The organism is Vibrio sp. GLN_1, assembly GCF_043106015.1.
Lineage (GTDB): Bacteria > Pseudomonadota > Gammaproteobacteria > Enterobacterales > Vibrionaceae > Vibrio > Vibrio parahaemolyticus.
On sequence record NZ_JBICMD010000034.1, the window covers coordinates 1 to 115,343 of the forward strand.

The 115,343-nt window shown below is 41.9% G+C and carries 97 protein-coding genes and 5 pseudogenes (1 of these 102 running past the window's edge); 68 read left to right on the plus strand and 34 right to left on the minus strand.

Annotated features, from left to right (window positions below; genetic code table 11):
- Positions 1-45 precede the first annotated feature (45 nt).
- From ACF8OV_RS13730 to ACF8OV_RS13755, 6 genes are all read left to right on the plus strand, one after another.
- Entirely contained in the window at positions 46-276 is a 231-nt protein-coding gene (locus tag ACF8OV_RS13730; RefSeq protein WP_171971541.1) for a hypothetical protein, read from the plus strand.
- Positions 277-924: 648 nt separating this feature from the next.
- Positions 925-1,392, plus strand: a complete 468-nt coding sequence (locus ACF8OV_RS13735; RefSeq protein ID WP_257968785.1) for a GIY-YIG nuclease family protein — start codon at positions 925-927, stop codon at positions 1,390-1,392.
- Positions 1,393-2,083: 691 nt separating this feature from the next.
- On the plus strand, positions 2,084-2,797 hold the full coding sequence (locus ACF8OV_RS13740) for a hypothetical protein (RefSeq protein WP_065871652.1): 714 nt from the start codon (positions 2,084-2,086) through the stop codon (positions 2,795-2,797).
- 255 nt (positions 2,798-3,052) lie between these two features.
- Positions 3,053-3,775 (plus strand): hypothetical protein, encoded by a 723-nt coding sequence (locus ACF8OV_RS13745; RefSeq protein WP_025607715.1) that lies wholly within the window; start codon positions 3,053-3,055, stop codon positions 3,773-3,775.
- A 107-nt stretch (positions 3,776-3,882) separates the two neighbouring features.
- On the plus strand, positions 3,883-4,497 hold the full coding sequence (locus tag ACF8OV_RS13750) for a hypothetical protein (protein WP_225478322.1): 615 nt from the start codon (positions 3,883-3,885) through the stop codon (positions 4,495-4,497).
- A gap of 839 nt (positions 4,498-5,336) precedes the next feature.
- Positions 5,337-6,437 carry a hypothetical protein gene (locus ACF8OV_RS13755; protein WP_025607707.1) on the plus strand — a complete coding sequence of 367 codons (1,101 nt, stop codon included), beginning with the start codon at positions 5,337-5,339 and terminating at the stop codon, positions 6,435-6,437.
- 5 nt (positions 6,438-6,442) lie between these two features.
- Here ACF8OV_RS13755 and ACF8OV_RS13760 read toward each other — a convergent pair.
- Both ACF8OV_RS13760 and ACF8OV_RS13765 read right to left on the minus strand, forming a co-directional pair.
- Positions 6,443-7,373: pseudogene (locus tag ACF8OV_RS13760) on the minus strand (IS1595 family transposase).
- 77 nt (positions 7,374-7,450) lie between these two features.
- Positions 7,451-7,683 (minus strand): annotated as a pseudogene (locus ACF8OV_RS13765) (MerR family transcriptional regulator); the annotation flags it as partial.
- A 440-nt stretch (positions 7,684-8,123) separates the two neighbouring features.
- On the opposite strand from ACF8OV_RS13765, the gene ACF8OV_RS13770 reads away from it, so the two are divergent.
- Entirely contained in the window at positions 8,124-8,681 is a 558-nt protein-coding gene (locus ACF8OV_RS13770; RefSeq protein WP_237283221.1) for a porin family protein, read from the plus strand.
- Positions 8,681-9,355: a hypothetical protein gene (locus tag ACF8OV_RS13775; RefSeq protein ID WP_025607861.1), complete on the plus strand. Its 675-nt coding sequence runs from the start codon at positions 8,681-8,683 to the stop codon at positions 9,353-9,355. Before ACF8OV_RS13770 ends, ACF8OV_RS13775 begins: the two co-directional genes overlap by 1 nt.
- Positions 9,356-9,681: 326 nt before the next feature.
- Here the strand turns inward: ACF8OV_RS13775 and ACF8OV_RS13780 are convergent, their stop codons facing one another.
- Positions 9,682-10,989, minus strand: coding sequence for a diguanylate cyclase (locus ACF8OV_RS13780; protein ID WP_237283222.1), 1,308 nt, complete (start codon positions 10,987-10,989; stop codon positions 9,682-9,684).
- 639 nt (positions 10,990-11,628) lie between these two features.
- Positions 11,629-12,837 carry a winged helix-turn-helix domain-containing protein gene (locus ACF8OV_RS13785; RefSeq protein ID WP_065871655.1) on the minus strand — a complete coding sequence of 403 codons (1,209 nt, stop codon included), beginning with the start codon at positions 12,835-12,837 and terminating at the stop codon, positions 11,629-11,631.
- Positions 12,838-12,931: 94 nt separating this feature from the next.
- Between ACF8OV_RS13785 and ACF8OV_RS13790 the strand changes: the two genes are divergently transcribed.
- The 5 genes from ACF8OV_RS13790 to ACF8OV_RS13810 all read left to right on the plus strand — a co-directional run bounded on the left by ACF8OV_RS13790 (position 12,932) and on the right by ACF8OV_RS13810 (position 24,603).
- Positions 12,932-13,759: a hypothetical protein gene (locus ACF8OV_RS13790; protein WP_065871656.1), complete on the plus strand. Its 828-nt coding sequence runs from the start codon at positions 12,932-12,934 to the stop codon at positions 13,757-13,759.
- A gap of 78 nt (positions 13,760-13,837) precedes the next feature.
- Positions 13,838-16,213, plus strand: a complete 2,376-nt coding sequence (locus ACF8OV_RS13795; protein ID WP_065871657.1) for a hypothetical protein — start codon at positions 13,838-13,840, stop codon at positions 16,211-16,213.
- Positions 16,214-16,322: 109 nt separating this feature from the next.
- The gene (locus ACF8OV_RS13800) at positions 16,323-21,023 is read left to right on the plus strand and encodes a DUF3320 domain-containing protein (protein ID WP_065871658.1); all 4,701 of its coding nucleotides are present in this window, start codon (positions 16,323-16,325) and stop codon (positions 21,021-21,023) included.
- Between the two features lie 330 nt (positions 21,024-21,353).
- Positions 21,354-22,697, plus strand: a complete 1,344-nt coding sequence (locus tag ACF8OV_RS13805) for a DUF262 domain-containing protein (RefSeq protein ID WP_065871659.1) — start codon at positions 21,354-21,356, stop codon at positions 22,695-22,697.
- Positions 22,690-24,603 (plus strand): DUF262 domain-containing protein, encoded by a 1,914-nt coding sequence (locus ACF8OV_RS13810; protein WP_065871660.1) that lies wholly within the window; start codon positions 22,690-22,692, stop codon positions 24,601-24,603. The genes ACF8OV_RS13805 and ACF8OV_RS13810 overlap by 8 nt, the downstream gene beginning before the upstream one ends.
- A gap of 31 nt (positions 24,604-24,634) precedes the next feature.
- On the opposite strand, the gene ACF8OV_RS13815 is transcribed toward ACF8OV_RS13810, so the two are convergent.
- Both ACF8OV_RS13815 and ACF8OV_RS13820 read right to left on the minus strand, forming a co-directional pair.
- Complete coding sequence (locus ACF8OV_RS13815; RefSeq protein WP_065871661.1) at positions 24,635-25,960, minus strand: relaxase/mobilization nuclease domain-containing protein; 1,326 nt, start codon at positions 25,958-25,960, stop codon at positions 24,635-24,637.
- Complete coding sequence (locus ACF8OV_RS13820; protein WP_065871662.1) at positions 25,950-26,702, minus strand: chromosome segregation ATPase; 753 nt, start codon at positions 26,700-26,702, stop codon at positions 25,950-25,952. The genes ACF8OV_RS13815 and ACF8OV_RS13820 overlap by 11 nt, the downstream gene beginning before the upstream one ends.
- Before the next feature lie 729 nt (positions 26,703-27,431).
- Between ACF8OV_RS13820 and ACF8OV_RS13825 the strand changes: the two genes are divergently transcribed.
- Together ACF8OV_RS13825 and ACF8OV_RS13830 are read left to right on the plus strand one after the other, a co-directional pair.
- The gene (locus ACF8OV_RS13825) at positions 27,432-27,722 is read left to right on the plus strand and encodes an AlpA family transcriptional regulator (RefSeq protein ID WP_065871663.1); all 291 of its coding nucleotides are present in this window, start codon (positions 27,432-27,434) and stop codon (positions 27,720-27,722) included.
- Between the two features lie 284 nt (positions 27,723-28,006).
- The gene (locus tag ACF8OV_RS13830) at positions 28,007-28,654 is read left to right on the plus strand and encodes a hypothetical protein (RefSeq protein ID WP_065871664.1); all 648 of its coding nucleotides are present in this window, start codon (positions 28,007-28,009) and stop codon (positions 28,652-28,654) included.
- A gap of 242 nt (positions 28,655-28,896) precedes the next feature.
- Here ACF8OV_RS13830 and ACF8OV_RS13835 read toward each other — a convergent pair whose 3' ends face one another.
- Complete coding sequence (locus ACF8OV_RS13835; RefSeq protein WP_065871665.1) at positions 28,897-31,770, minus strand: UvrD-helicase domain-containing protein; 2,874 nt, start codon at positions 31,768-31,770, stop codon at positions 28,897-28,899.
- An 879-nt stretch (positions 31,771-32,649) separates the two neighbouring features.
- Between ACF8OV_RS13835 and ACF8OV_RS13840 the strand changes: the two genes are divergently transcribed.
- Positions 32,650-32,904 carry a helix-turn-helix domain-containing protein gene (locus tag ACF8OV_RS13840; protein WP_065871666.1) on the plus strand — a complete coding sequence of 85 codons (255 nt, stop codon included), beginning with the start codon at positions 32,650-32,652 and terminating at the stop codon, positions 32,902-32,904.
- 271 nt (positions 32,905-33,175) lie between these two features.
- Complete coding sequence (locus tag ACF8OV_RS13845) at positions 33,176-33,451, plus strand: hypothetical protein (protein WP_140054543.1); 276 nt, start codon at positions 33,176-33,178, stop codon at positions 33,449-33,451.
- 469 nt (positions 33,452-33,920) lie between these two features.
- Here the strand turns inward: ACF8OV_RS13845 and ACF8OV_RS13850 are convergent, their stop codons facing one another.
- Positions 33,921-36,233, minus strand: a complete 2,313-nt coding sequence (locus ACF8OV_RS13850) for an AAA family ATPase (protein ID WP_065871667.1) — start codon at positions 36,231-36,233, stop codon at positions 33,921-33,923.
- Between the two features lie 607 nt (positions 36,234-36,840).
- Between ACF8OV_RS13850 and ACF8OV_RS13855 the strand changes: the two genes are divergently transcribed.
- On the plus strand, positions 36,841-38,799 hold the full coding sequence (locus ACF8OV_RS13855; protein ID WP_065871668.1) for a UvrD-helicase domain-containing protein: 1,959 nt from the start codon (positions 36,841-36,843) through the stop codon (positions 38,797-38,799).
- A gap of 2 nt (positions 38,800-38,801) precedes the next feature.
- On the opposite strand, the gene ACF8OV_RS13860 is transcribed toward ACF8OV_RS13855, so the two are convergent.
- A complete protein-coding gene (locus ACF8OV_RS13860; protein WP_065871669.1) occupies positions 38,802-39,836 on the minus strand; it encodes a hypothetical protein in 1,035 nt (344 codons plus the stop codon).
- A gap of 356 nt (positions 39,837-40,192) precedes the next feature.
- On the opposite strand from ACF8OV_RS13860, the gene ACF8OV_RS13865 reads away from it, so the two are divergent.
- Positions 40,193-41,113, plus strand: coding sequence for an IS5 family transposase (locus ACF8OV_RS13865; RefSeq protein ID WP_065871670.1), 921 nt, complete (start codon positions 40,193-40,195; stop codon positions 41,111-41,113).
- A gap of 357 nt (positions 41,114-41,470) precedes the next feature.
- Here the strand turns inward: ACF8OV_RS13865 and ACF8OV_RS13870 are convergent, their stop codons facing one another.
- From ACF8OV_RS13870 to ACF8OV_RS13880, 3 genes are all read right to left on the minus strand, one after another.
- Positions 41,471-42,244, minus strand: a complete 774-nt coding sequence (locus tag ACF8OV_RS13870; protein WP_065871671.1) for a hypothetical protein — start codon at positions 42,242-42,244, stop codon at positions 41,471-41,473.
- 14 nt (positions 42,245-42,258) lie between these two features.
- The gene (locus ACF8OV_RS13875) at positions 42,259-43,101 is read right to left on the minus strand and encodes a hypothetical protein (RefSeq protein WP_065871672.1); all 843 of its coding nucleotides are present in this window, start codon (positions 43,099-43,101) and stop codon (positions 42,259-42,261) included.
- Between the two features lie 135 nt (positions 43,102-43,236).
- Positions 43,237-44,583: an integrase arm-type DNA-binding domain-containing protein gene (locus ACF8OV_RS13880; RefSeq protein ID WP_065871673.1), complete on the minus strand. Its 1,347-nt coding sequence runs from the start codon at positions 44,581-44,583 to the stop codon at positions 43,237-43,239.
- 322 nt (positions 44,584-44,905) lie between these two features.
- Between ACF8OV_RS13880 and ACF8OV_RS13885 the strand changes: the two genes are divergently transcribed.
- The 13 genes from ACF8OV_RS13885 to ACF8OV_RS13945 all read left to right on the plus strand — a co-directional run bounded on the left by ACF8OV_RS13885 (position 44,906) and on the right by ACF8OV_RS13945 (position 57,164).
- The gene (locus tag ACF8OV_RS13885; RefSeq protein ID WP_140290589.1) at positions 44,906-45,391 is read left to right on the plus strand and encodes a GNAT family N-acetyltransferase; all 486 of its coding nucleotides are present in this window, start codon (positions 44,906-44,908) and stop codon (positions 45,389-45,391) included.
- 206 nt (positions 45,392-45,597) lie between these two features.
- Positions 45,598-47,250 carry a DUF262 domain-containing protein gene (locus ACF8OV_RS13890; protein ID WP_203505278.1) on the plus strand — a complete coding sequence of 551 codons (1,653 nt, stop codon included), beginning with the start codon at positions 45,598-45,600 and terminating at the stop codon, positions 47,248-47,250.
- 150 nt (positions 47,251-47,400) lie between these two features.
- Entirely contained in the window at positions 47,401-47,730 is a 330-nt protein-coding gene (locus tag ACF8OV_RS13895) for an MFS transporter permease (RefSeq protein WP_203505281.1), read from the plus strand.
- Between the two features lie 626 nt (positions 47,731-48,356).
- Positions 48,357-48,899 (plus strand): hypothetical protein, encoded by a 543-nt coding sequence (locus ACF8OV_RS13900; RefSeq protein ID WP_031812424.1) that lies wholly within the window; start codon positions 48,357-48,359, stop codon positions 48,897-48,899.
- Positions 48,900-49,747: 848 nt separating this feature from the next.
- Positions 49,748-50,218 (plus strand): GNAT family N-acetyltransferase, encoded by a 471-nt coding sequence (locus ACF8OV_RS13905; RefSeq protein WP_203505283.1) that lies wholly within the window; start codon positions 49,748-49,750, stop codon positions 50,216-50,218.
- A gap of 134 nt (positions 50,219-50,352) precedes the next feature.
- Entirely contained in the window at positions 50,353-50,760 is a 408-nt protein-coding gene (locus ACF8OV_RS13910; protein ID WP_203505285.1) for a hypothetical protein, read from the plus strand.
- A 144-nt stretch (positions 50,761-50,904) separates the two neighbouring features.
- Complete coding sequence (locus ACF8OV_RS13915; RefSeq protein WP_025580634.1) at positions 50,905-51,543, plus strand: HNH endonuclease; 639 nt, start codon at positions 50,905-50,907, stop codon at positions 51,541-51,543.
- 262 nt (positions 51,544-51,805) lie between these two features.
- On the plus strand, positions 51,806-52,558 hold the full coding sequence (locus ACF8OV_RS13920) for a hypothetical protein (RefSeq protein ID WP_199479388.1): 753 nt from the start codon (positions 51,806-51,808) through the stop codon (positions 52,556-52,558).
- Positions 52,559-53,739: 1,181 nt separating this feature from the next.
- Positions 53,740-54,186, plus strand: a complete 447-nt coding sequence (locus tag ACF8OV_RS13925; protein ID WP_317675822.1) for a GNAT family N-acetyltransferase — start codon at positions 53,740-53,742, stop codon at positions 54,184-54,186.
- A gap of 546 nt (positions 54,187-54,732) precedes the next feature.
- Complete coding sequence (locus ACF8OV_RS13930; RefSeq protein WP_203505338.1) at positions 54,733-55,137, plus strand: DUF1801 domain-containing protein; 405 nt, start codon at positions 54,733-54,735, stop codon at positions 55,135-55,137.
- Positions 55,138-55,309: 172 nt separating this feature from the next.
- Positions 55,310-55,915: a hypothetical protein gene (locus ACF8OV_RS13935; protein ID WP_203505339.1), complete on the plus strand. Its 606-nt coding sequence runs from the start codon at positions 55,310-55,312 to the stop codon at positions 55,913-55,915.
- 44 nt (positions 55,916-55,959) lie between these two features.
- A complete protein-coding gene (locus ACF8OV_RS13940) occupies positions 55,960-56,463 on the plus strand; it encodes a hypothetical protein (RefSeq protein ID WP_203505340.1) in 504 nt (167 codons plus the stop codon).
- A gap of 131 nt (positions 56,464-56,594) precedes the next feature.
- A complete protein-coding gene (locus ACF8OV_RS13945; RefSeq protein ID WP_025523783.1) occupies positions 56,595-57,164 on the plus strand; it encodes a hypothetical protein in 570 nt (189 codons plus the stop codon).
- A 793-nt stretch (positions 57,165-57,957) separates the two neighbouring features.
- Here ACF8OV_RS13945 and ACF8OV_RS13950 read toward each other — a convergent pair.
- Positions 57,958-58,308: a hypothetical protein gene (locus ACF8OV_RS13950; RefSeq protein ID WP_203505343.1), complete on the minus strand. Its 351-nt coding sequence runs from the start codon at positions 58,306-58,308 to the stop codon at positions 57,958-57,960.
- A gap of 666 nt (positions 58,309-58,974) precedes the next feature.
- Between ACF8OV_RS13950 and ACF8OV_RS13955 the strand changes: the two genes are divergently transcribed.
- A complete protein-coding gene (locus ACF8OV_RS13955) occupies positions 58,975-59,328 on the plus strand; it encodes a DUF6404 family protein (RefSeq protein ID WP_203505344.1) in 354 nt (117 codons plus the stop codon).
- A gap of 148 nt (positions 59,329-59,476) precedes the next feature.
- Positions 59,477-59,917 (plus strand): hypothetical protein, encoded by a 441-nt coding sequence (locus tag ACF8OV_RS13960; RefSeq protein WP_047734447.1) that lies wholly within the window; start codon positions 59,477-59,479, stop codon positions 59,915-59,917.
- Between the two features lie 166 nt (positions 59,918-60,083).
- On the opposite strand, the gene ACF8OV_RS13965 is transcribed toward ACF8OV_RS13960, so the two are convergent.
- On the minus strand, positions 60,084-60,464 hold the full coding sequence (locus tag ACF8OV_RS13965; protein ID WP_203505325.1) for a hypothetical protein: 381 nt from the start codon (positions 60,462-60,464) through the stop codon (positions 60,084-60,086).
- A gap of 1,170 nt (positions 60,465-61,634) precedes the next feature.
- Here ACF8OV_RS13965 and ACF8OV_RS13970 point away from each other — a divergent pair.
- Both ACF8OV_RS13970 and ACF8OV_RS13975 read left to right on the plus strand, forming a co-directional pair.
- Positions 61,635-61,967, plus strand: coding sequence for a tetratricopeptide repeat protein (locus ACF8OV_RS13970; RefSeq protein WP_225311888.1), 333 nt, complete (start codon positions 61,635-61,637; stop codon positions 61,965-61,967).
- A 143-nt stretch (positions 61,968-62,110) separates the two neighbouring features.
- Complete coding sequence (locus tag ACF8OV_RS13975; RefSeq protein ID WP_203505328.1) at positions 62,111-62,707, plus strand: bifunctional 2-polyprenyl-6-hydroxyphenol methylase/3-demethylubiquinol 3-O-methyltransferase UbiG; 597 nt, start codon at positions 62,111-62,113, stop codon at positions 62,705-62,707.
- A gap of 679 nt (positions 62,708-63,386) precedes the next feature.
- Here ACF8OV_RS13975 and ACF8OV_RS13980 read toward each other — a convergent pair.
- Together ACF8OV_RS13980 and ACF8OV_RS13985 are read right to left on the minus strand one after the other, a co-directional pair.
- Positions 63,387-63,683, minus strand: coding sequence for a type II toxin-antitoxin system RelE/ParE family toxin (locus tag ACF8OV_RS13980; RefSeq protein ID WP_203505356.1), 297 nt, complete (start codon positions 63,681-63,683; stop codon positions 63,387-63,389).
- A 6-nt stretch (positions 63,684-63,689) separates the two neighbouring features.
- Positions 63,690-63,932 carry a type II toxin-antitoxin system Phd/YefM family antitoxin gene (locus tag ACF8OV_RS13985; protein ID WP_080608911.1) on the minus strand — a complete coding sequence of 81 codons (243 nt, stop codon included), beginning with the start codon at positions 63,930-63,932 and terminating at the stop codon, positions 63,690-63,692.
- Between the two features lie 232 nt (positions 63,933-64,164).
- Here ACF8OV_RS13985 and ACF8OV_RS13990 point away from each other — a divergent pair, with 232 nt between their 5' ends.
- The 8 genes and pseudogenes from ACF8OV_RS13990 (at position 64,165) to ACF8OV_RS14025 (ending at position 69,094) form a co-directional block, all read left to right on the plus strand.
- Positions 64,165-65,133 (plus strand): HNH endonuclease, encoded by a 969-nt coding sequence (locus tag ACF8OV_RS13990; protein ID WP_203505357.1) that lies wholly within the window; start codon positions 64,165-64,167, stop codon positions 65,131-65,133.
- A 192-nt stretch (positions 65,134-65,325) separates the two neighbouring features.
- Positions 65,326-65,664: a hypothetical protein gene (locus tag ACF8OV_RS13995; RefSeq protein WP_053312739.1), complete on the plus strand. Its 339-nt coding sequence runs from the start codon at positions 65,326-65,328 to the stop codon at positions 65,662-65,664.
- A gap of 168 nt (positions 65,665-65,832) precedes the next feature.
- Entirely contained in the window at positions 65,833-66,138 is a 306-nt protein-coding gene (locus ACF8OV_RS14000) for an NIPSNAP family protein (RefSeq protein ID WP_130191722.1), read from the plus strand.
- A 171-nt stretch (positions 66,139-66,309) separates the two neighbouring features.
- Positions 66,310-66,717 carry an OsmC family protein gene (locus ACF8OV_RS14005; RefSeq protein ID WP_258495746.1) on the plus strand — a complete coding sequence of 136 codons (408 nt, stop codon included), beginning with the start codon at positions 66,310-66,312 and terminating at the stop codon, positions 66,715-66,717.
- A 141-nt stretch (positions 66,718-66,858) separates the two neighbouring features.
- A pseudogene (locus tag ACF8OV_RS14010) lies at positions 66,859-67,334 on the plus strand (GNAT family N-acetyltransferase).
- Between the two features lie 150 nt (positions 67,335-67,484).
- Positions 67,485-67,967: a MazG-related protein gene (locus tag ACF8OV_RS14015; RefSeq protein ID WP_203505090.1), complete on the plus strand. Its 483-nt coding sequence runs from the start codon at positions 67,485-67,487 to the stop codon at positions 67,965-67,967.
- A 133-nt stretch (positions 67,968-68,100) separates the two neighbouring features.
- Positions 68,101-68,442 (plus strand): SH3 domain-containing protein, encoded by a 342-nt coding sequence (locus ACF8OV_RS14020; protein WP_026028255.1) that lies wholly within the window; start codon positions 68,101-68,103, stop codon positions 68,440-68,442.
- Between the two features lie 142 nt (positions 68,443-68,584).
- Entirely contained in the window at positions 68,585-69,094 is a 510-nt protein-coding gene (locus ACF8OV_RS14025; RefSeq protein WP_203505088.1) for a hypothetical protein, read from the plus strand.
- Positions 69,095-69,216: 122 nt separating this feature from the next.
- Here ACF8OV_RS14025 and ACF8OV_RS14030 read toward each other — a convergent pair whose 3' ends face one another.
- Positions 69,217-69,579, minus strand: a complete 363-nt coding sequence (locus tag ACF8OV_RS14030; RefSeq protein ID WP_083151222.1) for a glyoxalase — start codon at positions 69,577-69,579, stop codon at positions 69,217-69,219.
- A 671-nt stretch (positions 69,580-70,250) separates the two neighbouring features.
- Here ACF8OV_RS14030 and ACF8OV_RS14035 point away from each other — a divergent pair.
- Positions 70,251-70,634, plus strand: a pseudogene (locus tag ACF8OV_RS14035) (integrase core domain-containing protein); the annotation flags it as partial.
- A gap of 114 nt (positions 70,635-70,748) precedes the next feature.
- On the opposite strand, the gene ACF8OV_RS14040 reads toward ACF8OV_RS14035, so the two are convergent.
- The 6 genes from ACF8OV_RS14040 to ACF8OV_RS14065 form a co-directional block, all read right to left on the minus strand.
- Positions 70,749-71,918 (minus strand): DUF4056 domain-containing protein, encoded by a 1,170-nt coding sequence (locus tag ACF8OV_RS14040; protein WP_258495805.1) that lies wholly within the window; start codon positions 71,916-71,918, stop codon positions 70,749-70,751.
- A 95-nt stretch (positions 71,919-72,013) separates the two neighbouring features.
- Positions 72,014-73,195: a BamA/TamA family outer membrane protein gene (locus ACF8OV_RS14045; protein WP_203505084.1), complete on the minus strand. Its 1,182-nt coding sequence runs from the start codon at positions 73,193-73,195 to the stop codon at positions 72,014-72,016.
- A gap of 10 nt (positions 73,196-73,205) precedes the next feature.
- Entirely contained in the window at positions 73,206-74,108 is a 903-nt protein-coding gene (locus ACF8OV_RS14050) for a hypothetical protein (protein WP_005455036.1), read from the minus strand.
- A 114-nt stretch (positions 74,109-74,222) separates the two neighbouring features.
- Positions 74,223-75,587, minus strand: a complete 1,365-nt coding sequence (locus ACF8OV_RS14055; RefSeq protein ID WP_203505082.1) for an FUSC family protein — start codon at positions 75,585-75,587, stop codon at positions 74,223-74,225.
- Positions 75,588-75,600: 13 nt separating this feature from the next.
- Complete coding sequence (locus ACF8OV_RS14060) at positions 75,601-76,464, minus strand: HlyD family secretion protein (protein WP_015296643.1); 864 nt, start codon at positions 76,462-76,464, stop codon at positions 75,601-75,603.
- Positions 76,465-76,476: 12 nt separating this feature from the next.
- Positions 76,477-76,689: a DUF1656 domain-containing protein gene (locus tag ACF8OV_RS14065; RefSeq protein ID WP_005454886.1), complete on the minus strand. Its 213-nt coding sequence runs from the start codon at positions 76,687-76,689 to the stop codon at positions 76,477-76,479.
- A 300-nt stretch (positions 76,690-76,989) separates the two neighbouring features.
- Between ACF8OV_RS14065 and ACF8OV_RS14070 the strand changes: the two are divergent.
- From ACF8OV_RS14070 to ACF8OV_RS14125, 12 genes and pseudogenes are all read left to right on the plus strand, one after another.
- Positions 76,990-77,154: pseudogene (locus ACF8OV_RS14070) on the plus strand (hypothetical protein); the annotation flags it as partial.
- A gap of 675 nt (positions 77,155-77,829) precedes the next feature.
- Positions 77,830-78,681 carry a pyridoxal kinase gene (gene pdxY / locus ACF8OV_RS14075; RefSeq protein ID WP_140364115.1) on the plus strand — a complete coding sequence of 284 codons (852 nt, stop codon included), beginning with the start codon at positions 77,830-77,832 and terminating at the stop codon, positions 78,679-78,681.
- Between the two features lie 123 nt (positions 78,682-78,804).
- Entirely contained in the window at positions 78,805-79,704 is a 900-nt protein-coding gene (locus tag ACF8OV_RS14080; protein WP_069546880.1) for a LysR family transcriptional regulator, read from the plus strand.
- 45 nt (positions 79,705-79,749) lie between these two features.
- Positions 79,750-80,400 carry a class I SAM-dependent methyltransferase gene (locus tag ACF8OV_RS14085; protein WP_203505080.1) on the plus strand — a complete coding sequence of 217 codons (651 nt, stop codon included), beginning with the start codon at positions 79,750-79,752 and terminating at the stop codon, positions 80,398-80,400.
- Between the two features lie 109 nt (positions 80,401-80,509).
- Complete coding sequence (locus ACF8OV_RS14090; protein WP_138938721.1) at positions 80,510-80,875, plus strand: hypothetical protein; 366 nt, start codon at positions 80,510-80,512, stop codon at positions 80,873-80,875.
- A 92-nt stretch (positions 80,876-80,967) separates the two neighbouring features.
- Complete coding sequence (locus ACF8OV_RS14095) at positions 80,968-81,252, plus strand: putative quinol monooxygenase (protein ID WP_031418808.1); 285 nt, start codon at positions 80,968-80,970, stop codon at positions 81,250-81,252.
- A gap of 105 nt (positions 81,253-81,357) precedes the next feature.
- Entirely contained in the window at positions 81,358-81,960 is a 603-nt protein-coding gene (locus ACF8OV_RS14100; protein ID WP_021453596.1) for a histidine phosphatase family protein, read from the plus strand.
- A gap of 148 nt (positions 81,961-82,108) precedes the next feature.
- A complete protein-coding gene (locus tag ACF8OV_RS14105) occupies positions 82,109-82,444 on the plus strand; it encodes a hypothetical protein (RefSeq protein ID WP_169608871.1) in 336 nt (111 codons plus the stop codon).
- A complete protein-coding gene (locus tag ACF8OV_RS14110) occupies positions 82,444-82,920 on the plus strand; it encodes a GNAT family N-acetyltransferase (protein ID WP_029559672.1) in 477 nt (158 codons plus the stop codon). The genes ACF8OV_RS14105 and ACF8OV_RS14110 overlap by 1 nt, the downstream gene beginning before the upstream one ends.
- A gap of 236 nt (positions 82,921-83,156) precedes the next feature.
- On the plus strand, positions 83,157-84,575 hold the full coding sequence (locus ACF8OV_RS14115) for a DASS family sodium-coupled anion symporter (protein ID WP_023623917.1): 1,419 nt from the start codon (positions 83,157-83,159) through the stop codon (positions 84,573-84,575).
- Between the two features lie 3 nt (positions 84,576-84,578).
- Positions 84,579-85,916 carry a sensor histidine kinase gene (locus ACF8OV_RS14120; RefSeq protein ID WP_025509710.1) on the plus strand — a complete coding sequence of 446 codons (1,338 nt, stop codon included), beginning with the start codon at positions 84,579-84,581 and terminating at the stop codon, positions 85,914-85,916.
- Positions 85,903-86,376: a response regulator gene (locus ACF8OV_RS14125; protein WP_086590553.1), complete on the plus strand. Its 474-nt coding sequence runs from the start codon at positions 85,903-85,905 to the stop codon at positions 86,374-86,376. Before ACF8OV_RS14120 ends, ACF8OV_RS14125 begins: the two co-directional genes overlap by 14 nt.
- Before the next feature lie 108 nt (positions 86,377-86,484).
- On the opposite strand, the gene scrG is transcribed toward ACF8OV_RS14125, so the two are convergent.
- On the minus strand, positions 86,485-88,284 hold the full coding sequence (gene scrG, locus ACF8OV_RS14130; RefSeq protein WP_258495795.1) for a regulatory protein ScrG: 1,800 nt from the start codon (positions 88,282-88,284) through the stop codon (positions 86,485-86,487).
- A gap of 345 nt (positions 88,285-88,629) precedes the next feature.
- On the opposite strand from scrG, the gene ACF8OV_RS14135 reads away from it, so the two are divergent.
- The 4 genes from ACF8OV_RS14135 (at position 88,630) to ACF8OV_RS14150 (ending at position 93,288) form a co-directional block, all read left to right on the plus strand.
- A complete protein-coding gene (locus ACF8OV_RS14135; protein ID WP_005480625.1) occupies positions 88,630-89,841 on the plus strand; it encodes an HD-GYP domain-containing protein in 1,212 nt (403 codons plus the stop codon).
- Positions 89,842-90,041: 200 nt separating this feature from the next.
- Positions 90,042-90,668 carry a LysE family translocator gene (locus ACF8OV_RS14140; protein WP_025441818.1) on the plus strand — a complete coding sequence of 209 codons (627 nt, stop codon included), beginning with the start codon at positions 90,042-90,044 and terminating at the stop codon, positions 90,666-90,668.
- 179 nt (positions 90,669-90,847) lie between these two features.
- Positions 90,848-92,386 carry a YjjI family glycine radical enzyme gene (locus ACF8OV_RS14145; RefSeq protein WP_203505076.1) on the plus strand — a complete coding sequence of 513 codons (1,539 nt, stop codon included), beginning with the start codon at positions 90,848-90,850 and terminating at the stop codon, positions 92,384-92,386.
- A gap of 20 nt (positions 92,387-92,406) precedes the next feature.
- Positions 92,407-93,288, plus strand: coding sequence for a YjjW family glycine radical enzyme activase (locus ACF8OV_RS14150; protein WP_025630866.1), 882 nt, complete (start codon positions 92,407-92,409; stop codon positions 93,286-93,288).
- A 15-nt stretch (positions 93,289-93,303) separates the two neighbouring features.
- Here ACF8OV_RS14150 and ACF8OV_RS14155 read toward each other — a convergent pair whose 3' ends face one another.
- Complete coding sequence (locus ACF8OV_RS14155) at positions 93,304-94,242, minus strand: LysR family transcriptional regulator (protein ID WP_021448633.1); 939 nt, start codon at positions 94,240-94,242, stop codon at positions 93,304-93,306.
- Between the two features lie 457 nt (positions 94,243-94,699).
- On the opposite strand from ACF8OV_RS14155, the gene ACF8OV_RS14160 reads away from it, so the two are divergent.
- On the plus strand, positions 94,700-95,467 hold the full coding sequence (locus tag ACF8OV_RS14160; RefSeq protein WP_203505074.1) for a TerC family protein: 768 nt from the start codon (positions 94,700-94,702) through the stop codon (positions 95,465-95,467).
- A gap of 159 nt (positions 95,468-95,626) precedes the next feature.
- Positions 95,627-96,229 carry a 2OG-Fe(II) oxygenase gene (locus ACF8OV_RS14165; RefSeq protein ID WP_021448630.1) on the plus strand — a complete coding sequence of 201 codons (603 nt, stop codon included), beginning with the start codon at positions 95,627-95,629 and terminating at the stop codon, positions 96,227-96,229.
- A gap of 65 nt (positions 96,230-96,294) precedes the next feature.
- Here ACF8OV_RS14165 and ACF8OV_RS14170 read toward each other — a convergent pair whose 3' ends face one another.
- Positions 96,295-97,560: an HD-GYP domain-containing protein gene (locus tag ACF8OV_RS14170; RefSeq protein ID WP_015296685.1), complete on the minus strand. Its 1,266-nt coding sequence runs from the start codon at positions 97,558-97,560 to the stop codon at positions 96,295-96,297.
- Positions 97,561-98,136: 576 nt separating this feature from the next.
- Here ACF8OV_RS14170 and ACF8OV_RS14175 point away from each other — a divergent pair.
- The 4 genes from ACF8OV_RS14175 (at position 98,137) to ACF8OV_RS14190 (ending at position 102,382) form a co-directional block, all read left to right on the plus strand.
- Complete coding sequence (locus ACF8OV_RS14175; protein WP_203505072.1) at positions 98,137-99,327, plus strand: iron-containing alcohol dehydrogenase; 1,191 nt, start codon at positions 98,137-98,139, stop codon at positions 99,325-99,327.
- 175 nt (positions 99,328-99,502) lie between these two features.
- Positions 99,503-100,708, plus strand: a complete 1,206-nt coding sequence (locus tag ACF8OV_RS14180; protein ID WP_020840694.1) for an aromatic amino acid transport family protein — start codon at positions 99,503-99,505, stop codon at positions 100,706-100,708.
- 240 nt (positions 100,709-100,948) lie between these two features.
- A complete protein-coding gene (locus ACF8OV_RS14185; protein ID WP_021486653.1) occupies positions 100,949-102,073 on the plus strand; it encodes an HD-GYP domain-containing protein in 1,125 nt (374 codons plus the stop codon).
- 90 nt (positions 102,074-102,163) lie between these two features.
- Positions 102,164-102,382: a hypothetical protein gene (locus ACF8OV_RS14190; protein WP_005455055.1), complete on the plus strand. Its 219-nt coding sequence runs from the start codon at positions 102,164-102,166 to the stop codon at positions 102,380-102,382.
- 150 nt (positions 102,383-102,532) lie between these two features.
- On the opposite strand, the gene ACF8OV_RS14195 is transcribed toward ACF8OV_RS14190, so the two are convergent.
- The 6 genes from ACF8OV_RS14195 to ACF8OV_RS14220 form a co-directional block, all read right to left on the minus strand.
- Complete coding sequence (locus ACF8OV_RS14195) at positions 102,533-103,081, minus strand: hypothetical protein (RefSeq protein ID WP_015296689.1); 549 nt, start codon at positions 103,079-103,081, stop codon at positions 102,533-102,535.
- A gap of 229 nt (positions 103,082-103,310) precedes the next feature.
- Positions 103,311-105,089: an ABC transporter transmembrane domain-containing protein gene (locus ACF8OV_RS14200; RefSeq protein ID WP_203505070.1), complete on the minus strand. Its 1,779-nt coding sequence runs from the start codon at positions 105,087-105,089 to the stop codon at positions 103,311-103,313.
- 3 nt (positions 105,090-105,092) lie between these two features.
- Positions 105,093-106,832, minus strand: coding sequence for an ABC transporter transmembrane domain-containing protein (locus ACF8OV_RS14205; RefSeq protein ID WP_140308443.1), 1,740 nt, complete (start codon positions 106,830-106,832; stop codon positions 105,093-105,095).
- Positions 106,833-107,105: 273 nt separating this feature from the next.
- A complete protein-coding gene (locus ACF8OV_RS14210; protein ID WP_005454955.1) occupies positions 107,106-107,597 on the minus strand; it encodes a prepilin-type N-terminal cleavage/methylation domain-containing protein in 492 nt (163 codons plus the stop codon).
- A gap of 242 nt (positions 107,598-107,839) precedes the next feature.
- Positions 107,840-109,183: a sodium/glutamate symporter gene (locus ACF8OV_RS14215; protein ID WP_005454913.1), complete on the minus strand. Its 1,344-nt coding sequence runs from the start codon at positions 109,181-109,183 to the stop codon at positions 107,840-107,842.
- Positions 109,184-109,683: 500 nt separating this feature from the next.
- Entirely contained in the window at positions 109,684-110,370 is a 687-nt protein-coding gene (locus ACF8OV_RS14220) for a DNA-3-methyladenine glycosylase I (RefSeq protein WP_005454984.1), read from the minus strand.
- Between the two features lie 86 nt (positions 110,371-110,456).
- Between ACF8OV_RS14220 and ACF8OV_RS14225 the strand changes: the two genes are divergently transcribed.
- On the plus strand, positions 110,457-110,651 hold the full coding sequence (locus ACF8OV_RS14225) for a hypothetical protein (RefSeq protein ID WP_005455030.1): 195 nt from the start codon (positions 110,457-110,459) through the stop codon (positions 110,649-110,651).
- A gap of 97 nt (positions 110,652-110,748) precedes the next feature.
- On the opposite strand, the gene ACF8OV_RS14230 is transcribed toward ACF8OV_RS14225, so the two are convergent.
- Entirely contained in the window at positions 110,749-113,556 is a 2,808-nt protein-coding gene (locus ACF8OV_RS14230; RefSeq protein ID WP_203505069.1) for an Hsp70 family protein, read from the minus strand.
- A gap of 61 nt (positions 113,557-113,617) precedes the next feature.
- Positions 113,618-115,343, minus strand: partial view of an Hsp70 family protein gene (locus ACF8OV_RS14235; RefSeq protein ID WP_025626298.1) — the 3' portion only. The gene runs 227 nt beyond the window's last position; only the last 1,726 of its 1,953 coding nucleotides appear in the window; its start codon lies beyond the right edge, outside the window — the gene reads right to left on this strand; it ends in the stop codon at positions 113,618-113,620.

The following is a 115,343-nucleotide window of genomic DNA, read 5'->3' on the forward strand; positions in this document are numbered from 1 at the left end:
TGCTTGGGAAAAATTAGCTTACAGGGAGTAATCAGATTGGTAAAAATGTACGGTTCTGAAGAGACAAGGGCGTTTTGTTGTAATTGTAAAGAAGTTACGCTGCATAGGTATGAAAGTTTTTCTAAGCCAAAGGAAGTAACTGAGAAAAAAGATAAAGGTTTCTTATCGGGTCTATTTGCTGCAATAGTTGGTGCATTAATGGAAGGTGAAGCAACTGGTGATTACAAATGTACAGTATGTGGTACCAATCTTCATACACCAGATAATTTAGATTGATGCTCAGTATCTCTATTACTCTGCCAGTGGCAAGCTACGCAACTAACAAGCTGTTTAAGAGTGATTCGCAACGCGTGGCATTTTTACTATGCATTAGTTTTAGTGATTAAGGTGGTATGCGGAGGCATCGGTATTGCGTCGCTCACACCTTAACAGGGCGTTAACTGGCGCAGAAAATACGAAAGCACATTGATACGGTTTCTAGGTTCAGAGGTTCAGAGGTTTAGCGTGTTCGGTCGGTTTCCTTAGCTGAAGTAATGCGACTAATTCCAGTTTGGTACTTAAGTTTACTGATGTGAAAGGCGGCACAAAGCCTTCTAATAATATAAGGCATTCGCGATTAGTTCGGCGCACTTACATCGCCGAAGTATGGTGTTGTGAGACGCATTTCAAACTAAAGATAAACGGTAATTTTTTGGTTAAATACATATTTGAGTTAGCTTTGCTAATCATTAATTAGCAACACGAGCTTTGGCGAAAGTGGTTGAAAGATCTGCGAAAAATGAAAGGCGCTCAGTTAACAAACTGTTCAAGAGGGATTCGCAACGCGTGGCATTTTCACTATGCGTTGGTTTAAGTGTTTAAGGTGGTATGCGGCAGCTTCGGTATTGCATTGCTCACCCCTTAACAGGGCGTTAGCTGAATAGGATGAAAACAATAGTAATGGAATACTTGGATAGACTGATTAGAGATTGCGAGACCGCTAAAACAGTTAAGCCAAAATCTGATTTTACGGTTGCTAGCTTTGATGAGGTTCCAGATATCGATAAAGGGATCTATATCATCAAAGAAGTTGGTGGATGTGCAGAAAGCACGTTTGAATCATTCGTAGACTTTAAACGGAAGAAGCTTAAAGCATGTAGCAAAGTAAATAGCCCATCACGTGTTCTATATGTAGGCTCTTCAACGACTGGCTTACGAAAACGGTTAAGGCAACACTTGGTTACTTGCCCCAACAAAACTTACTCCTTGCACATGTATCAATGGTTTGATGGCAAGTATGAGGTTCGTATTCTTGAATATGACGCTCCAATAGAAGTGCTTCAACTCATTGAGGATGCGATGTCGTATGACTTGAAGCCTGCTTTTGGTAAGCAAGGTGGAAACAATAAATAGGATCACTTGGGCAATTCAGCTAACAAACTGTTTAAGAGGGATTTTCGATATTTCTGTAAGGTTTTGTTTTGTATGGAATTTTGTCTTAGTGCTTCCCCCCAGGGGGAACATTGAGGGGAACTGCGGAAAATAACTCTTAATTGTGATTTAAATCACTATTTTTGCTTATTTTTGTTTCGGCTCTTCACCGAATAGCCTCTCAGAGCAAAATGTGCTCAAGAGGAGCAATTCAAGTTTGTGGAACTAATCTCAGGCTTCGAGGTACTTTTTAAGATAGCGCCCAAGCTTTTTAAAGCGGTAGTTCTTGCCCCATTTCGTGCTGGCAACAAGTAAGAAACCCTTACCAGTTGCTTTCCAACTCAAAGCAATTCTTTAGTTGTTGCGTCCGCTGTAACGAGCCTATGCCCCAAACCTTGCTAGCAATGATGATTCGTTCAATCTCATCATGGAAGTTTGAACTAGATTTTGTTATCCAAGTGATGCCTCAAGGTATGGGTTTTGTTAGTTTGACTAATGAGTTAGTATGAGATAGATCGTTAAATTAAGGCTGGATGGAAGCCTGCTCACTCCAATAAGGCAAACTCTTTCGAGAACCATAATCCTAAATTATATATTTTTTCTTATTTATTTCGGCGGGAAGAAGAAAATTAAGAGTGGATTTACTTAGCTTTTCGTCTAGGTATATAAGATCATGAATATTACTCAATCTTTCATTTCAAATGTCAAGAAACTAGCTAAAAAGATTCAAGTTGAACTAGGTGTTAAGCACACCCAAGCACTTGAATTAGCAGCACGAGAAGTTGGCTTCCCTAACTACCATTCGCTATTACAGCATTCGAAAAAAGCTAACAATCATAGAGCTAATATAGTTAATGCAAATAAAGGTATGGATGGGGTTAATCAAGAGTTCGCTATGGCTCAGGGGAATAGAGGTAAACAGCTTAATCCAAATCAAAACAGCTCTCTATTGGTTATATTTGATGATGATTTGATGGTAAATGAGCTAGAGTATGAAGGCACCACTCCCAAACTTATTAGACGTAACTTTAAGGCCGAGTATCTCGATAAAGGCTTTGCAACCGATATAGGTGCAAGGATACTAAGTTTCGCTGAACTTAAACACCGTGACTTGGATATAGGCTATGGTTCGCAATTACACCAGTGGGGATACATCTGTGTTGAGTTCTTACGAAACAGAAACAATCCTTGGACTATTGAAGACGCTAATGAAATTGCGAAAGAGCGCATAGGTTCGAAATTTGGCTCTTGCTACCGTGAATTCTTTTTCATCGATGGAGAATATGTAAATAACCATGTCTATGATGAAAGAACTACAGCATTAGACCTCGAAAACGATAGACAGTACCATCCAGCAATCGATGGCTATCATGACAACTATAGCTAAGTGTTAACTTAACTAGCCCACTTTTGAGTCAGTTGTTCTTCCTAGCTGACTCATCATTGCCCCACTTCGCGTTAATGTATTTACTCAGTAGCAGAGAAAACTCGCAGTTTTCCCTAGAATAAGTAATGTGACTAGCCATAGATGTAGGTAATATCAACTTATAGGATTTCACCGTCCCCCCAATCTACTAACTAGGTGAACCATGACAAGTAAGAAGAGTAAGCCACCAACAATTTTGATTAAGAGGTATTTAAATTGAAAAGAGATGTCGCGCTACTAGTAGCCGAAGCGCCTTGGTTTTCATTCAAAAACAACAGAGATCAAGCGACTGGACTCCCTTTTTTTACAGGGATAAAGCAGTATGTGAACAAAAATGCTAAAAAGTCACAGCTTAATATTTATTCATGTGATTATTACGATAATAACTCGTTGGAATATGCGTTAAATCACCTAACTGACACGGAAGAGAACATACAAATACTTTACATCGGTGGACATGGTGATGGTAAGTGCGTAGCTGATGCTTCCATTAAAAAAGTATCAGAAATGGTTAAGAGTAAAGGACGCAATATAAAGGGGCTGATTGTGAGTTCTTGTTTGGCTGCTAGCAAAGATACTCTCTCTGAATCAACGTCTTGGGGAATAGATGACACTAGTTTTGATATTGTAAATGGTCCTAATTGGGTCATCTCATATAAGCACTCTGTCGATTGGTTTCAGTCAGTACTACTAGAAACTGCAATAATCAAAGAGTTCGCTGAAGGGTATATTAGCGAGGGTAAGTTGAACTCTAAACAAGACATTATCACTTGCTTCCATAATGCTCTTTTCCCATTTGATCTGAATATCCCTTTTGCCAATGGTGAAGATGGAAGTCCCAAAACTCTTAGTGAATCAATACGTTTTTGGGTAAGGCCGCAAGGGAGCAGTCATCCCGCAGACGTCACAAAAGAGTTACTTACTGGCTTGATGACTTGAGTATCGGGCAAAATCGTGAGATTTCTTTTTTAGTTATAGGTATAAGCGAGCTTAGCTAGTTGTTAGCGCGTATTAATTTTTATGTAAATAACAGGATAAAACTAACTATGCCTATTCAAAGAAGAGTAAAAGATAATCGTATCAATTATGAACAAGTAGCAAAGCTAATTCTTTTATGCTCTCAAACTCACAAATCGGATGCTGAAGCAAACCAAAATCGGTTCATAGTACGTGAAGGGCTTATCCAGAAGATGGTGGGCATGCCATTATCGCATGATGATCGCTTTTACATCATTAGAGAGTTCAACTTACTTGGTTGGCAGGTGGCTATTAATCCTGATTATTGGCTTATATTCGTGGTTGATGAAGAACAGTTGTTCAAATGGGATGAGGCTACGTACCCCTATGGGCTAGAACAGACCATTAAAGCGGTACAACAAGGAAAAGAGCCACCACTAGGTGAACTTGACGATTACTATCGGCTTAAGCCAAATCTAACTGCAAAATTCTTAGGTTGGTCAGACGAAGACATTCAAGAACAGCTTGTGGAAGAGGCTTTAAACGGAGTAGAAGGTGAAGTTGAAGAAGAATATGAGGAAACAGGTGACAAGTCTCTTCTGAACATTAAAGATGATGATGAAATCGGCTTTACAAATTTTACTGCTTGGGAATATCTCGACTATGAACTGGCTAGAAATGGACTAGTTTTCAAATCTAAATAATACTGGCGCAGGTGTGTGGTTACTCGATAGTAGCCACTCATCCACCAAGGAGGTTTGTGTTGTTAACCCATCTACCTAACGAGATCAATACTAGTCATCTTCACAAATGCCTAGAAGATGCGAAGTTAATATCGAAAAAGGTTGGAGAGCAGAACATTCTCTTAGAGCTTCAAATTTACCTCTTAAGGATAGATTTACTAATAGCCAATAGCCGTATCCAGAGTGATTGGCGAACCCATGCATTAACCCTCGATAAAATTCTTCGTAGACTTTTAGGACTTTCCAAGCAGATAGAGTCATTGACGGATAACCATGCTTTTTCAACTCAATATTGCCTTGATAGTGCTTTGGAACAAGTGAAGGTATTGATTACCGTAACCTGTAAAGTTATAGACGCTCGGTAATATTATTGGTGTAATATCGTGTTTGATGTGATGGCACGTGGCGAGTTCCCATCTATCATTTTGAAAAAATTACTCAATCATATTGACTTTATACTTTGTGCATTAATACTGGTGGAATCAGAGCCACCAACATTAATGATGCCAACTGGTGTAAGCCTTAAGCCTGTTTGCCAAACTCACCTCTGTTTAGTAGACGACACTTGTTACCAAGTGTAACTATCTTTGTGGGCGTTATCCAAGTAATGCCAGTAGCAACTCGCGGGCGTGGATTTTTCATCAATTTCATGGTTGAGTTGCGTTAGCCAATTTTCCAACCTGATTACGCATAACTTTCAGCTAAGTTGAAATATCACTTCGTTGCGCTTTTTTGTTACCCATTTATAATGACTTACATGAACAAAGGCTGTTCATCATTCACTCAAGGAATTAACTCACATGTCACTCAGCAAAGTAAAAAATTTGTTCTCTCGCTCCCAGTTCCCACTCCATTATGGCTGGTTAGAATTGATAGAAAAGAGCATTGCCGCTTCCAGTGACCAAGAGTACCTAATGAATGAGATTAATGACATATCCAAACTGATGGGTAATGAGTACACCGAGGCTTTGATATTGCTTATTGATTCCCAACCTGAATCGCCATATTCATTACCTTTGAAGTTAATGCCTTTAAAACTTTCAGCTAAAAAGAGGATAGCGACTAACAGTGGTGAGTTCGCAGGTGATTGTGAAATGATTAAATCCCTGCTCTCAAAACATGTCTCTATCGGAACCAAAACTCCCGCAGAACAACGAAATGAACAACGCCAGATTCAAGAGCAAAAGCTGCAAGCGAGACGTGAAGCATCAGAAAAGATGTTTAAGGAACGAAAAGCTCAATATGAGAGGGACTACATTGATTTTCCATCGATAGAGGTAGTTAAGGTACTAAGACGATCCAAAGCAGCAGAAATCCTCGAACCATTGACCAAAGGGCAAACAATCTCTGAGAGCGATTACTTATGGTTAATCAATAAAGGTTTTGAAAATCAATATGTAAGTGGGCTGTACTATCTGAATCGAGCTGAGCTAGCAAAGCGCAAATGGGAAGATACGAAGAAACCTTGGAATCTCGTGAATGCTATTGCTGATTACAGAAAGGCTGGGAAACCCCAAATTGCGGTCGCTCTGGTTAATAAAAACTTCCCATTCAATTTCGCAAATGGCAACAAGAGCCTGAAATCGGCACTCTTAACCACAAGTGGTGGTGCAAAGCGTGATCTAAACATGTTTGATAAAGCGATCCAATTTGGTACTCAAGCTCATGAACTTACTAAACAAGACTACCGCCCATGCACTCTAATTGGCGCATGTAAGATGATCTTGGGAGATGTTGCTCAAGGGCATGAGTGGTATCAAAAAGCAATTAAACGTGGGTTTAATGAAGATAGCTTTGAGCAAGAGATCCGATCAATCTACAACCGTGCCAGTCGCAAAGATAAAGCTAAAATCAAACAGACCTTAATCGCTGATGGATGGGTATATCAGTGGCTCAAATGAGTCACTTAATACGACTCTGCTAATTTTAGTAACCGATATGGCATAGGAGGTGTTGTCATTGATGAGCCAAGAAGCTCATCTAGCAATTCTTCGAGTCTAAATCGGTAGTTAAATCGAAAGCAAAACTCACCGAGATATCGAGGTAGATGCTTTCTACTGATAACATGGTAAGTTCCTCTCAATGAGTTCTTGACGTTACCGATCATCGTATCAACCCAATGGAAGTATTTATCTTGAATTTCATCAAGATCAGGTGCGCCATCTTTAACAACCCGATCATGGTGTACGTTCGCATTGGACAGGGCTTCAAAGCAGGAAAGTCCATCTGATATGGCGAGAGTGGACGGCACTAAGTGCTTCTTAGCCCACTTCTCAACTTCATCTTTACGAAAGCCTTTAACCACAGTCATTCGCATGTAAACAGGGTTGTAGTCTTCATTCAGAGCGACAGCAGCAATGAAAGGCACTTTGTTTACAGATCCTCTGCCACGCTTACCCTTTGTTTTACCGCCCCAATATGCATCATCGAGTTGTCTTTTATCATCACTCTCTTTCATCGCTTGCATGAGCTTATGCTTCATGCGCCATGCCGTGTTATATGAGACCTCAATTAGCCTTGATAGCTCTAATGCTGATATGCCGTTTTTAACTTTAGTCAGCAGGAGGATGGCGAGAAACCACTTAGTCAGTGGCAGCTTGGTGTTATCAAGAATAGTCCCTGCGGTAAGAGATGTTTGTTGGTGGCAGGTGTTGCATTGATATAACGAATGCCGCTTTAGCTTGCAGTATTCTTTACCGCCACAGCTAGGGCAGACAAACCCATTACCCCACCTAAGATTAAAAAAGTCTGTCATAGCACTGAGTTTCCGTTCCATAAAGGTTGTTGAAGCGGATCAACGATAAACCTTTTTGAAACTGAATCTCATTTCTAGCCATAAACACCTCTCAAACCAATGATCTGAGTATAGGCTTGGCTCGGAAATGATCAAGCTGAAACTTATGCGTAATCAGGTTTTCCAATGAGCTTCTACTTAACTTCGCGTCCATGCATTGTTCACACTCTTTCAGTGAGAGTCCTGCACTTTGAAGTTGTTTAGTCAAAAACAGTAGCTGCAAATCGTTTTCGCTGTAATAGCGGTACCCATTGTCAAGGCGATGGCCGTTAATCAGCCCTAGCTTCTCGTAATAGAGCAAGGTGGTGCGAGATATACCAGCCTTTGCCCCAATTCCGAAATACGCAATACATGTGAGATTTGACCCAAATGTTCTTAGTATTTGGATAGTATGAACTGTAGGGTAGTAGACAGGTCAAGTAGACTTGTTAGAATTTTTCACCAACCGTGGCTGAAGTGAGATGTTGGTGAGGACTGTGGATGATTTTGAGTTATTAGTCGGTAGCTAGTAGACCGTGTTCAATACGAGAATTTATTTATGATATGAATAGCTAAATTAGCAAAATCACTGGTAAACTATTGTCCATCTTCGAGCCAGCTAGATCTGTGCTGGCTCATTTATGCCCCAAAACCACTTAGAGTAGATGCTCTTTACTTAACAACGATGTTCATATTGACCAATATTTTCTAATGCTACAAGCTCATATGCAGCCACTGTATACACCAATAAGGAGACGTTCTTAACAGAATTGATATATAGAAAAGAGTATAATCCCTTTTTTAACAGGCATTTATGAGTTTTAAGTTGAAAAAAATTGTGTTGTTCGCGCTATTAAGCGCTAATGTTTCAGCCGCTGCTGGCACCGATCATTTGTATGTCGGTGGCAATTTGCTAGTAGGCCACAATACAGAATTAGATGCAGGCTTTGCTTCTATTGATGAAAGTAATGACTTGGGTGCGGGTGTTTTTGGTGGTTATAGCTTTGCTGTTCACCCAAATGTGGATTTGGGTGTGGAATTGGAGTACCAACACTTTGGCGAGGCCGAGTTTGCTGAAAATGTAAGTGTCGAAGGAAATGCATTTTACATCAATGCTCGCCCTAAATTTATGGAGAAAGGCAACAATTTATACAGCGCACTTATCTTAGGTGTTGGAACGCTACAGGGTGAAACCAATATCTTGGGGGCATCAGAGTCAGATTCTAAGTTTTCTTATCAAGCGGGCTTGGAGGTTGGCTATATGTTTAATGATATTGATGTTTCCGTTGGCTATAGATACAGAGCTGCTGAGTTTGATGGCGTAGACTTAGAGATCCAAGGCGTAACTGTTGGAATGAGGTACAACTTTTAATGTTTAATAATAAATTACTTTTAGTGGGGTTGTCGTTAGCTGCGTTGGGTGGCTGTACATCTGTTCAATACAATGGTTCGCCAGCGAACTCGGTCACTAAAGTTGACTATCCATCTGTTGGTGAAGTTAAAACAGCTTATGTCGGAGACCATTTGGTTAGCAAAGGCACAATGGCTGAAATGAGCGTATTACGCGTATCAAGTATGATTAAAAGTTTGGCGTATGACATACCTCAGGGTGACTACAATCAACTCGGATACGATAACAAGCAACAGTTTTTCTCTCCTGTTGGCGTTATTAAAGCGGCATTAGCGGACCCTATACAGGGCATTGCCGTAGAAAATAACCAACAAAATGAAGTTTGTTTTGTAACCATCTTTGGTGCGAAGTCTTGTGTAGATGATGCTTATGGTAAGTTTACTATCACTAAGAAAATGTCCCAGTTTCAAGACAGTTTCCAACAGACGTTGATATACAGCGGTAAGGTAGGAAATAAAATCAATATTAGTTACCGTGAGTTTTCCAATGACATGGCAAGACCAGCTTTTAATAATGAAGCAGAGTATGACCTAAGTGAGTCGAATCAAATTGGTTATAAGGGCGCTGTGATTGATGTTTTGGAAGCCGACAATACCAAAATTACATATCGGCTTATCAGAAACTTTCCAAACTAAATATTAGCCCACGAAGAGGTATAGTTTTTGGGCATGGTTGTACAGACTCAGATATCTCTTCAATTTGATCTGCTCCAGTCAGAGTGGACACTTAACTTAAGTGAATTTTCCATACTTGAAGTTATTCATGTTTTGCTACTTTAAAGTAGAAGCTCTAAGTAACTTCTGTCCATCTTCGAGCCAGCTAGATCTGTGCTGGCTCATTTATGCCCCTAAGTTTGCTAGCGTTGTTACTCAATAATTTTAGCTCAATGATTAAATCAATCAGTTTATATAATCCCTCAGCTCAAATTCAAACCTATATAATTGATGTGCGATATTTCTTTTTAAATGAAAAACTCTATGTCTTTGTTCTTTGCAGATGATTTATTGAAGTACATGCTTTTATCTGCATTGGACAATACTTCATTAATAAGCTTTGGATTTGCCTTACTTTTAAAGGTGTAACTTCCGATACTTAATGAAATCCATATTTTTTGACTATTCCAGTGTAAAGGGCTGGACTCAAGGCAAAGATGCATCTTATGGATTACTTTATCCACATCCTCTTCATTTGATACTCGGTGTAAGATAACAATGAATTCGTCGCCTCCAAATCTTGAAATGAAATCAGATGAACGCAAGCAACGATTTAAGGATGAGGCTATATGCTTCAAGACTTCATCACCAGCCTCATGCCCTAGGGAATCATTAATTTGTTTGAACTTATTTAAATCGATATTAAGAACAGTAAACTCAACGATTGAACCCTCTCTCGACATTATTTTAGTCATTTCTTGAAATAAGTAACGGCGATTAGGTAATTGAGTAAGCTCATCATGTAATGACAAGTTTTTAGCACGTAAGTAGTTTTTGACTAACGCTATTAGAAGAAAATAGCCAATGGAAAAAGTTGCAATCCCAAGGGTCATGAAAATCATTTTAAATTTGTATATGCTCTCGATTTCACTAAAGTCTTTATATGAAGCAAATAAGGTCCAATTGTTATTTGGCAAGTATATGGGGTAGCTTATATCATAGTTCTCAACAGCAATATTGTTACCCTCAATAAGTCTATTACTCTCTCCATTTGAGTTGCTGGCAACTAGCGCAATGTTTGCGCCTCTAACATCTTGTATTTTTGAAGCTTCTATTAGTTTGTCATAATTTATAACGACACTTAGGCCACCCCAGTAATTTTTGTTTTTAGGGGAGTCTGTAAATATTGGGTATCTTGCAATAAGAGCTGTTCCTCCTTGCACCAGTTCTAATGGCCCTGCTATGAAAACTTTTTGAGTATCTTTAGCTATCCGAACGGTTTCGTACTGATTTGGAACAGTTCTAAAGTCCAACCCAATCGCCCTTTCATTACCTTCTAAAGGATATACATGAGATATGATGTCGTTGGGTGCTAGTCCGATATTTCTAACAAACGCAGCTTTGGATAAAAATTGACTGGATACAGAGTTCCAATTTTTTGTTGCGAAATCAGGGTCTAATGACACCACCGACGCGAAGCTATCTGCAAGGTAAGTATCACGAAATATATTCGATTCAATACTATATCTAACTAACGCTACGTCATGCTGAATTGTCTCTTTTACTTGTTGGATTTGTCTTTCGAGAAACTTATCCGTTACTAGATAGACGATCATATAACTAAAGACGCCATACATTATGGTTAATGTCCAAAACAACCAAGGGCTAAATTTATATTTATGTAACACAAGGACACTCACAACACCGCAATACAAGTTAATGGGTAACTTTCAGTAATCTCTCTATAGATATTAGACTAACATCATGTATTAACTAGGCTTTATCGGTAAAATAATGAAAATAAATCAAGAAGCTACGAGCTGATTGGCTATACCCATGAATCGTCTTGGCCTCATGCCCCAACTTCATTACAAAACAACCAACAGGAAACAGCACAACAAAGTGCTAATCAACAGTTTATCTCTGGCCTTTTGTATTGATAAGGAAACGATAGCAAAACAAACAAGGCAAACGGGACTACGCTGATATAGCTACTTAGCCATTACTACCTCAATAACGGTAATAGTATTCAACCCCGATCATGGACATACAAGCGTTTAAGGTTTAAAGATACTTTTACTAATCTGATGTTAGTGGTTTACCAGATGACGTGTAACTCACATTTGTCCACTTTCGAGTTAGCGAGGTTAAGCTTGATTGGTCGGACTATAGGTCAGCACAAGCGCTTGTTGCTTGTGCATTCAGAAAAGTGCATTTTTGGTAGGTTATATATATAAACTGAACAAATGCACTTTTTACATAAACAGAAGCTCTTTCACTAACACACTCACTCTTTGCCTAGAGAGTCCCATTTCTCTGGCAATTTGGGATAAGTTGACTCGTCCGTTATCTTCTAACTGCTTACGGTAGAGTTCACACAAAATTTCTCGGCGCTCCACGTCTGCACCATAGCCTTTCATAGGACCCGACTTCAATGGCTGATATATGCGCTGCGTAGCTTCATACCTCGCTAAAATGCTCAGAATAGCAAACCTCAATTGACCGTTATTGAAATGATTTAATTCTTCAGAAGCTTCCCATCGTGAAGATTCACCCTCCGAGTCATCGAGGCTTTCGATAACCATGAATCCCCAACCTAGAAGAGAATTAAAGCTGGAGAATTGAGTTAAACTATCGGCCTGTTGTAAGCGATGAAAGCTAGTAGGGTAGTTATTTTTAGCATAGAGAATTATCGATTCGGCATATGACTCCCAGTGTTCATCGGTTTGATAACTGAGAACATCAACTACTGCTGGGATGCTATCGTTCACCATGCTGAACAACTTAGCAGCTAGGCCTCTTTGCTTTCCGTTCTTCTTTCTATATGCATTGGAAAAATCTTTTAACTCTGAGTTAGAAGAGTGTCTTCCCGTAAATGATAGAACCTTTCGTACGGCCGAGTTGTACGCTTTTTTGTTGTGAATGGAATGGTGCTCTTTACAATAGTAACTGGATGAAAATGTCCGTTTCCAACAAACAGCACACATAGGCAAACGAGTTTTGTATTGGGACTCAAAAAGATTTAATCGCCCTTGCTCTTGAGCGATTTCAAAAGGTATCCATTTTTTAGTTTGGTTAGTTGCACTCCTTGCTTTTAGCAAAACGCTTTCTAACGAAAAAAGTAAGAACTCTAAATCATCATCTACTTCCACCCTCATCGGTAATTCGAATTCGTAAGCATATTGGATGTTATTTATAGCTGTGCTTAGTCCACCACAGTAGCGTATTAACTCTTCAACACTTTGTGGCTTCAGGCCTTCATATTTCCTGCAAAAAGGAATGGTATCTGAAATTAAGCTTGAATAATGGGCTGACAATTGTGGTTGAGAAAATGCTGTTGAAACCAGAATTCCTGAACTCTTATGACACTTCTTTTTGAGGAGGTTAAGCCCTTTGTGAGATGCACTAGCTTTGAGTTTTTCAAGGTTGGATACTAATTCGGCTTCTAGTTCTTTATATCTCATGTCAACATGGTTGGGTGGTTTTTTGGTTATTTTGTGTATGGTACAGAGATTTTAAAGTGAAGTCATGTTCAACACATAAGTCGGAAAATCAAAAATGAAAAAACAAAATTACAACCAAACAAAGTCAGTCAGTGAGCAGACTATAAGTAACTTACTTACTGACGGACATACCGAACAAACTAACTTTACAGACCAAACTTACTTGCTGATGGAAGCATCGTTTGTAGAGAAACTGAAATCGTTGGGATATAGCCCCCAAAAAGGAAAGCCATTCTCTGATTACTACAAAGCAATGAAAGAGGGCGAAAACTCAGGGGAGCCAATTGAAAACGTGACTCAATTGAATGAAGCGGTCGGCGGTAAGTTCAACAAATCGAGAGCGGCTTATGAAGCGTACTGGGAGTTCCATTCTCAAAACCTGGCGTTAGAGCCTATTCCGCAGGCTTTTTCCCAAAAGCTAATGGGTTCGATTCAGGTGGATATTGAAAGCATATGGCGGCAGACACAGGAAGAGATTAACAATGCCCTAGCTGAAAAATCTGCTCAAGACGACGTTGAAAAATCAATGCTATCACTTCAGTTGATAGAAAGTGGCGAACTCATCGATGAGTTGAGGGGCCAGTTAGTAGTATTGGAAGGGAAGGCGATTGAGTCTCAAGCAAAGATGGAAGAACTTTTTGAGACTAAAGCTCAGCTCATGCAACTAGAGCAATGTCAGATAGAAATTGAAAGCTTACAAGACAGAGATGCTGAAAATCAGAGAGTGATAACTGAGCTTAATGTCATGAATCGACAGCTAGAAATTCAAGCTCATCAACTCATGGAGCAAAACCAAAGGTTACAACAAGAATATGAGTTCTCAATGGCAGAGAGGTACCGTCTCGAAGGCCGCTTAGAACAGCATTTATCTGAACAAATATAGAGCAATCAACATAGATATACAGGCGCTCAGTGCCTGCTTCAAAAAACTAGAATAAGAATAAGAATAAGAATAAAAATAATGAAACTAGTAGCTAAAAATCATAATTTTGCTCATTTAGTTGAGCAAGAAAGACAAACGAAAAGTATCGTTGTTAAGGCATCAGGCAAAATCAATTTCCAGTCAGAAACAGCAACAATCGTAACCCCTTTAGATAAAAAAAATCTCCAGAAAGTTTGTGAATATTATCGATATGCAAACTATCGTGTAACCATTGCTATTGACAGCCAAAATTTTCGCAAAGACGCAGTCAGGATATTACAAGAGAATTACTTAGGGCTAGGTTGTTCTGTGTTTGATTTGTCAATTTCGGAGTCCCTCCCGCATCCTAAAAATGCAAAGCTTGAGTACTTATGTAAAGCATTTGAGTTAACGCGCTCTGGAAACCTTGCTCAGCTAGCAGCGAAGATAGCGATCATAAAAATTCCGTTTGTTTTTTCTTGTGCTAAACAGTGTGCAGCAGCATATATTCAGGATGATAGTTTGAAAGCACCTTTCATTCGATGTCTTGAGCGCAAGATAGAAAGGGTGAAAGAGGCTGTAGAGCGTGACTTTAAAATCAATTCATCTGATAACTATCAGCGAGTAGACAGCTTGAGAGGTTTAGAACTCTCTCAACTCCCGTCAACCACGGCAATTATCGCTGCGACAGGAGTGGGTAAAACAAGCTATGTATATACTCCTATTGCTCGTAGCGCTTCGGCAGATAAAAATGTGACTTATATTTCGCATTTGATTTCGTTAGTGGAGCAATTTTGTTTGGAAGTAAGCTGTGCGTCCTATCAAGAGCAAGATCTAATGAAGTTAGGACAAGCCAACAGCATGGGGAGTGTAATTAATAGTATTTGGAAACCCCATCTCTTCGAGAAGATATGCTCATCACATACTTTACTTATCGATGAGTTTGAGAAGGTCTACAAGACTCTCGTATGTAGCGAGAACAGTCGAACGATGCAAGCAGATAGAGTGTTTGATGCACTAGTTCATATTTTAAAAACTGTACCAAGGGTAATAGTAGCTGACGCTGATCTTACAGATAACTCATTATCCTTTCTCAAGCAAATTCGTGGGGAACTGTCAGTAGTTGAGTGCGCAGAAAACCCTTATAAAACCCTTAACGCAACGATCTTGAACAAAAAGGAACTTTTAAATCCTAAGCAGATTCGAACTGTATTAGAGGGGGATAAAGTGTTTCTGTTTGACAATCTTCAAACACTGAAACAAGTCGTTGGTCAGCTAGGCTATCAAAATCATCTGGGTTTAGATTGCGAGACGAAAGCTTTAAATGACGGTGTACTTGTGCTGCATAGTGATAATCGAGATATGCCAGCTCAGAAAGCTTTTCTAAAAGATCCAAATCGAGAAGTGACAAAGTACAAAGCTGTCATTGCATCTCCATGTTTAGGTGCTGGTTTTTCGATTATTGAAAACTATACCAACACAGTGAATGTCATCTGTGAATCCACCTTGATACCAAGAGAGTTAGTTAATTTCTCGAGGCGATTTCGATGTGCAAAGGAATATAACTTTTGGTGTGGCGATTTGAAAAGCTCTCGTAATAACCAATCTAACGACTGTCTTGAAAAACACCGCCACTCACATCTCGGGCTACGTTATACAGAAAGGTTGAAATTCGAAAGGCAAAAGCGAGAGCTTAATGAGCATCTAGCTCTATCAATGCGATTTACACTAGAAAAGCTTGGCTTTGCAGTCTCTTGTGAAAATTCTATGCAGCACAATACTGCCCTTTCCAAACATAAAAGGCAGTTTGATGTTGAATTCAAAGCCCAACAGCAAATTGCAGTCGTGAAAGCGGTTGATATAACATCGACGGAATTTGCCACCAAACAACGTTGTAATGCACTATCGTCAATAGCTTTAGCAGAGGTCAGAAAGTTTGAGATCAAAATGATCTACAACTTAGACAAAATCAATGTAGAGCATGTAAAGTTTGATGATAACTTCGATAGAGAGCTATTTGCTCACCTCCCGTTTGTGTTGGATAAATCGAGTCTTCTAAAGCTCGGTATTTATTCAAGGCAGAAAGAATACATAGCGAATATGATTTATCTCGTAGTGTTTGATGGCTATAACTTCGAAGAAGAAAAGTCGAATCACTTCTTATTTAAATCTTCTGTAGCCGACGTATTGAGAAAGATGGATGGTGATGGCCTTGACCTCTATTTCCCACCGCACTTGAAATTCCCCAGCTTAGATAAAGCGGAGCAGACTTACAAAGCCACAAGTTATTTAAAAGCACTGCTGACTAAGCTTGGGTTTGTGCTTGGAAGATACGGAGGAAAGGAGCAAAAAGCCAGAGTATCAGTGTCACCTCTAGCAAAAGAGTACAAAATATGGTTGCGTAACGCCTCACTGAAGCCTGTTGCTGGCTATTAATCATGTGATTAATGTATTTGTTAAACAATCAGTTTTTGATCCATAGTTGTGTATTGCTTAATCAGTTTCTATACAATACGGTTAACGAAATATAAGGTTTAACAGCAACATGAACTCGAATCTTAAAGATATTTTTGATAAAAGCCGTCAAGAACTCCTTGATATGGGGCTTAGAGGAAATACATTACTTAATGTCGGCAAGGGAGCCAAAATTCTAGACATTGTTGACGAAAAGTCCGAGCAAGTGTTTCAACATTTGGTTGAAGACTCAAAGACAATGTCATTTCTTCCAGCTCCTGATTCTCTAGAGAAAGAGGATAGCAATTCGATATCTTTAACTGATTTGACAGCTCATCTTGAAGAAACAAATGGTGATAAAAGGCACGCTGATAACGCTCTGCAAACTCAGTTATTTAGAAAATCACTCGATACTCGCCTACTAAAGCTGAGCACGGAAGCTACGACCTTTGTCCAAGAACAGGGTGTTGATCTACTTTATCTTGCTCTTGGTTTCGTTAAGTGGTTTGAAGACGCTAATTCTGACAAACCGAGACATGCTCCCTTAGTACTTATCCCTGTCGAAATTTTCCGAGCTGATGCGGGTGATGCATACAAAATTCGCTACACAGAATCAGAACTAGGAACAAACCTTACCCTTGCCGCTAAGCTTAAAATGGAGTTCGGTATTGTCTTACCTGACTTTGAAGAAGGAGAAAAGGGTTATGACTTTCAAGGCTACTTAGATTCAGTTGCGAATGCAATTTCAGGTGAAAAGCGTTGGTCGGTAGAAAGTAATAAAATCGTATTAAGTTTCTTCTCTTTTGGTAAGTTTCAGATGTATCAGGACTTATCAGATGAAGTATGGCCTGAAGGTAAAAAACCATCGGAAAATAGCTTAGTTCAAAAGCTGTTTACGGAAGGTTTTGAACGTGATGCAACTTTGCTTGACTCAACACCAATGGACGTAAACCGTGTTGAAGAAATTCAACTGGTTTTAGATTCGGATTCGAGCCAAACTGAAGCCGTATTAGCTGCAAAATCAGGGGCCAATCTTGTTATTCAAGGCCCTCCTGGTACAGGTAAATCACAAACCATCACAAACATCATCTCTCAGGCTTTAGCTGATAATAAAAAAGTGCTGTTTGTTGCTGAAAAAATGGCGGCGCTTGATGTTGTTAAACGCCGACTAGATAACTGCCATATTGGTGATTCAGTATTAGAGTTACACTCCCACAAAGCGAACAAGAAATCAGTACTTTCTTCATTAGAAAGTACATTGATGCAGTACGCTCCTGTCACTCCAGAGAGAAGTGACGATATTGACCGCTTGGTATCTCTTCGTAATAAGCTGGATGATTACTGTCTGTCGGTGAATGAAAGCATTGCTAAGACCGAAGTGAGTTATCATGATGCTCTAGGTTATAGCTCACAGTTTGAGCGAATCATTACTGACGCTTCAATCGACTTGGATGAACTGCCTAGTACCGACTTTGATTTAAATGTATGGGATAAGAGTTATTACTTATCTGCCCTGGCGAAGATAACTGAGACTGTTGACTATTTAAGTGAGCACGATGCGCCAAGCCTTAATCTGTTTTCATCAACAACCCTTAAAGATTATTCGCCGTCTGATGACAAGCTGGCTCAAAAGCTCGTCTCTGAATTAGAAGAAACACAGCAAGAAATTATCACCCAGGTTAAAGGCCTTCATACATGCGCTGGTTATGTTTCACCTATCACTAATTACACAGACTGTATCTCGGTTTTAGAGGGGCTTTCTCTTATTGCAGATAGACCTGAGCTTGAAAGCGTTGATGCGAACTCTTCCGCTTGGGAGTCTAAAGGTGATGCGATACTCGAGTTCGCTCTTCAAGGTGCAACCCTACAAGATCAAAAGGCAGAGTTATCTGATTACTTTGTCGATAGCGCTTTAGATTACGATTGGATGCCTGTTCGTGGATCATTGCTGACGACTGGTCACAAATGGTGGCGATTCTTATCAGGTGATTATCGAAGAGCGAAAAGTACTTATTCTGGCATGTGTAAGAATGGACTTGCTGGTGGTGCAAGTGAATGGATTGAAAAAATTGATACCGTATTGGAATATCGCTCGACTCAAAAGCGCTTCATCGATTCTGCACAACTAGCAATAGATACTATCGGTAGCCATTTTAAAAATGAGAGTACTGACTGGATAGCGATCTTAAAACCGCTTCAATGGGTTCACCAGTGCCATTCAGGAATTAAGTCTGGCTCACTCGATGCGAGTGCTGCGCAGTACTTAGACCCTTCAAAGGAAATTGGATTTACCACAACAGAGCTTAACCATGTAAAAGAGTTAATCAGTAAGCGTGAAGGTATGCTGAGCGAATTAGCTTCATTACTTCAGCTAGATCTGACGAACTTTACTGACTGTTGTGACTCTTTATCTATTGGTGATGTTGAGTTGTTGGGGAAAGATATTCAAAAGCTTTACCCTCTAACTCGCTTTAACCGCTTAGGAGCTGAGTTAGACCGAATTGGACTTTCAAAATGGAAACAGGAGGCATTTACTTGGGCTAATGTGCCAACACTTTTCCGTGACTGCTTCAAATATACGTTTTATCGCTCACTTGTTGAACATCAGTATGATTCAAGAGATGAAATCCGTTATTTCGATCGAGTTGAGCATGAAAAACAGATTGAGCAGTTTAGCTTCATAGACGGGCGACTATTCCACTTTGCTCAAGAGTCATTAGTTAAGCAGCTCTACGATAATTTACCCAACCCATCAGCAAGAGGTGAAGTTGAAACTTTAAGACGAGAGTTCAATAAGAAGCGACGTCAAATGCCAATCAGAAGACTGCTTAATAAATCAGGTCGTGTGATCCAGCAGATCAAGCCCGTATTTATGATGAGTCCAATGTCGATAGCGACTTATTTAGAGCCAGGTGTGGTTGATTTCGATTTGGTAATCTTCGATGAAGCCTCACAGGTTAAAGTCGCTGATGCACTTGGGGCTATTATGCGTGGTAAGCAGGTTATCGTGGTTGGTGATACCAAGCAGATGCCGCCAACAAGTTTCTTCGGCAAACAATTAATCTTAGATGATGAAGACGCAGAAGAAAGCCTCACTGCGGATATGGAAAGTATTCTGGGCATGTTCTTAGCGTCAGGTACACCAGAAAAGATGCTTAAATGGCATTACCGTAGCCGTCATGAGTCATTGATTGCAGTGTCTAACCAAGAGTTTTATGACAATAAGCTGATGATTTTCCCTTCGTCGGGCATTAACCCTCATGCGAAAGGTTTGAGTTTTAACTACTTGCCGAATACTACATACGATCGTGGTGGCTCTCGAAGTAACGTGGGAGAGGCGACAGAGGTTGCAGAAGCTGTAATTAAACATGCTAAGACAACGCCAAATCAAACACTAGGTGTTGTTGCATTCAGTACAGCTCAGCGTGATGCAATCCTTCTGGAAGTTGAACGACTAAGAAAAGCGAACCCAGATCTTGAGAACTTCTTTGGAAAGCATGAGGAGGGGGAAGACTTCTTTATTAAAAACCTTGAAAACGTGCAGGGTGACGAGCGTGACACCATATATATCAGTATCGGCTATGGTAAGACGAACGAAGGTCGCTTGCCAATGAGTTTCGGTCCACTAAACAGTGATGGTGGTGAACGAAGACTCAACGTTCTTATCTCACGTGCTCGTATGTGTATGGAAGTATTCAGTAACTTCAAAGGTGATGAGATGCCAACGACTGAGGCATCTCCGTTTGGTGTTCGAGCGCTGAAGAACTTCTTACATTATGCTGAAACAGGTGATCTCGTTAAGCGAGAAGAAACAGGCAAGGCACCTGATTCACCTTTTGAAGAGGACGTGATTTCTTCAATTCGCTCTCTAGGTTATCAAGTTCAACCACAAGTAGGTTGTGCAGGTTTCTATATTGATATTGCAGTGAGAGATCCAAATAAACCTGGTCGCTATATGCTTGCAGTAGAGTGTGATGGCGCGACATACCATAGTTCAAAGAGCGCACGTGATAGAGACCGTATTCGTCAGAGTGTCCTTGAAGGACTTGGTTGGCGCTTCCACCGCATTTGGAGTACTGATTGGTTCCGCAACCGTCATAAAGAAACAGAAAGGCTAAATGATGCTATCAAGTCAGCTATTGCTTATTATGAAGCCTATGATTCAGAGCCTATTGTTGAAGAGACTGTAAAATCAAAGCCAAAAGCGGCGATTGAAAGGGTGGAAGTTGAACATCAGGCATCTGCTGCCGTTTACCAAGTTTTCCCTACAGAGCAGTTATACCTTGGGTATGGCGATACGATCCCAGAAGCAAGCACGACTGCCCTAGCAGAGGATATTCTCAAAGTTGTAGAGCTTGAATCTCCAATTCACGTCAAACATCTAACTATTCGTCTTTTGTCTGCGGTGGGTAGCTCACGAAGTGGTGCTCGGATAAATCGATCGATTCTAGATGGTATCGGTTTACTCAATCGGCAAGGTAAAGTTGAATTAGACGGTGAATTCATTATTGCTAAAAGCCAAGGTGAAATTACGATTCGTAATCGAGTTGAACTACCATCAAACGAGCGCAAGTATGATTTGATCTATGATGGTGAAATCGCAAAAGCCGCAATAGAGACTGTTAAGGATACTTTCTCTATATCTAGCGATGACCTAGTTAAGTCGATTACGGAAGTACTCGGTTTTTCTAGCACAAGTAAAGCGATGAAAGATAGAACAGAAACAATACTGTCTGAGCAAGTTCAATTAGGTCATTTGGAAATAAAGGGCGGCACCTACCAAGTTGCTTAGTATGCCTTTAGCCATATTCCACTGAGTTGTTGCTCAGTGGAATCCTTTTACTTTTTTATGCATAACAGCACGTTATGCTTATCGATAGACTATCGGATTCATATGTTGATTACGGTATACTGATTAGAAAAGATAAACTGAGCGAACGCACAAAATGGTCACCAGCATCAACAAAGCTAAGCTATATAAAATTGATATTATAACTAGGATTATTCTGTCTGCGTTTAAAGAGTCAGTGATACTATGCGACCAACATAAAGCTCGCTTAAAAGAGTTTCAAGCTACTCAACTGTCTCTAACTGAAGCTATTATTGAGTAGGTGGCGTAATTATGGCAATTGTCTTTAATCAACCTCAAACCATTGCACAGTTGTTGGAGCAAAAACTCACGATTCCTGAGTACCAACGCCCATACAAATGGCAGCCAAAGCATGTTAATCAACTGATTGATGATATTTTTAACCATCGTACTAAGCTTTGTTATCGGCTTGGTACGGTGGTACTGCATCAAGACAAAGATTCAGAAAGTGGGGGGGAAGGTGGCCTCAACATCGTTGATGGTCAGCAGCGCCTTCTTACCTTAACGCTACTTTGCACTATTCTGGATGGAAAAGAGAAAACCATCTCATCAACTCTGCTTGAGCACCAATTTGAATCCTCAGTCAGTATCGAAAGCCTCAAGAACAATGCGCAAATTATCTCTGAACGGGTAGCGAATCTGCCTGCTACAGAAAAGCAGGAACTACTCAATTTTGTTCTTAATAAGTGTGAGCTTATTCAAGTAACGCTGGATGACCTGAGTGAAGCGTTTCAGTTCTTCGATTCACAAAATGCCCGTGGTAAAGCACTTGCCCCTCACGATCTACTAAAGGCTTACCACCTACGTGAAATGATGGACTCAACAGAGCAAAACGAGCGTCTTCACCACGTAAGCTTGTGGGAGCAGGGCGTCAACCCTGATGATGAGTCGGCGAACTTGCACACCATCATGGGGGAGTTTCTGTTTCGTATGCGCCGCTGGATTGACGGTGACTACGGCATCCAGTTTAGTCGCCATAACATTGATGTATTCAAAGGCATTAACCTAGACAGTACTCAGTACGCCTATGTTGATGCAATGCTTGCGCTTGATTACGCGATTGAAACCTTCAATGCCGATCCTGCGAGAAAATGGGACAAGCAAACTAAGGGTTATCCATTCCGAGTTGACCAAGTGATGATCAACGGAAAACGGTTCTTTGAGTACATTCAGCACTATATGGCGATTCACTCTAAGTTGTTTGTTGGCAAGGATGCAAGGCTAGCTTCATTTGTAAAGGAGCACACAAAATACAGTGGCAGTAATCGCAAAGGGGATAGCTATGTGCGAAACCTGTTCTTGTGTGCGGTGATGTACTACTACGATAAGTTTGGTGATGTGGAATTAGATAAAGCAGCACAGATCTGTTATCGCTGGGCGTATTTCTTACGTCTTGATTTGCAGCGTATTGGTATGGAGTCGGTAGATAATCACGCCAAAGCTCGAAGTGGACTCTTCAGGGCTATTAGCAAAGCCGTTCACCCTCAGCAGGTACTGAACTATCAGCCCCGTTATATCCAAGAACCTAAGTTCAATAACGCTGAGGACGTGCAGGCATCAATTGAAGCAATGAAATCGGGAAGTGTAAATGAGTGATTCGAACCAAGTAGAACAGTTATCAGTTAAAGACCTTTTCGATAGTAAAACTCAATATGTAATTCCTATCTACCAGCGTAACTACGCTTGGGGTGCGACAGAGATTGAGCAGCTAATTCAAGATATCAGTGATGCCGCAGGGCTTATTACTCAATCTGATGAAACAGCTACTGCCAAACAAGCTAAATATTATCTGGGTAGCCTCGTCGTTTATCAGCGTACAAATCACACGCACCAAACTGATGTAGTGTACGAAACCATTGATGGACAGCAAAGACATACCACGCTCTCTATATTATTAGCGTATCTGAAACACCGTAAGGTGCTGGGTGCCGACAAACTCGAAGGGCTAAATATTAATTTAACCTTTGATAGCCGCCCAAAGTCTTCCAGAGCGTTAAATGATATCTATACAGGTAACAATAATGGCGAGTCTGAAGAGCCTAACATCCATGCTGCCTTTAACATTATTCAGCGTTACTTCAAAACCAAAGGGTTAGACGCAGACGATAAAACTAAGCGTTTTTTCGACTACTTGTTAGAAAGCGTCACTATACTAAGAGTTGTTGTTCCACCGCAAACCGATCTCAACCACTACTTTGAGATCATGAATAACCGTGGCGAGCAGTTAGAAAAACATGAAGTATTGAAAGCGAAGTTTATGGCTACGCTCGGTGATGAGGAAAGAAGCTGCTTTTCTACAATTTGGGATGCTTGCTCGAATATGAAGCGCTATACGCAGATGGGCTTTCAATCTGACTTGCGAAAAGAAGTATTCGGTGACGACTGGCAAACCATGCCACATAGCTTTGAAGCTATACAAGATAAGCACACGAGCAAGCTGCAAAAGCAAGATGCAATGACGCTACGAGAAATTATCGCCAACAAGACATCCAGCTCAAACAGTGATGATGAAGATCGAGAGAAAGAAGAGCGTTTTGGCACTGTTATCGACTTCTCAAACTTCTTGCTTCATGTTTTAAAACTTATGAAGACAGAAGAAAACGTTTCGTTAGATGACAAGAAGCTGATCGATTCATTTATTTCTAAAGACGATGGTTTGAGGGTTGGTGCCAAAGACTTTGTGTATCAACTGCTTAAGTACCGAATTCTATTTGATAGCTACATAATTAAGCCTGATCAACACGATGAAAAACGTAAGTGGAGTTTGTTAAGGCTCAATGCTTATAAAAACGGTAATAGTTTAAGTCCTGAGTATCCAAATGCCTTTAGTGACCATAACGAAAAGATTCGCATGATATTGGCAATGTTCCATGTATCGAATCCAGCATTAGTCTATAAGCGTTGGTTAAATGATGCGTTAAGGATATTAAATATCCTAGCTACTGACAATGAAAGGTTGGAAGTCGATGGTAGTACGTACTTGATAGATCTTGAAGCTCTGAGTGATAGCTACTTTGATGAAATTTGTGGTGGTTCGAAACTTGAGTTTAGGGAGGATAATGTTGGCGTCTTGCATCAAGGGACGGGCGTCCAAAACTTCGTGTTTAATCGACTAGACTACCTATTGTGGAAGCGTCTATCTGACGATGAGTCGTTTGATGGTATAGGTAAAAAAGAACTTGGGAAGCACTTTGATGATTTCCAATTTTCATTCCGAACCTCTGTTGAACATTACTTCCCGCAAACCGATCCATCTGGCGCACGTAAGATGGACGATGTGGATCGATTTGGCAATCTCTGTCTTATTTCGCCAAGCAGTAACTCAAGACTTAGCAATTACTCTCCTCAAGATAAGAAGAAGTTCTATCAAGAGAACAATCGCGCCGAGAGCTTAAAGCAAGCGATAATGATGAGCTACGATGAGTGGGGGTCAGAAGGGGCAGGGCATGACAATATCCTTAACCATGAAGCTGAAATGATTAAAGTTCTGTGTAATCAGTAGCAATAAGTGAGGCTCTCTGAGCCTCACTTTTCTAACTACCGAATGTCTGTTGAACGATAGGGTCCTTTTCATGCTGAGTTGTTGCCAGTTCATCCAAAGGTGTAATCGAGAGGTTAAACTTATTTTGAAAAGAATACTCGAAGACAGTCAGTATTAGATGATAAAACAAGTTGCTTATCATACTGGATGCATTGTAAATCCCCCGTTCACACTCATAAATAGCTCTTACAATCGCTTTGTCACGGGTTGAACGTATACGCTTTGCATATTCAAACCAATACTCCATTTGTGATTGCTGAGCAGCTTCATGAGCACGAGAAAATGAGAACAGCAGGTAACGATACTGCTGATGCTCGTATTCCTCTAGTTGTTTCTTGAGTTTATCAGCGTGTTCAATAGCCTGTTTCCGAATCGTCTCAAAATGAATGATGGCTTGATCCACTTCAATTTTGCACTTGTTGTAATTGGTGCTTTCAAGGCATGAAGCGTTCAGTACGCCATTTTGAATCAGTTTACCTAATGTATACTTATTGCCACTTCGTAGCGAGGATGCTGCAAAGCGATATTGATGAAATCGATAAGCAATACCTTTAAATCGAGAGTTTGTTTTGTCTGGTATTAGCTCTATTTCAATTCCTTGTTTGAGCAATGCCATTTCATACAGAGTCAACGAGCAAGAGGGCTGCAAAGTACGAATTGCAGTATCAACTTTTCTTCTCATCATACGAATCACCGTTTTCTCTTTTTCGCCTTGTACATCAGTGTCGTAACTTGAGTGAAGTTCCCCTGAGCTTTGTAATGCTTGTAACCCTAGCGTAACTTCTTGCTCCCTCATGATTTCTTGGGCTTTGAGGTGCGATTGCCAGTTAGAAATGATTTTTCCAGTAAGTAAATCAGTCGTAGACGCTACAATATGGACGTGTTCATTGTCGGTATCGGAGTGCTTAAAAACGATATAACGAGCATGCTCATATCCTAAATGGTCCATCAGCTTCTTAATCGTGTTTCGCCATTGGGTTAGGGGTAACTGTTCGCCCTCTGCGAGGGAGACAACAAAATGGCGGAAGGGTTGTTTCGTATTAGGGTTAGCTAGGTGAGCGCTTTGTAGTTCAGCAATCGCACGGCTCCAATCAATGTCTCGGGCATCTTGGTTTCTTGCATTCAGGGGAACCGAAGCGATTTCGTTGGCGCAGATAAACTGCGATGTTCCCCCGAGTTCGTCACCCTTGGAGTGACTTGAAGAATACTCGACCAACAGCGTGACGTCGTCATTTTGCTTGGCGCCATATTGAACTAACTGCGTAGCATCATGCACCGTTTGTTTATCATTCTTACATTTCAATTCCTCAAATATCATCACTAGCGTTCTCTTGTTCAAGTTTGCGACGGTAAAGCTCACGTAAGGCACGGCTATCCAGAAATTGCATTGCTAACAGCTCGGCAGTTTGAGAATTATGTGCATCGATAGCGAGGTTTCGGATGAGTTGTAAATTCTGCTTTAGTTCATATAGAGCATCACCCAGTTGGCGGGCAGTTTCATGGTCGTAAAGGGGGTTATCTTGTTCAATGAGTGATTCCATTACATTCGCGATACATTTAGTTTGCTTGAAGTAATCGGTAATTTCTGAACTTTGTTGAGGTTTGATTGTGAGTTTTTGAGTTATGACATCTCTCAGGAACCGACTAGCGGATTTATAGTTATAGCTATGCATGACTTCAAGAAACTGTTGGTATTCGCTTTCTGTTAGATTGGTTTTTACTGCTCTGCAATACAGCTCTTTGTCAGTTTTTCGTTGTTTCTTGAAATTGGCTTTAACGGTACGAATGAGGGCTTTTACCTTCAAAAGTTCATCTTGATTGGAAGACGTTTGAGGATGTTGGTGGATGAATAGGGTATGAGCAAATGTCGTGATAAATGCTTGCTGCTCCTTGATACTGACACCTGATTCAATTGGGGAAGGTAAAACCCCTGGTAGTAGGGTCGTTAATTCATCAACGGAATAGTCATGATATTCCATCCATGATGTTAGATGTTGCTTTTGTTTTCTGGAGGTGCTGCGAATAACAGCCGCTGCGACTGTATTTATATTAATGTCCATTTTTAAATTCTCTATTTATTATTTTAATTATTTAGAGTGTATTGTTTTTAGCGATAACGCCGAAGGCTGTTATCGCAACCCTACTAAGTAGGGCAAGTTTTCGTGCGTTTATTTGGAACAAATAAGAACGAGCGATATCAGCTTGTTACTATTTTTGTTCTATCTGTTTTTATTATAACAATATAATTTATAATATTAAATGTGCTTATTCAAATAAGTAGAATATATTTTGTGTGATGGCTGGTGTAATATGGAGTTTAACTGGGGAATATGATTGGGAATCTGTCGCATGCGACAGGGAAAGTGCGCGTTACGGCATCGAAAGTGACCTTTGCGACAAGGAATTTGCGCCGCACTCTCACTACGTCTCAGCCGCTTTCATCCGCTTTTACGCCATCTCACTGAAAGTCAGTAGGTAGTTGTCGAGACAGATGTTATATGATTTAAGTTAAGAAGTAATAAAAAAGGAAGTGTATTCTTGATGGCTGAGTTAAATGAAAATAAAGGATGTACTTGTCATTTATTTATTTTAATTACTTCGCTTGGTTATATTGTGTGATTTTAAATATATGGTGTGTGTATATTTTTTGCGTTTTTAAATATATAGGTTTTGTATATTTCACTTCATGAAATTAATGCGAAAAAGTGATTGCTTTTTACTTCTAAATACGAATATTATATTTGCAACGACTCCTGTAGTCATAAAAAAAGAATAAACGGAGGCGTCCAATGACGCTTATACACCCAATTAACCAATTAAAAATAGAAAAAAAAGTCGATGTATTAAAACGCGTTGGCTTATCCCAAGCCACGCTTCACAGACGTATAAACGATGGCACATTTCCGCCCGCAGTGCAACTGGGTCCCAAGGCAGTGGGATTCATGTCGCATGAAGTCGATGCGTTTCTTATTGCATGCGCTTTGGGAGAAGATAAAAAGCGAGTTGTATCTGAGCTTCTTGCGCAGCGACAAGCGCTTAAACAAGCGAATCCGTTATTGCAGTACATGAACTTTCAATAATCTATCTTTTAGTTCTGTGCATACGTTGCACAGAGCTTGCTCAACTTTAGTGGTAATTGCAAGATTCTCAACGACTTTTGTGCTCAAGCTGAGGAGGATAAAAAAACTCTTGACATTAAAGTACAGGCTAAGTTAGTTTGATAAGGCTTCCAAACCGCTCTGCTCTTTGAAAGCTCTGAATAATAATATAACAGCAAAAATAATAACGATAAAAACAAGATAAGTGGCTGAAAGCCATCAATAAAAGTTATTACGTTGTCACTCATTATTACTTCGGAGAAAACATGAAAGAGTTTAACGTCTTAAAGAAAAATCGAAAGTATTTTGCTGCATCGCTTAACGGCTACAAGTGCAGAATCTTAATCGATGAACTGTCCCAGAACCTCTCAATCGGTACGCAACTGCTGAATGTCGAAGACATCTCCGTTCGTTCAAAGTATGGAACCGACTTAATATTCAAACTTAAATCCTCGATTGAGGAGCAAAATGAGTCTGGTTTTATTACTTTAAACAGCACTTACAATACCTATCTCGTTGAGAAATGCCATGCTCTGGGTGGACAGTGGGATAAGTCCAGTGAGTGTTGGGTGTTTAGCGGCCTTATCGAAGAAAAGGTTGATGAACTGGCTTATATTTTCAATTCCTCTCTCGTACCCGTCGAAGTGACGATTCATGATGACTATGATGTGTACGAAGAAAAGGGGACACTGTGTTGCCTTGGTTACCCAGTCGCACGCGCATTTGACCGTGATTCAGGAGCAAGAGTTGAAGAAGGGGTGGGTGTCGTAGCGGGCGGCTTCACAAGCGGTGGTAGTAAGAAAAATTGGGTGACTCAAGCCAAATCTGGGACAGTGTTTCGCTTTGAGGTGGCAGAGCAAGTGCTCATCCATTTTTCTGAGAAAGAGCCTCATTACCACTTTAAAGCTATCTGAAAATAAGTGATATAAAGTGGTTGCCACCACGTCTTGATGAAACTGAGGCCGTACTTAACAACGCTATTATTCATAATAGCGTTGTTTTTTTCCAAGTTCTTCATGGGATGCCGCAACTGCGTTTGTCTTGTATGACATATTCATGCCAAGTTATCAGAGTTTCATATGTGAGGTCTGATGGTTTTAAGTTGACCAAATTTTAGTAATGATTCCTTGTGTATATTAGTTCAGTTACGATTTGTCTATCCTTTTTTCTTGTATGTGCAGGTATTCGTAGTCCCTTTTCGGTAAGTAGAACATCCCCAGAAATTGCCATACTTACCTTCCCAAAGCTTCATCTCACCACCGCAGTTTTTACATATTGGACGTTCATCATTACAACTCTTATCTATACAGACTTGGAACCCGCTCTTAATACCTCGGCTCATCGGGCTGCCACATTTGCTGCATGGTGTTTCCTTGTTCTTACAGCGTGGATAGAGAGAACAAGATAGAAATTTACCATACTGACCTGACTTGGGGCGTAAAGTGCCTTCACCACATTGATGGCAAGAAATTTTATCGGATTCTTTTTGAATAAGAGAAACATCAAATTCGTTGGTTTCTACAGGGTACTTAGCTTTAATAAGCTCGGTAACAAAATCACTAGCATCCATCATATCAACAAGCAAATAAGCTCTGTGTTTTGCACGAGTGAGAGCAACATAGAACAAGCGGCGTTCTTCAGCATGTTCGAATCTATCTCCCTGTGGCAATAATGCATCCACTAACGGTGGAGTTTGTTTCTCTGAGGGAAATCCATGCTTACCAGTGGTAAGCCCCAGTACAATTACATACTCAGCTTCTTTCCCCTTGGAGGCGTGGAAAGATTGATTCTCTATGTTCAAAGTCGGGAACTGATGCTTCAAAGTCCTTAGCTGGTGTAAATCAGGGAGTTGGTGCCAGTAGCGGGCAAGCAAGTATACCTTGTTCTTGCTCGGTTTCTGAGATGCGAGCAATTGATTAGATATCGAAATGAGCGCCTTTTCTAATGCCGAGATTCCTTGTTCATCTTTTCCATGACGAACGATACTCACCGCAGGTTTATCTACTTTAACAAGTGAAACTATGTCTTTCTTTAACTGAACGGGGTTTTGTGTGACAAATCGAGTTGCGACATCACCAATTGAGCTATTGAATCGGAAGGTCATATCTAAGGTGGTTTCAGATGTAGAGCCAAAGTAGTTGGAAAACGCTGTGGTAAGACGCACATCGGCACCGCTAAAGCGATATATCGCTTGCCAGTCATCACCAACGCAAAACAGTGATGAGCGTTGCACACTATCCCTAAGAGCCTTAACAAGCCTGGCTCTCGGTTCTGAAATATCTTGAAATTCATCGACTAACAGATATTTCCAAGGAGACTGGAATTGACCTGTTTGTACATACTTTAACGCTTTTCCAATCATATCGTTAAAGTCGATAACTTGATGGTCTCGCAGGTACTTCTCATAGCTGTGATACAGCGGCATTAATAACTCAAGCGCTTTTGCTGTTTGCTTCGAATCAATCGATTCTTTGATGATTTTGTTTACGCCAGCGTCATCAAGGCATGCTGCTTTATACATATCAACTAGCGCACCGAGTAACTTAGCTAGCTCAGTTACCCGACCCATCTGCTCCAAGCTGTCTAACAAAGCACTCTCGGAAACTGGTTGAGTTTCCACACCATGCTTATCTAACTCCTTTTCTAGTGCTGTGAGTAGGGTGCCTTTCTTGTGTTGGTGGTAAAAAAACTCGATGTAACCTGTCCCATATTTCTTATGGGTTTCACGCTTCCATTTGATACCTGCATGATAACTCTCTCTGTCTATGTACGGTGCGGTGTTACCGTTTTCATCAATGCCGTAGTATTCGATATAAATATCATAGTCTGGGAGATAGAAATCTGGCTCATACTGGCGATATTCCGCTGTTGCAACGTCGAAGCGATATTTAGCCTCATACTCGTAGTTGATACCTTTACGAAACAACCAGTTGGCAATAACTAGCTCGCCATAGCTTTTAACTTGCTCGCCTCTCATAGAACGAATGTCGTTATCATTGAGATATTTGAGATATGAGCCGCGGGACTCAAAATCCCAAGGATTTTTATCTACGTAGTAGTAGGAGCTAAAGTAATCGAGTAATGCCTTTTTGTAACTGCTGTCAGACATCAAGGCCTCGACTTCATCGTGCATCCATTTGGCTTTCATCTTGGCGCTGTCTTCGAGCTTAGACAGACTCGGTGCCTTACCTTCAACGGATGAGATAATCCTTACGCCAATACTATGAAAGGTACTAGCTTTCACGTCCTCAAAACCTAACTTGTCTTTGATTCTCTCATCCATCTCTTGGGCTGCGATGCGGCCATAAGCTAATAACAAGATATCGCTAGGATTAGCTTGTCGACTTTTGATGAGGTAACCTGTTCTTCCTACCATGACACTGGTTTTGCCTGTACCTGCACCAGCTAATAGGAGGTTGTTGTCATTATCGGTAACGCAAGCGATTCTCTGTTTATCAGTTAGCGGGTTGGATTCCACACAATCAAAGAACGACTTGTATTGAGCGAGCTGCTTTTGCACATACCGACTTCGTATTTTTTGGACATCCGAAGCGCTCCAACTACTGATATTAGTAAGTTGCGATGCTGTGATTTGAGCTAGTTCTGAGAGACCTTGTACTTTGTCCCAACCTTTCCAACGCTTTAATTCATTACTGGCAGTTGTTCTAATTATCTCAACAGAAGAGTCTCTCAGAAATCTTGATGTGCATTGAAGGTATGCATCACTGAGAAAATCTTGCAGGCGCTTCGCACTTTGATTTGCCCAAGATGGGAAAAGTCGTTTTGAATACCTAAACGGTGTAAGATAGCCCAGCATACGATAACGGTAAGTTTGTTCTTGTGAAACTATGACTAAGCACCCGCCATCAATAGCGAGTGACAGGTGTGGTGGGTAATCAAGCTCCGCCCAGTTAAAGTGAGCATCTTCTCCTCCTTGAGCAACATGAATCCCATTATCGTCCACTGTTACCTCGATCTCTTTGTTAAAGAGACGGGCAATTGGATTCGTAGTAAGTGTCCATAAAGTCATTGCACGTAAGCCAGTATATTTACTATTTGTCTCGAAAATTTTTTGTAGTTTACCGTAATGCTTGGAGAGTTGTACTTGAGCTTTGTTAAGCTCTGGTCAGGCACTCAGTTTATGTACAGAAAATTAGCGGACATCTAACTGATGATATTGCTCTAGGGACGTTTCTCAATTTTAAAAGTGTTATAAATAGCTAGCGCACACGTGTCCCAAAGTGTGTTTGAAAATACTAAATATTTTTGTCTTCCGACATTTACGTCCATCTCCTGAGTCTATTGTGTGTCCTGCCTGAATAGAGACCCAACACATTAGCCTGTCGAGCGTTTTGACATACTTCATTTTGTTGCTGGTGGAAGGTATGAACAAGAAACACTACGTGGGTCATATCATCCCCACACCAAGAGATTTACCAAGCCTAACTTTAACGTAGGGTCGATAGACATGGTTAAAGCTCTTATCAATGCCAGTTTTGAGAATCAAAGTAGCATCGTCACTAATGCCCACAGAGCAAGCTTTGTTTCAAGACTGATGTCAAAGCACTACAAAACGATTGGTAGCGCAAACACGACCATAGTAGACAGAATGGTGACTTTTATACTGATACATTGCCTCACTCAATTGACTCATTGCATCATTTAAGTGGGCTGGTCATGAGAAAAATGATTATTTATCAGTATCTTAAGTGTGTGGGGGGTTAAATTCCATCTCTTTGAAAGCCTATATCAAGCTCTTGTGTTTTCTAATGTTCTTACCTAGTCAACTAAACCTCTTAATCCTAGCTATGACTGATTACCCCTGTACGCGGGTAAAATTAACTTTAACCCCTTAAGGGGTTAAAGTGCTAATATCCTCTGTAGGGGTTAATTTACATTGGAGGCAGATATGCTCATAACAAGTCCGAAGCAACTGGGAATATACTTGCGTGATGTTCGCAGGAATCAAAGGCGCAACCAAACCAAAGTCGGCGATATTGTTGGTCTAAAACAGACCACGGTATCAAAACTTGAACGTGCTCCTGCCTCGTCGAGTATCGAAAGTCTGATGCGTCTGCTGTCATCACTAGATCTTGAGCTACATATTCAAGACAAAGCTGTAAGCTGTGAACAGGCAAAGCTTCGTGACCCTGATGATTGGTAAAATCCTATAAAACAAAGCCAACTGTATAACTAAGTTGTTCTCTCACAATCATCATCGAGTTAGCAAATCGATGGTTACGCGACCAGTTTATTTTTGCCCAAAAATGTGTCGGCATCGCTGGTTACTCAGATTTGAACACGTGATTTCGCAAATACTTGAACTAGTGATGGGCAAATGACAAAATCAGCGCCTGAGCGGCGCGTTCTTAGTCCACGCTAATAAGCCAATGAATTTGTTTATAATTCATAAAAGTGTGATATATTTAACGTAGTTGACTAGAGCATATTGGTCTGAAAGCGCTACCGATGGTCACATCTGTGCCACTTACGAAATCACTGACTACGTAAAAGCAGAAGCTTGTCTGACAGCAAGCTACCCATTGACTAGCAAGACCCAAAGAGAAGGCACTTCAACATCAACTACAACCAAGAAGGTATCGAGCATGAAGAAATCATCTAAATCTCTGAAAAAACTTGGTGCAGTTGCTGGCTTATCTTCAGCGTTACTAGGGGGTTCTGAACTACAGGTTCAGACCAATGCGTTTTAGTCTTCATCTACCGAGATAAAAATCCCGTTTGCATTCCATAATTCAATGATTTTCCTAGTTTTCTGAGTGTTCCAGAAGCACTTGCCAAATAAGATGAATCTCGCACCTTCTAGATCACGTCTTTCAGTTATCTTAAAAGTGTTTGAAGAGCTTATCTTTATGTCTTTTGATCGGAATTCCCACATCATCACAGTCGGTAGGGTTTAACCATTCAAGGTCACTAGCTCATTTCTGTCCATCAGCGTGCTGGCGAGACCTAGTTAGCAAAGGTTTGCCCCTTTTCGTGCTGGCAACTAGGAAGGGATCCTTCTCGGTTGCTTTCCAGCTCTAAGAAACACTTAGTAATTGCGTCTTCGGTAGCTGTAACGAGCCTATGCCCCAAACCTTGTTACGGCCGCTGTACTGTACTACGTGAAAACCTAATACAGAAAAGCTCTACCTATAAGGCAGAGCTTCTTGAGGTGTCTTTTTAAATACCAGTAACGAATTGTAGCGTTTCTTGAGCGTATGATTGAACTGTTTGTAGATCTAAGCTTTGAATCTTAGTATCAAAACCATCTGCATGATGAAACGCCTTAGAAAATTCATTAATTTTAGTGATTTGGCTTATCTGATTGTGTGTGTCGAAGAAGTGACTACTAGGATCTGTCTCATCTCGAATTTTCGTAATCATATTACCTAACCAAACGCCTTCGTTAAACTCTCGAGGGTATAAGAAGCGTAGGTGTGCTTCTAAAATAGGGCGAATAGAACGAGCTACTTCAACTTTTGATTCATCTTTGGCGTCAGCAACAAAATCATAGAGCTTATTATATTCTTTGTGGTAGGAGTGAAGAACGTGAGCGTCATAGTCGCTTCTTTCTACCATTTGACTAGATATGTATTGAGAACTGTCAGCCTTAAGAGGATCTGATTTTTTATATGACACATCAATCTCAAAGCACTTGGTATGTTGGGATAATATCGAGTATTTCTTAATCTCAGATAAAAAGAATGGATCGTGACTAAATACGATGGTTTGATAGCCGTTGTTAATCAGCTTTTCGATCTCAACGATGGTTGCGTCTTTGCGGTAGTTATCTAAGGATGACATAGGGTCATCTAAAACAATGATGGAGTTGTCACTATTAGCCTTGGCAAACTTAGATAAGAAGAATGCTAGAGCGAGAGCAGATCTATCACCTAGACTCAGAACGTGCTCAAAAATGTGTTTGTTATCGTCCACATTTTCAACTGAAAGTTCTTTGTCGATAAAGGTTATTACATACTTAAGACGAGTTGAACCACCTTTACCTTTATTGTCCTTATCAAGCTCTTTGATTCGTATCATTGAGTGAAAGTTTTTCAATAGCTGGTTAATAGAATCTTTATGCTCTTTAATGCTATCTTCCTGATCTTTATCAATTTCATTTTTTAACTCCTTGATTTTATTAGCCTTGTCTCTTTTATCATCAGACAGAGACTTGTGATAAACCAAATCGTCAGCTACTTCTGCTTCGAAACGCTTCTTGGTTTCTTCAATGTCGTCGATCTTGGCTTGGAGAGCTTGAGTTGAACCAGTTGCTAGTTGATTCAAAAACTTAGTAACTTGCTCGTTAAATTCTTGCACTTCACGGTTGTATGCCGAGAAGTCAAACCCATTGAAAATACTGTCAAATAGTTGATTGAACTTAGTGAAATTAGTTTCTAACAATAAGTCTTTTTTCTTCTCTTTGATCAGGTTGACACACTCAAATACGATTGATGTTGATAAAGAATCAAGGTCTTTAAAATCATATTGAGGATTGAAGCCTTGGATGCGATCTGACCAAGTTTTGATAATCTCACTATTGGATTTCACTAAAGCTTCTAAGTCTTCAATTTTACAACCAATGTCTCTTACATCTAATTCGAACTGGTCACTATCAAGCTCGAACTTATCACTAGCTTTGGTGTATGAATCATTAATGAAATCCTGATACAGCCTAAAGATACTGGAGTTTGCAAGAGGTTGAGCGCAAAAAGGGCAATTATCTAATTCGTTTACCAGTTGAGTGCCAGTTTCAAGCCACATGACATCCCGCTCTTTAAGATTCTTAGCTATGTGCAGCTCAACTTTTTCTTGTGCTTCTTTTGACAGACTCTCGATGCTGAGTGTGAAGACGCTTGTATCTAAATCTGGCTTAGTCAGAGCCAAGGGAGAAAGCTTTTTACGGCTTTTGTAGTGTTCTACACTCTTCAAATCTTGGATTTGAGCTTCAAGACTTGCAATCTCAGCATCAGCGTTAGGAGTAGCTTTTATACCACGGATTTTAGCAACTGTTTTTCCTGGAAATTTCGTAGTGAGTCGTGTATCAATTGGGCTTAGCTGAACGTTGATAGCGTCAATTTCTGCTTTAAGTGTATCAATCTCTTGTTCCTTTAATACTGATACTTTACCTAATGAAAACTCATAATAGTTAGTGAGTTGACTACGATCTTTAGCATTAGGAATATAAAGGTTAGTATCAATGAACTCTTGATTGAAAACTTGGAAACTAAACGGTGTTTGAAGCGAATTTAGCGTTACGTTTTTACCGCCAACTCGAAGATTGAGAGCTGGTACACCATCAGACTCTAGCGGCTTTAACGCTTCTATCGCTGCTTTGTCGCTTTCATTTATAAAATTGAAGATCTTACTTAGCGTAGACTTACCAGAGCCATTTCGGCCGTAGATCAGGTTTAGCTTATCAAACCCTTGAGTTAATGCTCGTTTGTGTTGCCATTGCTTGATGTTTTCAATTTTTATTATTCTTTCTAGCATTTCTAATTTTTTCAGTTAGTTGCGCTTATTTGTGCAAGGTTAATATGGGATTAAAGGCATACTAACATGGTTATGTTGTCCAGAACTGTGTCTAGCTCAAAGAGCAGAGAATTATCAGATAATTGCCTTTTATCTGTCGGAACTTTCCATACCTGAGTTAATTTAAATTTTACTAATCTAGTAAAAGCGCTAACGCATTTCTGTCCAGAGACGTGCCAGAACTATCACTGCTGGCACACTTATGCCCCTTTATCATTTTCGGGCAACAAACTAGTTTTTGAATAGGGTCGGTGTTTACCCAAAAATTTCTAATGTAACGTTTGTGCTTTTTATAGCGTGAAAGTGAGTTTTTATTCATTAAACTTCAATGTAGAGAGGTTTCGGTCGTGACTTGCTTGGGGACAGAAGCGCCTTAGAGCATCCAATCTAGAACATTTATGGTTTAAAAATTTTCAGCCTATCATTGAAGACACTGTGATTGAGGACACGTTTTTATCACTATCAATTGACCTATTCTTTTAATAGCTGAATTTGTTTTACCGACTCCAATTACTCTATCGTCATTGTAGATGCTTTATTCAGGCTACCATTATTATAAGAAAGTGTTATGGCTAAATTTTACCCTACTATAGAAAATATCTTGCGACTAAAAGTGAAACCTACTGAGGGTGAACAACATCTCCTCAATTACTTTGAAGAAAACTTAGACGATAACTTTGAGGTGTTTTTTAATCCCTTTTTGGATGGTGACAGACCTGATTTTATAATCATTAGAGAGGGTGTCGCGATATTTGTAATCGAAGTTAAAGACTACAATTTGGATAACTATCAAGTTGATAGCTATAACAAGTGGTCAGTGAAATACGCTAATGGGCAATCTAGTATATCGTCTCCTCAGTCACAAGCGTTTACTTATAAAAAGAATTTGTACCAGCTACATTTGCCCGTCTTAGGCATAGGGCAACTAGGCAACCGAAACTTTTTTAACCTTGTCCAACCAATTGTCTATTTGCATAAGGCAGATAAAGATAAAGTGGACGCGCTATATCAACCTGCCGAGAATGACTTAAGACTGAAAACAAGTGAACTTCTCAATGCTAAACGTAAATGCAGTATCGATGTAGACACTTATAATAGACGTGCAGAAGGATTATCTCGGACTAAAAAACGCATAGTTCGTGATAAGGCGATGATATTTTCTGGCGAACAAACTCATAAATTAGTAAGTAAAATCAAAAACTACAAATCTCAAGTACTATTCGATGATAGAGTATATGATGACCTGAAGCGTCGTCTAATGCCTTGTGAACATGTATTAAAGCAAGGTAAAGCTGTTTCCTTAGACGATAAGCAAGCTAAGTTGGCTGTAAGTTGCGTAGGGAAGGAAAAGATTAAAGGTGTTGCTGGTTGTGGAAAGACTACAATAATCGCCCAAAGAGCTGTCAATGCGCACGAGCGACATAAGGAAAGAGTGCTAATTGTAACGTTTAACATCACTCTTAAAAATCTAATAAAAGACAGGATTAGTGATATATTAGGTTACCGTGATGAGCAAAATTTTGCGGTTACCAATTACCACCAATTCTATAACAGTCAAATTAACGCTAGTGGACAGGATATCTCTGATTTAATAGCACGCTTTAGCCTAGATGGTTTGTATAAAAAAGACTGTTTTCAGAATTACCAGTTAACTCGATACCAAACAATTCTCGTCGATGAAGTTCAGGATTTTGAGAGTGAATGGGTCAAGATATTAAGAGACAATTTTCTTTCTTCTGAAGGTGAGATGGTGTTATTTGGCGATGAATCACAAAACATTTACGAGCGCGATGACAAGCGTGCGGCTGTGATTGCACAGGGATTTGGAAGTTGGAAGAAGTTAAAACGTTCGTACCGAACCAGTTTGGAATCCCCCCTCAACCAAGTATTCAAAGACTACCAGTCAAAGTATCTAATTGAAAAGTATTCAGATTCAGAATTGATAGAAACAGTCCCTATACAACAAGGATTTACATTTGAGATATTAGAGTTTCATCAATGTAGTGGTGACTGGGAAAAGAAATCTTTTGAACTTATTCAAAAAACTATCAGGGTTAATAACTTTAATCCGAATGACGTGGTCATATTGTCGTCAAACATTTACCTCGTCAGAAAGTTGGTCCAAAAGTTTAATGAAATAGAGAAGACTCACTGTATGTTTGAAACCTATCAAGAATTACATCAAATGATAAAGGCTTATGATAGTAAAGTTTCATTGGAACAACTCAAGTCAATGTCTGAAGATGAGTTACATCAATATGTATATAAGAACAAAGAATTACGTTCTGATATGGAACGAGCAAGACGCATTAAGAAGAACCATTTTTACGCCAATAGCGGTCTGATAAAGCTATCAACGGTTCACAGTTTTAAGGGGTTAGAATCTAAGACGGTTTTTTATCTAATGGACCAAAAGGATACCCCAGAAATTGTATATACATCAATAACACGCTCGGTGGAAAACCTCATTGTCTTAGACGTAAGCAACGAAAGTCCATATTCGGAATTTTTTAGCAGTAGTATGTAAGCTTATTTAATACCTAGCTTATCTAGAAGCTCGCTTGCCAGTTTGTTCAAGTTATTATAGTGTTTCTGTTGCTCTGAGTTCATTGTACAGCCAAAGATGTCTTTCCAGAATGAACGGTGAAACTTATATAATCTTAGTTCGCCCTTTATTTTAGGAACATACTCGGCAATCAAAGCTGCTATTTGGGCCTGTTGTTTTCTAGCTTCTATTAACTGAGTCGAGGCTTGTACTGTTAGTTTCATGACCTTATCTGACTCTTCAGTCAGTTCATTTCTCTTTTCTTTGACAGTATCTACTTTTTTATAAGCGCTTTTCGTCGAGAAAAATACTATTGGGGCAGCAACAATACCTCCTAGAACCCAAAATCCACCAGCCATTCCAGCTCCACCCGTAGCAAGCGACCCTCCACCAAACCAAGCTAACGTAGCATTGGTAGCAGCAACACCTGACAAGGAAGATATTGCTGTGCCAGTAGACGCGGAACCAATCAGCGAAACTAGTCCCCATGCGCCAAGAGCCGCAGAGCCGCCCACTAGGCCACCGAAACCCGTATTTAAAGATGTATTAAAGCCAGTATTAAACTTGTTAATCCGAGTCAAAGAGTCTCGCGTTGCTGGATCACTGTTTGTCCTTGAGTTAAGAATATTTCCAACTGGCTTGAGTGTTTTGTTTAGCTCAGTCAGTTGCTCCCCTATCGAAGATAGGCAATCATTAGTGTCTTTTTCAATTGACTCAATTATATTGCAAGCTGGCTTATAAATAGCTTCGTAAATGTCAGAATAGTGCTTGTTATGCAATTCCAGCATATAAGAGCCACCGAGAGACACAATACCACCTATTATTTTGCCTGTATTTCTAAGAATGCCGCGTTTAGTTTCGGTTGATACATAAAAATCCACTTCTTCGAAAACTTGCTCTAAAGACGAAAATGACTCTTTGACTATCTCTTTCAAAGACTTATCGTCACAGTTTACGACTTGTTTATAGGCGATTATTGAGTTTCCTGTTCTTTTATATGCTTCAATGAAAGATGTCATTTCTTTGGGACTCTTGATTCGAAAAATTAGCTCACGATTTCTGGATCAGAAACTTTGATTTATACCCATTTGAAGGTTGCAATAAAGAACTTATCACTAATTTATTAACCGCACTAACAAATATTTGTTCAGGCTTGTATTATATCATCGGGTTTAAGGCACGCTCGGGGACAAAAGCGCCTTAGATTAGTTAACCTTAATTCGTGTTGTAAGCATATCTTTGGCGCTATTTTAACAGATAAATTAATCTCGGCTTTGCCACTCTTCAACGATTGGCGGCTTTGTTGCGCAATTCGATGGAACTAAATCAGGAAGTTACGATCTGAGCGGCTAAATCAGCTAATCTTCGTAGCCTTATGCTGAAACCTCGTTACAAAACAACCAACTGGAAGCAGTACAATAAAGCCTTAATCAACCGTGGTTCTCTGACCTTTTGGATTGATGAGGAAGTGATAGCCGAGTGGAAGCAAAACAAACAAGGCAGGCGTGGTAGACCTCGTCGATTCAGCGACTTAGCCATTTCTACCTCACTGATGGTGAAACGCGTTTTATCTATGCCATTGAGAGCACTGCAAGGTTTTCTAGACTCCGTATTTAAGCTGGCTAACATCCCGCTTGTTTGCCCGCACTACACCTGTATAAGCCGCCGAGCTAAAGAAATTGAGGTTTCATTTAAAACCAAAACCAGAGGAGCAATACAACATCTGGCCATTGATGCCACTGGACTCAAGGTTTATGGCGAAGGTGAATGGAAGGTCAAGAAGCATGGTACTGATGGGAAACGCAGAGTCTGGCGTAAGCTGCATATCGCTGTAGATACAGGCACCCACGAAATAGTCGCAGCAGAGCTGAGCTTATCTAACGTAACCGATGCCGAAGTGCTCCTCAACTTACTCAAGCAGATACGTCGTAAAATCATTGAGATATCAGGTGATGGTGCTTATGACACAAGGAATTACCATGATGCTATACGGTTCAAGCGAGCGGTTCCGCTTATCCCGCCACCAGAAGGGGCGGCCTTCTGGGAGCAAGGACACCCTCGCAATTTAGCCGTAGGTTGTCAGAAACTCTACGGCTCCAACAAGAAGTGGAAAAAGCAGTACGGCTATCACAAGCGCTCGCTATCAGAGACAGCAATATATCGGGTGAAACAGTTGTTAGGTGGGAAATTAAGCCTGAGAAACTACAACGCTCAAGTTGGTGAGACTTACGCCATGATCAAAGCGCTGAACAAGCTTACAGGACTTGGTATGCCTGAAACTCAGTATATTGTCTAAAAGTTACTCAATTTTAGGCGGTTTGGTTTCTCGTCTGAATTACGCAACAAAGCCCTGATGCGGCTGAAGAGGCGATTAAGCTTGTTCTCGATCAGGCTGAAGTGCTAGCTGATGGGTGGTATGCAGCATGATTTTAATAGAGGCAAGGTGTGAAAACCTTGCCTTTTGCATATTTATATATCATTGACTTCCACTTTAGTGGGGTATTTGGCTCGGTCAGAATACATTAAGTAATGAATATAGGGTGATTTAGAGCATCGACCATAAATGATTTTTGTCCAAAAGAGAGTTAAACAGCTTTCTTGCAAGAAAGCTGTATCTCTAATTCGAATAAGATGTTTGAGACGTTCAAGGCACCTAAGTTGGTATTGTGGTGTTACGCGTGTTTCTCTCAATCAAGGTTTTAAAATCAAGAATCTTCTTCTGATTTCTGAGCTTAGTCATGGCTTGAGCGTCATCCACGACACAAATCCCTGCTGCCGTGTTTTGACAAAATTTCGAAGCGAGGCAACGTACCTCTATGACGGCAGCTTTATCTCGGCGATGCGCTTGTAAAGTCAGGAGCGATTTCGGTTCGTCATACTCAATGAATTCGTAATCTCTGAACAGTAAAGCAAAACTCACCGCTGCTGCTTCGGCGTCTGTAGCGGGAACAGTGGCATAATGGCTTCGGGTGATAGGAATAGAGTGAATTGAGTAATCATCATTGAGTAACACCGATAAGTTTGGATGCATGTCAGCAATATGGCCTTGAATGTAGTCTCTGCGTATATCTTGATAAAACTTCTGATATTGGAAGTACGAGAGCGTAATGCCGTGGCTAATATCCCAATTGTTATCTCGTAGTAAATCACTAAAACAATAATCATCAATCTTCAACAGTTGCTTGAAGTTGTCAAAACCACCCAACACACGTTTAATTTGCCTTGGACTCACTCCACGATCGAGCAGGTCAGTTTCATTGAGATATGGTTCAGTGCGTAATATCGTGGTGACTAGTTCAATGAGACCGATGTCTACCGCACTGATACCTTGCATCAGAAGCGGCGCAAAGTAGTCTGAATGGGAGTAAGCTAGGCCTTCATCGAGTGCAGAAATGACGCTGAGGCGTATAGGGTTAGTCATCATCATGGTTAAACTCCTAATTAAGAGAAAAGGGGACGTGTCAGTCTTGGGGTAGTGCAATAGCCTCGATAGGTCAGCCAGCGAAAGTAAAAGTGTACTGCATCAATACGCTGTTTTTGCTCTTTGTGGCATACGTTAGATTGGCGGAGTGACTCACGATATTGACGAATGTCTTGTGTCTGTATGTATAATCTTTCATTGCTACTGGAGTGGTTGTCGTCAACGAAGCGTAAAAAATGATGAAGGTAGTCTGCAATCTGATTGAGTCTGAATTGAGACATTCCTGAATGCTCACGCTCTGCCATCAATTCACTTAACCAGTTGAAGTATGGAAAACGAAGTTCCTCTTCTGAATAGCTCAAGTCTAGAGGGGGCAAGGTTGGGAAGTCGCCTTTTGTCGGTTTGTGTTTGTAAGCACGAACCACAGGAAAATGCTTAGCCACTAAGTGTATTTGCACTAATAATTGCTGACTCAATGACAGAGAGTCGGGAAGGGCATGGGGGTTGTTTTGGAAAAAGCACTTAGCTTGTAAGCGCACTGCTTTCGCTCTGCTTATTGCATGTTGCGGTTCATCTGTTTTCAGTGCCACAAAATAATGAGACTTAGTGCAGCCTGAGATTCTTAAGGATAATGGTGGTGTGATTTTGACTTGATAAATGCCATGCTGATTGGTGGAGATATGATGGGCGCTAAGCTGACGGTGTTGTTTTATTCCGATGTTTTCATTTTGATGGGGGAAGGCTAGGCGTCCTTTTCGGCGTAAACGGCGCAGCGCTTGCATTTCACTAAAGCGAGGATGTTCGCTGATGGGTTTTACCTCAAATTGGCTTAAGTGAGCTTGGTGTAAGTTCAAATTTGGCATAGGCGTGATTCCTTCTTGGCTGAATTTAGGACGCAGAAAGCTGCACCCTAAACTGGTTGAGGGTGTCATAAGTGACGGTGAGTTAAGTGGTGTCAAGCCATTCAGGCTCAGTGGTAATGCATACTGAAGCGCTGGTTATGCGCTCTGTTTATTCTCCGCTTGATATTGTCCTGCAATCGAATAGTAGTTGCCTGTCGATTCCACAATATAATCGCTCCAGAATTGAAGAATTTCGTATCGTTCATCGAGATACAACGCACTGTTGTATGAAGCTCGAGTGGTGTTCTTATCTAAATGAGCAAGACACATTTCAATTGCATCTTCACGGAACTGTTTGTGTTCATTGAGATACGTGCTAGCAATGCCCCTAAACCCATGACTGACGAGCCTTCCTTTTAAACTAGTGAGGTTGAGTGATGAATTCACGGCGTAAGGACTTATGTGCGGGAATTTGGTATTCGGCTTGTCAGATGGAAATACGTGGATGTGCTCTCCTGATATTGGTCGAATGAACTCTAATATCCCTAACGTGTAGTCATTCAGCGGCACCAAATGCTCACGTTTGCTTTTAGTGTAGAAAGCTGGGATTGTCCAAAGTTTATTCTTAATGTTGATATCACACCAGCGCATGGCAGCGAGTTCATCTGCGCGAGTCATCGTGTGCATTTGCATTTCGAACGCGCAACGGGTGACGGGTTTCATTTGGTTGTTTGACATGATAGCCATCACTTCACCAAGTTCGTTTGGCGGTACTTTGAGCATGTGAGTGACTTTCGATTTGGCAAAGTTGTCTTTAATATAGGCTAAGCAATTAGATTTAATGATGTTTGAGTTTACCGCGAATTTCATCACTTGATTGGCAATGCAGCATGCACGCTTAACATTTTCTAATTGTCCTTTAGCTTGCATAGGTTCGATGACCGAAATGACTCCAGCGGCGGTGATATAGGCCATAGGGAGGTTGCCTAGTTTAGGATATAGGTTACGTTTTAAGAAAAGACGCTTGCGATGTGACGAGCGTACTTTGTTGGTGATGCGGTCGATTTCATCTTGCCCGAATACCGTGCCGTTAATTCTAGCTCTCTCACGTTCTTCGACAATCAGCTTTTCTCGGTTAGTTGTCTCTTGAATTTCTTCTTTCAGAAGCATCTTTTCTGCGACCGCTTTAAAGGTCTGTTGGCTTTCAACCAAATGGTCTAACTTCTGCTTTTCACGAAACAGTTTTGGGTCAATACCGTTCGTCATTTGCTTACGAAGCTCTTTAGCGACCTTGCGTACTTCGTCCAGCGTCATATTAGGGTATGAGCCAAGCCCCATTTTTTTACGCTTTTTAGTGCTAAAGTCTGTGTAGATAAATAACCAGTTCTTAGAGCCGTTTTTACGTATTCTTAGGTAGAGGTTTCCACCATCTGATAGTGAATATTCTTTGTCACTTTTCGCTGCATTCTTGATTTGTGTATTTGTTAATTTATTGATAGCCATGCTGCTACCCTCCTGTTTATCTATTTGTTCCCCTTCAAATTATCAATCGATTTTGGGGTACGCAAGGGGGGGCTAGAGCTGTGAGATGTAGTGAGAAAAGGTGACTGTGAAAGAGTGTTATGTTATTTTAAATCAAACGGTTAGGTTGTTTTTTGAGAAGTGGTGAGTCATGGTGATTAGTGTCTGGGAATTCTTAAGAGTGATTCTCAACGCTTGGCATTTTTCATTTCATCGTTGGGTTTTGTGTTTATGTTGGTATGGTTAAGTTTCGTGGTAGCGTTGCTCACACCTTAATGCGGCGTTATGTTCTAGGAAGAAATCTATGATTAGAGAAATTACAAAAGCCGATTTCGAGTCGTTTTGGCCAACATTTTCAGCGGTAATTCAGGCTCAAGAAACCTATGCCTTTGACCCAGATATGACGCTGGAACAATCATTCACTCTATGGTGCGAATCTCCCTTGAAAGCTTTTGTTTTTGTAGAAAATAACGTGGTTCTGGGCTCTTACTACATCAAGCCAAATGCAATGGGGCCAAGCAGCCATATATGTAATTGTGGGTATATGGTTTCATGCGAAGCTCGAGGTAAAGGCATTGCACGACTTATGTGTGAGCATTCGCAGAAAACGGCTCTAGCGCTCGGCTTTGACGCTATGCAATTCAACAGCGTGGTGTCTACTAATGAAGTCGCGGTGAAGCTTTGGGAAAAGCTAGGTTTTCACATCATAGGTACAATCCCTAGTGCATATAAGCATTCCCATTTGGGGTTAGTTGATAGCTACGTCATGTACAAATGGCTACGAACATAACAAATTGTTCAAGAGTGATTCGGCACGCGTGGCATTTTTACTATGCGTTGGTTTTAGTGGTTAAGGTGGTATGCGTAAGCTTCGGTATTGCGTGCCTCACACCTTAACAAGGCGTTATAAGCAGTCTTTAAGCTAGCACTGTATCCAATTAGTCCAGTATGGCATAATCTGCACCAAAGATATCTGTATTTCAATAGGTTAGTTTAGTGGAAGCCAAAGAGTGTAAAGTTCAGGATATCCTGACAGAAAACAAAAAGTACATCATACCTGCTTATCAGAGACCATATAGTTGGAGTCCTGATAATGCAGAACAGCTTATCGATGATATCTATCAAAGCTATCTCTCTGATGAGAATGAATACTTCATTGGTAGCATGATCTGTATTAACAAAGGGAATAATACTTTCGAGGTAGTTGATGGCCAGCAGCGTTTGACTACGCTTAGCTTGATAGTCTCAGAATTAAAGAAGCTTATTGATTTTCAGGGTGTCAAAGATGACCTCCAAAAGCGCATATTACCTATCGATGTATACTCTGATGAGACCGATGAACCTCGCCTAGTTGTGCGAAAAAAAGAACATGACTTATACAAGTTTTTTATCCTGCAAGATAAAAAGGAATACAAGCCGGAGAAACCTACAGATACAGAGCAGCTATTTATTGACAATGCTTCGGTAGTAAGAAAGTATTTATGCGATAAAGAACAAGGTGATTTAAAAAAAATCGCAAAGTATATCCTTCAAAATGTATTCATCGTGTTTGTTCAAACTGATGATTTTGCATCTTCTTTTCGTTTGTTCAACGTTTTGAACAATCGCGGACTACCTCTCAGTAATGCAGATTTGCTCAAAAATACTCTTTTTGAGTCTGCTTCATCGTTGAAAAAAGATTCAAGTCAAATTGAATCTGCATGGTCTCAGATCGAAGATATGGTGGGCGTTAACAAACTTGATAAATTCCTAACATTACACAAACTATCGGAAAAGAAGGACCGTGACCGTGTATTACAAAAAGGGTTAGATTCCTTTGTAACAAGCCTCCAAAATGACTTCGGTGGTGATGCTGTAGAAATGTCATTAATGCTTGTTAACTCAGCGAAAAATTATACCAAATTGGCAGATATAGAGTTTGAGAACTTATCTTTAAAAAGAAAAATAGCATCTCTTACAAATCTAGCGACTGATGAATGGATTCCACCTGTGATGGCATTTATCAATCGGATGACGAGAGAAAGCGATCTAACTTGGCCTGAGTTCAACGACTTTGTCGCAGCATTTGAAAAAGTTTATATGCATGGTTGGCTAAAAAAACAAGTTAAAAGTCAACGAGAAATGGTGTGTTACTCTGCTCTAGTTGCAATAAACAATGGAAAGTCCTTTTCTGAGATTATTGAGCATGTTAATCAACACGCTGATAATGCTGGGTTTATTGAAGCATTAGATCAAGACTTATATGAACCAAGGCCAAACCAAGTAAATTTGATTAAAGCTATCCTTTTGCGCTTGGATTTAGAGCAGCAGGATGAAAGTGTTATCAAAACTTATACAGGTCGAATAACGATTGAGCATATATTACCTCAGAGGCTAGCTAATGAATATTGGACCTCAAGGTTTAATTCAAACGACCATGCTATGTGGTTGCATAAGTTAGGCAATTTAACTTTAATAAGTGGTTCCAAGAACTCAGAAGCACAAAATAGTGATTTCGAGAAAAAGAAAGCAATCTACGAGAAATTAAACAACAAGAGTTCATTTGATCTTACTAGAGATATCTGCAAAGTATCAGAATGGGACATATTTTCACTAAAAGAACGGCATGAGTTATTAAAGCGTTCTCTTGTCGAGCTTTGGTTAGTCTGATAACACTGCTTATAACAAGGCGTTTAAGACAGATTCCCAACGCATGGCATTTTTAACTCCATCGTTGGGTTTTGTGTTTACGGTGGTATGGTTAGGTTCTGCGGTAGCGTTGCTCACTACTTAACGCGGCGTTATAAAACAGAGGCTAAAATGGCATTAGGCAAAATCATTTATCCGACTTTCACCGGAGCGAGCTTTGCGTTCGTTTTAGCTGTTGTCGATAAAGCTGAGTTGATCTCGGCTAGTCAATTACTACAATTTTCTACAATATTTTATATTACAGCTCTAGTTCTTAATGCTTTGTTTTCATTTGGCTATTACATGTCTGAAGACAAGGATAATTTCGATGACAAAGTTGCTAAGTACTGGATAATCATACGCTTTAGCAGCCTGTCTCAATGGTCATTTATATTTGCGACAACTGCTTTAATTGTTTACTTGATAAATATAGTTCTTGCCTCGTGGGGAGTTGTTTTATAACAAACAGTTCAAGTGGGATTCACAACGCGTGGCATTTTTACTATGCGTTGGTTTTAGTGTTTAAGGCGGTATGCAGCAGCTTCGGTATTGCGTTGTTCACCCCTTAACTGGGCGTTAGTTGCCAACGAGGAAAAATGTACCTAAATCAGAATGTTTAGGGCTAATGTCCATGTGCTTTTGGCTAGGTGATCGTATTTAAATTTCTAGTTATTTGGGTTTGTGAAAATCGATTGTTAGTTTCTTTTTTGGTTGGATTTTCTATTTAAGAAACCGATTTATTTGTTGAAATTTAGCTGTGTAATATTGTCTGTCCAAAGGAGCTTTTGGGTGTTGTTAGCCCGTTTTCTACGGCGTTGTATGTTCCAAGTGGTTTCAGTGACAGGTGCTTTGAAACTGCGCCTGATTTGAGTTTCTTAATATACGTAAAGCTCGGGTTGGCAAAGCGGCAATCCACTTCAAATCAAAGCGTTAGGTCAGGCAACTAACAAAGCATTCAAGAGGGATTCACAACGCTTGGCAGTTTTGGTTTGAATTGGCTTTAGTGTTTACGGCACGATGGTTTAGGTTAGGTGGTGGCGTTGCTCACCCCTTAATGCGGCGTTAAGTGTTTTAAAGGTAATTAATACATGGGTATTGCTGAAGATTTCGTAGGTATGAAATCGAAATGGTCTGAATGGGCATGGACAACGAAGCTGTTTTTTATCGCTTCGTTCTTGTTATCTTGTTTATCTATTGCGTCTCTGGCAGATCAAGTCTACCAATTTAAGGGCTTTGTTGCGGAAGGCATAGCGTTTTGGCGATCAGTTGGTTTTCAAATTCTTGGAATAGTTGAAAAGCTAGGCCTTACTGTCGAACAATGGCAGTTAGATTATTGTGCAATTATCATACTCGTATACTTACCATACATTTCAGAGCGTTATAAAGTATTGAGTGCTGCGCGTGTCATTGCGTACTGCATGGCATTTTTCGCATCGCTACTTGTTCCGTTTTTTAAGGAAATGCATCCATCATTGGAAATTGCAGGTATAACTTACTTGGTGACTGTAATTGTCTATCTTTACCCTCCAAGAAGTGCTTCTTTTAATACTGTGGTGCTTCGAATGGTTTTGCCTCCAGTTTCGGTACTTATATTTGCAGCAATCGCAGAGGGGATAAGTCGACCGCTGTGAGCACGCACTTAACAATCTGTTTAAGAGTGATTCGCAACGCGTGGCATTTTTACTATGCGTTGTATTTAGTGTTTAAGGTGGTATGCGGGAGCTTCGGTATTGCGTTGCTCACACCTTAACAGGGCGTTATGTATACTCAGGAAATATAAATTTGAAGTGGAGTTTCATTTGTTATTAATAGTTTTGGGATGTGGAGTTTTTATATTTATTGTTTCAGTGTCAGTGCCGTATCTAATGCCAGTGATTAATTTCTTTTTTGATACCGGTATCGATATCCAACCTACGGAACATCATTTGACTTTAGTCGCTATGTCTATAGCTATTAGCGCTTTTTTAGTTGCTTTCGCTAACTTCAAGTTGAAGTCTGAAAGTAAAATTAAATTTATAGTATCTAAAGTTGAGGATCAAAGCCCACAAAAAAACGTTTACATCTGATCAATGAAAAAGATAGAAATGAGGTGATTCTTCATGTCTATATGAGGTCCAAAGGTTGTGAAAGTATCTGTATATACTCAATGAAAGATAAGCCCTTAAACCTTCCGTCATTCGGTTGTACTTCTTTTGATTTTGACGCACTGAATGAAATTCGAAACCGTAACCATAATGCTGCTGCTAAAGTAACGATATTGCTCGGTTCAGGAAAAAAACTTGTCGCTTCTCCTGTTAAGGGGTGGTGGGATTGGGGTACTTACAGTGGTTGACCATATACATAACAAACTGTTTAAGAGTGATTCGCAACGCGTGGCATTTTCACTGTGCGTTGGTTTAAGTGATTAACGTGGTATGCGGGATCTTCGGTATTGCGTTGCTCACACCTTAACAGAGCGTTAGCTGCTTGGAGAAGATTTATGGTTCGTGTAGCCCAAATCAAAGATTTAGATGTGTTGGTTAGCCTTTTCATTGCTGAGAACGAGCACAACTCAGACTTAGCCCCAGATGTTGTTCGCAAAACTGAAGATGTACTAAATGAGACTGAGCTTCAAGACATTCTATCTGATGAAAATCAGTTGCTTATTGTTAGCGAGCACGATGGAAAGGTAGTCGGAGCTTTATTGGGGAATCTCACTGACGTTAAAGAGCGTCGTTGGACGCAATCACGAACGTATGGATATATTGAAGAGTTAATCGTTTCTAGCGAAGCTCGAAAGCTGGGTGTAGCTACCGGGCTAGTTTCTCACTTTTCTAAGTGGGCTAGTGCTCTTGGCGCTAGTTCAGTTGACCTGCATGTTTGGTCAAATAACACAGGAGCTATCGGTTTTTATACTAGCGCCGGATTCGAATTAAAACAGAACCTGCTCTCCAAAAAGCTACGCAGCTAACAAAGCGTTTAAGGCGGATTCTCAACGCTTGGCATTTTCGGTTTGCTTTGAATTTAGTGTTTACAGCACAATGGTTTAGGTAGGGTGGTAGCGTTGCTCACCACTTAACGCGGCGTTAGCTGTTTGAGGAAAAAATGAGAAAATTCGATAAGCCGCTATTCTGGCTGTATATAAAAACAAGAGACTCATTGTTGTCATCTTTTAAGGGCTTTCTGGGAATGCTTTTAGTGTTGATTGGAGCAGCAGTAGTTTTAGGTAATGAATCCCCTGAGAATGTCTGGATTTCGGTGGGAATCATTTTATTAGTATCTAGTCTTCCAGTCTCAATGGGCTTGATGATGGTACAGTTCAAATTTAAGAGCTTTGCTGGATCAATACCTACAGCAGAACTAGCGTACTTCTTACAGCACGATGAAGGTGCAAACATAGATAAAGCTGTGAGAGGTTTATTTTCATTATACCTATCTTTTATGATTTACCTTTGGTTTACGATGGTAGCTATCGCAGCTCTTGGTATGTTGGGAGCAAAGCTCGTGTTGTAAAACACAGCTAACAAACTGCTCAAGAGGGATTCGCAACGCGTGGCATTTTTACTATGCGTTGTATTTAGTGTTTAAGGTGGTATGCGGGAGCTTCGGTATTGCGTTGCTCACACCTTAACAGGGCGTTAGGCTAAAAGGTAATCTATGAAGTGTGTATACTGCTGTAATGAGATTAAAGAAGAGGAGTTTGCGCGTGAGCACGTTCCTCCAAAGTCTTTCTTTAAGAAAGGTACCTCTAGTCTGATCACTATTCCCGCTTGTCGAGCCTGCAATAATAAAAAGTCATCAGATGACGAATTTGTTTTGAATATACTTTCTATGTCGGACCTAACTTCTATCAATCCTCAACATCAATTCCACATAGATAAAATGTTACGGGCAGTTAAGCGCCCGCAGAAAGTGGGTTTTATTAAAGAAGTAATGAGCTCTACTCATACAGCGATAACCCCTGAGGGATCGAAGAAAGCATTTACTTTTGACGAGAGTAAAGTTTCAGGTTGGGCAGGGATAAATGCTCAGGGCTTATTGGTTCATGAGGAGCACATAGAGCATTGTAATTACAAGCACTCTACTATCATGTTGAACCTACTTAAGGTCGAGTTTCCTGAAGAGAAGCAGTTACTTGAACAGATACTTTCATTTACTAAATCGACTCCAAGTAAACGCGTCGGCTATTCGGAGTTTGAGTATTGGATTCAAACTCAAGATGAGGGTTATGTTGTTATTCAATGCTTTTATCAGGAATTGTTCTTTTTAACGATGGTCGAGCGCTGCAAGATTTAGCCTAACAAATTGTTCAAGAGTGATTCGGCACGCGTGGCATTTTTACTATGCGTTGATTTTAGTGGCTAAGGTGGTATGCGGAGGCTTAGGTATTGCGTGCTTCACACCTTAACAAGGCGTTAGTTGATATTCGTTAACATTTTCCTCTGCACTCTAAAAATCTTTCTGTGATTAGGTGGACAGTTCTAATTGAGATAGTATCATCCTATAAGATTTGCCTATAAATCATTGAAATCTCATAGCTTGGATGGTTGTTGAAATTATGAAAACTGCATTGCACCCTACAAAGAATGAAAGTATCGATGTCCCAGCATATATCGATGAGTTTGGTACAAAACTAGATAAACATGGTGATCTAAATGAGCGCCCTTTAGCAAGATGTCCTGCTTGTGATAGTCAAATGCATACTAAAGGCGAAGTGAATCCAGCTGTTGACGGAGTATTTAGCCATCAACCTGATGTGGATGTTTTTTGCCCTTTAAAAATTTCAGCTGAGCAACCTTACATAGTACTCGATGATGTTGAGGAAGACCGAGTTAAAACCAAGTTGCTAAGAACATCTTTTCTTTCAAACTGGAAATACCACTACGCTTTGATGAAAAGCCATTTAAAAGTTCTGAGTATTTTTGATTTTATAAAGTTAATCAAATTTGCCGACAAATATAAAATATGGAGCTACCGACACATCGAAGAAACTCAACTCCCTTTTATATTTTTGGCATTAAAAGAGTTTCCCCCTGTAAAAAACAAAGAAAATAAGTATATTCGGCGTGATTGGGTTAGGTTTTGGTTTGATTCAAGAGTTCGTAATCTAAATGATCTATGGATATCTACTGATGGTGATTGGTTATTAATTAAGGCAATTTATGCAAATCCTAGAAGTGGCGGTATACCATCACAGAAGCAGCTTAAAACTACAGAAATCATACAACCTAATTTTGATATGTTAGGTGGATGTGAGCCGAAGCTTCCTGACTTTGTCGTGGAGGTAATGCGGAAAGAGTTTGGCGTTTAGCTATCAACTAACAAAGCATTTAAGAGTGATTCCCAACGCTTGGCATTTTTCATTCCATCGTTGGGTTTTGTGTTTACGGTGGTAAGGTTAAGTTTCGTGGCAGCGTTACTCACACCTTAATGCGGCGTTAGGCGACGGGCAGGGAAGTTCTTTGTTCTCATCTTTTTAGTTCTCTTTGAGCATTCGTTTTTCTAAGTCGGCAATTTGGTATTATCGGCTCAAATTCTTGAATATCTCCAGCCGTAAAACATGCCAATTTTCGTGGGTTGCCTCATTGTTTTTTGGAGTTGGTTAGTGGTGAGTTTAACTGGCTCAAAGTGTGGTAAGGGCAAGTTAATTGAGGCTTTTGTTCTCGCTTTAAGTTTGTAGCTTTACGTTTCGTTTCCTCAAAAGCAACTTGATCGCTGAAAGTCTGCATTTCGTGGTTGTTGGAATTTTGGCTGAAACATAGTGAGTTTTGTGGTTCTTGAATCACAAAAATTTAGTGGGTGTTTGGTTGCTTATTTTGTTTCGGGTAATCTGCTTTCAAAACAACTTAAACATTGTTGGAAAACTTCGCCTAACAAGGCGTTTAAGGCGGATTCACAACGCTTGGCGATGTCAGTTCAAGTTGAATTTAGTGTTTAAGGTACAATGGTTTAAGTTTGGTGGTTAGAGTTGTTCACCACTTAACGCGGCGTTAGTTGCCAACGAGAAAAAACGCAGCTAAAATAAAATGTTTAGGGCTAAGGTCCGGTGTATTTCGTTCGGTTTTGTATTACAAATTTTAGTCTTTTAGGTTTGAGCAAATCAGGCATTGTTTTTTTGTGGTCGGACTTTCTGTTTCAGAAGCCGATTCACTTGTTGAAAGTCAGCTTTGTGGCACTGTTTCTCCAAAAGGTCTTTTTGGTGTTGTCAGTTCGTTTTCTACGGCGTTTTTAGTTCTAGGTGGTTTCAGTGACAGGCGCTTTGAAACTGCGCCTGAACTGAGTTTTTCAAAATACGTAAAGCAAGTGTTGGCAAAACGGCAATCGACTTCAAATCAAAGCTTTAGGTTTGACAACTAACAAAGCATTCAAGAGGGATTCACAACGCTTGGCAGTTTTGGTTTGAATTAACTTTAGTGTTTACGGCACAATGGTTTAGGTTGGGTGGTTTGCGTTGTTCACCCCTTAATGCGGCGTTATGTGCTTGGAGGGAAAATGCAATATATCGAAGTCAAAAGTAGCCAGATTCCGCTAGATTTGCTGCTTGAAGCCGATCCTTCTGAAGCGAGTATTTCTTCATATTTATCCGATTCATGGTGCTTCGCTGCACTAGATAATGGGCGTGTTTTAGCTGCTTGCATAGTGAAGCTACAAACCAATAGTCTTGCTGAGATATTCAATGTCTCTGTATATCCAAAGTTACAAGGTCAAGGTGTTGGTTCTGAATTGCTTAAGTCGGTTCTGTCTCAGTTATCAAGTAAGGGAATCTCACGTGTTGAACTGGGTACAGGCACCTTTGGCTATCAACTGACTTATTATCAGCGTCTTGGCTTTAGGGTTGACTCAATTGTCAAAGATTACTTTTTGCTGAATTATCCAAAGCCAATCTATGAAAATGGTATTCAACACAAAGACATGCTGAGATTGTACGCACAACTTTAGTACGCACATAACAAAGCGTTTAAGAGGGATTCTCAACGCATGGCAGTTTTGGTTCAAAGTTTAGCTTTTGTGTTGATGGCACAATGGTTTAAGTTGGGTGGCATCGCGTTGTTCACCCCTTAACGCGGCGTTATGTTTAATCACGTAAAATCAGTAGCTTGTGTCTTTTCTTTGTTCCCTAAGTCATTCTGTTTGGGCTTTTCGCAAATTGGCGTCGTTTGACGCTGTTTTCCGAATATTTTCCTCAATCTCTAAGGTTAGAACTTCAGTTTTTGTGTTTTCTGTTTTCAAAGTTCTATTTGTTCAAATTTATGATTTAATTCGGTTTTTTAGCTTCTGGTTTTGTTTACAAAAGTAAGGTGGGTTAAACTTCTGTTCAGCTGAAGGTAAGGTATTGAATCTTAAACATAACAAACAGTTCAAGAGGGATTCAGCACGCGTGGCATTTTTACCATGCGTTAGGTTTAGTGATTAAGGCGTGATGCGGTAACTTCAGTGTTGCGTGCTTCACCCCTTAACTGGGCGTTATGTGAATAGGAGGTTCCAGTGAACAAGCTAGTCAAAGAACGCTTCGATGAATATCCGGAAAATGCTCGCATTAGGCTAGAGGAGCTACGAAATCTAGTCTTTCAAATCGCATCTGATTTGGAGCTGGGTGAAGTCGATGAAACTCTAAAGTGGGGTGAACCTAGCTATAGTGTAAAAACAGGCAGCCCGCTAAGAATGGACTGGAAGCTGAAATCTCCTAACAATTGTTACCTGTTCTTTAATTGCCAAACTAAGTTAGTCGATACATTTCGAGAATTGTATGGTGAAGAACTGGTGTTTCAGGGAAATAGAGCAATAGTTCTGTCCTTATCGAAAGCGTTACCAGAAACAGCAATCAAGTCCTGTTTGGAGTTAGCTTTAACCTATCAACAGCGTAAAAATTTGCCTCTTTTGGGCGCGTGAAAAAATTCACATAACAAAGCGTTCAAGAGGGATTCCCAACGCTCGGCATTTTGGGTTTGATTCAGCTTGAGTGATTACGGCACAATGGTTTAGGTTGGGTGGTCTGCGTTGCTCACCCCTTAACGCGGCGTTATGCATTTTCTTCAATTTGTCTCTCAGAGAGGTGTTTAGAGTGGCACAAGGTATAATTTCAGATAATTGGTCTCTTCAAGATATATCTAGCTTGTTTGTGGATGGTATGGAGAACGCATCTGCGGATGAAATTGCTATAACAAATGGTGAACATAGCTATAAAGCAGTTAGTTATCCATCAATTCAAACGGAAGCTTTGTTCGATTTTTTAACTGACTTAGTTTTAAGAGATGAGATCTTGGTTGAGGCTAAATTTGAACATGCATGGGTAAAAACAAGCAGCCCGATATTAGCTGCCAAAAACTTAGGTGTAGTTCGGAGTTATCCTTTTTTAGAAGAGCCTCATAAGTTAGTTGAACCACGAAACCGAATAATTGAACATATGAGCTCAACGGAGTCTTTGAAGTTAGCTCACAAAGAAAATGTATTGAGCTGGCAAGAAACTAAAAGACCCCAGCATCCACTTTTATCAGCAACAATGTGGGGTGGAGCCGGAATGTGTGCTCGAAGCTTTGTTTATGAAAAAAGTTATACTCCGCATCCTCTACGCAAGAGGTTCTTTGTTAATTCAGGTTTTATGTTACCTGCGGGTGATGCTTTACATCAACTTACCTCGTTTTTAAACGATGAACAGATGAACAGATGAACAGATGAACAGATGAACAGATGAACAGATGAACAGATGAACAGATGAAGGTATCAAAAAAGGTGTATGGAACAGATTCACTGTATTCATTATTTGTTAATATGCCGGCTATTCCTATTCGCGTTATTCAGGAATCTTCCTCGCCTAGTCAGCTTATTGGGGGCGCGCTCCAAATGAGACAAGATTTTGAAAAATTGAGAGAGTGGTTAAAGTTATTTCAAAATGCGTTGTCTGAAGACAATCTGAAGGAAGTTGCTAACTATCGAAAACAATTAGATTCTGTTTCAGAGTATGTTAATTCAAAAATAGGGCTAGGTTCTGCTAACAAACCAGTATCTATGGAAGCGGGTGTGGGAATTTTTAAAATGGTTACACAAGCTAATCCAGTAAATACTCTTAAAAATCAATTCGGCGTCAGAGCCACGTTGAATAGTTTGATTTTTGGCTCTAACGGCAAGCCAGAAATCAAGAAGTTTATTAATATGTTTGAGCAAAGAGGAACAACTGTTGGTTACGATATAGAGCAGCACTTCACAAAAAATGCATAACAAACGCTTTAAGACGGATTCGCAACGCGTGGCATTTTTACCATGCGTTAAGTTTAGTGATTTAGGTGGTATGCGGAAACATCGTATTACGTTGCTCACCACTTAAGCGGGCGTTAGCTTTTTGGAGAAAAATGGAAGAATTAAAGTTTGTCGTTGATGTTCTTAGTTCCATCGCATCATTTATTGCAATTAGTACGGTCCTAATCGCTTGGTATGTAGGGCGACTAAATCCTCTATCGGTAAAGAAAGTTCTAATTCACGTTAAAGAGGATGAGAAAGTCTATAACTTGTATATTAAGAACCGGAGAAGCTATCCGGTTACTATAGAAAGCATAAGGTGTTTTACCAGTAAAAAGTACCGTATTGAAAAAACCAATAACGGGTCCGCTGAACTTTTGACTGCATTTCCTCTGGATGGCTGTATCTTCGAGAACCTTGGTAAAGCAGTCATTGAACCAAATGGGTATACAAAAGTCACCTACACATCTAGCAGTTATAATGACAACGCTAAAAACTATATGTTTTGTATTGAAAGCTCTCATGGTTACTTTGAAACTCACTGCAAAAACATTCAAAAAGTTACTTTTGGGACCATAGTCCTAGGTATTGAAAGTGCTAAAGAGTTTAAATCTAAGAAGCATGCTTACATGTATTTCTTAAGTTTGAAAATAAAGCATTGGTGTCGTTGGAATAAAAGCTAACAAACTGTTTAAGAGTGATTCGCAACGCGTGGCATTTTTACTATGCGTTGGTTTTGGTGTTTAATGTGGTATGCGGGAGCTTCGGTATTGCATTTCTCACACCTTAACAGGGCGTTATATTAATTATCGACAAGGACAGAAAGTATGCTTTCGAAAGAAACAATGAGAAATGCGAGTTATGTGTACTGTTACTCGGTTTTCATGTTGTGTGCTCTTACATTCGTTTCAATCGTAGTTAGCAAACCTCCGGTTATCTATACGTATAAATCTATTGTGTTTGCTTTGGTGCTCTCAAGTTTCATTATTATAGCCACCGTCTTTGAAGTTAAATTGAGGGAAATGAGAGGGTTTAGTTTAAAACAGGCTGTAATATCACTATTTCCAAGTACTTTGCTTATACTATTTTCACTTCCAAGCTTTGCGTGGTTGGAGTACCACTTTTCAGATTTTGGATTACAAACTGTGGTTAATGTTGAGGATAAGGAAATCATATATTATCGAAATAGCGTTAGCTGCTATGAGTTATCGCTAAGAAATAGTTTTATAAATGGCGACCTTTGTTCATCACCAAGTATGTATGTAAATAGTCCTATACATACTTCAATCGATATAAGATACAAAGTATCCCTTTTTGGTTATCTCGTAAAAAATTAATATAACAAACAATTTAAGAGTGATTCCCCACGCTTGGCATTTTTTGGTTTGGTTTGGGTTGAGTTTAGTGTTTAGGGTGTCCAAGTTGAGTGTCGTGGTAGCGTGGCTCACACCTTAATTGGGCGTTATGTCCTTTTTCCTACCAGTACCCAGCATAAACACTTGCAGCTATGTAGCATGACAACGTATAGGGTAGAAACTTTGTGCAGCTTGCTTTAAAACCGAAGTACGTTTTTTGTAGTCCGTGATAGAGCACATTTTGTGCTTCATTTCGTTTGGTTTGCTTGAGTTGTTTCAATAGGGCTGGGTATTTGCCAGTGTTCCATATATAAGCAGCGACAAACATGAATGTTATTGTAACTCCTAGCTTTGGGTAATCGAGTGAGGCAGATGACAATGCTCCTCCAAACATCATTGGAGCAGCATGTATGTTGAGTATGGTTCTCCATTCCTCAAATTCACCCAAAAACGTATCTAATAGTTTTGACATACTATGTTCTCCTTAATCTTTATCCGTCTATAATGCCAATTGGCTATTATTCAATCAAGGACATAACAAGGCGTTTAAGAGGGATTTGGCACGCGTGGCATTTTTAGTATGCGTTGGGTTCGGAGTTTACGGTGCATTGCAGAAGCTTTTGTATTACGTGCCTGCACCCCTTAACGCGGCGTTATGAGTTTAAGAGAAATGTATGAAAGAGTTTTGTAAACAGTGTTCTAAGCACAGAAACGAAAGGCGTCCTACAACACCCTCAAAACTAGTTAGTGCTCTTGAAATGATAAGGGGTTGCGTTGCTAACGGCGAATTATTGGAAACTCCATTGAACGATGAGCCTTACTACACAAACTTCGATTCCATTAGGACTGGGGAATGGCCAGATATCATTTGGTGTGTTTTTCAGTGCTCAACATGTGGCAAGATATTCGAACTAAATGCCATGACATATGTTGGCACCGCTAGCAATCGTTTTGGTGAACAACTTAAAGAACACTCATAACAAACAATTCAACAGTGATTCGCAACGCTTGGCGCTCTCACTTCGGGTTGAGTTAAGTGTTTACGGCGCAGTGTTTAAGTTCAGTGTTTGCGCTGCTCACACCTTAATTGGGCGTTAGGTTTCTCCGCGGGAAACATCGAATTCGAGGATTTTGGGTCATGGATTATGAAACGAAGCTACAACTTGCGCACAAAGAATTAAGTGACAAAGGTGTTTGGAAGTCGAACTACAATCCTCCACTTGTAAGGTTGTTACGTAAACTTGGACTGTGTTTTCCACCGCCTTATTATCAGAGCTTTTTTGCAAACGTTATGCTTTGTGTGGCTTTTTTTGCCCCGGTCTGGGGAATCTTCCAATCGTTTCTTGTGTGGGACGAACTAGGCAAACCAGTTTTAGAAGCAGTTTATATCTCGTTACTTACTGGCGCATTGTTTGGTTTAGTTATGGCAACCTTCTACTACATTAGGCGCAAGCAATTAAATCTAACAGATTGGGGTTCATTGGGAGAATAAGCCCAAAACCTAACAAACTGTTCAAGAGGGATTCGCAACGCGTGGCATTTTTACTATGCGTTGGTTTTAGTGATTAAGATGGTATGCGGCGGCTTCGGTATTGCGTTGCTCACCCCTTAACAGGGCGTTAGGCATCAGAGGTGTATATATGGATAAAGATGTACCATTTCTTCATTTACTGCAAACGCTCGAAGATATAAATGACTTGGAGCTAACTATTCTAAAGTGCCACCTATTAATTGAAGAAGCGCTAACCGATATCCTTGTTAGTAAAGCTGAGTCACCAAAATATATTTTGGAAGCTAGGTTGACGTTTGCGAACAAACTTCAGATAGCTCGTGCTATGACTGATAAATCATGTGAACCTTGGGTGTGGTCAGCTATTTCTATGCTCAATAAAACTCGTAATCGGCTAGCGCACAATTTAACTTCAAGCGAAGTTGAAGAGGATGTTGATAAATTTGTAGCGTTTATCAAGTCAAATCAACCAATGTGGGCAGCAGAAATGCTTAAAGTGCAGCACAGAGAGTTCTTCTGGGCGGTGTACGTAGTATTTGATAAAACTAAGGTAATAGTAGGTGTTCAGTAAATGCCTAACAAACGCTTTAAGACGGATTCGCAACGCGTGGCATTTTTATCATGCGTTGATTTTAGTGATTTAGGTGTAATGCGGAAACATCGTATTGCGTTGCTCACCACTTAAGCGGGCGTTAGGCAACCCACTGGGGCACATCCTATCCAGTGGGTTATTGATGTTACTTACTTGTATTAAGATCGACAGAAACTTGCTGTTGAGAAGAGTCAGTAGCTGCACCTATTTGTTTTTGAGTGTTGCCTGCATTGTGCATTTCGGGTAGAGCTTTCTTAGGATCAACGCCAGGGTTTATTATTTGGATTGTTGTTGTATTCTCTGTTTTATGGACAATAGCATTTCCGCCTGATACAACGGTTTTATTGGTTTTTGGGTCGTGAGTCGCATGTGGACCATTTATGTATTTGATTTCTTCAATCCCTTCAGCCTTCATCTTTGCTTCAACTTGATTTGCTTGCTGATTTAACAGATTCAGGTCAGGTGTTTCAGTTGGTGGGGGTGGCGTTGTAGCCACAACTTGAGAGTCTTTTGGTGGTATTGTCATTGGTTATTGCTCTGTGAGTTTCGGTTTAGATAAGTATATACAAGCAGTAGATTATAACAGCAAGTTATTATGCACAACTTTGATGCCTAACAATCTGTTTAAGAGTGATTCGCAACGCGTGGCATTTTTACTATGCGTTGGTTTTAGTGTTTAAGGTGGTATACGGCGGCTTCGGTATTGCGTTGCTCACACCTTAACAGGGCGTTAGTACGGGATTGACATCAACGGTAAAAATTTCGGTGTTTATCAGTTCCATTTTCTAGTTTTTCACCGGATCAAATGTGCCTTTCACGTTCTTTCCGGTGGCACTATGTGCGGAGTGTTCGCGTCGATTTCACCGTTTACGGTTTCTAACTTTTAGGCTATTTCTTTGGTGCGGCTTCTTTTGTGTGGTTAGTTTTTAATCCCAAATTCAGTACGTTGGCTTTGTTATCAAAGTTCGATGACCGAATCCTTTGATAATTTGAAACTGGTCAAAATAGGGTAGTTTAGCGAGTTTTTCTTCTAGCCAACTTGCGTTTTGAGGTTAAGCTCTAGTTTGTCAGTTATCCATTTGGCTTCAACGTGTTAAGCCACAAGTTTCGTGCTATATTTCAGCATGTTGGTACAAACCAAAGGTTTTTGGAACAGCGTACTAACAAACAATTTAAGAGTGATTCGGCACGCGTGGCATTTTTACTATGCGTTAGTTTTAGTGATTAGGGCGGTATGCAGCGGCATCGGTATTGCGTGCCTCACACCTTCATTGGGCGTTAGGCATCACTTTATTCTATAGGATTAACAATGATAAAAAATACGAACGATTAGCTATATTCAAAGCTAGGTCGGGTTAAGATCTTGGTACCGTAAAACTTAACCCTTTGAGTCTTAAACATAACAAGGCGTTCAAGAGGGATTCATGCCGCGTGGCATTTTTGGTATGCGGTGAGTTTTGTGGTGAAGTTGGTTTGCGGAAACTTGGTTTGTGCGGCATTCACCCCTTAACGCAGCGTTATGTTCTTGGAGGAAATTGTGGGCTATCAGAGGGATAGGGTAACTTTCAGCGTTTTCCATAAACTGGCTTTAACCATTTACAAATGCCTAAAATTTAAGGTGTTAGGCGAAACAGAAAAGCTAGAGTGGCAGCAAATTTTAGTAGCCGATTGTTTGCGTGTTATAGGGTTTTGTAGTTTGGCTTATTGGCTAGCTTCCAACGTCCAAATGTCGACATCTAGCGATAAGCACAAGTTTTGGTCTACTCATATTTCGGGTATCGCGTTGCAATACGCAGGTGATATGGGTGGTGCTGAAAGAGCATACTTACAAAGCCAAGATTACGGTTGTGTGCTTTCTTTGAGTTTCAGTTTACAACACTTGGGTAAATTAAACGTGGAGCTTGGTAACTATGAACTCGCTGAAAAGCAGTTTATTGAAGCATTGGCTATTCGGACGAAACTGAAGCGTACAGACTTAATAGATTCGACCAACCGAGCAATACAAGGGTTACAAAAGCTACGAACATAACAAACAGTTCAAGTGGGATTCAGCACGCGTGGCATTTTTGGTATGCGTTGGTTTCGGTGTTGAAGTGCCATGCAGCGGCTTGGTCATTGCGTGCTTCACCCCTTAACTGGGCGTTATGTACTTTTACGGAAAACCAGAAAATTATGGATGAAAATACTGAAATTTGGCGGCAGTACTACGAAAAGGCACTGTCTCGCCTACACTCAAAACGCACTGAATTTGCAGCGCAACTAAATGAATCAAACCTCAAAGTAGCTACTGACTGTGGTTGTGGAACAGGCAGTGATATCGAATACTTAGAGAAACAGGGTTTTCAAGTTCATGGCTTCGATATTAATCCTGATTCGGTCGCTATTTGCAGAGACAGATTTGGGTCAAAGCCATTAGTAGATATTACAGAGTCTTCGTTTGAGTTGTTCGACTATCCAAAATCTGGTGTAGTTATCGCAAATTCCAGTTTGTTCTTCGCTGACCCAAGCCAATTTGAATCGACTTGGATCAACATTAAATCTTCAATTGAAATCGGTGGGGTGTTTGCTGGTGACTTCATGGGATTCAAAGACAGTTGGGCTCACAACTATCGTAGTCCTACAACACCGCTATCGGAATCAGAAGTAAAGGCTTTATTCTTAGATTTTGAAATAGTCAGGTTCTTTGAACGTGATGAAAAAGCGAAAACTTCATTGGGTAGAATGAAGCATTGGCATACATATTCCGTGGTCGCGGTGAAACGTACATAACAAAGCGTTCAAGGCAGATTCGCAACGCGCGGCATTTTTACTATGCGTTAATTTTAGTGATTAAGGTGGTTTGCGGTGGCATCGGTGTTGCGTTACTCACCCCTTAATTGGGCGTTAGTACGGGGTTGGCACCAAAGGTCAAAATTTAGGTGTTTATCTGTTTCGTGTCTTGGCTTTACACCGGTTCAAATGTGCCTTTCATGTTCGCTCCGGTGGCACTAGATGCGAAGTTTTCGCTTTGACTTCATCGTTTACGGTTTCTAACTTTTGGGTGATTTCTCTGGTGTGGTTTCTTTAACGCTGCTGTTAAAGTCCTAAGCCCGTATCCTTTGCTAATTTGAAAGCGGTGAGATAGGGCACTTTGGCATATTTTTCTTCTATCCATCTTACGTCTTGAGTTAGTTTTAAGCTTGGCAGCTACCCGTTTGGTTTCAGTGTTTTAAACCATAAGTTTTGTGCAATATTTCAGCATCTTGGCGTGTGCCAAAGGCTTTAAGGGGCGCGTGCTAACAAACAATTCAAGAGGGATTCGTAACGCGTGGCATTTTTACTATGCGTTAATTTTGGTGATTAAGGTGGTTTAAGGTAGCATCAGTGTTGCGTTACTCACTCCTTAATTGGGCGTTAGTTTACCAATAAAGTTCATCACCCTAGCTCCGGAGCTAGGGTGACACCACAATTACAAATGGTTTTGAGGTAGTTGTGATTGACCGAGTACAGCTACGACTAAAATGAAACCGTCTTCTTTTGTAAAGTAAGCTGTGTGTTTGCCTACAGGAAAGTAAAACCCGTTTGGGTAAATTTCATCACAACTCCGACCAACGGCAGGGTTGTCCGCAAGCATCTGAAATCCGGTTAGTAATGTATCTTTATAGTTGCGCCACTGCGTTTCAGAGAAATTGTTGACGGTATAGCTTCTGATTTTTCGCAAATGAGCCTGAGCTAGTTTACTTAATTTGTACTTATTCTTCTGCATAGCTGGTTATAAGGAGTTTAAAAAATCTTCACCATCAACGACATTGCCTTGTGCTAAGTCTTGCTTAGCTGACTCGAAACAATGTTTAAGGTAGTCTGCTTTCATTGCTTCCAGTTCTTCATAGTCTCTAATAGACATTACAACCACGGCATCTTTGCTGTTTTTGCTAATCTTCACTGGCTCGCGTTGGGCGCTAAGAAGTAACTCACCAAAATTACGTTTGGCGTCATTTGCTGTTAATGTGTGCATGATCAATCTCCAAATCTGCAGTAACATTGAGATTATAGTTAGTCGCATGAAATGGTCAATATAATTAAATCGTGCTATTCGTGTTAAAGGTAAACTAACAAAGCGTTTAAGACGGATTCACAACGCTTGGCATTTTCAGTTTGAATCGGTTTTAGTGTTTACGGCACAATGGTTTAGGTAAGGTGGTAGCGTTGCTCACCACTTAACGCGGCGTTAGCTTACAGAGGTGAATATGGATTTTAATGAGAGTGGGAAATTTTTTTCTGATAATTACAAATCGATTCTAGACGAGAACAAATTGGGGTCAGGAAGTAAAGTATTAATCGGAAAAAAGGGAGATGATTGCAGGTTTTGTGGAAAAAACAAACCAGAAACAGATTTCAGAACCATCGCGCATGCTGTTCCAGAGTTTTTGGGGAACAAGAGATTTATTCTATTAACAGAATGCGATCAATGTAATGAGTATTTCTCTAACAACCTTGAAGTGCACTTAGATAAATACACTAGACCTTATAGGTTATTAGCTAAAATAAAAGGAAAAAGAAAAACTCCAAGTTACAAGTCTAAGGACAAGAAGACGAGACACAATTCGAACAATAAAGGTCCTGACCACATAAATTCACCTTCGGATAGTGGTTTTTTTAAATTTGATGAAGAAAACAAGATAGTAACTCAAATATTTGAAATTGAGAGTTATATACCTTCAGCAGTATATAAATGTTTGGTTAAAATTGCTCTTTCAGTAATTCCTGACTCTGAAGTAGAAAACTTTAAAGACACAATAAAATGGATAAACACTAAGGATCATAGTATCGGATATATTAATCCGTTGCACGTGTACCAGGCATTTATACCAGGGTTTAAGCCGATAAATGAATCATTTGTTGATGTATTAAAAAAACAGGATTTAGTCTCAACATTTCCTGCTTACTGGTTGATAATAGGTTTTGGAAATATCGTTTATCAAATTATAATTCCTTCTAGCTTAAATTCTTCGATCAAGTTTAGAGAGTTATTCTTTCCTTTACCATTTGATTTTGATTGGCCTTTTGGTTCAGTTATTAGAAGTACCGAGGATTTAACAAGTCATGAATTGGTTGAAGGTAGAAAACTTCCTATTCAATCATCGTTTGATAAGTTAGAAATGAAAGAAGAGTACATAGGGAAGTCGTTTAGTGAGTTGGGTATAAAGTACCCGTAGAAAGCTAACAAACTGTTCAAGAGTGATTCGCAACGCGTGGCATTTTTACTATGCGTTGATTTAAGTGTTTAAGGTGGTATGCGGCGACTTTGGTATTGCGTTGCTCACCCCTTAACAGGGCGTTAGCTTTCCATCAGCTAGACAGTTGCTACTTATTCCAATCACATTAGCAGAGATTATAAGGCGGAAGTAATGGTAAAATATGCAGTATTGTCATTAGCTAGCTATCTTGTGCTGGTTTTTTTCTCTATATACGTGGGAAGGGAATTTTCAATCCCTATGTTTCAGGGAAATAATATTGTTGCGTTATTGCTACCTATCATAGTTCTTAGCTATAAATTGAGCATCTATAAAGGCTTTAGCAAGAAAAAAGTATTTATGGCATTTATTATTTCAGGAATCTATTGTGCAGTTTCGAGCGTCGTTTCACATGTTCAGCAAGCTAAGATTTTGGGTATTTTAGAAGCTAGCTTTGTGATTTTGTTTCCTTTTACTTTGCTATGTGCACTAATGGCTGCAAAACGCATATAAAGCTAACAAGGCGTTTAAGGCGGATTCACAACGCTTGGTGGTTTTGGTTCAAGTCAGCTTAAGTGTTTAAGGTACAATGGTTTAAGTTTGGTGGTTAGCGTTGTTCACCACTTAACGCGGCGTTATACGTTGCGCATAAAATTAAGCAATTAGAAGGATTTAAAGCTTATGATTACTTGCTATGTCAGGTACGTGATTGACCCAAAAAAGGTCAAAGAATTTGAAGAATATGCAAAAATGTGGATTCCACTTGTTGAGAAGTTCGGTGGTCAGCACAATGGCTATTTTCTACCGTCAGAAGGTGCGAATAATATAGCTCTAGCTTTGTTCACATTTGAAAGCTTATCGGCATATGAAGAGTATCGTCTAAAATCTTTAAATGATCCCGAGTGTATTGAAGCTTTTGAGTTTGCAGATAAAGTAGACTGCATTATTAGCTATGAACGTAGCTTTTTCAGACCAGTGCTCGGGTAGAGAAGCAACGTATAACAATCTGTTTAAGAGTGATTCGCAACGCGTGGCATTTTTACTATGCGTTGCGTTCAGTGTTTAAGGTGTTATGCGGAAGCATCGGTATTGCGTTGCTCACACCTTAACAGGGCGTTAAGTGCAATCAGAGAAAGTCACATCAAAAAGTAGGGAACTATGAGCATTAATATAAAATGGGATGGTGATTGTCGTTTTAAAGTGTCAACCGAAGGCGGCTTTACGTTTAATGTTGACGCTACAAGTGAGACAGCCCCTTGTCCAACGGAAGTTCTATTGTCGGCTTTAGGTTCATGTAGTGCTACGGATGTCGTCTTGTTACTACAAGATCAAGGTTTTGAAGTTAAAGGCCTAGAAAATAAGGTTAGTTTCGCCCTAACGGAATCAGAACCTCGTTTATATAAATCCGCAAACTTACACTTTACAGTAAATGGCAGTGGTTTTAAGGAGTCTGACATTTTGCGAGCAGCTCAAGAGGCGGTGGAAAAGCATTGTCATGTTTGTCTTATGTTAAGCCCTACGATCGATATCACTTGTTCAGCTGAAGTGGGTAAAAATTGCACTTAACCAAGCGTTTAAGAGGGATTCACAACGCTTGGCATTCTTGGTTTGAATCGGCTTTAGTGATTACTGCACAATGGTTTAGGTTGGGTGGTATCGTTGTTCACCCCTTAGCAGGGCGTTAGGTGCTTGAAGGAAAAGGTAAGTATGGAAATTGCTTTTCAGCGGATAAACATTGATGATTTCGAATTGTGCGTGGCTGCGAGAAAAATGCATACTTTTGTAGTTTTGAGCATTACGATGGTTTCGACGACTTCATCAGAGGTTATCGTGAGCGAGTATTAGAACGGTTAGCAACATCAGGATGGTTCTATATCCATATATTTGTAGATGGTCAGTTTGCAGGGCAGTTAGAGTTTCGTAGCTTTTCACCCGAGCCGGAGACTGGCTATGTGCATCTCATTTACTTAAAGCCGAATTTTCGTGGTTCAGGACTCGCTGCAAAAGTGCAGGATTATATTGTAAGCACTTTGAGTAAAGCGGGTTGTTTGCGTGCTGTACTTTCAGTAAGCCGAACTAACCATCGAGCTCTCACATTCTATAAGCGCCATGGTTGGAAGTTTGTACGCAAGAATCCCAAGCACGAAGAAACAGACTTTTACCAACTTTGGCTACGCACCTAACAAACTGTTCAAGAGGGATTCGCAACGCGTGGCATTTTTACTATGCGTTGGCTTTAGTTATTAAGGTGGTTTGCTGCGGCTCTTGTATTGCGTTGCTCACCCCTTAACAGGCCGTTATGGCGCAGGGCAAAATTCAGCTAAGGGAACTAGATGAGTGATAAAGTTAAAGTAGCCTTACAGTGGCTCAAAGAGATCTTGGATGCAGAGGTTGTGGAGTATCAAATAGTAGGTGGATTAGCGGCAACTATTCATGGTGGAAGTCGGGAAATCGCAGATATAGATCTTTACATTCGAAACTCAGACTCAGACAAAGTGCTATCGCATGTAGCAAAATACATATCCAAACCGTTAACTCATTATGCCGAATATGGTTGGGATCTAGAGTATTTCCAATTGGTTTACCAAAATCAAAAAATTGAAATCGGTTTGTCTGAACATACTAAGATACAATCACGTCAAGATGGCTCTTGGCACCAGCTTGAAATCTACTTTTCAGAATCAGTTATTAAAGATTATCAAGGTATCGAGTTGCCAGTTATCCCAGTTCATCGTTTAGTCGAGTACAAGCGGATATTGGGCAGGGAAGTTGACCAAATTGACATACAAGAGCTAACGTTGAGTGGAGCGCCATAACAAACAATTTAAGAGTGATTCAGCACGCGTGGCATTTTTGTTATGCGGTGGTTTCTGTGTTGAAGTACCATGCAGCAGCATAGGTATTGCGTGCTTTACACCTTAATTGGGCGTTATGTACTTTGGAGAAAATATGGAAGTAGTTTCTACTGAAAATCACGTCTCAGAATATCCCAATCCGTTTTATTTGAAACAAGGCGATAAAGTAGCTCTAGGTACAATTGACGACGAGTTTCCCAACTGGATCTTTATAACCAGCAGTGAAGGGGAACAGGGTTGGGCTCCAGTTCAATATATCGAAAAGATTGAAGGTTTCTCTGAAGGAATCTTGCTTAAAGACTATGACAATGTTGAGCTCAATACTGTCATTGGTGAAAAACTATCAGTTCTATTCGAACTCAATGAGTGGTATCGCGTTTCGAGGTCAACGGGTGAAGTCGGTTGGGTACCAGTGCGCTCGGTACAACGTACATAACAAACAATTTAAGAGGGATTCCCAACGCTTGGCATTTTTGCTTCTACTTCAACTTTAGTGGTTACGGTACAATGCCTTAGGTTGAGGGTGGTAGCGTTGCTCACCCCTTAATTGGGCGTTATGCGACAGGGAGATAGTTTCAATGTTGAGTGAAAAACAATTAGAAGACTTCATTATTACTGCGGTGAATGAAGATATCATTCAATTAGAGGAGCGTGGATTTCCCCTTCCAGATAACGCAAAAGTATATCGGCAAGTAAGGCTAGGCGGCTATGGGATAGTTGATTTGGTTGCTGTAGGAAGGGGTAGTGATGATGACAAGCTACAGATATGTTTATACGAGCTTAAACGTGATTCTATAGGGGCTTCAAATATTCTCCAATTAACTCAATATCTTGGTGGAATTACCCAATGGTTATCTGAGCTTTATGACGACGATGAGTATGAGCTTATGGGATATTTGATGGCTCCAAGTTTTGATAGTTTTCTATCGTATTTTGTTTCTCAATTCATAGAGTTTTACACGATCAATTATGAACCTTTTAACGGTGTTTCGTTTACTAGGCACTGCTATGGTGGTTTTACCGGATACGAATGCAATAAAGTAGAGTTAGAAATACCACCTCAGTCGTTAGGGCATAAAATCGCATAACAAACTGTTTAAGAGGGATTCGCAACGCGTGGCATTTCCGCTATGCGTTCGTTTTAGTGTTTAAGGTGGTATGCGGCGACTTCGGTATTGCGTTGCTCACCCCATAACAAGGCGTTATGTGTTTACTCGGCAAATACGCGAATTCTATGGTTGTCAGGATCAATCGCAACAAATGTTATTCCGTAAATTTGCTCGATTGGCTCCAACAGGAACTGAATACCTTTGTGACTCCAGTCTTGGAACAAGCAATGCAGAGTATCTCGGTTATTTATCAAAATTGAAATTTCTGTGCCGCCGCCAGTAATGCTTGAACTTGGATTGCAGTGAGCAGGTTGCTTTAGTTCTAATAGTGGGCCATCTGGCAATTTAAACGAAACAAAAGTAGGCGAAAGTGCCTGAGCCTTGCAGGATAGTCTCTTTTCGTAAAACTCTTGGCTTATTTGAATGTTCTCTACGTAAAGCACGATAGAATCAATAGTAATCATGGTATATCCCTACTGTTCACTCTATACTTTTCTCGAGTCAGAAATTATCAGTAGCGTGTAGAACAAACACATAACAAGGCGTTCAAGAGGGATTCATGCCGCGTGGCATTTTTGGTATGCGGTTGGTTTTGGTGGTGAAAGTGGTTTGCGGGAAGTTGGTTTGTGCGGCATTCACCCCTTAATGCGGCGTTAGCTGTTTGAGGTGGTTGCAGCAACATCGGTATTGCGTTGCTCACCCCTTAACATGGCGTTATGCGACAGGGCAAAGTTTTTAGGTTTCTTCTATCTCGTTCTCTTTAACCATTCGTTTTCCGGTGTCGGCAAATCAGCATTGTCGGCTTAAATTTTTGAATCACTGAAACCGTAAAACATGCCAAAGTTCGTGAAATTGCCTCATTGAAAATCGCATTTGGTCGTGGAAAATTATCAGGCGCAAAGTGTGGAAAGGGCAAGTTTATGGAAGTTAGTATTCGCTGAAACTCCGGCTCGTTAAGTTTCTTGCAAGCAAAAGCTAATTCTTCGCTTTAAGGCCGCCGCGTTCCGCGCTCGTGGAAAGCCTTTCAAGAAATGTTGAGTTCGTTGGTTCTTGAATCACAAAAAGTCACCTGCGCGTTTGTAGTTTTTCGTGTTTAAGGTAATGTTTTCGTTGACCAATTTGGCGTTATCGAAAATTCTTCGAGGCGCAGGAGCTGCCAATTCTTAGAATCTTAACTGACCGAGGCGCGGAATATTGCGGTTGGGTTAAGCAGTATGATTATCAGCTCTACTTAGCGATTGATGATATCGACCATACCAAGACGAAAGCTATGTCGCCACAAACAAACGGGATTTGCGAACGCTTCCACAAAACCATATTGAATGAGCTCTATCAAGTTACGTTCAGAAAGAAACTGTATGGCTCAATGGAAGTGTTGCAGAAAGATCTGGGCGAATGGATGGAGTACTACAACAATCATCGTACTCATCAAGGAAAAATGTGCTGTGGCAGAACGCCAATAGAAACATTAGAGGATGGGAAATCAATCTGGGCTGAAAGGAATCTAGCCCAGATATAATATGACAGACACCGAGTCTAAAAGTGGGTAGCTGTCAGCTCAGGTCTGAATTCGTACACTTTAGGGTATGTCGTTTCTAAATGAGAGGTTATGTGCAGCTATTATTTCTCTAAATTACTTCTCCGCCACATCTAACGCTTTCATTTCTTGACCATCTTGTAACTCTGCATACTTCGCAATGACAGGAAACTGAGTATGTTCGATACGCTCTGACCAGATACGTTTTGGGATGTGGTTGAAGGTATCTGCGTAACTCGGCGCTACTTCAAGTACTAACTTGGCAATGTTATCTAGAACCAGCGACTCTACAGATGCTGGTAAGGTGAGCACAATCGCGGGAGATTGCGCGAGATACTGTAAGTTCGAGTTCTCTTTACCTAATAGATCCGGTGTTAGTCGGTGGGGCTTTTGTATATCTCCTAGGTCGTAGTTACGTTGCAGAACCATGTATTTGTTTGGGATTGACTCGTGTGAGTTCCACCATTTACCGTCGACGGCGGCTAATACCAGTTTTGATTGAGATTTATCAACGACGCCAAGTTCTTGCAGACTTGCATTGAGAAGCAAGCTGACATTTTGGTTGTATTCTCTTTCGCTCAGCATCTTATGTTGTTGAATGAGGTTAAGTACAATTTTAGCTCCCAACATGTTGGAGTAGAGATCTTCAAGCGAGTAGGCGGAAATGGTTTCTGGCCAACCTGAAAAACTTGCGTAGCCGTGCCATTGGGCGATCTCGTGGGATTCAGCCTTGAAGTAGGCTAAGCGTGCAGATAAATGAGCGGCCACAGACCACCTTTGTTCATCGGTTAGAAAAGATGCGTCGAACGAGGCCATCTCGATGTATCTTGGTCCTAATTCAGCAGGTAAATCAATGCGATGGGCTTGGCCTAAGTTGGCGAGTATCTCGAAAAATAAGCCCATTGTGTCATCGGCGGTATCGCGCACATGGGCGAGGTCGATAAAGCCACCTTTTTGCGTGTATAAGATTCCGTTATTTTCGCTACCGCCATGACCCAATGCCGATGAGGATGACGGTGTGTAGTGATATATCCCGCTGGCAAACTTGTGTGGGCCTATCTCCTCAAGTTCGACAACGTTGTTCAGTCGAAAAAAGGGCACTGGAACTGGCCCAATTTTGACTTTCTGCATATCCCCAAAGGCACAACACGGGCGTACGTTCTGCGGTACGGTCAATTGAGGGTAGCGAGACTCATCCAAATACCAATTTTGATTGGTCGTCAGATCACCTGCGAGCATATCAGCGGCCTGATTCGAACCTGGCATCGCATGAATTGCCCAATTGTTGGACGAACATCCAGCCAAGAAGGTACAAAGGGTGGCAGTGTAAAGAGATATAAAAAGTATACGGTTCATTTCAGTTAAAACGCTTCATTGATTGCAAAGTAAAATCCACTTTGATCGTTACCAAAGCCGATATCTAAACGCAGGTTAACTCGCTGCTTGATTTCAAATCGGTAGCCAACGCCGACAGAATAGAGCCATTCTTCTTGACCCAGTTGATCAAATTCTTCAGCCAGTGTGCCTGCTCCTAACCAGTACACCATGCCATGGCGCCCAGATAGCGGCTGCCGGTACTCTACTTGGGTAATCAGCATATTTCTGCCGCGATATTGGCCTTGTTCATAGCCACGAAGAGCATCAGCGCCTCCGAGCATTGCCATTTGATCCCAGCTTACGTCGCCGAAGTTGGATTCGGAGCGTATTTGCCAGGCCAAAACACCAGGAATTGACGATAGGGAACGATAATCACTGTAATTGAGCCTCACACGTTCAAAATCATTATCTGAGCTTAATTCAGTGCTGAAGTGCTGGTATTCAAGCTCAATCAGCCTGCCTTTTGAGGCATTTAGGGCGAAGTCCCGAGAGTCATAAGTGAGGTTGAACATGCTGCCAATATTTCGCTGCGTGCTAGGAAACTCCGCCAAATCATCACCTATCCAGGAGATGTGTGTGTTTTCTTGTTTGGCGTTGGACGCTTCATTGTGGAAGAAGGAGAGTCCTAGGCCTAAGTAGGTAAATGGTAATACACGCGTCATACCAGTGATTGAGGCGGAATAACTGCGTCGGTCATAATTAACTCGTTCATTGTGCATTCCTGCATCAACGCCCAGACCATGAAATACATCGGGAGAATCCGTTAGTTCAGCGTCAACAAACAAACGGTATTTATCGTTGTTTAAGTAGTTGGCATTGTTGATAGATACCCCATAAGCACCATTTATTGACCCAAAACCGTTAACGGTAATAGAGCTTGGTTGTGAGTCCATATCATTGATATCTGGCTTATAGAGGCCGACTGCCGATACGCCAATACCAAACTTTTTCTCTGGAGTATAAAAGGGACCGGGCATGACACTCCAGTCGATGCCTTTTTTAGGATCGAACTGACCATCCGCGCCTAGTTCCAGCAATAAGTTTTCAAGCCACGCTTGATATTGCTGATACTTTGTCAGTTCATGCATTTCTGACTTTTGCAAAGCCTCTTCGGCGAGAGTTGCTCCAGATAGAAATAGACAAACGATAGGAAGTAATCTAGTCATGCTTTCAATCCTAGAATCGACGACCTAATGAAAAGAATAAGGTCTCACGCTCCCCAAATCCGGCCTCCATCAATATCTCCCAGTCTTTGTTAAAGGCATATTGGAAACCAAGCACACTGTTCCAGTTCTCATCGGCACTTTGACTGACGTTGAAACCCGCATCAGGGCTCAAGTTTTCAACTAAGCCAAGTAGTTGCGGTGGTAGGTTTAAGCTTTTGAGGTCACCAGACAATTCTTGTTGAACATTTTGATACATGGCGCCAACAAATACGCGCAGTTCGCGTCCGCCATCGTATTGCCAGCGATATCCGACTCTAGGAGCAGCCACGAAGGTTTTAATATTGCCATCAATGGCGGCTATGCTGGTGTAGGTGTAGTTCATATCGAGTAGTGCAAACCAATTTCCCACACCGCCAGCTAATGTGGTGCCTGCTCCATAGGTTCCTCCGTCCATCTCTAACTCAAATGCGGCGCTATCCGGTAGCTCGTCACCCGCTGCATCGAGCAGCGAGCACAGAACTTTGTTTCCGATACCTTGCACGGAGGAAGTATCGCAACTTAAAGCGTTAATTTTTGCTGTGCTCGTGCCTTGGGTATAACCAATAATTCCATAGATATTCATAAACGGGAAAATCCACACGTCTCCCCTTAGAGTAATATTGGAACCTTTAAAATCGGCGTGGTTAGCATCAATATCAAGCGCCTCTAGTACCGGATGTCCTGTTAAATCAATACTGTTGACCGTGATTGGATTGCTCATATCCATGTATGAAAGGGAAAGACCATAAGGTTTTGGCAGTGAATAGCCACGCTTTTCTGCTTCATCTCCCCAAATAGGGAAAAATGAATCTTGAGCAAAACTTAACTGGGTAAATAAAGTGGTTAAAAATACCAGTCCTATTTTTAATTTCACAATGGTCTCTCTTTAATATTCTAAATACCCATTTTCTAAAAATGTGTATGTGTTATTTCAAAATTTATTTTGATAATTCATTACATGAATAGCATGGCTATTAATATCGAGTTTCTAAACTCTGCGCACATTTTGAGGTTTACAAAACAGGTCAGAAAACAATTTGCCGATCAGAAGAATAATTAAAATATTCGTCAGCATTAAAATTGGTGTTTCAATTCTATATATTGGAGTCAGGTTTAACGCGCCGGAGGTCAGTACAACCAATAGATTAATCCCTAGAACTCGATGAATCAGCATTTTGGGTGTTGAAAATACCTCCCAAATTACTATCGTGTTGATGAAGTAAAATAACGCTAACTGCCATAGCTCAGTCATGAGTGGCATCAAAAACACGTACTCCAGTAGAATTACGGTTCCTGTGCCTAGAACACCAAAGAAAGCATCTTTAAGTGCGCTCGGTGGCATTGTCGGCAAGATGCAAGAAAAAGCCGCTGCGATCATAGGAAAAATAGAGCCACCAGGTATTGGGAGATAAATCCAAACGAGCAATGATGTTACGAACATCAACACGCCGTGAAAAACTTTACGTTTATCCTCTTTGATATGTTGGGAAAATGTTCGTTTCCCTTGGCGAAGTGATGGGTTAACGCTTTCTATTTTATCGCTATTTTTGACACCAATGAGCGAAGTTTGAGGCTTATCTACATAAAAGTTTTCTAACTGTTCAGTAAGAGCTTTCCATTCTGCACTGTTTGAATTTGACTTATCCCCTCGGTTTAGTAGTTTTTCTTGAATGTGAGTCAGTTCGTTCACTCGCTCAAGCCAAGCACGTCGGTGCTGTCTGAGCCGATAGCTACCTTTTAACGGTAGGTTAAGCAGTTGATAAAGCTTGTTGATATTTCCTGAATTGGCTTCTAGCGCTTCAAGGTTAAAGTCGTGCTTATTTTTAAGAGCTTCCAGTAGCAACGTTCGACTATTTTCAAACTGCTGAATGAATTTCTGCTCAGTATTTACTGGCCAAATAACTCGATAAACAACAGAGAATGTTATTACACCTAGAACTGTTTCTTGAAGTCGTAATATCGCGAAATGAAATATAGTTTGGTCGTCAAATTGACCCATACAAGCAACTAACGCACAAACCGTAAAGGCCATCGAAAATATGTAGCCATATTTCTCGTCACTCGACATGAAAATACACAAGCCAAGAAACAGAGTTAAAAAGCTCAAAAACAAAAATGGATCTTGAGGAAACGTACCAATTAAGAAAAGCGCATAAGCGATTCCGATGAGCGTTCCCCAAACGCGGTTGTGTCCTTTATGAATTGAGTGGGCAAAGCTTTCATTTAGTGCCATAACAGCAACCGCAATGGCCGCCCAATAAGGTTTTTCCCACTGAAACCACAGTGCAAGGCAAATAGCGACAACAATTGAGAGCGCTGCTTTTATTGCTTCTTTAGTCGATGAACTCAGCATGACCTTCACCTAATTAGTGTTTGATGATTTTTATCGATGCCGTCATGCCTACGCGAAGCTGCAGATCTTTTGGCATTTCATTCAATGTCACTTTGACTGGGATACGTTGAGCTAAGCGAATCCACTGAAAGTTAGGGTTCACTGTTGGCAGAAGGTCATTGCCTGTTATGCCATCTTTTTTCGCAATGCCAAAACCAATGCTTTTGATTTTGCCTTCTAACGCGACGTCATCATGCATGAGTAATGTCACGGTTGCGCGGTCGTTAGGGGCAATGCCCGCGAGGTCTGTTTCTTTAAAGTAACCTTCAATCCAGAAGCTATTTTCATCAATAAGGGCGACAACAGGGGAGTTAGCGACCACTTGAGAGCCCACTCGAACGTTTAGATTGGTGATGTAACCATCGGTCGGCGCGTAAACTTTGGTGAAGTCCAAGTTAAGCTGCGCTTCTTCAATGTTCGCCTTCGCAAGTTCAACATTTGCCTGCGCTGTTTGTACGGCATTGTGTAAATTGCTAAGTGTTAACGCAGGCACTGCACCGTGCGTACGTTTCTCTAATTTTCGTGCTCGCTGTTCTTCATTTTGTGCCTTTGCTAGCAATGCAGTCGCTTGTTTCTGGTTTGCCAGTGCTTTGTGGTAAGACGCAACGTATGTGCTTGGATCAATCTCAAACAGCAAATCTCCCTTTTTTACTTTTGAGTTATCAGCAACATACACCTGCGTAACCTGCCCAGTGACTCGAGGCGTAATGGAGATAACATAAGCACTCACTTGTCCGTCTCGCGTCCATGGATTGTTTGTGTATGTTTGGTAGTGGGTGTAAAGCACGGTACCCGCGGTACACAACAAAATAAGAGTAATGAGATAACGTTTAATCACAGTGCGCTTTCCTCAAAAGATCGAAATAAATTGGCCAATAACGCCGGTAAAAATGACAATCAGACTTAGCTCTGCCAGTGCAGGGAATGCAACGTACTTATGTAGTCCGCATCTCGTTGCTAGCGAAGTCACCATCGTGGTCAGAACGTAAGCCAATCCGATGACTAAAAGCAGCGGCGGGAAATAGATTTCACCCCATACCAGCTCGTGCGGCATTGTGTTCATGAAGTTGTCTCGTTTGTCTTGGATGAGGCAAAGATAAGGGAAGAGATGAAAAGCAGATAATCGCATTTGTAGGACGCCATCCTACAAATGGTGTAAGTAAAATCTGAGCCTTGTTCTGCATCGAAAACCGAAGAGTGATGCGCTTGCTACTCAAAGCCTGAACAGTAGAGCTATTGCCAGCTCATCAATGTCCGTTTTTGTTCATGTTAGACAATGAATCATTGAATCTTTGACTAAGCTTACTCAAGGGCAGTGTTCGTCGATTTGGCCGGAAACGATTAATGCCATGACGATAGCAGTTTAGAGTTCGAGCTTCGACTTCACATCAACTCCATTGATGATCGTTTACCAACATTGCATTTGGTGAATAAGAGAATTAATCAACTCTTCAAAGAGAATCATGTTGAAATCTCTTACCCTCAAATTGATGTTCACATGAAGCATGCAGATCAGAAAAAGCGCTGACTTGTAACACTTCGGCGCATTCCTATGTCACCAGCTCCCAAAGGTGATGAGCTCTGTGAGTGAAGCTTTTGATGGTTGTCTATTACGTCCTTATACGATGAAACCGTTTGTAGGGTTAGGTCCTACATAAGCGATTGGTTGAGGTAACGCTTTTCGATAATACTGACCATATCGACGAGCAATAATCCAATTTACTTCCTATTGAAAAGGAAAATGGACATGACAAAACATTCAAAAATTTTCGCTGGCGTCGCTTCAGCAATTTCCTTTACTGCGGGCGTTTCAGCTTGGGCGGCAGGCGATTAAGACTTTAGCTCAATGCAGATGAAAGGCGTGGAGCAAATCGAAGTTAAGGTCGACTTAGATGGGGCAGCAAAACGCCTATCAAAAGCGGTGTAATTCCCAACAATTTCCAATCAAGATCGCAGTGATTTTGCACAAGATGTTTACACGATTACGGCAATTCAGTTGGAGAATACAACAGAGTTTGAAGGTTTCCATGGTGTGAATGAGCGCATCCGTGTAGACGAATACGGCCGTTCAATTGGTTTCTTCTACTAGCTTATGGATAACCTCGATAATTTGTGAGAACACTTGATAGCGAGGGATTCGAGCGTAATTGCTATGCCGAATACTCAATGAATAGATGTAAAGCAAAGTAATGTAGGCATAGCGATGAAAGGTATCATTTCAATTAAAACTTACGGCGTAGGTAGGCATTTAAGTAGCAGCGTGACCGGGTTTCCTGTTCAACGAATGGGGTTGGACATATGGCCAATCCATGCTGTTCAAAATGCACAACAAACACAAGACCATGAGGTGTTTGTCGGTAGAAGCCTTGTCGATGAATTACTAACGTTGACGGATTGTGTAGAAAGCCTCCGTCAGCTATCTGAATGTGGCGCTGTCATTGCGGGGTATCAAACGGACTCAAAGTTCCGCGATTCAGTTTGTGAGTTGGTTACGCGAGTTAAAGAGGAAAGTCGCCAAGTACTTTATGTCTGTCACCCAGAGCTAGCTGAGCCTATCGCTGATAAAGAATCTCACACTCCATTGTTTGAGAGCCTGATGCCAATGGCCGACGTGATTGTATCGAGTAAGTATGTGCTGGAGCAGTTTACAGGAGTCAAGATTAGTAATGTTGAATCAGCGACGCAGGCTTGCCAAAAGGCCCTCGAAATGGGGCCGAAGCTCATCCTTGTGACAAATATTGAGCTTGAAGAACACTTCACGATGATGCTAGCGACACCGAAATCTATCTATCTAAGTCAAAGGCCGATGCTAGATTTTGAAACGCCACCTGCTGGTGTTGGGGAGTTAACAGCGGTGGTGTTTACGACCTGTTTAGTCAAGCGTATGTCTCCGGTTGCAGCGTTACGTCATACCAATAATGCGGTGTATGGCGTACTTGAGTTGACTTATGACAATGGGAGTTCGGAGCTAGAAACGATCGCTGGCCAGTATGAGTTTGTTGAGCCTACGTTTGATTTCCCTGTCAAGAAACTCATGGTGCTCTCGATGGTATAGAAATCTGGAATAGTAAACGGCGAGGCAATAAACTGATCGATTGTCACATCTCACTCATTTCTAAGGACACGACGGTGAACGATAGTGATATTTTGAGTAAGTCACTGAACGTGGGGGAATAAAATGACGTTTAACTTTGAGCAGCTGTTGGCATTTGTCACTGTGTATGAAGAATTATCATTTAGTAAAGCAGCCGTTAAGCTCAATAAGCACCGAACGACAACGGGGCAAGTCATCAGCAATCTTGAAGATCAGTTGGCTATCACTTTATTTGACCGAGTAGGCCGTTCTGTTGAGCCTACCGAAGATGGTCACTTGCTTTATCACTACGCCAAGAAAACAGTCGAACAGGCGAGGATATTTGAAAACATCGCACTGAGCCTTTCTTTTGGAGGTTTGGAGCGCGTGGTGATTGCCTATTCGAGCTTTATGCCGCCTTCTGCTTTGTTCATGATTCGCAAACAACTAGCGAAAGATTTTCCGACCATGCGTGTTGAGTTATTGGTGCGTGATCGCGCTGAAATCAAGCGCGGTATTGTTGATGGCTCAATCCACTTTGGATTAGTTAATGTGCACGAAAGTAGCGCGATGCACAGCATGGACTCGGTTTTTTTAGGCCACGTCGAGTTCGTTCCTTATGTTCAAGCTGGTGGACGGTTAGCGAATTTAGATCAAAACTCAGTTGTTGACGCGATGGTGACCGAGAGACAGTTCATTCTAAAATCGCTAGTTGATGAAGGCTTAAAAGAGAAATTCATATTTTCAGCCAATAATGAGCAAGTCGATCAGCTCTCTGTTGTCATCAATATGGTGCGAGAGGGGTTAGGGTGGTCGTGGTTACCCAAAGCATTAACTAAGCCTCAGTTTAAAGCAGAGGGTATCGAGCCTGTGAGTATCGACCTAATGCTAGAAGGGATGAAGCTGCCGCTTTCAATGTGGTGCCCACACGCGAAATATTTAAAGGATATTAAAGCGTCGATAATGCACGCAGTACATGAACATGTTGAGTCGTACAACCCGTGATGTATTGATTGGTCGATAGTGCTTTAACGCAAGGAATTATCAAGGATGAATATGAAAGCGAACTACCATGTCCACGAGGATATGTATGTTCAAGCCCGAAAAGAGGGCTGGGAAGGTTGGGGAGGCAATGAGCGCATATCGCAAGCCATTCTTGTTCAGCGCTTTATTGAGCTAGAAGGAGCTCCGACTTTTGGCAAACTCTTGGAAGTTGGCTGCGGCGAAGGGCATCACTGTCGAGCATTTTTTAAATTAGGCTTTGAAGTAACAGGTATTGATATTTCACCGACTGCCATATCTTGGGCAAAAGAAAAAGCGAGAGATACTGGCAATCAAGGGGCGTTTTACGTCGCGGACTTGACCGAGAAAACGCTTGAGATTCCAGAGATCTATGATGTGGTGATCGACGGAAACTGTTTACACTGCATCATTGGTGAAGATCGGAATACTTTTCTAGGTCATATCTATAATTCTTTGGTTGAAAATGGCGTTTTCTTTGTTAGCAGCTTGTGTGCCAAAGACAGTAATAGCTACGAAATCACCAAAAATGACCATGTTTATCGACATGTATCTTCACAACAATCTTTGATTACGGAACTAGAACAGTCAGGCTTTCGTGTGGTTACTGCAAACGTCTACGAACGAGGTGAGATAAATCACATTACGATACATGCTGTAAAAGTTGTTTATTCGCAATGAAATCGGTATTGTTTCCAGTCACGCCTTAGATAGCCATTATTAACTATTTATCAAACTCTTATCTAAGGTTTTTATTTCTATTTGCTTGCCGGAAATCAGAAAAATACTAATGAAAATAATATCCAAAGCGTTATTGGCAACGTGTTTTATTGCCTTTACTAGTGTTGCTTCACAGCTTGAAGAGCCTCAAACCGCGGTTTTAAACTACGGACAAACCTCGGTTTCAGCACCGATACAGGTTGATCGAGGATTTGACGCCGTTGAAGACAATGATGAGGAAATCATCGAGCTCTCAGGCTCCGTGATTAAGGAATATTCGGATTACGTTGTTGATGTGCTTGTGGTTCGCAAAAGTAAATCTCGTCACTCAAGTCGTGAGTTAAAAACCACGCTCTTTGTCCAGCAAGATCAGCTTGGAAAACCAATGATGATTGGTGGCGTGAACAACGAGGTGTTTACCATCACGTTAAAATAATTAGGTAACCTTTCAATCCACATTAATGGTTTTAACGCATAACTTGTCGGTTATGCGTTTTTTGTAGATAGTAAAATAGCGATGGAGTCGTGATGTCTAAAGTCATATTAAAAGGATTTATATTGGTGCCTGAAGAGGAACTTGAAACGGTAAAAAGTGCGCTGCCTATTCATATGCGATTAACTAGAAGCGAGGCTGGGTGCCTTGTGTTTCAAGTGGTGGAAAACCCTGACAACCCGTTGCGCTTTGATGTTTACGAAGAGTTTACAAATCGAGATACGTTCGAGCACCATCAACTCCGAGTCAAAGATTCAGACTGGGGGCGGGTGACAGTGAATGTTGAGCGCCATTATGAAATTTTGAATGTTCAGGAATAATGAGGCGAGTCATTCTGTGTCAAAGTTGACTCAAATAGTGTTTTTTGCCCAGTTGGCGACTTTACGTTAGCTTACCTATGAATTTAAACCGTTTAAGGTAAAGAAATGACGAGAAGAATATTCGTATTGCGCCATGGCGAAACAGAGTTTAACGCAGATAAAAAGTTACAAGGTCACTGTAACTCTTCACTGACATCTAAAGGCAGCGACCAAGCAAGGCGCGTCGGCACGACGCTCAAACAGTATGTTGAAAACCGTCCTTTCCGTGTCTACTCAAGTACGCTTGGGAGAGCACTGCAAACATCGCAAATCGTATGTGAAGAGCTTAACTACTCGTATGAAAACCTCAACAAAGAGCCTAGGTTAAAAGAGTTTTCTCTTGGTGAGTGGGAGCAAAGAACGATTCCCAGCTTAGAGCAAGAAATTCCCAACTTATTAGCTCAAAATGACTGGTACCTTCAAGCGCCAAACTGTGAAACTTATGAGTCGGTAAGGGAGCGTTTGTCCAGTTGGTTGAGTGATGTAGCGCATGACGAAGACATTGTCGTGGTGAGTCATGGGCTAACAGGCATCGTGCTGAGAGGATTGCTGTTGGGTATGGATTACACTCAAGTTTGGCAGCAAGATTTACCTCAAGATGCCTTTTTCATTATCGAAGACGGTCGAATCACTCGTGTCAACTGCGTGGATACTGTTGAGGTAGTCTGACTTGATTTGTTTATGTTTGCGTCCGCTTGATTTTGGTCAGTAATCAAAATAACTTAGTACACTGGCTTATAGAAAATACGCTTGCAAGGCTGATCATGGACGATTGGTCTCAAATGTACATTTATAGAATGTAATTAAAGGATGGATGATGACGTACAAAAAGTGGCTTTTTTCCGCAGCGCTGCTTTTGAGTGGCCCAACTTTACTGCCTTTTACTCTAGAGGCTATTGTGTTGATAGAAATCATTGGAATGGCGGGAGTGGTGGCACTTTATAGCGCTTATTCACAATGGCTTTTTAAACATCCGTTAACGGTTCGGGCTTGTGAGATCGCGACGAGCCTAGATATCCAGCCTCAAAGAATTATCACCAAACCAGATTTACGCTCTCTGCCTTATTTGTTTCCGCACTATTTGCCAATCAATACGTTGTTAGTGAGCGCGATTGTGACCACGTTTTTGTTTCGTCTGTCTGGAACATTGTAATGATGCTTTCAATACGCCGCTATCGTGCTGCTGATGCGCCAACACTATGGACGCTCTTCTACCATACGGTTCGAGAAGTAAACTGCCGCGATTACCAAACAGATCAAGTGAAAGCTTGGGCTCCCGAGGATTTTGAACCACAAACTTGGCAAGCGAGGATGGACACCATCACCCCATTTATTGCCGAAATTGAAGGTCAGATTGTCGGTTACGCGGACTTACAGCCAGATGGTTTCATTGACCATTTCTTTTGCCATCATCAGCATCAAAGGACAGGTGTTGGCCGCGCATTGATGGCTCATATTTTCTCTCAAGCGGAGTCATTAGCGTTACCGTATTTGTACTCAGAGGTCAGTATCACTGCTCGTCCGTTCTTTGAACGGATGGGATTTAAAGTGATTAAACATCAAGAAGTTGAAGTGAGAGGGCAATACTTAACTAATTATGTAATGAAGAAGTATCTATCGCGTAATTAGTGAGCTTGGACACAGATAAGAGATGTTTTCTGATGTGAATTCCAGTTCATTGATCTAAGACCAAAATTTCGTTTCAAAACAGTGTACATAATCTCTACTCAGAGTTATCAAACAGGTATGTTTCTATCTCACAACCGCAAAGTTGTTCATAAAAATCAGATTGATAGAAAGATGACTGAATGTGGCTCGAAATGCCTAATGTCATGGCCAACCAACTCAGGAAGAGTAGTAGTACTATGCGCCCATATCTCAAATACATCATCCCAACGGTGATTCCGTTATTTATTTGGCTGATGCCTTTGTCAGCGTTTCCTTTTGACGGCATCACCATCGTCCAACAGCGAGTTATCGCGATCTTTTTGCTGGCTGCGCTCTGTTGGGTGTTCGAGCCTATTCCGATTTATGCCACGTCGGTGGTGATCATCGTGCTTGAGTTATTGCTCATTTCGAACAAAGGCATTGTCTTGTTTCGAACACAAGAAGGGCAGCCTCATTTTGGCGAACTACTGCAATATCACGAAATCATGGCTACCTTTGCAAGCCCAATCATCATGCTGTTTTTAGGTGGTTTTTTCTTAGCAATGGCCGCAACCAAATATCGTTTGGATGTGAACCTCGCTAGGGTGTTGCTCAAGCCGTTTGGGCAAAACCCAAAATTTGTCATGTTAGGCCTGATGCTGATCACCGCTATATTCTCGATGTTTATGTCGAACACCGCGACCACCGCGATGATGTTGTCGATATTAACGCCAGTTATCGCCGTGTTTGGGCCTAAAGACCCGGGGCGAATTGCATTCGCGCTTTGTATTCCTGTTGCTGCGAACATCGGTGGTATTGGTACGCCAATCGGTACGCCACCAAACGCGATTGCTTTGAAATACCTCGTGGGTGATAACTTGATTACTTTTGGGGAGTGGATGGTGTTCGGCGTACCATTTGTGGTGATCATGATGGCGCTTGCTTGGCTTCTGATAGGTTATTTATACAAAGCCGAGCAGACGAAAATTGATCTGAACATCAAAAGTAAGTTCCTAAAAACACCAAAAGCGATGATTGTTTACGTCACATTCGCTGGCACCATCATTCTTTGGTTGATGGGCTCAGCGCATGGCATGAACTCATACACCGTCGCTTTAATTCCGGTTGCCGTATTCTCGCTGACAGGGATCATCAACAAAGAAGACCTCAAAAAGATCTCTTGGGATGTGCTTTGGTTAGTCTCGGGTGGTATTGCTCTAGGTTTAGCGCTCGACAAAACAGGGCTTGCGAAGCTGGTGGTGCACAGTATTCCATTTGATGAATTCTCGCCTTATGTGGTGCTATTCGGCGCGGCATTCCTTTGCTTACTAATGGCAAACTTCATGTCGCACACGGCCACAGCCAACTTGCTGATGCCAATAATGGCTGCACTTGGTACGTCCATGGCTTCTTTGACGCCATTAGGTGGTGAAGTCACGCTTATTCTTGTTGTGACCTTCGCGGCTTCGCTTGGTATGTCACTGCCTATCAGTACACCGCCTAACGCGCTCGCGCATGCCACTGGCCATGTAGAAAGTAGCCAAATGGCGAGAGTAGGTGCGGTACTTGGTATTGTTGGTGTGCTGCTAAGCTTTGTGATGGTGTGGATTCTTCATACGGTTGGGCATATTGGGTAATACATGTACGAAACCAAGTTAGATGCGTTAGTAGAACGCTACTTTAATCATATCGAACGTCGGCTGACTGTGTTGGCCGGCTCCGTATTGATCGAACAGCAAGGCTACAACGACCGTCTATACTATGTGCTCTCTGGAGAGCTTGCTGGCTTCTATGCGGACGAAGACAGAAAGCCTATTCAGGTATTTTCTGCCTCTCAAGGGGCATTTATTGGAGTGCACAGTTTTTTTTCAGGAACATGGACTGCCTCATCTACGGTGATTGCACAAACCGATGTAGAACTTGCGTGGATAGAACGCGATACGCCAGCCGTTGAAGAAGAAACTTACGGGCCATTAACCACACAGTTTATGCCCGTTATGGTGAATGAGTTGTCTCGCCGTCAGCGGCGCGCGATGCAAGAAGCGATAGCAAAAGAGAAGGCGCTGCAAAAGCTCCACACCGCAGAGCAAATGACAACACTCGGTCAGTTAGCCGCAGGTATCGCACACGAACTTAACAATGCGATTGGTGTGGTCAGCAGTAAATCGGAGCGTTTAGAGTCCGTCATCATGACGCTGCTTGAAGAAGTGCATCCAGAGGCGAGTCAGTTCTTTGATTTTGGTTTGATGCAAGGGCAAAAAGTATCGTCTAGTGAAGCGAGAAAGCGCGGTCGTCATTTCGAAAAATATTATGGGTTGCCTAAAGAGTTGGCGCGTGATTTAGCGCGAGCCGTGCCAAATAACTACCTCTCGGAGCATTGGTTAAAAAGGCCAGAAGAGGCGATTCGTTACTGGCAAGTTGGGCGAGACCTGCACGACTTGCGTATCGCGTCTAAGCATACGGTTGGCATAGTTCGTTCCGTTAAGCAATTGGGCAGAACGGATATCGATCTTGATGAGGCCATCAACATTAATGATTCGATAAATCGTGCGTTGGCGTTGCTGCAGAGTGATTTGAGGCGCGTTAGTGTGCGTTTCAGCCCTGCAGAACTGCCGGTTTTTATTGGATCGCAAACTGAGCTTGTTCAAATTTGGGTGAATATTTTAAAGAATGCGTGCGATGCGATGATCAACATTGAGTCGCCGACCATTGAAATTCATACACGCGTGAGCAAAGGAAAGATTTTAGTCACGATCGCCAACAATGGCCCTGAAATTGATGAGGCCACACGCCGAAAAATATTTAGGCCGAACTTTACAACGAAGAAAGGCGGATTGTCTTTTGGGTTGGGGCTTGGGCTCTCGATCGTTAAACGTATTATTGCAGGTTACAACGGTTCCATTGTCGTAAAAAGTGACAGTGAAAAGACCATTTTTAGAATCAAATTACCGGTAGAGGGTGAACATGGAGAAGCTTAATTTAATTTGCGTTGATGACCAACGAGAGGTGTTAAGCGCGGTTCTACAAGATCTAGAACCGTTGAATAAATGGCTGAATATTGAGGATTGTGAGTCTGCTGATGAAGTGCTTGAGCTGATGGATGAGCTTGATGCAGATGGTGAAATGATCGCGTTAATTATTTCGGATCACGTGATGCCAGGTAAAACGGGTGTTGATCTGCTGACGGAAATTTCCAAAGACAGCCGCTTTGTTCGCACTCGCAAAGTCTTGTTGACTGGGCAGGCCACGCACACTGATACGATCAATGCGATTAACTCTGCGGGCATCGATCGATATTTCGAAAAGCCTTGGCAAGCCAATCAGTTGATTGAGTGCGTAAGAAACCTCGTTACACAATACATTTTTGATATGGGGCTCGATTACACGCAATATCACGAGCACTTAGATCAAAACGTTGTGTTTGACCGCTTAAGATAGGTGGGTAAAGTTAACCTGAGTTTTCGCCACAGCCACGTTCTGTTTCGATGTAAAAACCGGTAACTAAACGGTGGCTGTGCGGAACAGGTGAGAATTCCAAAATTCGAACTATGAATTCAATGAATATCGGCTAGCACTTGCGACAGACAAGGGTTTTGAGAACCAGTAACCTTGTAAATAGTCGACGCCCATCTGAGTAAAGAAGTCGCACATCTTCGCATCCTCAATGCCTTCAATCACTACCTCAATATTGTTCTCGTGGCACATTGCAATCAAAAACTTTAGGTACTCTCGCGAAGAGTGGTTTGTCAGCGTTTTCCAAGCCATCGATTTATCGATTTTTATCTGCGTCATCGGTAAATCAAAGAAGCAGTTTAAAGAACTGTACCCGGAACCAAAGTCATCCAAAGACAACGCAAAACCCAACTCACGAAGCGTGTTTAAGGGGGCCATAGCCGTTTGGTTGTTATCCAAAATGAATGTTTCGGTGAGCTCTAGCACGATAGACTGAGGTGCGACGCCAGCCTCGTCAGCCATGGCTTTGATTCTTGAGGGAAACTCACCATTCATAAGCTGAAGAACGGAGACGTTTACGTTCACTCTTACTTCATTTTGGTAGCGTTCGCGGTATTGTTTTATGAACTGACATGCTTTCGCGAATACTTGATAGCCTAGATCGACAATCAAGCCTTTGTTCTCGGCAACGGGAATAAACTCATCGGGATAAATTTCGCCAAACTCTTTGCTACGCCAACGAACGAGAGATTCAAAACTCACCACTTCGGAGCTTTTTGCATTAATGATTGGTTGAAACTTCACACTCAAGGTTTGCTTTTCTAGTGCGCTTTTCAAACCTTGCTCGATAAAAAAGTACCGATCTACCGCGTGTTGAGTGCGTTGGCTGTAAATGGCAATCCTATCTTTGTTTTGTTCACTGGCGTATTGGCATGTTCTTGCAGCTTTACGCAAAATTTCATCAGCAGAGTGAGCAGGGTCGATACAAGGGTACAAGCCAATGCTGATGTTACTGCCAAGATACTGACCTTCTTCTACAACGGCTTCGTGATAGGTTTGTTTTATCGTCTCGGCGTAAGCTTGAAGCGTGTCTATTGAGCAATCGTCCTGAATTAAAATTGCGAAATCGTCATCATGTACACGATACACTGAGCAGTTAGAGGATGGCAGATGACTGAGCGTCTGCAGCAGCTTTTCCACCAAACCATTGACCAGTTCATTGCCGTACTGGTTCAGATAGGATTTGATCTCATTGATTTGGATGTAGCAAATCGACGTTGGCGTGTCTGTTGAACAGACGTGTTCTTCAATATCAAGCAACAAATGCGCGCGGTTTGCCATACCTGAGGCGTTATCATGGAACGCGACTTGATGAATGTAACTCTCCATCAATTTACGTTCTGAAATGTCGCGATGGCTACCTACCATGTAATGGCCATGCTCAGTTTCTTTGGTCATCGCAACGCCTTCAATCCAAACGTATTGCCCGTTGGGTTTACGCAGGCGGTAAGTGGTTGTGACACGCTTATTGTCGGTGTTAATGTGGGCATCGACGCGCTTGGACAATCTTTCCCTATCCAACGGATGCACCAAATCCAACCAACGATCTAGGTTGATGCGTCCAGCATTGATTCCAAGTTGCTCATAAAATCCCTGATTGTAGAAAACCATCGTCCCAAACTCGTCCATGTAGAAGAGGCCTTCGTTGAACACATCAAAAATATGAATAAAGCGTTCTTCGACGATCTTGAGAAACTCGCGATCATTGTCTGAGGCCTGTTGATCAAAAATGGTGGTCAAGACATGTCCTCCTCGTGCCTTACTGGCAACAGAGATGAGTGGGCGTTCCTGTAACAGGGAAATGAAGTAATCATGCGCATTATTAAGATACAAATGCTAATTTAAAATAGTAGACAGTCATGTTCTTGCGCTTTCAAATGAATAAAACTTCGTTCAGTTTAACTTGCTGATCATCGATATTTATAAAACTTAGTCAACAGTAAATCGTGTTTATATGAAATAGTTATTGATGCATTCCTCAAATTATTAAAATTAGTTAATAATGCTGTCATTTCTTGAGCTAAGTCCATAAAAATAAAATGGTTTTATGAAGTAAATCGCTCTATTAATTGACTGAATACTCATTAATTGAAATGAATTGAGGATTCTTATAACAGCTATGCGCGATATCTTTTATAATGCACGCGTTACCTAATAGTATTTAATAAATGTCACCATATGCAGTACAACCCAGAAGACTCAATTAAAATTGCAATCGCAGATGTTGCTGTCGGCATGTTTGTTACCGCGATAGAGCATAACAAACGAGTCAATTTAGCCAATGCTGGTCGAGTTTCGAGCGCAGAAGGCATTAAAAAGCTTCGCGCAAGTGGCGTGAAATTCGTTTGGGTTGATCAATCACTTTCTGCTCAGCAGTGCGTATTCAAACCCGTCGAAGAACCTATCGATATCGAAGTAGGGGATAAAACGCTTTCCGTATCAAGCAAAGTACAACGTGCGTATCGCTCGCGAGAAGTCCAACACAAGCGTGCTAAAAAGCTGATTGCGGAAGCAAAAGGCCTAGCGCAGAAACTTCTCAACCAAACTTTTGAAGGCAAAGTTATCCAAGTCGACGAGATTGAATCGTGGGCGGATGACATGATCGAAAGTGTATTTATTGATTCAGACGCTTTGCAGTGTGTTTCTGCATTGCGCCAGAAAGATTCTTATTTACTCGAGCATTCAGTAAATGTCGCCTGTCTGCTGGTTTCGTTCGGAAAACACTTAGGCTTAGACAAAGATACCCTCAAGCAATTGGCGATTGGTGGCATCATTCACGATGTGGGTAAAATCAAAGTGGACGATAAAATTCTTCACAAGCCAGCGCGTTTAACGCCAGAAGAGTTTGAGCACATGAAGTTGCACCAAGTCTTCGCGGGCGAGATCATCGTTGAAGTGAAAGGGTTGAGCGATGTCAGCCGAGACGTGTGTTTAATGCATCATGAAAAGCTTGATGGAACGGGGTATCCGCGCGGACTATCGGGCGACGAGATTCCGATTCATGGTCGCATGAGTTGTATCGTCGACATTTATGACGCGCTCACCGCTGATCGTTGCTACAAAAAAGGCATGAGCTCAGCAGAAGCATTTAAGATTTTGCTCAGTCTAACGCCTTTCCATCTTGACCCTGATCTGGTTTACAAGTTCATCAACTGCATTGGTGTGTATCCAGTAGGTTCTATCGTGGAACTCAGTGATGGCAGAGTGGGTATTGTGTGGTCTTCGAATCCATCTCAAGCGTTAAAGCCAGAAGTGAAATGTTTCTACTCCCGTAAGTACAAACGATACATTGATGTTGCGATGGTGGATTTAAAAACAAGTACGCACAAAATTGAAAGAGCGATAGCGCCTTCATCTTTAGAAATCGATCCAAAACCGTTCTATGACTAAGTCGGTGCTTAGCGTTAATCATTACTGACTATTTTCTTTACACTATTGCATATAGCGAGTATTTTGGTTGCATAATTAATGCGCAATTAGGATTGCGCATTTGCCTCAGAAATACGTTTCAAGGATAGAAGCGTCGATGCTACATCACTTAGCTTAAGGCTTAATATGTGGCATCAAACCATGATTGGAAAGGAGCGCTAATGCAACTCGATACTTGGATTTACTACACTCTCGCGATACTTGTGCTCACAGCCTCTCCTGGGCCAAGTTCTCTACTTTGCTTAAGTAAAGGTGTCAGCAGCGGCTTTCGTCTCGCTCTGACGACGGCTCTAGGCAGTTTAAGCGCGATTACCATCATTCTTACCCTTTCTTTTACCGGTTTAGGCGTTGTGATTGCGTCTTCTGAGTTCGTGTTTAACATCATCAAATGGTGTGGTGCGGCATATTTGATTTGGTTAGGCATTCAAGCATTTCGATCAAAACAAAACGATTTTTCGAAGTCCGACTCTGCACAGGTGTCAACCAGCCACGTCAGCGCCTATACCAGTGGTTTTATCGTTGGTTCCAGTAATCCGAAAGCCATTATTTTCTTTACGGCACTATTCCCACAATTCATTGACCCAACCGATTCGCTGCTGACCCAATATGCGATTTTCGCGGGTACGTTCGTAGTATTCGAATTGAGCTGGTTAACCTTTTACGCCTTATTAGGGGTGAAAACATCCAATTGGTTATTTGAAGCAGGACGAGCTAAGTTGTTCAATCGTTTAACGGGTGGGGTGTTTATCAGTGCTGGTGTGATGCTATCCACGGCGAATCGCAGCTAGATTGTGAGGTAACCCCTAATTTAGGGATAGCTTATTTCCAATATGGAAATTAACGGTTTGTTTTTTTTCATTAGTGGCAAGGCTTAACTAGGCGTAAAATTCACTCTAGCCCTTTAGGGGTAATGATCTGTACCTACCCAGATCCAGATGTCGTGGTCTTTTTTGCAGGAACATCCTTGATGACAAGCCTATCTGAACTCCAACAGCGTTTTCTCAATATCGCAACTGACGGCCGTTTGTCTCCGAAACAGAAGTCTAACTTCCTCGCTTTAGAAGCCGAAGCATGTATTCCATACATGCCCATTTCTGAAGCACTTCGTGAAGCGATGAGCGATGGCGTAATCTGTGACATGTTTGAAGGTCATGCGCCTTTTAAACCGCGTTACGTTTTACCTGACTATGCTAAGTTTTTATCTCAAGGCTCTGAGTATTTGGAGTTGTCACCTGCAGAAGATTTTGATGATGCGCTAAATATGCTTACCATCATCTACCATCATGTGCCGTCTGTTACCAGTATTCCCGTGTATTTAGGGCAGTTAGACGACGTCCTGATGCCTTATGTAGGCGACCAAACTGAAGCGCAGATTTACAAAAAACTTCGACATTTCTGGATCATGTTGGATCGCACGTTGCCGGACGCCTTCATGCACGTGAATATCGGGCCAACAGACAACATTATCTGTCGCACTATTTTACGTGTGGACGCAGAGCTCAAGCAAATCGCACCAAATCTCACGTTTATGTACGACGAATCCATCACACCAGATGATTTGTTACGTCAGGCGACGACAAACATTTGTGACTGTAGCAAGCCTCATATTGCGAATTACCCAATTCACGCAAATGCTTATGGCGGAGCGCGGTTTGGTATCGTCAGTTGCTACAACTCACTCCCGCTAGCTGGTGGTTCAAACACGCTTGTACGCATGAATCTAAAAGAAGTGGCGAAACGTGCAGCAAGTCGCGACGATTTTTTCAGTAATGTATTACCGACGTATCATCAACTAATGACGGAGTTGATGGATGCAAGAAGCTCGCACTTGCATGAACAATCACAGTTCTTCCAAGGCTTCTTAACCCAAGAAGGCTTGATTGAAGAGTCACGCTTTGCGCCAATGTACGGCATTTATGGCATGGCTGAAGCGGTCAACTTACTTCTTGAAAAAGAAGGGCAAACCTCCCGCTATGGACAAGATGAACGTGCAAATGCATTAGGCCATGAGATTTCAGCGACACTAGCGAAATTGGTTGATTCTACGCCTGTGAGATATGGCTTAGAGGGCAAAGCGTTGTTGCATGCTCAAGGTGGTATCAGTCTCGATATGGATGTGACGCCAGGAGTGCGCCTTCCTTACGGTAACGAGCCAGACCCTGTTACTTATGTACAAGCAACTGCGGCGCATCATCAATATTATCGAGCGGGTATCAGCGATATTCTAACGATTGATGAAACGGTGAAGTCAAACCCAGAAGCCATGTTCAATTTATGCAAGGGCGCGTTGAACGCGGGGTATCGAGAGTTCACCGCAAACGTCGCATCGAATGATTTAGTTCGAGTGACCGGTTATATGGTGAAGTTATCTGATATCGCGAAATACGAAGCAGAAGGTTCCCGTACTAATACGACGTTTTTGGGCGCTGAAGCGGCGAAAAACACAGGAATTTTAGAGCGTTCACCACGAGTGGTGAGCCAAGAAATGTCGCCAGTCTACAAGTAACTGGTGACGGAAAGAACAAGATGTCTAGACGAAGTGAAAGCCTTTTGGCGAAAGTAACTCGTATCCTTCCTTTCTCTTGTGTTGATGGGCCAGGAAATCGTTTAGTCATCTTTCTACAAGGTTGTAACTATCAGTGTTTGAACTGTCACAACCCTCACACTATCAATCATTGTAATCACTGTGGTGATTGTGTTGCAGAGTGTCCGGCAGGCGCATTGAAGTTCGACGAAAGCAACAACGTTGTTTGGCTTAAAGAGGAGTGCACCCACTGCGATCATTGTATAGAGATATGTCAGAACCAATCTAATCCAAAAATTACTGACTACTCTGTGCCGACAATGCTCGATTTGATACGAAAACAACGCTTTTTTATTAGCGGTGTGACGGTATCCGGTGGGGAATCTACCTTACAACTTCCTTTCATTATTGAGCTGTTTAAAGGGATCAAGCGGGATCCTGAACTACAGCACCTCACCTGTTTCATCGACAGCAATGGTTCATTGTCAGTCTCGGGATGGTTGCGTGTCTTACCTTTTATGGATGGCGCAATGATTGATTTAAAATCGTGGCAAACCGACACACATCGTTGGTTAACTGGCCGAGAACATCACCGAGTTTTTCAGACGATTGAGTTTCTTGCAGAACAACAAAAGCTGCACGAAGTACGTCTTCTACATATTCCCGGTAAAAGTGACTTAGATACGGAAATCGAATCGGTAGGGCGGTATCTTAATGCGCTACCAAGCTCGGTACACGTTCGCCTCAATGCCTTTCAACATCATGGCGTGGTAGGAGAGGCACGTAGCTGGGACAAGTGTTCAAAAGAAGAGATAGAGCAACTAAAGGAACAGCTTGGAAAGTTTGTTGATCGTCCTATCGCTGTCCCTTCCGTGTTCGTTTAGAGCAGCCTCTAATCTTTACACACCGCAGCCTTCGAGCTCTATACAAGCATCAAGCAACTGTTGTTGCAGCCATCTCAGAGCAGGATCATTGAGACTCGCTTTGTTCCACACCAAGCTGTAAGCCACTTGCCCGTAATCAAACGGTAAAGAGCGCTGCACTAAACCTTTCGCTTGATGCGCGACTCCCGCCCAAAGTTTTGAACACGTAAATAGATAATCGGAATGATGGCACATGACGGCTGCCGAACCGAAATCTGCCACACGCATCGCCATATTACGCTTTGAATGCTGCTGAGTAAGGTTTTGCTCGAAGTAAGGCTGAGAAAGATCTTTATCGTGAATCCCGATGTGGCGAGCACAAAGATAACCTTCAATCGACAGGGGCGCTTTAGCTAACGGGTTTGATTCGCCCATTAAACACACCATTTCATCTTTCAAGATTGTTTGCCAAACCAAGTCTTTATTTTGAGTTGGCGGCTGGCTGATGTCATGCGGCAGCAACAAAAAGTCGACTTGTCCTCTCACTAGTGAATCAAAACTCATCTCTTCTTTTGCATGGACGCTTAAGTGAGCATTGTTCCCCAACTGTTGAGAAATGCGCGTTAACACGGGAGCAAACAGCTCAAAAGAACTGCCTCTCATCGACAAAGAAAACGTACCTTGATAATAAGCTGGGTTGAATGAACCTTGGTGCAATAGGCCGTTCATACTAGACAGAATACCGTGAATGGACGGGCCAATATTCAACGCAAATGGTGTGGGCACCAAACGCGTACCATCACGATAGAAAAGATCATCTTTGAGCGTTTCACGCAACTGGCTTAGCGTTTTACTGACACTGGAAGGCGTCACACAAAGTCGCTCTGCTGCCTGAGTGACACTGTGAGTTGTCAGCAACATGTGAAGGACGGTGAGGTGTTTTAAGCTAATGCGCGATAGAGCGATATAATCCATGAGAGCGATGATTTCTTGTGATTTCTGCCAGTATATCAGCATGAAACAAATTTTTACTATTGATCACTGAGTAAAAATAGCATCTTTTTCTTTGAGCTCAATGGAATAGCCTAAAGTCCAATGTTGGCTTTATTTGATAATAGATGCTTGGTGGACTTGTCGTTTTACTTGTCGAATATCTGAATATGCTTGATATAGAAGCGTTCTGAGCGGGGGCATTCCTTAAGACTCCACTATCAAATTTTCCGAGTGATAAAAAGAGTAGAGTTAAGATGGAAAGAATCCGTTAGAGCACAAATAAAGACACTAGTTTTGTGTTGAAAAGAGTATTGTGTTGCAAACCAAGAGGTGCTTAACTCTAGATCCCTAAGTAACAGAGGTATAAATAATTAATGGACGACCCCTTTAGTCGACTGAACCCTTCTCCGTATCGCTTCCATTCTCAGGAGGCATACTCATGTTAGAACTTTTCATGCAGCCCGAAGCATGGGTGATATTTGCCACCTTATTTGCTCTCGAAGTTGTTTTAGGCGTAGATAACGTCGTTTTTATTTCCGTTTTATGTGAAAGATTGCCATCCCACCAGAGAAAGCTTGCACGAAACCTAGGTATTGGTCTTGCGGTGTTAGCGCGTATTGGATTGGTGTTTTCTATCACATGGATCATGCAACTTACACAACCACTATTTAGCGTTGCAGACCATGCGGTGACAGGTCGAGATATGATAATGATCTTGGGTGGTGCGTTTTTGTTAGCGAAAAGCTTAAAAGAGCTTTGGAGCTGGTTAACTCACAACGAAACCGATCACTCTACCCATGTACGCACGGGATTGGCGGTGGTTTTGTTACAAATCGTTGCGGTTGATGCGGTATTCTCGATGGATTCTGTCATCACAGCAGTCGGTTTAACAAGTGAAGTACCACTTATGGTTGCTGCGATTATTGCTTCTGCATTGGTCATGGCTATGACTGCTGAAAAGATCAATAACCTAGTTACCCGTTACCCTGGTTTCAAAACCTTAGCGCTACTGTTCCTAGTATTGCTGGGTGGCTTGCTGATGGCCGAAGGCTTCGCAATCCATATCAATAAAGGGTATGTGTACTTTGCGATGGCGTTTGGTTTGGTGCTGGAACTGTGTCACATCCAACTAAAGAACAAACAGCGCCGAACTATCCAGCGAATCAGACCGATGCATCAACCAACCGTGATTTATGGTGCCCAATAACTTGCTAATTTAGCCGCTCAAGAGAGCGGCTTTTTGTGTGCTTTTCTTTCAATTTTATTTACTGATTCAGAATTTGTCGTTTCGACAAAAAGTTGCATTTGTTGCATTGGATTGAATTTTTTATATAAACCGCCCAATCCACACGAGTGAATAAAATAAATGAACAAGCTGATCGATGCGTTAGCAACGGATGGTTACTACATTTGGGATGACTTTCTTTCTGAAGAAGAAGTAACCCAATTGCGTGATTGCATACCGGATAATTGGAAGAAAGCACGCATTGGTCGAAATGATGATGTGACCCGAATTGAATCAATTCGCAGTGACAAAATTCAATGGTTAAAACCAGCTATGGGCCAGCCAATCGCGAATTATTTGAGCAAAATGGAAGAAATTCGACAAGAGGTGAACCGGCATTTCTTCTTGGGTTTGTTTGAGTATGAAGCGCACTTTGCTAAGTACGAAAAAGGCGATTTTTACCAAAAACACCTTGATTGCTTTAAAGGGAACGAAAACCGTCGCTTAACCACGGTGTTCTACATGAATGAATCTTGGAGTGAAGAGGACGCGGGCGAACTGGTCGTCTATGACCTCAATGACAAAGAAATCGCAACAATACCGCCTCGTGGGGGGCGTCTACTGGTGTTCTTATCTGAACAGTTTCCTCATGAAGTGCTGCCGACTAACGCGGAGCGTTTCAGTATCGCAGGCTGGTTCAGAATTAATGGTGTGAGAGATAACCTTCTGGATATCGCGAGTTAACATCTAGGCACTAAATACTAAAAAGGGCGCGTGATGCGCCCTTTTTCATGTCCGGAAATCGGCTTTTAGTGGCAAATAGACATGTTGTAGCAAGCCGTCATATTCTGCTCTAACACTTCATAGACGTGAGCGCAGAGTTTATTCTGCTCAATTAGGTCATCCATGATCTCAGCAATTTGTGTTTGGCTCATTCGTCCTCGATAAGGGCGATCTTGCGATAGTGCCTGAAACACATCGGCAACGGCAATAATGCGAGAAGGGATGTCGAGTTCTTCTGCTGTTTTATGGTAAGGGTAGCCAGAGCCGTCCAAGCGTTCATGGTGATTTGAAGCCCATTCTGCGATTTTGGCGTTTGGGAACACCTTATGCAGCGCAAGTTGAGTATCTATCGTATGTCGTTTGATTCGCGTGTATTCCTGCTTACTGAGCGCGCCTTCCTTATGTAGAATTTCATCCGGCGTCTTTAGCTTACCTATGTCGTGAACCAAACCGGCAATAAACAGCATTTCTTGGTCGTGTTCATCGAGTCCTAATTTGCCCGCCAAATAGCGCGACAACTCAGCAACTTTTTGCGAGTGTTGATAAGTAAATGGGCTTTTCGCATCGACAATGCGCGCCAGAAATAATCCAAGGCTGTTCATGTCCCAAATGGTTAACTGTTTTTGTAACCAATCAATGCTCTTAAAATTCAGACCAATGGTTTCGATGTTTTCTGATTCCATCGCGAACCAAAATCCGTCGGTCATGATGAGCTTAACCATGGCTTTGCACATAACGGGATTAAATAAGGTGCCAGCATTCGCCAATACACATTCTGCAATCAACTCCTCATGCAAAGTGACAATGTCACAGTGGCAGTTCATTACATAGCGCGCACGCATGAAGTCTAGTCGATCAGAAAGGTAGAGTAGGGCCGCAACGTCTTTTTCGAATTCAGGCAGGTCGAGATGTTGCAGCTCATCCCAATGGGTGTGGTGATAAAGCACTGGAACGGCAAATTGACTTAAAAGGCGACATTGTTTGAGCGTTTGGTAGCCGCGCAGACAGTGTGCTTTGGCATCTTGAGGGATGAGCTCGTCCAGCAGCATTTTATGTTCTTGCGTTTCAGAGACTCCACAATCGTGAATCATGCCTGCAAAGTAACAAAACTCTGCTTTCTTTAAATCCCAATTTAAGGCTAGAGCGCATTGGTAGGCGATGTATGCGACACGGTGACTGTGGTGAGTGTCATCGACACCTACATAGTCGAGTGCACGGGCGACCCAGATAAGTGCTTGTTTTAGATCGACTTCAAAACCCGCAATAGCATCGGGAGAGGAAGAATGCTTCATTATTTATACCGACATGTTTTTAAGCCCACGCAAACCGACATCATGGCCTGATATTTAGAGAAAGGGCGCGACAGCGAAAAGAACCCTTAAAGGTGGGCTATTTGGACGTAATTTTAATTATGGCGTAGATAATAATCCTAGTTGCATAAGAATATCACTCGAAGCTCACTGTTTAACGTCAGTTCTTTGAGCTGAGTATTGGTTTTAAAAGATTCTTGTTGCTTTGGTTGACTTCTTTGAAAACGACAATAAATCATGATGCAACGTATTCTTATTTCTACTTTTGACTAAAACATCAGCAAACAAAGGGGGAGAGACGACTTTAGGGTTTTCGGCTTCAAAGTGACGGAGCACGTTTTGCTGCAACTTTCAATGTGATTTGAATGGACGGTGCAGATGGAATACCTATTGTGGTGGTCACTGTAGGAAAGAAAACATCCCCATTTTGTTTCTTAATTAGCTCAATGAGTTAAAGGAAGAAAAGGTAAACGACTCGATTGCGAATTTGTGAAGCCGCAAAGAAGAGTTGCCTGAAAAAACTACTAGACTAAATGCTCCAACTCAAAAGGAATTTGTATGTTGAAACATTGTTTGTATCGCAGTTACACCAAAGGGCTAAAAATCGCCGCGCATGTGCTGCCACTTCCACGGCCGACGCTGTTTTCTGGTTCGGGATCCGTATCTGAGTTGTTGGAGGCGATATCTGATCTAGGTTTTCGACGTTTGTTGCTAGTGACCGATGAGGGATTAGTTCGAATCGGTATGGTAGGTAAAGTCTTGGAGCAAACGCAGGGGTTGGGTTTACAGGTGAGCGTGTTTTCTGAAGTAAAACCAGACCCAACTTACGATCAAGTGGAAGATGGATTACGTGCTTACAACGCCTCTCAGTCGGAAGCCATTTTGGCGTTAGGTGGCGGATCTGCCATTGACTGTGCAAAAGTGATTGCTGCAAGAGTAAGTAACAAACGCTCAATCAAAAAGCTCTCAGGACTTTTCAAAGTATGGCGAACCCCAGCGCCTCTGTTTGTTATTCCAACCACTTCTGGCACTGGTTCTGAAGTGACGATCGCGGCAGTGGTTTCAGACCCAGACACGCATTTAAAAACGCCCTTGATGGACCCGAAACTGGTGCCGATTATGGCCGCGCTCGATCCTGACTTGCTTATCGGTTTGCCAGCCAAAATCACTGCTGACACAGGGGTTGATGCGTTAACTCATGCGGTAGAAGCCTACATCTCGCGCAATTCGACACCAGAAACTCAAGCGTATTCAGTCGCTGCAATCAAATTGATATTTCGTTATTTACCCAAAGCAGTGGCTCAGGGGGGAGATATTGAAGCTCGATACAAAATGGCCATGGCGTCTTACTACGCAGGGCTAGCTTTTACCAAGGCAAGTCTAGGGTACGTGCATGCTTTCGCGCACAACTTAGGGGCAAGGTATGGTTTGCCACATGGTATGGCAAATGGATTAGCGTTGCTACCCGTCTTAAAGTTCTCTTTGCCTGAAATTGAAGATGAGCTAAGAACGCTTGCCGAGAAGACCAATATCAATACGAAAGACAAACCAAGTGCTGAGCGTTTCTTGGAACAGATTGAATCCTTGTACGATGCTATTGGTATCGAAAAATGCACAACAGTCATAAAACATGATGATATCGAAGACTTGGTTGACCTGATTCTGAAAGAGGCACATTGGAATTACCCCGTTCCCAAGTTTATGAATTCTGAAGAATGCGCTCGCTTATTGATAGAAATAAGCGCTTAGATTGTTTTGTGTAAACATAATTTTACGGCTGTGGTTTTTAATCCTTACACTTTGCTTGATCTTCTCTCAAAGATCCTACAATATCGTGTTTATTACAAATATGGTGTCAGTTTTGGTGCGCCGTTGCCCGATCTGATGCTGATAACTCCCAATAAGATGTAAAGATAAATATACAATGAGTCGTTCTAAAGTGTTTGGTAGTACCCTAATTATTGCTGGTACTACAATTGGGGCTGGTATGCTAGCTCTTCCTCTTGCCTCCGCTGGCATTGGTTTTACTACATCACTGGTCATCATGTTGAGTTTGTGGGCGTTAATGGCCTTTACTGCGCTACTGATGCTTGAACTTCACCAATATGCTGAAAGTAGTGCGACACTTCATACCTTGGCGAAACAAATCCTTGGTCAAAAGGGTAAGTGGGTTGCCAGTTTTGCGATGCTATTTTTGTTCTATTCATTGTGTGCGGCATACATCGCTGGTGGCGGTGCCCAATTTGGTGATCGCTTATCTCAGTGGTTTGAGTTAGACATTTCTGGCCCGACAGCGACAGTGATTTTCACTCTGATCGTTACTTTAGTGGTGACTATTGGTACAGGAACAGTTGATAAAGTAAACCGAGTGTTGTTTGCGCTAAAGCTAGTCGCAATGGTTGCGGTACTGTCATTTTTAGCGCCAAACGTTACCGAGTCATACTTGCTAAGCATGCCTATCGAACAGGGACTTATTGTTGCGGCGATTCCAGTGATTTTCACATCGTTTGGTTTCCACGGCAGTATTCCTGCAATCGTAAACTACCTAGATGGCGATACGTCATCTTTGCGCAAAGCGGTTATTGTTGGTTCGACGATTCCTTTAGTTATCTACATTTTCTGGCAAATCGTTACCTTAGGCGTAGTAAGCCAAGATGTGCTTATTGAAAACGGTGGCTTGAGTGCACTTATTGGTCAATTATCTCAAACTGTTCACAAATCCAACTTGAGCAGCATTGTAGGTGTATTTGCCGACCTTGCACTTCTCACCTCGTTTTTAGGTGTGAGCTTAGGTTTGTTCGAATTTTTAGGTGATACGATCAAAGGCAAAAGTGAGAAACCAAATCGCTTGTTAGCTGCAGTGATTACGTTTACTCCACCACTTGGTTTTGCGCTTTTTTACCCACAAGGCTTCATTATGGCGCTGGGTTACGCGGCGATTGCATTGGCTATTCTTGCGATTTTCCTTCCTCTTGTCATGGTGATCAAGGTTCGTCGTTCCGATGATTTCTCTGGTGAATACCGTGTCGCAGGTGGGCAAGGAGCGCTGGTCGTCACTGGTATAGCGGGTACGGGCATCGTTTTAGCGCAAGTGCTAATCACTTTAGGTGTATTACCTGCTCTAGGTTAGTTCCACTGTTTAAATTGAACGCGAAAAGCCAATAGGGAAACCTGTTGGCTTTTTTAATCTGGATCAAATTACCGTAAGATATTCGGTGAAAAAATTGGCGGAAATCTGTTTTTATTTCGTATACTTAGGTTGTGGTATATCAATTATTTAAGTGGGGAAAAGCCGCTCTAAGATCATCAAAATTTCTGACAGAAAGGAGCTTTTTCTTCTGGTTTCTCTACTTGGGTGTGGAGGTGAAGTATGGCGCACCGGAGTTTTTACCCGTTTGCTAAACCGCTTAATGAGCAACTGCAAACGTTGAAGAATAGAATGCAGGCACATTTGCCGTGTATCGATAGGGTGTCGTTTGCGAAATATCACCCTCATCAAGACATGCTCAAATCTTTCGCCGAAAGTGAATTTGATACTTGGTGCTTGGCCCATCATGAGGCGCCGTTTAGAAAGCTCCACAACCTTACTATCTCCGCTGAAAATGCAATACCACGTATTGTCGATGATCTTCACGACATCAATCATTGTTCCCGCATACAAACCCTGCTTAAAGAAGGCTATCAGTCATCAGTCGCGATTCCTTGCTATGACAACAAAGCCTTTACTGGGTTTGTCTTTTTAAATTCTGTCCAGCCCCAAGCTTTTAAGCTTGAAGCATTGAATGGACTTAAGCCTTATTTTGAGATGGTTCAATTTGCTGTTGAGTCTGAGGATCATGTCGTCCATGCCATCGAAACGCTTGCCGATCGAATGCAGGGTATGATGCCGAGTTATTCGCCAGAATATTATGCCCATACTAAACGGATGAAATATTACAGCCAGTTAATCGCCACACAACTCGCGGATCATCATCATTTCAATGACGAAACGGTTGAGCATATTGGTACGTTTGCGCAGTTTCATGCATTGAGCGATATTCAACTGCCGATAGAAATAGCCTGTAGTAGAACACGTTACACGAGAGAGCAGGAGGCGATTCTTCTTCAACATATCGAGCAGTGTATCGAATCTGCAGACGATATAGTGGCGCGTATTGGTAATCCAGTTCACCCAAGCGTGACGCTGTTTTTGCAGATGATTACGTACCAATACGAAAACCTTAATGGTTCTGGTTATCCGTACGGTTTGAAGAAAGAGGCGATCCCAATTGCAGCGCAAATCGTTGCGGTGGCTAACGCATTCGATGTGCTTACGACTCATCACCCATATCGCCAAGCTTGGTCGATACCTTACGCCTTGCTTGAGTTGGAGAAATGGGTGTATCAAGGATTGTTGTCCAGAGAATGTGTCAACGCGCTGCGTGAGCATCAAAATTATCTAAAACAAATCATCCATAAATATCCTGAGCACTACACAGGCTTAGGGCTGATGTAATCCCCGTAAACGAAGGAGCACGAATATTGACTAGGAGGAAATTATAAACAATACTGTTTTTATATACAGCATTTAGTTTGGAGGTGAAGTATGTTGTGGGAAACCCTTGAGAGAGTAAACCGCTTACGCCAACAAGCACTTGCGAACCCTGAGTTTGTGCAGTCAGCGAAAGAGCATGAAGAAGCGCTTCAGGAGCAAGAATATCATTATCATGCAAAGAAAAAGCGTTCAGCCAAAGACAAACAAGGTAAGAAGTCGCTGGCCGATATCTATAAAGAAGTAGAATTTGGCGCTGACGCTCGTCATTAAATTAACCGCTATGGCGTCATTTCAATCCTTCAACGCCATAGGTCAAAAACGAGAACTCAAGTATCTCGAGTTTACTTGAGTTGAATATCAGTCTTGCATTTTTATTGTATTAACGTGTAGATAAACACCCCTAAATTTAGGGGTGTTTAATTAGATGTCTGCTTTGCGTACAAAGTGAGGATTTTTGTATTTCTTCTCTGGACCAAAAGTGGATATAACCAATTTGTTCCACAGTGTTTTGTCGAACTCGCCTTTTGGAATGGAAGGGTAGAGTGTTTCTTCTTCTTCCCTTGCAAAATTCATGTACTGCTTTTTCTTGATTTGGTTGTATTTTTTCGCAATCTGATTGTGTTTTTGAACCCACTCCAATTTGTATTTTCGAAGTGCCTTTTCACCATCTTCTGCATTCATACGCGACATAAACAGCCGCTTATACGATACCTTTCTATCTAACATGGTACGCATGACTGTTTGGATGTACTTACCGTGGTGCGTAATGGTGATGTCGTTTTCGTCAATAGGAGTAACACACCAGCCTTTAGGTAGAAAGTCTGGTTTTTTAAACTGTTTATTACGCTCCATTAGCGCCTGATGTAAAACCAAATCAGAGGTGCCGCGGAACGTTTTTTGCCATTTACCGATACGAATTTGAATCGAACCAGGCAAGCGATAGATGTTAGTAAACTTATCTTTGTCCATGGACTTGTGTCATGAGATTAATATGCAATATGAGAAATAGGTAATCAGCTCACCGAGTCATCGGCAAGAAGTTGAGCTGAAGTTCGTTACGATTTTACAACGACCTTGCGTTATATAGCGAGGGGTTATGTCAATAATAGGTAAGAAATAAAAAATTAGTTTAAATTGTGAATGGATTTAACTAAATGGCGCCACCTGCATTGCGATTTGCAGGTGGCTTGTACAGTGCTTAAACAGCTTCTTCTAGTTGTTTAGCATCTTCTTGCTCAATCTGTTGAAGGTGTCTATTCGCTTGTTGTAATTGGTACATTTGAGCGTAGCGACCATTTTGTTGCAATAAGGTTTTATGCGTGCCTTGTTCGACCAAGTCACCATGGTGTAGAACCACAATTTGGTCTGCATCCAATATGGTGGACAGTCGGTGAGCAATGACCACTAACGTCATGTTTTGGCGCAAAACTTTTAAGCTTTTTTGAATGAGAGCCTCAGTTCCTGAATCGATGTTCGCCGTTGCCTCATCCAAAATTAAGATTTTTGGTTTCGCCACTAACACTCGGGCTAACGCAAGTAATTGCTTTTGACCTGCCGAAAGGTTGGTTTCACCTTGGCCGAGTTGAGTGTCTAAGCCGTTTGGATAGCGGCGAATTTGCTCCGATAAACCTACCTTATCTAACGCATCCCATATTTGCTCATCGCTCACTGCTCGGCTAAGAGAAATGTTCTCGCGTACAGAGGCTGGGAGAATGTGCGGATCTTGTTGAACCATTGCTACGTCTTTGCGAAGTACGTCTTTACCCAATGTATTAAGTGGCCGCCCATCAATCAATAACTCGCCCACATTGGTTGGATAAAAGCCCATGAGCAAAGATGCTAACGTGCTCTTGCCGCTGCCCGTATGGCCGACCAGCGCGATAAAATCTTGATGAGCGGCTTTCAAGGAGATATCTTTCAATACATCTTGCTTACCATCATAACTGAACGTCAGATTACTTAGCTCAATTGAGCCCGTTTTAAGTGGTTTATGATCGTCACCGTAAGTTTGTGGCTTCGCATCAATCAACTCAAAAACACGTTCACTCGACACCAACGCTTGTTGTAAAAGTGCAAGTTGTTGGGTCATTTCAATCAGAGGTTCGGTCACACGCGCCAAATAACTGATGAACGCATAAAGTACACCGACACCAATCAACTCGACACCATTAAAGCCAAAGATGGCAACTAAGCAGAGTAGGGCAAGGCCAGCTAACAGATCCATGAGAGGCCGCAGCAGATACCCGTTTAAGCGAATCACTTTTTTGGACGCGACCAAATGCTCAGCAGTGAGTTCGTTAAATTGTTTGTTAAAGCGCTCTTCTTGTTGCATCAGTTGAATCACGCTCATCCCTTGGATTGATTCGCTTAAGTTGGCGTTAATGTCCGTGAGCAAGTCACGCATTCTGCGATAACTCTCGGTGCTGAGTTGTTTAAACAGATACATAAAGCCAATTACGATCGGTAACAGGACGAGAACAACCAGCGTCAACTTCCAACTCATGAAGAACATGACACCCAACATCACCACGATCATCACAACGTTCTTAACCACGGTCGCGATTAACAACTCGTAAAACTGCTGAAGTGATTCTGTATCATTCGTGATTCGAGAAACAAGCTTACCGGCAGGTGTGTAGTCAAACGCAGAAAGTGGCTGTTTGATCACTCCCGAAAACACTTGCTTGCGAATGGTTTTGATCGTGTTCGTTGCCACCATGCTAAATTGCAACGATTGAAGATATTGGAACGTTGCTGAAATGACTTGAAGTGATACATAGCCCAACGCTAAAGCAATCAATACGTTACGAGAGTAGTCACCTTTGGCAATGTGTTCATCAATAAAATACTGGATCAACCAAGGGCCACTCGCACTCGCTAACGCCGCGATAAACAGCAAAGCTAAGCCTTTTATCATTTGCTTCGGCTGAGACAATGGATAAGACAACAACCGCTTAAATGTACTGGTTTGTTTCATTGATTACTCCTCCATTGCTTGTTCGAGTTGTTGGTACTGGAACATTTCTGCGTACCAGCCTTGGTGTTCGAGTAGAGAATGATGTTTTCCGCGCTCGGTGACATGGCCATGATTAAGAACGATGATTTCATCAGCCGCTTCCAATGCGGTTAATCGGTGTGCGATAACGATCAACGCTTGATCACGGTAGTGTGTTTCAAGGTTCTTGAGAATCTGATGTTCGGTTCGACCATCTACGGCGGATAGGGCATCATCTAACACTAACACTTGAGCGTTGAGAAGCATGGCGCGTGCAATCGCAATACGTTGCTTCTGACCGCCAGAAAGAGTAATGCCTTTTTCGCCAACTTCGGTTTGGTATCCGTCAGGGAATTTCTCTATATCGTCGTGGATACACGCCAATTTCGCTGCTTGATAAACTTGCTCCTTTGTTGCTTGAGGATTGCCAAGGGCGATGTTGTCAAAGATCGATTTTGAGAACAAAAATGGACTCTGATTCACAACCGCAAAGCGATTACGCCACTGAGGTAAGATAGCGTCTTTGATTTTGACATCGCCAAACTGAATGGTGCCATTTTCTAAATCATGTTGACGCAATAGCAGGGTGAGTAACGTCGATTTACCACTGCCTACTGGGCCAGCAATTCCGAGCATTTCCCCTGGCTCTAACGTTACGTCCACAACGGCAAGAGCTGGTGGGAGTTCTTTACTCCAATGGAACGCGTCAATCTTGATGTGCAGCGGCAATGGTTTTTCATCTAAAGGCTGTGTGCCACCGATGATCTCTGGTTGTTCATCGAAGATTTCTTGTAGCCGATTCCATGCGGCAGAACCGCGCTCTAAGATGTTAAACAAGAATGCGAACGCCAGCATTGGCCAAATCATCAAACCCAAGTACATGGTGAAGGCTGTCAAATCACCAAGAGTGATTTCGCCTTTGTCGACCAGATACGCGCCTGCCGCCACACTAAGAAGAAAAGAAAGACCAATCGTCAACTGAATCGCAGGGTCAAAGCGCGCATCTACTCTTGCTACCGCGATGTTTTTAGCACCAGTATCGTCAACGACATCTTCAAATCGTTGTTGCTCTTGGTTTTCTAAACCAAAAGCACGCAGCATTCGCACACCATTTAGGGATTCTTGCGTCATATCGGACATCGAAGAGAATGCTTCCTGCGCGACACGAAAACGTTGGTGAAGAATGCGGACGATAAAGAAAATAATTACCGCGAGAAATGGCATTGGCAAAAGGGCCATAACGGTCAGTTTCCAACTGACTTGCGTGACCATGATGATCAATACTGCTATGCCTGTGATAACCGAGTCGGCTGCCGTTAATACCCCTTCGCCAGCTGTCATAACGATGTTTCTTACGTCGTTCGTGCCGCGCGCCATCAAATCGCCAGTTTTGTATCGTTCAAAAAAGCGGGGAGGTTGAGTCGAAAGGTGGCGGTAAAGGCGGTTGCGTAAAATGGTTCCAAGTTCCCAACTCGCACCAAATAGCCATATACGCCAGAGGATTCTGCACCCGTAGATGGTGAAAAGTAGAACAATAAGGCCTAACAACCACATGATTAACGTGTTTGTTTCTAATGTGTTATCAACAACGCCATCGACAATCACTCCGACTGCCTTGGGTGGAACCAGCTGAAGGGCAGAGATTACTGCAAATAAAAGAATGGAACCCACATAATGTTTCCATTTTTGTCGGAAATACCAACGCAGCTGCCAGAAAATTCTCATTACGCCTCCTGCTTTAAATTATTGAATTTGTTATGGAACTATTATTGAGCGAAATGATGAGTTTACAAGCACAATTTTTGAGCGAAGAAGAAAACAACAGATTGTGTCGATTTTGAATATATGCGCTCAGGAATTACTTGCTTTCTCGCTGCAAGAAAACCATGCAACAAAATTATGTGAAATCTATGTTAAGTTGAGGTTTTGGCGCGTAAGTTAGCGCTAAACGTAGAAAGCTTCAAAATGTACAATTTTGAAGCTTGTTTGGGAGGGTTTTTAGCAGTCTTCAGTTTGAATTCCATAGCGAAGTTGTCCGCCTGGTGTTTTGGGGTAGTACACTTCGACATAACACAGGTGATGGATGCTCACGGGTTTGTTGGCAAAGCCGATAAGGAAGTAGGGTTCAGTCTCTGAATCGGCGCCGTACCATTTGTTGATGGTGAGTTGTGGGTCAAAACCGGCAAGCTCTTTTGCTGGAATCACGTTTTTGATTAACCCAAAGTAACCAATAAGATCGTTTACTCCGTCGTTATCTAAGTCGATGTTTCGCGTGTCTTCTGAGTTGATGTTCTCTTGAGACTGAATAACGGCTTTAGTGTAAACAAGGTTGTTGGCTGTCATTAGCGCTTCTCTTGCACCATACAAAACGGCAATTCGTGCGTCTTTTTGTATTCCGAGGAACTTGGGTAGGGCAACAACGCCAACAACACCAAGAATGATGATGCACATTATTAACTCGATAAGGGTAAATCCTCGTGAACCACGCACAACCAGCCTCCAGCTTTGTCATTTTATAGGCTGCTATTCTGGAATAAAAATAGGGTTATATCGGTATTAAAAAAGAATGAGAAGGTGTGACTGCCATTGCAAATCTCATATATAAAACAAGTTGCTTATTTATTCATTAGAGATTGAAGCGGTTTCTCAATTGGGATTTTAAAGAGAGGAGTAAAAAGGAAAAAGATGAATAAAGATGTGCTCGGGAGGAAAAATCTCCCGAGCCGGAGTACTTAAGACGCGTCCGTTACCGTTTGGCCACTGCGTTTAAATACAAATCTCCAGATGAACAGGACTACTGCGATATAAGCTAAGCCGACACCAAGTGCTTGCCACTCCATACCGTTATACATCGCGATAGGCATCAGAGAGATGATAAAGATATCCGTGATTGAACCAGGTACATAAGCAATGGCGTAGTCATCCAGAACTTTGCTACGCATTTTAGGGTCAACAATGCGCAATAGCGCGATGCCCATTGCAACTGTGCCTGTTAGCCAGCCCCAGGAGAATATGCCTTTTTCAAACCAATCATCGCCCATAATTCGAGGCGCAACCCAGAAGATCAGCCACAACGTAAATGCGATGCCACCAATGGCGAGTACGATCATTGGCGCAAGGTACTGAGCAAGAACAGTAATTTTGATTGCCGAAATACCAAATATGATTAGGTAGTCGGTGCTGATACCAGCTGCATGCTTAAATGCTCCATCACAAAGGTATCGCGACGCTTTGGTTTGTTTCGCGACAATTCGCACGAGCATTCCGCCCAAAAAGCCCGTTACAAATGTCGGAATTTGTACTTTGTCGTGGAACGACGATAAGTAGTTTGCTGCGACATAAGAGAAAGCCGTAACAACGACGACAAGGGCTGCGTGAATAGCAAATGAATCCACAGAGAGTGAAGACATTGTGTCTTTCATCACTGGTTCTTGTTCTGTTGGTTTTACAAGACCTTTTCGTTCATGTTCATCCATGCTGTCAAAAGTTGTAAAGCTTCGAATCCAACCCATTTTTAGAGCAAATTGAAGCATCAGCATGCCGATGGAAATTGAGATGAAGATACCGACTGTCGCAAAGGTCAAACCAAGCGTGAAGCCATCTTCCCAACCAAGACCCGTGAAAATATCTCCCACAACAGAGGCTGAACCGTGACCACCCATGAAACCCGCAGACATTGTTACGCCAAAGCCAGGATTGATTTCTGGCCAGAAAAATGTAGTTAAGAGCAGGCCAAACATTGCAGCAAATAACCACTGTGAGACAGAAGCAATTTGGTTAAATGCCCATAACGAGCCTGCACGTTGTGCGACAACTTTTGGGGATGGAACATCCGTTGCTAACCCTAACGCAGAAAAAAGTGCAGCGGTTAATAGGCTTGCGTTAGCGGTAAACGTGTCTGTCCAAGGTAATAGATCGAGCATGGCAGGGCCAAACACGAGACCAAATAAACCTGCCAATACAGCAGATGGAATGTACATGCGTTGTAGCAATGGCGTATGCACGCGAATCACTTTCGCTACAATCAAAAGTAAGCCTGCGATGGCTAAGTCAGTCAGCATTAGACCTTTTGGCATTTTTTGTCCTCCAGTAAATGCATTCAAGGGGCATCATCCTTTTGACCAACCTTGATGAAATAAATAACTCCACGTAAGAAAGCGCGAATACGAAATCTTTCGAGTACGGAGCAATGGTCGTTTCAATCAGCGCTCAAGTGCGCTAAAAATCATGAAATGAATATAATTGTCGAGAATGTTCGTGAACTGTTGAGAAACTCGAGCAAGTTTCTCGATTTTATTTTTGATAGTTCACTCAGGAAGGGCGTGTATCCTAGTCAGTTTGAATAGGCAATGCAATTGAGCAGAATCAATAAAACATGCCTAATAAAACATCAACCATAGGTAGGTGTTTGATAAATAAAAATATTGTATGAGAAAATAATTTTGTCGATACGACAATTATTTGTAATTCTCAAGATGGGAAGGTGGTTGAAGTTCAATGAAGCCAAGAGTGGAGCTAGAGATATGGCCAGAAAAAGCACACTGTGATAAGAGCCAATGTGCTTATCAACTTGTCGTTAGAGTCGATTATCACCGGTACTAAATGCAATGATTTGACTGATTTCGGTGAGGCTACGACCGCTCTCTTTTTGCCATTGCATAAACGCTTGGGTTGCTGCATCGTGAGATTTTTTGGTGTCTTTTCCGCCTTCGATGATTTTGCAATTGCGCAAGTATGCTTCCACATCGTTAGACAAAATAAACGTATCAGCACCCATTTGACGTAAAGTATATGGCCCTGTATTACCGCCCAAACGGCTGCCATGTTTTTTTAGATACGCCCAAAGCTCAGTGATTTTCTCCTGAGGCCAATCTGCAACCATTTTGCCAAATGACCCATGCTGGATTGATGCTTCGTGGATCATTCGAGCATTGGCAGGAATCGACATCACTTTCGTTAGGTGGCGAATAATGCGCTCATCGGTCGCTTTGGTTTCCCATTGTTCGTCAGACAGCATCAGTAATGGTTCAATCTTAAAGCCGAAAAAGACCTCTTCGAAGTTCGGCCATTTCTTACGAACTACGCTCCACGAGATGCCACTTTGAAATACCTTCATCGAAAATGCCGCTAACCAACGGTCGTTTGGAATGGCTGCTAACTCTTCTTTACTTAATGGATGCGACAGCAGTGCTTCGAGCTGATCTTCTCCACCTTTTCGTTCGGCGGCACGTTGATAGATGGCGTCAAATTTTTCGATACTCATAAAAGAAGTTAACCTTAGTGTATGTCGATATTTAGGAAACATACTACGCTTAAGTGGCTGAATCGTAAATTGATGGAGTGTCACAAATGAAGAAGGTCACATTAACGTTTGTTGGAGAAGGTTCGGAGCGTATTGCGGATAAATTCTATTCTTGGCTTGCTGATGGTGGATTAGAAGACAGCTTAATTGAGACTCTATCGGACAGAGAAGTGTCGGTGGTCGGTATTAGTGATATGGATAACGAAACGCGCGATGTGGTGATTACGACAGAAATGAATTAGCGCGTTGTGCGCGGTCAAAACCAAAAGAATGCGATAAACAAAGCCCTTCGTCGGAAGGGCTTTGTACGTTTAACTCGTCTTCTTTTGTAAAGTGGATTTAATGATGAACCAGCGTTAAACCGCTTGGTAAAGCATCACCGAAGACACGTTTTGATTCGCTTTCTGAAAGCTCTTTCACTTCTTCAACCAGCGATACCCACGACTCAGGTACTTTGCTCTGTTTGAGTTTTGTTAGAACTTGTTCCCGGTAGTCGTCAGAAATATCGAATAATCGGTCACCCGTCTTACGACAAATCATTACGGCTGCGAAAGCGATCATTGGTTCTTTCAGCCAATTTTGTTCCAAAAGCTTAGGTAACCATTGCTCAGCTTGTTCACGAGGAATGACGTTGTGCTGGCTGCCATAAAGCGGTGTGCGAGAAGCCAAACGTCCCATCGCCCACCAGTGTGCTTGTTCAAACTGGTTTTGGTTGATGGCTTTGCTTAAGAACCACGTCGCCAGCAGGACTTTATCTTCCACTTCTAGATGCTCCAGAGAGGCTGAAAGGCGCACCATGGATTCGTAACCCATCTCCTGAGCCGCTTTTGCTGACTGCGGATTTTTCATCGCGCCGGGATGCAGATATTTTGCGATGTCTGCCAAAATGGTTTCTTGTTGTTCTTGGCTTAGACCGCCCGCGATACGTCGCCAGAATACCCACCAGTCTGTCCAGCCTTGATGGTTTTTGAACTGAATGTTTTGTTGATACAGTCCCCAAACTTGCTCAATACGCCAAGAGTCGGTTGGATCGCCAAAGCCCGGACGCAGTGCAAAGCCAGCCAAACGAAGCCAGTTTTTCTCATGTTGTTCAGAGCGACGACGACGCTTACGACCCTGCGCAAAAGTATCGAAAAGTTGACGGAGTGTGGTGAAGTCCCATTCATCACGTTTGCCGAGTTTCTTCTCAAGATCTTTTGCTAAGGTTTTGATTTCTTTGCCTTCAGCACTTTTCTTGTTGCCGCTGTATAGACGAGCAATCAGCTCTTTACATTCGTTCAATCTTGGATGAAGCTGAATTTCCTCACCGTCATCGGCTTGTTTATTGCGAACTTCAAATTCCAGTTCCCAACGTTTGTTGTCGTCTTCGGCACTGACACACTCCATCTTAAGAGTGCCAACTTCTGTTAGTTGGCAAGCCAATTGCACTTCGACACGCTCTTTCTGGTTGGCTTGTAGCTCTGCACCTTCACCTTCAAGTGTGGTGATGTAAGGCGGTAGCGGAGCAAACAAGTCTGGGTCAACATCAATCATCACGCCGTTTTGAATCGCCGTGTTGTTGGTTAAGGTATCGTGGGTAGAAGTCAGCAGGTTAAAGCGGACTGGCTCTCCAAGAGTGAGCGAGAAACGACGACCGCTTAAACGGATCTCATGGCCTTCTTCTGTTCCTTTTGCAAGTAAACAGAGGGCTTTACCCATTTTGTTTTTTTCTTGTAGATGCAAGAAGTAAGAGCGTGCAGCGCCACCGCCAATTTTCAGTTGTGCGCCACGACGCGCTTTACCAAACGCAACAGCACCTAGTGCGACCGACCAATCTGGATGTGGGTTATCTAATACCGTAACTGGTGCGCCGCGCCAGTCAGAAAGTAGGGTAGTGACACGTTCAGTTACCAGATCACTGTTGAACACGCCACCGTTCAGCAATAAGCCAACTGGGATCGCGTTTTGTTTGTCGTTTTCAATGCCAAGAGCGGCGCGAGACACTTGCTGGTGCTGAGTTAAGAACTCGGCAACGTGCTTACTGACGGCTGGGTCAGCAACGTATGGAAGACCAAACTCGACAACCGCGCTGCGGCGTTTGTCTGGCACTTCACTGAAATCAGAAAGCGGGAAGAAACCATCCAATGCGATTTGGTGCACTTCTTGTTTGCTTAGAGCAATACTCTTTGTGCCCCCAAGCAGCTTAGAACCACTGCCTAGCATGGTGATCTTTACTTCGTCAGGTGCACTCGTTGAGAGCAGGTTTTCTTTGGCTTTACGAGTTTGCTGAATAAGCTTGGTTAGGCTTGCAGCAGTGAGTTTTTTGGTTTGACTGAAGCGACTTTCAGCAAGGTGCGCTAACGCTAAGTCGAGGTTATCGCCACCTAGCATTAAGTGTTCACCAACGCCAATACGATCAAGTGCTAAGTCGTCATGAGTGAACTTAGCTTCGATAAGACTTAAGTCTGTTGTACCACCACCTACATCACAAACAAGGATTAGCGGCAAATCTTTTAATTCATCAGCTGCGGTTTGCTGGTGGCGTGCGTACCAGTCATAACACACCGCCTGTGGCTCTTCGAGCAAGACTATTTTCTTCAAGCCAGCAAGCTCGGCGGCTTCAAGTGTCAGTTTACGCGCGGTTTCATCAAATGATGCCGGAACGGTGACAACTACGTCTTGGTCTTCGAGTTTGTTACTTGGATGACGGTAGTTCCATGCTTGACGAATGTGATTGAGGTAACTTGCGCTGGCAATAACTGGCGAGACTTTATCCACGTCTTGCGCACCAGCCCAAGGAAGAATGTCTGAGTTACGATCAACCGCTTGATGTGAGAGCCAGCTTTTCGCGCTGGATACCTGACGGCCTTCTACTTTCGCGCCTAATTCGCGAGCCCATTCACCAACGATTACATTGTTAATGTCGCCGGCAACAGGTTCGTTGTCCCAAGGAAGAGTGAGGTCAGAAGGGGAGATTTGACCTACAGCTGGATGATAGCGGAAAGAGGGCAGAAGTGGTTTACGAACGACTTCGCCCGGACCAATCAGTTGGTCAATGTCAAATAGGGATACTTCGGATTGTTCAAGGTTGTCGGTTATTTCACAGTAGGCCACCACAGTGTTTGTGGTGCCAAGGTCAATACCAACAAGAAAACGAGGAGATGCCATACAAAACCAAACCTTCGTGTATTTAAAAACGGCACCCGATTGGATGCCGTTTGACTTCTAATTATTGTTCTTCGTTTGAGTCACTTTTCGCGTCTTCGCGCACATCGAACTCAACATGCCATTTTTGCCCGTTATCTGCGGCGATGGCTTCTAAGTAAAGCGTGCCAAGCTCTGTGACGCGAGAAGCAAGAGTTACTGGAACCACTTCACCTTCACGACGACCTTCAGATACAGGCAGCGTTACTTGGATTTCTGGTAGCTCTTCAAGCTCTTCAGGTGCCCAGTAGTCAAGGTGAGTACCTGCTAGGTCATCACGACGAACGGTTGAGCCGAAGAATTGGAAGTTAACTGGCTGACCGATGATCAAACCAAACTCTTGGCTTGGTACGTCAACGCTTGAGCCTTCTTCCATGCCAAATGGTGCGACACAAAGTGCTTCCATTGGAGGCGCCATGCCCGGAATCGCAGGCATCGCACTTTCGATACCCACGTAGTACGCCGAAGCAATACCACCACGGATACGCACACCTTGACCACGACGCACAGAGCCGTAGTAAGCCGCACCGCTAGCAACCGCAAGGTCTAGATCCACACCTGTTAGGCGTTTCGCCATTTCTGCATCTGCTTCTAGTAGCCATTCGTTGATCGTGTCTTCTAGACGAGTTGCTAGAAGTTTCGATTTCAGAACACCACCGTTGAATAGGATTGCGGTTGGCTTGATGAAGTCAGCCGATTGCGCTGCATCCGCGCCAGGCATACCTGGCATGTTTGCAAATGGGTTGAAATCTTGAGCTTGCGCTGATTCACCGCCGCTTTGCGCGTGTGCTTGCTTAGACAAGAATGCTGCAATGTGGCGAGTAATACCCGCATCTTGTGCGTAAGGCAGACCCATTTGTGTTAGTGCACCACGGTTACGTTGAACAGGGTGGTCTGTAATCGCAACTTGAGGGAAGAAACCGTCAACTAATGTTTGTTGTACTTCTTCTTGAGTCAGTTCAGTTTTCAGCGTTGCACCAAGCAGTTTAGAACCGCGGCTTGGTACAACGATTGGCACTGACTGAAGCTCGCTGTCGTTCAATAGCGCTTCTTTAGCATCACGACATGCGTGCGTCATCGCCTGAACTTGCCATGGCTGTAGCTCTTTGCCTTCTTGCGCGAGCTTCATCTTCAAGCGGTACGCAAGTGCAAGGTCCATGTTGTCACCGCCAAGTAGGATATGTTCACCTACCGCGATACGATTCAAAGTTAGGTTGCCTTCGTCTTCTGTTACTTCAACTAAAGAAAGGTCGGTTGTACCACCACCGATATCGACCACAAGCACGATGTCGCCAACTTCAACTTCGTCGCGCCATTTGTCGTTGCTGTTATCAATCCAGTTGTAAAGCGCAGCTTGTGGCTCTTCTAGAAGCGTTAGGTGCACAAAACCAACGTTGCGTGCAGCTTCGGCTGTCAGGTCACGAGCCGCAGGATCGAAAGAAGCTGGAACCGTAATGGTAACGTCTTGATCGGCAAGGTTGTGGTTTGGATTCGCGTGATTCCAAGCGTCTTTTAGGTGCTCAAGGTATAGCTCGGTTGCGCGAAGAGGGGATACTTTTTCCACTTCTTCTGGGCTACCCGCAGGTAGGAATGCGTCACGACGGTTTACACCAGCGTGGCAAAGCCAAGATTTTGCACTAGCAACTAAACGAATTGGTGTTTTTGAACCTAGGTTACGAGCAATCGCACCAACCAGAGCTTTTGGCTCGCTCGACCATGGAAGAACGCGTGATTGCGGGTTCATTTCATGC

Bases quoted from the DNA above. Each gene is read 5' to 3' on its own strand.
- ACF8OV_RS13730 (WP_171971541.1), top strand. From the start codon at position 46: ATGTACGGTTCTGAAGAGACAAGGGCGTTTTGTTGTAATTGTAAAGAA.
- ACF8OV_RS13735 (WP_257968785.1), top strand. From the start codon at position 925: ATGAAAACAATAGTAATGGAATACTTGGATAGACTGATTAGAGATTGC.
- ACF8OV_RS13740 (WP_065871652.1), top strand. From the start codon at position 2,084: ATGAATATTACTCAATCTTTCATTTCAAATGTCAAGAAACTAGCTAAA.
- ACF8OV_RS13750 (WP_225478322.1), top strand. From the start codon at position 3,883: ATGCCTATTCAAAGAAGAGTAAAAGATAATCGTATCAATTATGAACAA.
- ACF8OV_RS13755 (WP_025607707.1), top strand. From the start codon at position 5,337: ATGTCACTCAGCAAAGTAAAAAATTTGTTCTCTCGCTCCCAGTTCCCA.
- ACF8OV_RS13770 (WP_237283221.1), top strand. From the start codon at position 8,124: ATGAGTTTTAAGTTGAAAAAAATTGTGTTGTTCGCGCTATTAAGCGCT.
- ACF8OV_RS13775 (WP_025607861.1), top strand. From the start codon at position 8,681: ATGTTTAATAATAAATTACTTTTAGTGGGGTTGTCGTTAGCTGCGTTG.
- ACF8OV_RS13780 (WP_237283222.1), bottom strand. From the start codon at position 10,989: ATGATCGTCTATCTAGTAACGGATAAGTTTCTCGAAAGACAAATCCAA.
- ACF8OV_RS13785 (WP_065871655.1), bottom strand. From the start codon at position 12,837: ATGAGATATAAAGAACTAGAAGCCGAATTAGTATCCAACCTTGAAAAA.
- ACF8OV_RS13790 (WP_065871656.1), top strand. From the start codon at position 12,932: ATGAAAAAACAAAATTACAACCAAACAAAGTCAGTCAGTGAGCAGACT.
- ACF8OV_RS13795 (WP_065871657.1), top strand. From the start codon at position 13,838: ATGAAACTAGTAGCTAAAAATCATAATTTTGCTCATTTAGTTGAGCAA.
- ACF8OV_RS13800 (WP_065871658.1), top strand. From the start codon at position 16,323: ATGAACTCGAATCTTAAAGATATTTTTGATAAAAGCCGTCAAGAACTC.
- ACF8OV_RS13805 (WP_065871659.1), top strand. From the start codon at position 21,354: ATGGCAATTGTCTTTAATCAACCTCAAACCATTGCACAGTTGTTGGAG.
- ACF8OV_RS13810 (WP_065871660.1), top strand. From the start codon at position 22,690: ATGAGTGATTCGAACCAAGTAGAACAGTTATCAGTTAAAGACCTTTTC.
- ACF8OV_RS13815 (WP_065871661.1), bottom strand. From the start codon at position 25,960: ATGATATTTGAGGAATTGAAATGTAAGAATGATAAACAAACGGTGCAT.
- ACF8OV_RS13820 (WP_065871662.1), bottom strand. From the start codon at position 26,702: ATGGACATTAATATAAATACAGTCGCAGCGGCTGTTATTCGCAGCACC.
- ACF8OV_RS13825 (WP_065871663.1), top strand. From the start codon at position 27,432: ATGACGCTTATACACCCAATTAACCAATTAAAAATAGAAAAAAAAGTC.
- ACF8OV_RS13830 (WP_065871664.1), top strand. From the start codon at position 28,007: ATGAAAGAGTTTAACGTCTTAAAGAAAAATCGAAAGTATTTTGCTGCA.
- ACF8OV_RS13835 (WP_065871665.1), bottom strand. From the start codon at position 31,770: ATGACTTTATGGACACTTACTACGAATCCAATTGCCCGTCTCTTTAAC.
- ACF8OV_RS13840 (WP_065871666.1), top strand. From the start codon at position 32,650: ATGCTCATAACAAGTCCGAAGCAACTGGGAATATACTTGCGTGATGTT.
- ACF8OV_RS13850 (WP_065871667.1), bottom strand. From the start codon at position 36,233: ATGCTAGAAAGAATAATAAAAATTGAAAACATCAAGCAATGGCAACAC.
- ACF8OV_RS13855 (WP_065871668.1), top strand. From the start codon at position 36,841: ATGGCTAAATTTTACCCTACTATAGAAAATATCTTGCGACTAAAAGTG.
- ACF8OV_RS13860 (WP_065871669.1), bottom strand. From the start codon at position 39,836: ATGACATCTTTCATTGAAGCATATAAAAGAACAGGAAACTCAATAATC.
- ACF8OV_RS13865 (WP_065871670.1), top strand. From the start codon at position 40,193: ATGCTGAAACCTCGTTACAAAACAACCAACTGGAAGCAGTACAATAAA.
- ACF8OV_RS13870 (WP_065871671.1), bottom strand. From the start codon at position 42,244: ATGATGATGACTAACCCTATACGCCTCAGCGTCATTTCTGCACTCGAT.
- ACF8OV_RS13875 (WP_065871672.1), bottom strand. From the start codon at position 43,101: ATGCCAAATTTGAACTTACACCAAGCTCACTTAAGCCAATTTGAGGTA.
- ACF8OV_RS13880 (WP_065871673.1), bottom strand. From the start codon at position 44,583: ATGGCTATCAATAAATTAACAAATACACAAATCAAGAATGCAGCGAAA.
- ACF8OV_RS13885 (WP_140290589.1), top strand. From the start codon at position 44,906: ATGATTAGAGAAATTACAAAAGCCGATTTCGAGTCGTTTTGGCCAACA.
- ACF8OV_RS13895 (WP_203505281.1), top strand. From the start codon at position 47,401: ATGGCATTAGGCAAAATCATTTATCCGACTTTCACCGGAGCGAGCTTT.
- ACF8OV_RS13900 (WP_031812424.1), top strand. From the start codon at position 48,357: ATGGGTATTGCTGAAGATTTCGTAGGTATGAAATCGAAATGGTCTGAA.
- ACF8OV_RS13905 (WP_203505283.1), top strand. From the start codon at position 49,748: ATGGTTCGTGTAGCCCAAATCAAAGATTTAGATGTGTTGGTTAGCCTT.
- ACF8OV_RS13910 (WP_203505285.1), top strand. From the start codon at position 50,353: ATGAGAAAATTCGATAAGCCGCTATTCTGGCTGTATATAAAAACAAGA.
- ACF8OV_RS13915 (WP_025580634.1), top strand. From the start codon at position 50,905: ATGAAGTGTGTATACTGCTGTAATGAGATTAAAGAAGAGGAGTTTGCG.
- ACF8OV_RS13920 (WP_199479388.1), top strand. From the start codon at position 51,806: ATGAAAACTGCATTGCACCCTACAAAGAATGAAAGTATCGATGTCCCA.
- ACF8OV_RS13925 (WP_317675822.1), top strand. From the start codon at position 53,740: ATGCAATATATCGAAGTCAAAAGTAGCCAGATTCCGCTAGATTTGCTG.
- ACF8OV_RS13940 (WP_203505340.1), top strand. From the start codon at position 55,960: ATGAAGGTATCAAAAAAGGTGTATGGAACAGATTCACTGTATTCATTA.
- ACF8OV_RS13945 (WP_025523783.1), top strand. From the start codon at position 56,595: ATGGAAGAATTAAAGTTTGTCGTTGATGTTCTTAGTTCCATCGCATCA.
- ACF8OV_RS13950 (WP_203505343.1), bottom strand. From the start codon at position 58,308: ATGTCAAAACTATTAGATACGTTTTTGGGTGAATTTGAGGAATGGAGA.
- ACF8OV_RS13955 (WP_203505344.1), top strand. From the start codon at position 58,975: ATGGATTATGAAACGAAGCTACAACTTGCGCACAAAGAATTAAGTGAC.
- ACF8OV_RS13960 (WP_047734447.1), top strand. From the start codon at position 59,477: ATGGATAAAGATGTACCATTTCTTCATTTACTGCAAACGCTCGAAGAT.
- ACF8OV_RS13965 (WP_203505325.1), bottom strand. From the start codon at position 60,464: ATGACAATACCACCAAAAGACTCTCAAGTTGTGGCTACAACGCCACCC.
- ACF8OV_RS13975 (WP_203505328.1), top strand. From the start codon at position 62,111: ATGGATGAAAATACTGAAATTTGGCGGCAGTACTACGAAAAGGCACTG.
- ACF8OV_RS13980 (WP_203505356.1), bottom strand. From the start codon at position 63,683: ATGCAGAAGAATAAGTACAAATTAAGTAAACTAGCTCAGGCTCATTTG.
- ACF8OV_RS13985 (WP_080608911.1), bottom strand. From the start codon at position 63,932: ATGCACACATTAACAGCAAATGACGCCAAACGTAATTTTGGTGAGTTA.
- ACF8OV_RS13990 (WP_203505357.1), top strand. From the start codon at position 64,165: ATGGATTTTAATGAGAGTGGGAAATTTTTTTCTGATAATTACAAATCG.
- ACF8OV_RS13995 (WP_053312739.1), top strand. From the start codon at position 65,326: ATGGTAAAATATGCAGTATTGTCATTAGCTAGCTATCTTGTGCTGGTT.
- ACF8OV_RS14000 (WP_130191722.1), top strand. From the start codon at position 65,833: ATGATTACTTGCTATGTCAGGTACGTGATTGACCCAAAAAAGGTCAAA.
- ACF8OV_RS14005 (WP_258495746.1), top strand. From the start codon at position 66,310: ATGAGCATTAATATAAAATGGGATGGTGATTGTCGTTTTAAAGTGTCA.
- ACF8OV_RS14015 (WP_203505090.1), top strand. From the start codon at position 67,485: ATGAGTGATAAAGTTAAAGTAGCCTTACAGTGGCTCAAAGAGATCTTG.
- ACF8OV_RS14020 (WP_026028255.1), top strand. From the start codon at position 68,101: ATGGAAGTAGTTTCTACTGAAAATCACGTCTCAGAATATCCCAATCCG.
- ACF8OV_RS14025 (WP_203505088.1), top strand. From the start codon at position 68,585: ATGTTGAGTGAAAAACAATTAGAAGACTTCATTATTACTGCGGTGAAT.
- ACF8OV_RS14030 (WP_083151222.1), bottom strand. From the start codon at position 69,579: ATGATTACTATTGATTCTATCGTGCTTTACGTAGAGAACATTCAAATA.
- ACF8OV_RS14040 (WP_258495805.1), bottom strand. From the start codon at position 71,918: ATGCCAGGTTCGAATCAGGCCGCTGATATGCTCGCAGGTGATCTGACG.
- ACF8OV_RS14045 (WP_203505084.1), bottom strand. From the start codon at position 73,195: ATGACTAGATTACTTCCTATCGTTTGTCTATTTCTATCTGGAGCAACT.
- ACF8OV_RS14055 (WP_203505082.1), bottom strand. From the start codon at position 75,587: ATGCTGAGTTCATCGACTAAAGAAGCAATAAAAGCAGCGCTCTCAATT.
- ACF8OV_RS14065 (WP_005454886.1), bottom strand. From the start codon at position 76,689: ATGAACACAATGCCGCACGAGCTGGTATGGGGTGAAATCTATTTCCCG.
- pdxY (WP_140364115.1), top strand. From the start codon at position 77,830: ATGAAAGGTATCATTTCAATTAAAACTTACGGCGTAGGTAGGCATTTA.
- ACF8OV_RS14080 (WP_069546880.1), top strand. From the start codon at position 78,805: ATGACGTTTAACTTTGAGCAGCTGTTGGCATTTGTCACTGTGTATGAA.
- ACF8OV_RS14085 (WP_203505080.1), top strand. From the start codon at position 79,750: ATGAATATGAAAGCGAACTACCATGTCCACGAGGATATGTATGTTCAA.
- ACF8OV_RS14090 (WP_138938721.1), top strand. From the start codon at position 80,510: ATGAAAATAATATCCAAAGCGTTATTGGCAACGTGTTTTATTGCCTTT.
- ACF8OV_RS14095 (WP_031418808.1), top strand. From the start codon at position 80,968: ATGTCTAAAGTCATATTAAAAGGATTTATATTGGTGCCTGAAGAGGAA.
- ACF8OV_RS14100 (WP_021453596.1), top strand. From the start codon at position 81,358: ATGACGAGAAGAATATTCGTATTGCGCCATGGCGAAACAGAGTTTAAC.
- ACF8OV_RS14105 (WP_169608871.1), top strand. From the start codon at position 82,109: ATGACGTACAAAAAGTGGCTTTTTTCCGCAGCGCTGCTTTTGAGTGGC.
- ACF8OV_RS14110 (WP_029559672.1), top strand. From the start codon at position 82,444: ATGATGCTTTCAATACGCCGCTATCGTGCTGCTGATGCGCCAACACTA.
- ACF8OV_RS14115 (WP_023623917.1), top strand. From the start codon at position 83,157: ATGCGCCCATATCTCAAATACATCATCCCAACGGTGATTCCGTTATTT.
- ACF8OV_RS14120 (WP_025509710.1), top strand. From the start codon at position 84,579: ATGTACGAAACCAAGTTAGATGCGTTAGTAGAACGCTACTTTAATCAT.
- ACF8OV_RS14125 (WP_086590553.1), top strand. From the start codon at position 85,903: ATGGAGAAGCTTAATTTAATTTGCGTTGATGACCAACGAGAGGTGTTA.
- ACF8OV_RS14135 (WP_005480625.1), top strand. From the start codon at position 88,630: ATGCAGTACAACCCAGAAGACTCAATTAAAATTGCAATCGCAGATGTT.
- ACF8OV_RS14140 (WP_025441818.1), top strand. From the start codon at position 90,042: ATGCAACTCGATACTTGGATTTACTACACTCTCGCGATACTTGTGCTC.
- ACF8OV_RS14145 (WP_203505076.1), top strand. From the start codon at position 90,848: ATGACAAGCCTATCTGAACTCCAACAGCGTTTTCTCAATATCGCAACT.
- ACF8OV_RS14150 (WP_025630866.1), top strand. From the start codon at position 92,407: ATGTCTAGACGAAGTGAAAGCCTTTTGGCGAAAGTAACTCGTATCCTT.
- ACF8OV_RS14155 (WP_021448633.1), bottom strand. From the start codon at position 94,242: ATGGATTATATCGCTCTATCGCGCATTAGCTTAAAACACCTCACCGTC.
- ACF8OV_RS14160 (WP_203505074.1), top strand. From the start codon at position 94,700: ATGTTAGAACTTTTCATGCAGCCCGAAGCATGGGTGATATTTGCCACC.
- ACF8OV_RS14165 (WP_021448630.1), top strand. From the start codon at position 95,627: ATGAACAAGCTGATCGATGCGTTAGCAACGGATGGTTACTACATTTGG.
- ACF8OV_RS14170 (WP_015296685.1), bottom strand. From the start codon at position 97,560: ATGAAGCATTCTTCCTCTCCCGATGCTATTGCGGGTTTTGAAGTCGAT.
- ACF8OV_RS14175 (WP_203505072.1), top strand. From the start codon at position 98,137: ATGTTGAAACATTGTTTGTATCGCAGTTACACCAAAGGGCTAAAAATC.
- ACF8OV_RS14180 (WP_020840694.1), top strand. From the start codon at position 99,503: ATGAGTCGTTCTAAAGTGTTTGGTAGTACCCTAATTATTGCTGGTACT.
- ACF8OV_RS14185 (WP_021486653.1), top strand. From the start codon at position 100,949: ATGGCGCACCGGAGTTTTTACCCGTTTGCTAAACCGCTTAATGAGCAA.
- ACF8OV_RS14190 (WP_005455055.1), top strand. From the start codon at position 102,164: ATGTTGTGGGAAACCCTTGAGAGAGTAAACCGCTTACGCCAACAAGCA.
- ACF8OV_RS14195 (WP_015296689.1), bottom strand. From the start codon at position 103,081: ATGGACAAAGATAAGTTTACTAACATCTATCGCTTGCCTGGTTCGATT.
- ACF8OV_RS14200 (WP_203505070.1), bottom strand. From the start codon at position 105,089: ATGAAACAAACCAGTACATTTAAGCGGTTGTTGTCTTATCCATTGTCT.
- ACF8OV_RS14205 (WP_140308443.1), bottom strand. From the start codon at position 106,832: ATGAGAATTTTCTGGCAGCTGCGTTGGTATTTCCGACAAAAATGGAAA.
- ACF8OV_RS14215 (WP_005454913.1), bottom strand. From the start codon at position 109,183: ATGCCAAAAGGTCTAATGCTGACTGACTTAGCCATCGCAGGCTTACTT.
- ACF8OV_RS14220 (WP_005454984.1), bottom strand. From the start codon at position 110,370: ATGAGTATCGAAAAATTTGACGCCATCTATCAACGTGCCGCCGAACGA.
- ACF8OV_RS14225 (WP_005455030.1), top strand. From the start codon at position 110,457: ATGAAGAAGGTCACATTAACGTTTGTTGGAGAAGGTTCGGAGCGTATT.
- ACF8OV_RS14230 (WP_203505069.1), bottom strand. From the start codon at position 113,556: ATGGCATCTCCTCGTTTTCTTGTTGGTATTGACCTTGGCACCACAAAC.